This is a genomic window from Ruminococcus flavefaciens, assembly GCF_900119075.1.
Classification (GTDB): Bacteria; Bacillota; Clostridia; order Oscillospirales; family Ruminococcaceae; genus Ruminococcus; species Ruminococcus flavefaciens_Q.
The window spans coordinates 288,358-403,700 of the sequence record NZ_FPIP01000002.1 but is presented as its reverse complement, the minus strand read 5'-3'; the positions used below and the strand labels follow the sequence as shown (position 1 = coordinate 403,700).

Annotated in this window: 91 protein-coding genes and 4 tRNA genes (2 of these 95 only partly in view); 51 read left to right on the top strand and 44 right to left on the bottom strand. The window is 40.3% G+C overall.

What is annotated here, in order from left to right; genetic code table 11:
* The 11 genes in view from BT105_RS04600 to BT105_RS04550 are tightly spaced (at most 51 nt apart) and all read left to right on the top strand, a layout consistent with a single transcriptional unit that may run on beyond the window.
* Positions 1-84: the 3' end of a sugar transferase gene (locus BT105_RS04600; RefSeq protein WP_177243927.1), read on the top strand. 579 nt of this gene lie to the left of the window's left edge; the window shows 84 of its 663 coding nt (coding positions 580-663); its start codon lies beyond the left edge, outside the window; its stop codon occupies positions 82-84.
* Positions 85-95: 11 nt separating this feature from the next.
* Complete coding sequence (locus tag BT105_RS04595) at positions 96-701, top strand: GNAT family N-acetyltransferase (protein WP_072299644.1); 606 nt, start codon at positions 96-98, stop codon at positions 699-701.
* A gap of 10 nt (positions 702-711) precedes the next feature.
* The gene (locus BT105_RS04590; RefSeq protein WP_072299643.1) at positions 712-1,836 is read left to right on the top strand and encodes a glycosyltransferase; all 1,125 of its coding nucleotides are present in this window, start codon (positions 712-714) and stop codon (positions 1,834-1,836) included.
* Positions 1,837-1,848: 12 nt separating this feature from the next.
* On the top strand, positions 1,849-3,012 hold the full coding sequence (locus BT105_RS04585) for a hypothetical protein (RefSeq protein ID WP_072299642.1): 1,164 nt from the start codon (positions 1,849-1,851) through the stop codon (positions 3,010-3,012).
* Positions 3,005-3,943 (top strand): glycosyltransferase, encoded by a 939-nt coding sequence (locus tag BT105_RS04580; RefSeq protein WP_081367790.1) that lies wholly within the window; start codon positions 3,005-3,007, stop codon positions 3,941-3,943. The genes BT105_RS04585 and BT105_RS04580 overlap by 8 nt, the downstream gene beginning before the upstream one ends.
* Positions 3,940-5,391, top strand: a complete 1,452-nt coding sequence (locus BT105_RS04575; protein ID WP_072299640.1) for a lipopolysaccharide biosynthesis protein — start codon at positions 3,940-3,942, stop codon at positions 5,389-5,391. Before BT105_RS04580 ends, BT105_RS04575 begins: the two co-directional genes overlap by 4 nt.
* Entirely contained in the window at positions 5,388-6,605 is a 1,218-nt protein-coding gene (locus BT105_RS04570) for an ATP-grasp domain-containing protein (RefSeq protein WP_072299639.1), read from the top strand. Before BT105_RS04575 ends, BT105_RS04570 begins: the two co-directional genes overlap by 4 nt.
* A 14-nt stretch (positions 6,606-6,619) precedes the next feature.
* The gene (locus BT105_RS04565; RefSeq protein ID WP_072299638.1) at positions 6,620-7,564 is read left to right on the top strand and encodes an aspartate aminotransferase family protein; all 945 of its coding nucleotides are present in this window, start codon (positions 6,620-6,622) and stop codon (positions 7,562-7,564) included.
* The gene (locus BT105_RS04560) at positions 7,557-8,087 is read left to right on the top strand and encodes a GNAT family N-acetyltransferase (RefSeq protein WP_072299637.1); all 531 of its coding nucleotides are present in this window, start codon (positions 7,557-7,559) and stop codon (positions 8,085-8,087) included. The genes BT105_RS04565 and BT105_RS04560 overlap by 8 nt, the downstream gene beginning before the upstream one ends.
* Complete coding sequence (locus tag BT105_RS04555) at positions 8,080-9,198, top strand: DegT/DnrJ/EryC1/StrS family aminotransferase (protein ID WP_072299636.1); 1,119 nt, start codon at positions 8,080-8,082, stop codon at positions 9,196-9,198. The genes BT105_RS04560 and BT105_RS04555 overlap by 8 nt, the downstream gene beginning before the upstream one ends.
* A 51-nt stretch (positions 9,199-9,249) precedes the next feature.
* The gene (locus BT105_RS04550) at positions 9,250-10,782 is read left to right on the top strand and encodes a tyrosine-protein kinase domain-containing protein (protein WP_072299635.1); all 1,533 of its coding nucleotides are present in this window, start codon (positions 9,250-9,252) and stop codon (positions 10,780-10,782) included.
* A 307-nt stretch (positions 10,783-11,089) separates the two neighbouring features.
* On the opposite strand, the gene BT105_RS15250 is transcribed toward BT105_RS04550, so the two are convergent.
* The 3 genes from BT105_RS15250 to BT105_RS04535 all read right to left on the bottom strand — a co-directional run bounded on the left by BT105_RS15250 (position 11,090) and on the right by BT105_RS04535 (position 15,121).
* The gene (locus BT105_RS15250; RefSeq protein WP_072299634.1) at positions 11,090-13,147 is read right to left on the bottom strand and encodes a dockerin type I domain-containing protein; all 2,058 of its coding nucleotides are present in this window, start codon (positions 13,145-13,147) and stop codon (positions 11,090-11,092) included.
* A 160-nt stretch (positions 13,148-13,307) separates the two neighbouring features.
* Positions 13,308-14,087, bottom strand: coding sequence for a dockerin type I repeat-containing protein (locus BT105_RS04540; RefSeq protein WP_072299633.1), 780 nt, complete (start codon positions 14,085-14,087; stop codon positions 13,308-13,310).
* Complete coding sequence (locus BT105_RS04535) at positions 14,084-15,121, bottom strand: radical SAM/SPASM domain-containing protein (protein WP_081367789.1); 1,038 nt, start codon at positions 15,119-15,121, stop codon at positions 14,084-14,086. The genes BT105_RS04540 and BT105_RS04535 overlap by 4 nt, the downstream gene beginning before the upstream one ends.
* A 273-nt stretch (positions 15,122-15,394) precedes the next feature.
* Between BT105_RS04535 and BT105_RS04530 the strand changes: the two genes are divergently transcribed.
* The 6 genes from BT105_RS04530 to BT105_RS04505 all read left to right on the top strand — a co-directional run bounded on the left by BT105_RS04530 (position 15,395) and on the right by BT105_RS04505 (position 22,022).
* Complete coding sequence (locus BT105_RS04530; RefSeq protein ID WP_072299631.1) at positions 15,395-16,885, top strand: nucleotide sugar dehydrogenase; 1,491 nt, start codon at positions 15,395-15,397, stop codon at positions 16,883-16,885.
* Between the two features lie 159 nt (positions 16,886-17,044).
* The gene (locus tag BT105_RS04525) at positions 17,045-17,605 is read left to right on the top strand and encodes an RNA polymerase sigma factor (RefSeq protein WP_072299630.1); all 561 of its coding nucleotides are present in this window, start codon (positions 17,045-17,047) and stop codon (positions 17,603-17,605) included.
* Positions 17,592-19,376, top strand: a complete 1,785-nt coding sequence (locus BT105_RS04520) for a hypothetical protein (RefSeq protein ID WP_072299629.1) — start codon at positions 17,592-17,594, stop codon at positions 19,374-19,376. Before BT105_RS04525 ends, BT105_RS04520 begins: the two co-directional genes overlap by 14 nt.
* Positions 19,377-19,536: 160 nt before the next feature.
* Positions 19,537-19,941: a hypothetical protein gene (locus BT105_RS04515; protein WP_072299628.1), complete on the top strand. Its 405-nt coding sequence runs from the start codon at positions 19,537-19,539 to the stop codon at positions 19,939-19,941.
* A 198-nt stretch (positions 19,942-20,139) separates the two neighbouring features.
* Positions 20,140-20,664, top strand: a complete 525-nt coding sequence (locus tag BT105_RS04510; protein WP_072299627.1) for a hypothetical protein — start codon at positions 20,140-20,142, stop codon at positions 20,662-20,664.
* A gap of 164 nt (positions 20,665-20,828) precedes the next feature.
* Positions 20,829-22,022, top strand: a complete 1,194-nt coding sequence (locus BT105_RS04505) for a reverse transcriptase/maturase family protein (RefSeq protein ID WP_072299626.1) — start codon at positions 20,829-20,831, stop codon at positions 22,020-22,022.
* Positions 22,023-22,458: 436 nt separating this feature from the next.
* Here BT105_RS04505 and BT105_RS04500 read toward each other — a convergent pair whose 3' ends face one another.
* The 9 genes from BT105_RS04500 to BT105_RS14955 form a co-directional block, all read right to left on the bottom strand.
* Positions 22,459-22,884 carry a GtrA family protein gene (locus BT105_RS04500; protein WP_072299625.1) on the bottom strand — a complete coding sequence of 142 codons (426 nt, stop codon included), beginning with the start codon at positions 22,882-22,884 and terminating at the stop codon, positions 22,459-22,461.
* The gene (locus BT105_RS04495; RefSeq protein ID WP_072299624.1) at positions 22,881-23,519 is read right to left on the bottom strand and encodes a class I SAM-dependent methyltransferase; all 639 of its coding nucleotides are present in this window, start codon (positions 23,517-23,519) and stop codon (positions 22,881-22,883) included. Before BT105_RS04495 ends, BT105_RS04500 begins: the two co-directional genes overlap by 4 nt.
* Before the next feature lie 24 nt (positions 23,520-23,543).
* Entirely contained in the window at positions 23,544-24,479 is a 936-nt protein-coding gene (locus BT105_RS04490) for a glycosyltransferase family 2 protein (protein ID WP_081367788.1), read from the bottom strand.
* 63 nt (positions 24,480-24,542) lie between these two features.
* On the bottom strand, positions 24,543-26,243 hold the full coding sequence (locus BT105_RS04485; RefSeq protein ID WP_072299622.1) for an ArnT family glycosyltransferase: 1,701 nt from the start codon (positions 26,241-26,243) through the stop codon (positions 24,543-24,545).
* A gap of 689 nt (positions 26,244-26,932) precedes the next feature.
* Complete coding sequence (locus BT105_RS04480) at positions 26,933-28,177, bottom strand: IS256 family transposase (protein WP_072299621.1); 1,245 nt, start codon at positions 28,175-28,177, stop codon at positions 26,933-26,935.
* Between the two features lie 160 nt (positions 28,178-28,337).
* On the bottom strand, positions 28,338-28,898 hold the full coding sequence (locus BT105_RS04475; RefSeq protein WP_072299620.1) for a flavin reductase family protein: 561 nt from the start codon (positions 28,896-28,898) through the stop codon (positions 28,338-28,340).
* Positions 28,899-28,983: 85 nt separating this feature from the next.
* Positions 28,984-30,066: a hypothetical protein gene (locus tag BT105_RS04470; RefSeq protein ID WP_072299619.1), complete on the bottom strand. Its 1,083-nt coding sequence runs from the start codon at positions 30,064-30,066 to the stop codon at positions 28,984-28,986.
* Positions 30,063-30,638, bottom strand: coding sequence for an RNA polymerase sigma factor (locus BT105_RS04465; protein WP_072299618.1), 576 nt, complete (start codon positions 30,636-30,638; stop codon positions 30,063-30,065). Before BT105_RS04465 ends, BT105_RS04470 begins: the two co-directional genes overlap by 4 nt.
* A 21-nt stretch (positions 30,639-30,659) precedes the next feature.
* A complete protein-coding gene (locus tag BT105_RS14955; RefSeq protein WP_177243926.1) occupies positions 30,660-30,806 on the bottom strand; it encodes a hypothetical protein in 147 nt (48 codons plus the stop codon).
* Between the two features lie 179 nt (positions 30,807-30,985).
* Here BT105_RS14955 and BT105_RS04460 point away from each other — a divergent pair, with 179 nt between their 5' ends.
* Entirely contained in the window at positions 30,986-34,432 is a 3,447-nt protein-coding gene (locus tag BT105_RS04460) for a carbohydrate binding domain-containing protein (protein ID WP_072299617.1), read from the top strand.
* A gap of 86 nt (positions 34,433-34,518) precedes the next feature.
* Here the strand turns inward: BT105_RS04460 and BT105_RS04455 are convergent, their stop codons facing one another.
* The 5 genes from BT105_RS04455 to BT105_RS04435 form a co-directional block, all read right to left on the bottom strand.
* Positions 34,519-35,427, bottom strand: a complete 909-nt coding sequence (locus BT105_RS04455; protein WP_072299616.1) for an alpha/beta hydrolase fold domain-containing protein — start codon at positions 35,425-35,427, stop codon at positions 34,519-34,521.
* Between the two features lie 384 nt (positions 35,428-35,811).
* A complete protein-coding gene (locus BT105_RS14640; RefSeq protein WP_177243925.1) occupies positions 35,812-37,872 on the bottom strand; it encodes a serpin family protein in 2,061 nt (686 codons plus the stop codon).
* 266 nt (positions 37,873-38,138) lie between these two features.
* Positions 38,139-38,873, bottom strand: coding sequence for a purine nucleoside phosphorylase YfiH/LACC1 family protein (locus BT105_RS04445; protein ID WP_072299615.1), 735 nt, complete (start codon positions 38,871-38,873; stop codon positions 38,139-38,141).
* A complete protein-coding gene (locus BT105_RS04440; RefSeq protein WP_072299614.1) occupies positions 38,874-39,329 on the bottom strand; it encodes a low molecular weight protein-tyrosine-phosphatase in 456 nt (151 codons plus the stop codon). It lies immediately after the preceding gene.
* Between the two features lie 38 nt (positions 39,330-39,367).
* On the bottom strand, positions 39,368-41,929 hold the full coding sequence (locus BT105_RS04435; protein WP_072299613.1) for a LamG-like jellyroll fold domain-containing protein: 2,562 nt from the start codon (positions 41,927-41,929) through the stop codon (positions 39,368-39,370).
* A 279-nt stretch (positions 41,930-42,208) separates the two neighbouring features.
* Here BT105_RS04435 and BT105_RS04430 point away from each other — a divergent pair, with 279 nt between their 5' ends.
* The 5 genes from BT105_RS04430 (at position 42,209) to BT105_RS04410 (ending at position 52,773) form a co-directional block, all read left to right on the top strand.
* Positions 42,209-43,183, top strand: coding sequence for a DUF4003 family protein (locus tag BT105_RS04430; protein WP_072299612.1), 975 nt, complete (start codon positions 42,209-42,211; stop codon positions 43,181-43,183).
* A 35-nt stretch (positions 43,184-43,218) separates the two neighbouring features.
* Positions 43,219-44,226 (top strand): adenosine deaminase, encoded by a 1,008-nt coding sequence (gene add, locus BT105_RS04425; RefSeq protein WP_072299611.1) that lies wholly within the window; start codon positions 43,219-43,221, stop codon positions 44,224-44,226.
* Positions 44,227-44,469: 243 nt separating this feature from the next.
* A complete protein-coding gene (locus BT105_RS04420) occupies positions 44,470-45,837 on the top strand; it encodes an MATE family efflux transporter (RefSeq protein WP_072299610.1) in 1,368 nt (455 codons plus the stop codon).
* 229 nt (positions 45,838-46,066) lie between these two features.
* Positions 46,067-50,935, top strand: a complete 4,869-nt coding sequence (locus BT105_RS04415; protein WP_072299609.1) for a lectin-like protein — start codon at positions 46,067-46,069, stop codon at positions 50,933-50,935.
* Positions 50,936-51,285: 350 nt separating this feature from the next.
* Positions 51,286-52,773: a class I adenylate-forming enzyme family protein gene (locus BT105_RS04410; RefSeq protein WP_072299608.1), complete on the top strand. Its 1,488-nt coding sequence runs from the start codon at positions 51,286-51,288 to the stop codon at positions 52,771-52,773.
* A gap of 398 nt (positions 52,774-53,171) precedes the next feature.
* On the opposite strand, the gene BT105_RS04405 is transcribed toward BT105_RS04410, so the two are convergent.
* The 11 genes from BT105_RS04405 to BT105_RS04355 form a co-directional block, all read right to left on the bottom strand.
* Positions 53,172-54,071, bottom strand: a complete 900-nt coding sequence (locus BT105_RS04405) for a hypothetical protein (protein ID WP_072299607.1) — start codon at positions 54,069-54,071, stop codon at positions 53,172-53,174.
* Positions 54,064-54,372 (bottom strand): hypothetical protein, encoded by a 309-nt coding sequence (locus tag BT105_RS04400; RefSeq protein ID WP_072299606.1) that lies wholly within the window; start codon positions 54,370-54,372, stop codon positions 54,064-54,066. The genes BT105_RS04405 and BT105_RS04400 overlap by 8 nt, the downstream gene beginning before the upstream one ends.
* Positions 54,362-55,144 carry a leucine-rich repeat domain-containing protein gene (locus BT105_RS04395; protein WP_072299605.1) on the bottom strand — a complete coding sequence of 261 codons (783 nt, stop codon included), beginning with the start codon at positions 55,142-55,144 and terminating at the stop codon, positions 54,362-54,364. Before BT105_RS04395 ends, BT105_RS04400 begins: the two co-directional genes overlap by 11 nt.
* Positions 55,145-55,167: 23 nt before the next feature.
* A complete protein-coding gene (locus BT105_RS04390; protein ID WP_081367803.1) occupies positions 55,168-55,722 on the bottom strand; it encodes an RNA 2'-phosphotransferase in 555 nt (184 codons plus the stop codon).
* A gap of 275 nt (positions 55,723-55,997) precedes the next feature.
* Positions 55,998-57,200, bottom strand: a complete 1,203-nt coding sequence (locus BT105_RS04385; protein WP_072299603.1) for a hypothetical protein — start codon at positions 57,198-57,200, stop codon at positions 55,998-56,000.
* Entirely contained in the window at positions 57,193-57,954 is a 762-nt protein-coding gene (locus BT105_RS04380) for an SDR family NAD(P)-dependent oxidoreductase (RefSeq protein ID WP_072299602.1), read from the bottom strand. Before BT105_RS04380 ends, BT105_RS04385 begins: the two co-directional genes overlap by 8 nt.
* Before the next feature lie 777 nt (positions 57,955-58,731).
* Positions 58,732-59,760: a site-specific integrase gene (locus BT105_RS04375; RefSeq protein WP_072299601.1), complete on the bottom strand. Its 1,029-nt coding sequence runs from the start codon at positions 59,758-59,760 to the stop codon at positions 58,732-58,734.
* Positions 59,761-59,843: 83 nt separating this feature from the next.
* Positions 59,844-60,125 (bottom strand): hypothetical protein, encoded by a 282-nt coding sequence (locus tag BT105_RS04370; protein WP_242940082.1) that lies wholly within the window; start codon positions 60,123-60,125, stop codon positions 59,844-59,846.
* Positions 60,088-61,557 (bottom strand): MobQ family relaxase, encoded by a 1,470-nt coding sequence (gene mobQ / locus BT105_RS04365; protein ID WP_278289561.1) that lies wholly within the window; start codon positions 61,555-61,557, stop codon positions 60,088-60,090. Before mobQ ends, BT105_RS04370 begins: the two co-directional genes overlap by 38 nt.
* Before the next feature lie 121 nt (positions 61,558-61,678).
* Positions 61,679-62,008 (bottom strand): DUF3847 domain-containing protein, encoded by a 330-nt coding sequence (locus BT105_RS04360; protein ID WP_072299599.1) that lies wholly within the window; start codon positions 62,006-62,008, stop codon positions 61,679-61,681.
* Entirely contained in the window at positions 62,005-62,322 is a 318-nt protein-coding gene (locus BT105_RS04355; protein ID WP_143186546.1) for a helix-turn-helix domain-containing protein, read from the bottom strand. Before BT105_RS04355 ends, BT105_RS04360 begins: the two co-directional genes overlap by 4 nt.
* Positions 62,323-62,912: 590 nt before the next feature.
* Between BT105_RS04355 and BT105_RS15415 the strand changes: the two genes are divergently transcribed.
* Positions 62,913-63,107, top strand: a complete 195-nt coding sequence (locus tag BT105_RS15415) for a BRO family protein (protein WP_072299597.1) — start codon at positions 62,913-62,915, stop codon at positions 63,105-63,107.
* 271 nt (positions 63,108-63,378) lie between these two features.
* Here the strand turns inward: BT105_RS15415 and BT105_RS04345 are convergent, their stop codons facing one another.
* Positions 63,379-63,831 (bottom strand): hypothetical protein, encoded by a 453-nt coding sequence (locus BT105_RS04345; protein WP_072299596.1) that lies wholly within the window; start codon positions 63,829-63,831, stop codon positions 63,379-63,381.
* A 756-nt stretch (positions 63,832-64,587) separates the two neighbouring features.
* Here BT105_RS04345 and BT105_RS04340 point away from each other — a divergent pair.
* A complete protein-coding gene (locus tag BT105_RS04340) occupies positions 64,588-65,883 on the top strand; it encodes an ATP-binding protein (RefSeq protein ID WP_072299595.1) in 1,296 nt (431 codons plus the stop codon).
* Between the two features lie 281 nt (positions 65,884-66,164).
* On the opposite strand, the gene BT105_RS04335 is transcribed toward BT105_RS04340, so the two are convergent.
* Together BT105_RS04335 and BT105_RS14635 are read right to left on the bottom strand one after the other, a co-directional pair.
* Entirely contained in the window at positions 66,165-66,470 is a 306-nt protein-coding gene (locus tag BT105_RS04335) for an AAA family ATPase (protein ID WP_081367785.1), read from the bottom strand.
* Positions 66,471-66,636: 166 nt separating this feature from the next.
* Complete coding sequence (locus BT105_RS14635; RefSeq protein ID WP_081367784.1) at positions 66,637-66,867, bottom strand: BRO-N domain-containing protein; 231 nt, start codon at positions 66,865-66,867, stop codon at positions 66,637-66,639.
* Positions 66,868-67,367: 500 nt separating this feature from the next.
* On the opposite strand from BT105_RS14635, the gene dcm reads away from it, so the two are divergent.
* From dcm to BT105_RS04245, 17 genes are all read left to right on the top strand, one after another.
* The gene (gene dcm / locus BT105_RS04325; RefSeq protein WP_072299594.1) at positions 67,368-68,495 is read left to right on the top strand and encodes a DNA (cytosine-5-)-methyltransferase; all 1,128 of its coding nucleotides are present in this window, start codon (positions 67,368-67,370) and stop codon (positions 68,493-68,495) included.
* A gap of 8 nt (positions 68,496-68,503) precedes the next feature.
* Positions 68,504-69,682 (top strand): type II restriction endonuclease, encoded by a 1,179-nt coding sequence (locus BT105_RS04320; RefSeq protein ID WP_072299593.1) that lies wholly within the window; start codon positions 68,504-68,506, stop codon positions 69,680-69,682.
* 43 nt (positions 69,683-69,725) lie between these two features.
* On the top strand, positions 69,726-70,637 hold the full coding sequence (locus BT105_RS04315; RefSeq protein ID WP_177243924.1) for a DUF2971 domain-containing protein: 912 nt from the start codon (positions 69,726-69,728) through the stop codon (positions 70,635-70,637).
* 35 nt (positions 70,638-70,672) lie between these two features.
* Positions 70,673-71,614 carry a Hachiman antiphage defense system protein HamA gene (locus tag BT105_RS04310; RefSeq protein ID WP_072299591.1) on the top strand — a complete coding sequence of 314 codons (942 nt, stop codon included), beginning with the start codon at positions 70,673-70,675 and terminating at the stop codon, positions 71,612-71,614.
* The gene (locus tag BT105_RS04305) at positions 71,583-73,664 is read left to right on the top strand and encodes a DEAD/DEAH box helicase (RefSeq protein ID WP_072299590.1); all 2,082 of its coding nucleotides are present in this window, start codon (positions 71,583-71,585) and stop codon (positions 73,662-73,664) included. Before BT105_RS04310 ends, BT105_RS04305 begins: the two co-directional genes overlap by 32 nt.
* A 357-nt stretch (positions 73,665-74,021) precedes the next feature.
* Positions 74,022-75,527, top strand: a complete 1,506-nt coding sequence (locus tag BT105_RS04300) for an ATP-binding protein (protein ID WP_072299589.1) — start codon at positions 74,022-74,024, stop codon at positions 75,525-75,527.
* Positions 75,505-78,315 (top strand): Z1 domain-containing protein, encoded by a 2,811-nt coding sequence (locus BT105_RS04295; protein ID WP_072299588.1) that lies wholly within the window; start codon positions 75,505-75,507, stop codon positions 78,313-78,315. The genes BT105_RS04300 and BT105_RS04295 overlap by 23 nt, the downstream gene beginning before the upstream one ends.
* Positions 78,315-79,229, top strand: coding sequence for a PD-(D/E)XK motif protein (locus BT105_RS04290; RefSeq protein ID WP_072299587.1), 915 nt, complete (start codon positions 78,315-78,317; stop codon positions 79,227-79,229). Before BT105_RS04295 ends, BT105_RS04290 begins: the two co-directional genes overlap by 1 nt.
* Positions 79,230-79,243: 14 nt before the next feature.
* Positions 79,244-81,505 carry an AIPR family protein gene (locus BT105_RS04285; RefSeq protein ID WP_072299586.1) on the top strand — a complete coding sequence of 754 codons (2,262 nt, stop codon included), beginning with the start codon at positions 79,244-79,246 and terminating at the stop codon, positions 81,503-81,505.
* Complete coding sequence (locus tag BT105_RS04280) at positions 81,502-82,794, top strand: DNA cytosine methyltransferase (protein ID WP_072299585.1); 1,293 nt, start codon at positions 81,502-81,504, stop codon at positions 82,792-82,794. Before BT105_RS04285 ends, BT105_RS04280 begins: the two co-directional genes overlap by 4 nt.
* The gene (locus BT105_RS04275; RefSeq protein ID WP_072299584.1) at positions 82,781-83,203 is read left to right on the top strand and encodes a very short patch repair endonuclease; all 423 of its coding nucleotides are present in this window, start codon (positions 82,781-82,783) and stop codon (positions 83,201-83,203) included. The genes BT105_RS04280 and BT105_RS04275 overlap by 14 nt, the downstream gene beginning before the upstream one ends.
* 134 nt (positions 83,204-83,337) lie before the next feature.
* On the top strand, positions 83,338-84,501 hold the full coding sequence (locus BT105_RS04270) for a GmrSD restriction endonuclease domain-containing protein (RefSeq protein ID WP_072299583.1): 1,164 nt from the start codon (positions 83,338-83,340) through the stop codon (positions 84,499-84,501).
* Positions 84,502-84,511: 10 nt separating this feature from the next.
* Positions 84,512-85,027, top strand: a complete 516-nt coding sequence (locus BT105_RS04265) for a HEPN domain-containing protein (protein WP_072299582.1) — start codon at positions 84,512-84,514, stop codon at positions 85,025-85,027.
* An 883-nt stretch (positions 85,028-85,910) separates the two neighbouring features.
* On the top strand, positions 85,911-86,135 hold the full coding sequence (locus tag BT105_RS04260; RefSeq protein ID WP_072299723.1) for a helix-turn-helix domain-containing protein: 225 nt from the start codon (positions 85,911-85,913) through the stop codon (positions 86,133-86,135).
* A gap of 12 nt (positions 86,136-86,147) precedes the next feature.
* Positions 86,148-86,221, top strand: a tRNA-Glu gene (locus tag BT105_RS04255).
* 4 nt (positions 86,222-86,225) lie between these two features.
* Positions 86,226-86,299 (top strand) — tRNA-His (locus BT105_RS04250).
* A 3-nt stretch (positions 86,300-86,302) separates the two neighbouring features.
* Positions 86,303-86,388 (top strand) — tRNA-Tyr (locus tag BT105_RS04245).
* A 1,011-nt stretch (positions 86,389-87,399) separates the two neighbouring features.
* Here the strand turns inward: BT105_RS04245 and BT105_RS04235 are convergent.
* Positions 87,400-90,777 carry a tetratricopeptide repeat protein gene (locus BT105_RS04235; protein WP_072299580.1) on the bottom strand — a complete coding sequence of 1,126 codons (3,378 nt, stop codon included), beginning with the start codon at positions 90,775-90,777 and terminating at the stop codon, positions 87,400-87,402.
* Between the two features lie 348 nt (positions 90,778-91,125).
* On the opposite strand from BT105_RS04235, the gene BT105_RS04230 reads away from it, so the two are divergent.
* From BT105_RS04230 to BT105_RS04205, 6 genes are all read left to right on the top strand, one after another.
* Positions 91,126-92,043 (top strand): hypothetical protein, encoded by a 918-nt coding sequence (locus BT105_RS04230; protein ID WP_072299579.1) that lies wholly within the window; start codon positions 91,126-91,128, stop codon positions 92,041-92,043.
* Between the two features lie 338 nt (positions 92,044-92,381).
* A complete protein-coding gene (locus BT105_RS14950) occupies positions 92,382-94,520 on the top strand; it encodes an AAA family ATPase (protein WP_072299578.1) in 2,139 nt (712 codons plus the stop codon).
* A complete protein-coding gene (mcrC, locus tag BT105_RS04220; RefSeq protein WP_072299577.1) occupies positions 94,510-95,565 on the top strand; it encodes a 5-methylcytosine-specific restriction endonuclease system specificity protein McrC in 1,056 nt (351 codons plus the stop codon). Before BT105_RS14950 ends, mcrC begins: the two co-directional genes overlap by 11 nt.
* A gap of 64 nt (positions 95,566-95,629) precedes the next feature.
* Positions 95,630-96,025 carry a GNAT family N-acetyltransferase gene (locus BT105_RS04215; RefSeq protein ID WP_072299576.1) on the top strand — a complete coding sequence of 132 codons (396 nt, stop codon included), beginning with the start codon at positions 95,630-95,632 and terminating at the stop codon, positions 96,023-96,025.
* A 9-nt stretch (positions 96,026-96,034) separates the two neighbouring features.
* Positions 96,035-97,285 (top strand): AlbA family DNA-binding domain-containing protein, encoded by a 1,251-nt coding sequence (locus BT105_RS04210; RefSeq protein WP_072299575.1) that lies wholly within the window; start codon positions 96,035-96,037, stop codon positions 97,283-97,285.
* 325 nt (positions 97,286-97,610) lie between these two features.
* Positions 97,611-98,855, top strand: coding sequence for an IS256 family transposase (locus BT105_RS04205; RefSeq protein ID WP_072299574.1), 1,245 nt, complete (start codon positions 97,611-97,613; stop codon positions 98,853-98,855).
* Between the two features lie 214 nt (positions 98,856-99,069).
* Here the strand turns inward: BT105_RS04205 and BT105_RS04195 are convergent, their stop codons facing one another.
* The 9 genes from BT105_RS04195 to BT105_RS04155 form a co-directional block, all read right to left on the bottom strand.
* Entirely contained in the window at positions 99,070-99,300 is a 231-nt protein-coding gene (locus tag BT105_RS04195; protein WP_072299572.1) for a hypothetical protein, read from the bottom strand.
* A complete protein-coding gene (locus tag BT105_RS04190; RefSeq protein ID WP_072299571.1) occupies positions 99,297-99,806 on the bottom strand; it encodes a DUF3990 domain-containing protein in 510 nt (169 codons plus the stop codon). The genes BT105_RS04195 and BT105_RS04190 overlap by 4 nt, the downstream gene beginning before the upstream one ends.
* Entirely contained in the window at positions 99,806-100,024 is a 219-nt protein-coding gene (locus BT105_RS04185; RefSeq protein WP_072299570.1) for a DUF3791 domain-containing protein, read from the bottom strand. Before BT105_RS04185 ends, BT105_RS04190 begins: the two co-directional genes overlap by 1 nt.
* Positions 100,025-100,439: 415 nt before the next feature.
* Positions 100,440-103,598, bottom strand: a complete 3,159-nt coding sequence (locus tag BT105_RS04180; RefSeq protein WP_072299569.1) for an HsdR family type I site-specific deoxyribonuclease — start codon at positions 103,596-103,598, stop codon at positions 100,440-100,442.
* A gap of 13 nt (positions 103,599-103,611) precedes the next feature.
* Entirely contained in the window at positions 103,612-104,811 is a 1,200-nt protein-coding gene (locus tag BT105_RS14780) for a restriction endonuclease subunit S (protein ID WP_072299568.1), read from the bottom strand.
* Complete coding sequence (locus BT105_RS04170; RefSeq protein ID WP_072299567.1) at positions 104,795-107,563, bottom strand: type I restriction-modification system subunit M; 2,769 nt, start codon at positions 107,561-107,563, stop codon at positions 104,795-104,797. The genes BT105_RS14780 and BT105_RS04170 overlap by 17 nt, the downstream gene beginning before the upstream one ends.
* Before the next feature lie 102 nt (positions 107,564-107,665).
* Positions 107,666-107,938 carry a hypothetical protein gene (locus BT105_RS04165; protein ID WP_072299566.1) on the bottom strand — a complete coding sequence of 91 codons (273 nt, stop codon included), beginning with the start codon at positions 107,936-107,938 and terminating at the stop codon, positions 107,666-107,668.
* A gap of 12 nt (positions 107,939-107,950) precedes the next feature.
* The gene (locus tag BT105_RS04160) at positions 107,951-108,934 is read right to left on the bottom strand and encodes a WYL domain-containing protein (RefSeq protein ID WP_072299565.1); all 984 of its coding nucleotides are present in this window, start codon (positions 108,932-108,934) and stop codon (positions 107,951-107,953) included.
* On the bottom strand, positions 108,918-110,180 hold the full coding sequence (locus tag BT105_RS04155) for a WYL domain-containing protein (protein WP_072299564.1): 1,263 nt from the start codon (positions 110,178-110,180) through the stop codon (positions 108,918-108,920). Before BT105_RS04155 ends, BT105_RS04160 begins: the two co-directional genes overlap by 17 nt.
* Positions 110,181-110,329: 149 nt before the next feature.
* Between BT105_RS04155 and BT105_RS04150 the strand changes: the two genes are divergently transcribed.
* The 3 genes from BT105_RS04150 (at position 110,330) to BT105_RS04145 (ending at position 113,575) form a co-directional block, all read left to right on the top strand.
* Positions 110,330-111,565, top strand: coding sequence for an RtcB family protein (locus tag BT105_RS04150; protein ID WP_072299722.1), 1,236 nt, complete (start codon positions 110,330-110,332; stop codon positions 111,563-111,565).
* Between the two features lie 394 nt (positions 111,566-111,959).
* A tRNA-OTHER gene (locus BT105_RS14945) sits at positions 111,960-112,068 on the top strand.
* Positions 112,069-112,105: 37 nt separating this feature from the next.
* On the top strand, positions 112,106-113,575 hold the full coding sequence (locus BT105_RS04145; protein WP_072299563.1) for a DUF2828 family protein: 1,470 nt from the start codon (positions 112,106-112,108) through the stop codon (positions 113,573-113,575).
* A gap of 54 nt (positions 113,576-113,629) precedes the next feature.
* On the opposite strand, the gene BT105_RS04140 is transcribed toward BT105_RS04145, so the two are convergent.
* The 3 genes in view from BT105_RS04140 to BT105_RS04130 are tightly spaced (at most 56 nt apart) and all read right to left on the bottom strand, a layout consistent with a single transcriptional unit that may run on beyond the window.
* Positions 113,630-114,832: an RtcB family protein gene (locus BT105_RS04140; protein WP_072299562.1), complete on the bottom strand. Its 1,203-nt coding sequence runs from the start codon at positions 114,830-114,832 to the stop codon at positions 113,630-113,632.
* Positions 114,833-114,888: 56 nt separating this feature from the next.
* Complete coding sequence (locus tag BT105_RS04135) at positions 114,889-115,314, bottom strand: hypothetical protein (RefSeq protein ID WP_072299561.1); 426 nt, start codon at positions 115,312-115,314, stop codon at positions 114,889-114,891.
* A 2-nt stretch (positions 115,315-115,316) separates the two neighbouring features.
* Positions 115,317-115,343 carry the end of a YqiA/YcfP family alpha/beta fold hydrolase gene (locus tag BT105_RS04130; protein WP_072299560.1) on the bottom strand. Its footprint extends 513 nt past the window's final position, so only the last 27 of its 540 coding nucleotides appear in the window; its start codon lies off the right edge, out of view — the gene reads right to left on this strand; it ends in the stop codon at positions 115,317-115,319.

Below are 115,343 nucleotides of genomic sequence, written 5' to 3'. Positions count from 1 at the left end.
TCCATTGAACGTTTTTCATTTTTCCGCGAGCTGCTGACTATGGTCAGAACTGTTCTTGCTGTTTTAGGAAAAGAATATGATTGAGGAGTTGTCAGATGGTCACCATCAGAAAAATGTCCGCGTCAGAAGAGAAAAGCATCAGGAAGCTTTCAAAGCTCCATACCCGTGCATTTCCTGATTTCTTCCTCACACAGCTCGGTGTGGGATTTCTTGACGCTCTGTACAAGGGTTATCTGAATGACGAAAGGTCGGGCATAATAGTTGCCGAGGACAACGGCAGACTTGCAGGCTTTATCGCTTATTCCTATGATTACCCGAATTTCTACAAGGGACTGATAAAGCATCATCTGCTTAGATTCGCTTTCTGCTCACTGGGAGCGGCTGTCAGACACCCTTCATTTATCAAAAGACTGCTTGGAGCTTTTAAGAAAAGCGATTCAGTAGTCAAAACAGAAAAATACGTTGAGCTTGCTTCTATATGCGTTGAACCGAAAATGGGCAAGCAGGGCATAGGCTCTAAGCTCATCGATCACCTCAAGGGTATGGTGGACTTTGATAAGTACGCCTATATAAACCTTGAAACAGACGCCGTAAACAACGACGCTGTAAATAAATTCTATGTAAAGAACGGCTTTAAGCTGGCAGGAAGTTATTTTTCTCCCGAGGGCAGAAAAATGAACGAATACAGATTCGGGGGCTGAGGGGGCTGAAATGTCAGTGAAAATGCTTTATATCCTTAATCTTGCGGAAAAAGTCAATAATTTCTCATATTCCGCAATGATAGCTGCACAAAAGCTGGGTATCGAGTTCTCTATCGCAGGAAACTGGGGATATCCAAACGACGCAGCAAGAGAAGCCGATGAAAAAAAATACGGTATAAAGATCTATCAGGTCGATTTTATTCGCACTCCCTACGATCCTCGTAACTATAAGGCTTATCGTCAGATAAAAGCCATTATGGAGCGTGAAAAATTCGACCTGATACACTGTAATACACCTATAGGCGGCATAATCGGAAGATTAGCCGCAAAAAAATGCAGGATCAAGACCGTTATTTATCAGGCACACGGATTTCATTTCTATAAGGGTGCACCTTTCATCAACCGCGCCCTGTTCTATCCCGTAGAAAAGTTTTTAGCCAAGTACACCGATGTTCTTGTAACTATCAATAAGGAGGACTTCGGTATAGCCAAGACCTTCAAGCTCAGGAACGGCGGCGAGGTACACTATGTTCACGGCGTTGGCATAGACCTTTCCGTTTATGACGGCATAGCAGAACACAGAGCTAAAAAGCGTGAGGAGCTCGGTCTCGGAAGCGACGATATCGCTGTTATATCGGTGGGCGAGCTCAATAAAAACAAGAACAATATAGTCATTGCACAGGCTATGGCAGAGGTAAACAACAAGGATCTCCATTATTTCCTGTGCGGCGTAGGTCAGGAGGAGGCTGCGATAAAAAGCTTTGCCTCAGAGCACGGACTTACGGATAATATTCACTTTCTCGGCTACAGGAATGATGTCAAGGAGCTTTTGTCAGCCTGCGACATCTTCGTAATGCCCTCTTTCAGAGAAGGTCTTTCACGCTCGCTTATGGAGGCTATGGCCTGCGGTCTGCCCTGCGTTGTCTCGAAAATACGCGGCAACACCGACTTAGTGCCAAAGGGCGGCGGTCATCTTTGCTCACCTTCTTCCTCAGCAGAATTTGCAGAGGGATTAAGAGACTGCATTGCATCGGACAGAAAGGCTATGGGCGCACTGAATATGCAGTCCGTAAAAAATTTCGATATCAGCATTGTAATTGCTGAATGGGAAAAGATCTATAAAGATGTTTTATAAGGAATTATTGTTATGACCAGAACGGATAACAAGGTATCATTCAGCTTATCTTCGATATGCTTTCTGATATATTTTCTGTTAAAGCCGTTTTATCTTTTTGACAGCGGCACCCTGCAGCTGGGCGATTTCTTCCTGCTGCTTTCCTTTGCCTTTCTGGTATATGAGAGGAAAAAAGGACTTAGAAACGAGGATCAGATATTCGAGCTATTCCTCGTCTGCGTTTTTACTATCAACTTTATCTATTTTTTCATATATCACGGCAGTGAATTCCTGAAATCCTGTCTGTATTATGTATTCAACTTCATTGTTATACTGTGCTTCAGGCACTTTATGTACGACAAGAAATGGCTGAACGCCCTCGGAGTTGTATGCAAATTCAACCTTCTGATACAGCTGGCGATATTCCTGCTCCACAGGGGCGCCTACTGGGAGGGCACATACAGATACATGGGAACCTATACCGATCCTAACCAGATGGGATTCGCGGTAGTTTCCACGCTGGCGATACTCTTCCTGCTCAAGGACAAATGGAAATACCTGTACGTCCTTGTAGCGGCACTGCTTATAGTTCAGACCTCGTCGGGCGGTATGCTCATAACCCTCTGCCTGCTGGTAGGTCTCGACGCTATGATAATACTGAAAAAAGCTATGGATAACGGCGGTATATCCTATACATTATTATTTATTATAATATTCGGTATCGGAGCTGTTATCATTCTCATTATGGCAGATATCATCCATATCGACTGGGCTCACTTCCGTATTTCAGATAAGCTCCACAGCAACAATTCTGTGCTCCAGAGCTTTATCAACGACAGAGCGCTCAATGTCGCTCAGGAACACCCCGAGTACTTCCTTTTCGGATACGGCGAGGGCTTCTCCTTCCCGAGATACGGACACAGTGAGGAGCTCCATTCAACATGGATATCCCTGTGCTATTATTACGGAGTTCTCCCCTTCTTTATACTTCTTGCGTGGATATACTCCAATCTAAAGCATATAAAACTGGAAGTCGTGCCTGTGTACGTTGCCATATTCCTTGAGGCATTCACACTCGCAAATCACAGACAGGCTTCATTCTGGATGATAATCCTGCTTGCAAATGTATGCTGCCGTGACGACAGCGCTTATGAATATAACAATGAATCAGAAATTGAGGAGATAAAAAGTGCATAATTGTTTAGTGACGGTATTTTGTCTCGCATATAACCACGAGAAATATATCAGAACTACCTTTGAAGGTTTTATCAAGCAAAAAACCACATTCAAATTCAAGGTCCTTGTACACGATGACTGCTCAACAGACAGTACTCCCGAAATAATCAGGGAGTATATGGAGAAGTATCCTGATATGTTTGAAGCCATTTTACAGGACGAAAACAAATATCAGCAGGGCATAGATATCGAAGACAGATATATACTTCCAAAAATCACCACCAAGTATGTGGCATCCTGCGAATGCGACGACTACTGGACTGATCCAAATAAGCTGCAAATGCAGGTGGATTACATGGAAAAGCACCCTGACTGCTCTCTTTGTGTGCATAACACAGAGAAAATACTCGAAAACGGCGAATCCACGGGAAAGAGCTTCAATCCCTCCCGCAAAGAGCAGGATTACACTTTCAAGGATATCGCTCTTTCAGAGCCGTCAGCATACTTCCATTTCAGCTCGCTCATGTGGAGAAACGATACTTTCAGGGAGAAAAATCCCGCCTTTGAAATGAGGGGTATCGGCGATTATCCTATGGCGCTGTATTTCGCTTCGATAGGCTATATCCACTACATACCGAGGATAATGTCCTGCTACAGACTGAATTCCATCGGCTCATGGTCGTCTATGATGGATTCGGACAACAGCAAAAAAGTAACTCAGCATAAAAACATTATCAAGGGCTTCAAGTCAATAGATGAATTTACCAAACAAAAGTACTCATCTATTATCAAAAAGGCTATAAACCGCGAGGAAGCCAAGATAATGGTGCTCGAGGACAAGTATTCTTCTCTGCTCACTTCGCCGCGCTGCTTTGCTGCATTATGCAGAACTATGACTCATAAAACAGTCAGAAAGCTGAATGATAGGATACAGGCGGTGCACAGGAAATGAAAAGAGACACAGTAGTTACTAACCTAATCTGGAGACTCGGAGAACGCTTCGGCGCAAAGATGGTGCAATTCCTTGTACAGATGATCCTTGCGAAAATGCTTGCTCCCGAGATATGGGGAACTATCGGTCTTATCCTCATATTCATCGAGGTATTGCAGGTATTCATCGAAAGCGGACTGGGAAATGCTCTCATTCAGAAAAAAGACGCCGACGACCTTGACTTTTCCACCGTATTCTACTTCAACTGCGTGATATGCGGTGCGGCATATCTGCTGATGTTCTTCGCAGCGCCGCTGATAGCGTGGTTTTATAAAGCTCCCGAGCTTACATCTGCTATCAGGGTAATGAGTCTGGTGCTTGTTGTTTCGGGACTGAAAAACGTTCAGCAGGCATATGTCAGCAAAAATATGCTGTTCAAGCGATTCTTCTTTGCAACGCTTATCGGTACTGTGACCGCCGCTGTAATAGGAATCGCAATGGCGTACTTCGGCTTCGGACTGTGGGCTATCATCGCTCAGAATCTCATAAACGTTACCATTGATACCTGTATCCTCTGGATAACGGTAAAATGGCGTCCGAAAAGAGCCTTTTCTTTCCAGCGCCTGAAGCAGCTCTACTCCTTCGGCTGGAAGCTCTTTGCTTCATCTCTCATGGAGGTCATCTACCTTAAGCTGAGAGGTCTTATAATAGGAAAAAAATATTCCAAGGAGGACCTTGCGTATTATACCTACGGCGAGTACTTCCCTCAGTTTATAACGAGTATCCTCAATTCCTCCATAGACAGCGTACTGCTGCCGTCTATGTCAAGCGTTCAGGATTCGAGGGAAAATGTTAAAAATATGACAAGACGAGCCATAAAGATAGGTACCTACATACTCATGCCATTCATGGTGGGTATCATGGTTTGTGCAGGACCTGTAGTAAGGATAGTTCTGACAGAGGATTGGCTGCCTGTAATACCTTACCTCAGGATACTGTGTATCTCCTATGCTTTCATGCCAATACATACCGCAAATCTAAACGCTATAAAGGCTATCGGCAGAAGCGATACATACCTCAAGCTTGAAATTATCAAGAAATTCGTGGATTTCGCTTCTATACTTGCAACAATGTTCATATCTGTAAAAGCTATGGTATATGGTGTACTTGTAGCGTCTATCATCAGTCAGGTCATCAACGCATGGCCGAACAAAAAGCTGCTGGGCTACAGCTACCTTGAACAGGTAGCGGATATGATACCTCAGATAATCGCGTCAACTATAATGGGCGCTGTTATATATCTCATCAACCTTGTGGATATCCACTATCTGCTCATGCTGGCAATTCAGGTACCATTAGGCGTTATAGTATATATCATCTGCTCAAAGCTGATGCATATCGACAGCTTTGATTACCTGCTTGATGTTATAAAAAGTCTCTTAAACCGAAAGAAGGATAAAGAAATATGAAAAAACTTATGATACTGGGCGGATCGGCTTTCATACTCCCCGTCATCGAAAAGGCTCACCAGCTGGGCTGCTACGTAATTACCTGCGATTATCTCCCCGATAATATCGCTCATAAGTATTCCGATGAATACTGCAACGTAAGCGTTATCGACAAGGAGGCTGTTCTCGAAGCTGCTAAAAAGCTCAATGTAGACGGCATCATCTCATTTGCCTGCGATCCGGGCGTTGCTTCGGCAGCTTACGCAGCAGAAAAAATGGGACTTCCCTTTCAGGGACCATACGAATCAGTAAAAATTCTTCAGGATAAGGGACTTTTCCGTAAATTCCTTACCGACAACGGCTTCAACTGCCCTCATTCAAAGAGCTACAGCGACAAGAATGCGCCTTTCAATGATATCGACTTCTTTGACTGGCCTGTTATCGTAAAGCCTGTTGACTCAGCAGGCAGCAAGGGCGTTACAAGAGTTGACGATCCTGCAAAGCTTTCCGAGGCTATTGATATTGCTCTGGACTGCGGTCACAACGGACAGTTCATCATCGAGGACTTCATCACATTCAAGGGCTTCCACAGCGACGGAGACTTCTTCACAGTGGACGGAAAGATAGTATTCGGTCCATTTGCAGATCAGCTCTTCGACAAGCAGGCTGTTAATCCATACACACCTGCTATGCTGATATGGCCTGCTACAATGTCAGCCGATGACGACAAGGCGCTCCATGATGACCTCCAGAGACTTATGGACCTGCTCAATATGAAAACAGGTATCTATAACATCGAAGCCTGCGTAGGCGCAAACGGCAAGCCCTACATCATGGAGGTATCTCCCCGCGGAGGCGGCTGCCGAATCGCTGAGATACAGAATATGGCATACGGCGAAAATGCTGACCTTATCGAGAATGAGATAAGAAAGGCAGTAGGACTCCCTCTTACAAAGATAGAGCAGGGCAAGTGCGACGGTCACTGGGTACAGTTCGATATCCATTCCGATACAGACTGCGACCGTATCCTCAAGGCTATCACCATTGATCCCGAGATAGAAAAGAACAACGTAAAATACACTATGATAACTGCTAAGGCAGGCGATGTTGTAAAGCCGTTCACAGGCGCTAACATGACTCTCGGTGACCTGTTCCTGAGATTTGACACCCGTGAGGAGCTTGACAAGGCTATGTCCGATCCGTCGCAGTGGCTCAAGATCGAATATCAGGACTGAGCAAATGATAATATATGAAAGAGATAGGCGGATACATCGAGTTTGAGACCTTTCATTCGGATATGCTGTATGATGACGGCATTAAGCTGAACTGCGGAAGAAACGGCTTTGCATATCTTATTGAGAGCAGAAACATCAAAAAAGTACGCTTCCCGAAAATGATGTGCGATTCAAATGACAAGGTGCTCAGCAAATATGATTTGAATGTGAGATATTACTCCATAGGCAGTGACCTGAAAATGGAGGATATCACTTTAGATGAGGATGAATGGCTGTACGTGGTGAATTACTACGGTCAGCTCACAGACGAATATATCATGTCGCTGAAGAAAAAATACGACAGGATAATTCTTGACAATGCGCAGGCATATTTCCACAGCCCTGTAAAGGGCATAGATACTGTCTATACCTGCCGAAAATTCTTCGGAGTCGCCGACGGAGCCATACTTTACACCGACGCCAAGCTTGACAGACAGCTCCCTGTTGACGAATCCTTCGGAAGAATGAATTTCCTTCTTGGCAGATTCGAGAGAACAGCCTCCGAGTTTTACGGTGAATATGCCGCAAACAACGATATGTTCTTCGACGAGCCTGTCAAGAGAATGTCACGGCTTACGGAGAATATCCTCCACGGGATAGACTACGGTCTTATCGAAAGGAAAAGAACGGAAAACTTCAGGACCTATCATGAGGCTTTCGCTTCCGTAAATAAGCTGGAGCTAAATATCCCTGCCGGAGCTTTCATGTATCCGCTGTATATCGAAAACGGCAAGGCCATAAGAAAGAAACTACAGGATATGAAGATATATATCCCCACATTATGGCCTAATGTACTTGAAAACTGCACTGAATCAGATGCAGAATACGACATGGCAGAAAACATACTCCCTCTGCCCTGCGATCAGAGGTATTCACACAACGAAATCAAATATGTAATCGAGGCGATAAACAATGTATAAACTCCGCGAATTGGAAAGCAGGGACCTTGCCACAATAAACTCATGGAGAAACGATCCCGAGCTGATAGGACATCTCGGCGCACCCTACAGATACATCAACCTGAGAGTTGACGAGGAATGGTTCGAGAATTATATGAGATCACGGGCAAGGAACGTGAGATGCTCTATCGTTGACGAAAACGACGATGTGCTTTACGGTCTTATCAGTCTTACAAATATAGATCAGTTCAATCAGTGCGCCGAGCTTCACCTGATGATCGGCGATATCGCACAGCGCGGCAAGGGTATCGGCACCTTTGCTGTAAAGGAACTTCTTCACCACGCATTTATAAATCTTAATCTTCACAGAATAGAGCTTGCTTGTCTGGCTTCAAATGCTGTTTCAGCAAAGCTGTATGAGAACTGCGGCTTCGTAAAAGAAGGCGTTAAGCGCAGAGCTGTGTTCAAGCATGGCGAATATATAGATATGTATCTGTATTCTATTCTTAAAGAGGAATATATGGAGATAAAAGGAAATGAATGATAATATTTTGGTTACCAGATCCTCAATGCCCGATTTTGAGGAATACTGCAACGAGATAAAAGGTATGTGGGACAGCCACTGGCTCACAAATATGGGCGAAAAGCATATGCAGCTCCAGAAAGAGCTTGAGGAAAGATTCGACGTTCCTCACGTTACACTTTATACCAACGGACACCTTGCTCTGGAAAATATAATCGCTGCTATGAACCTGCCAAAGGGCGGCGAGGTAATAACTACGCCCTTTACATTTGCTTCAACTACACACGCTATCGTAAGAAACGGACTTACTCCCGTATTCTGCGATATCAACGATACAGACTACACCATAAATACAGAACTTATCGAAAGGCTCATCACAGACAGTACCTGTGCTATAGTTCCTGTTCATGTATACGGCAATCTCTGCGACGTTGAAAGGATACAGAAGATAGCCGACAAGTACGACCTCAAAGTAATATACGACGCTGCTCACGCTTTCGGAGTTACATATAAGGGCGAAAGCGCTGCCCGCTTCGGAAACGCTTCAATGTTCAGCTTCCACGCTACAAAGGTATTCAATACTATCGAGGGCGGTGCACTCTGCTTCAAGGATGACAGTCTCGTTCAGAAGCTCAACGATATGAAGAACTTCGGCATACATGGTCCCGAGGACGTTGCATACATCGGCGGAAACGCCAAGATGAACGAGTTTCAGGCTGCTATGGGTATATGCAACCTGAGACATATCGACGAGGAGATCGAAAAGAGGCGCAAGGTCACAGAGCTTTACAGAAGCCGCCTCGAAAACGTCAACGGCATCAAGCTCTGCAAGCCCCAGAAGGACGTTAAGCCAAATTATGGATATTTCCCTGTTGTGTTCGACGAAAAGCTCTTCGGAGCAACAAGAAACGAGGTATTCAAGGCTCTTGCTGAAAACGGCATAAATGCAAGAAAGTATTTCTACCCCATTTCCAATACATTTGAATGCTTCCACGGAAAGTACGATGTAAACCAGACTCCCGTTGCCCTCCATGTCAGCAAGCGCGTGCTCACACTTCCGCTGTATGCTGACCTCAGCGAGGAGATAGTTGAAAAGATATGTGATATAATACTTGGCTTGAGAAAAAGCTGATGAAATATCATTGAAAGCTGAAAAAATCCACTTTTTAGAAAGGCTGAAACCATGAGGAATGATGAAAAAAACGTAATTGATTTTAAGGAGATCTTTTCGCTGATCTTCAGAAGATTATGGCTTATAATCCTTTTCGCCCTTTGCGGCGGTATAATTGCTTTCTGCGTATCCAAGTATTTCATCACACCAAAGTACGAAGCACACCTTAACCTTTATGTCCAGAGCAGTGCTGCCATTGTCAAGAACGGCAGCTCTGCAAGCGAAAAAGGAAACGACGTAAACAACCTGAAACAGCTCACAAATACTTATATCGAGGTTCTCAATGACGACCTCGTTATGCAGGATATGAGCAGCGAGCTTATAAAAAGATTCGGCGAGGACAGGATAAAACCTGTTTTCACTATCGACAAGGAACACAATATCCCTGCCGATGAGCTCCGCAGCACTATCTTTATCGAGAGCGTTCCCGATACTCTCGTTCTCAAGCTCAAGGTAATAACCAAGGATCCCGAGGTATCCGTTGCTATATGCAACTACTTCGCAGTATACTCCGACCAGTACCTCCAGAAGGCTATCGGAAGCGAGTGTATTGCCAAGTATATGACATGGGCAAAGTACAACGATGTCCCTGTTTCCCCTAACAAGGTCAAGAATACTGCTCTCGGTATGGTAGCAGGCATACTCATTTCACTGCTCCTCGTATTCTTAATGGACTTCTTTGACGATTCTGTAAGAAACGTAAATACTCTCAGCAACAGATACAACACAGCCGTTATCGGTGAGGTCGGACACTTCAAGACCAAGTTCAGAAGCGGCGAAAAGAAAAGCCGCTTTGTCAGCCTCTTCAACAAATACGTTCCATTTACTGTTGTTGAGAATTACAAGGCTATCCGTACAAGTATAATCTACTCACTTTCATCTTATGACAAGAAGATCATCTCTGTTTCATCAGCAGAGCCATTCGAGGGAAAATCCGTTACTGCTGCAAATATCGCTATTACCCTTGCACAGGGCGGCAACAAGGTGCTCCTTATCGACGCTGACCTGAGAAATCCTGTTCAGCACGAGATATTCCGCATAAGCGAGAAAAAAGGTCTTGCAAACGCTCTTACCAATATTTCCGACCTTGACAAATGCATAAAGAAGACCTTTATGGATAAGCTGGATATCCTCTCCGCAGGCGACGCTGTAGCTAACCCGTCAGAGCTGGTAGCTTCCGAGAATATGGATAAGCTCCTCGAAAAGCTTGAGGAAAAGTACACATACATCATTATCGATACACCTGCCGTAAACTTCTTCACCGACGCAGTTGAAATCGCAAAGAAGGTATCGGGTATGATAATGGTTGTAAGATACAAGGAAACATCTTCTGCCGATATCGACTCTGCAATGAGCAGAATTGAGTTCTTCGAGGCAAATATGCTGGGCTTCATCATCAACGATATGAAGACCAACAAGAAGTATACCAAGTTCGTTGCTCCGAACAGAAGCATTTTACCTGCTCCGAAGATGACAGACGCTCAGTTACAGAACAAAAACATCAATAAAAACAGAAATACAGGCAGCAGTAAGCCTAAGAGATAATAAAAATCAGCGATACACATTATCATAATACTTATACAGAAAATTTATGTTTATTATTGAGAGAACCCCTTTTGAAAAAGGGGTTTTCTCGTATCTGTTTCAAGACCGTTATTTCATTTTTTCTATAATAGAGCCCCAAAAATAACTTGCCCCTCTGTACGACTACAGAGGGGCTCTATTATAGAAAAAATCAGCTAAAAGTCTTTGGAAGGGGGGATGGGGGAGAACCTTTCCTCAGAAAGGTTTCCCCCGATAAATAAATATAAACTTTTATATAAGTATTGCGGTTATAGTGTATCGCTGATTTTTATTGCTGCTTCATGAAGTTTTCCATTGTTTCGACCTTTGCCTTAGCGGTAGATACGTAAGCGTAATAAGACAGGATATAAGAAGCGTCAACGGCATTTATATTACCGTCGCGGTCAACGTCAGCCGCTGTCATCTGCTTGTCGCTGAGGTCGCCCTTTTTATTGGTTGAGTTCATTGCATAATAGGTCAGGACTGTTGAAGCGTCAACTGCATTTACCGCCTTGTCGTTATTGACGTCGCCAAGCGAATAATCTGCTGTTATCTCGGGCTTTACAGGTCTTGTGGTAGTTGTCGCAGCTGTAGTTGTTACAGGTGGCGCAGTAGTTACAGTAGTCTTGGGATTTTCAGGGATAGTAAATTCTGCCGAGGTCTTGTTTACCTCCAGCATTCTGTTTATCATCTCGGTGTACTCTGTGCGTGTAGCCTTTCCCTTTGGATCAAGACGGCGTTCTTCCTTTGGAGCGCCTTCCTCGCCCTTGCCTTCCATGATATGCCATGTGCAAGCCCAGCATATAGCCTCCCAGTGGTCGAAGTCAACATCGAAATAATCCATGAAATCGTCGCTTCTTCCGAAATCGATAGCTCGCTCATAATTCTTGTATTCAGAATATCTCATGAGCATAAGAGCTGCGTCCTCTCTTGTCACCCATTTGCCAACGCCGAAGGTATCTGAAAGAACATTCGGATAACCGAAGAACATGGAGTTCTTCTCGCCCCAGAGAAGGGCGTTCTCATACCATGCGCCGTGCTCTACGTCCTTGAATCTTGACTTCAAGCCGCTTACGCTTGGCTTTCCTGCCATTTCATAGAGAGTCTGCACAGCTGCTTCACGGGTTATGAGCTGACTTGTATCTGTTATGTTGTCATCGTCGGAAGCATATTCAACAGCAGCAGCCTTTGGAGTTTTATCAAGCTTTACTTTGTTATCAAAGGCGATGAAGAAGATATTGTCTCCGCCTGTGGAGGTATCTCCGCCGTAATCTATCTTCCATGCGTGGAATTTGCCGTAGTTCCAGATATCCTCATCCTTTCCCTCGTTGTGAGTCTTTATGAGGAACGGATTGTAGCCGATATCAAGCTCGGTAAACTCGTTTATGAAAGCCTGCAAAAAGCGCAGATTCGGATTGTGTGACAGGTCGAGACCTGTCAGCTCGTTCTGCATACAGTCAAGGTAGGCAAGCTTGGGATTTTTTGATACATCAATACTTTTAAGCTTATTATATGAGCATATGAGCTTGTTAAGCTCTGGATTATGGCTGACATCAACGCTTGTGGCGTTATTGTTGGAGCAGTTATAGTATTGCAGTCCCGGGCACTTGCTGACGTCGATACTTCCTAAATCCGGGTTATCCCATACATCAAGCCTTTTCATCAGCGGACAGCAGGTAACGTCCAGCGTCTTGAATTTATTTCTGAACGCGTCAAGGTGCTGCATTCGTGGATTATGGCTGAGGTCAAGCTCTGTCAGCTCACAGTCTCCGCACATAAGGTGCTCCAGCACGGGGTTGTGGCTTACGTCTATCTTTTTCAGCGGATTTGAGTTGCACTCGATATAGGACATCTCGGGATTCTGCGCAACGTTCAGCGAGGTCAGCTTACAGTCATAGCAGTATACCCACTGCAACGTCGGAGTTGATGAGAAATCCAGCGAGGTAAAGAGATTTCCCGAGCACCATATGCCTGTTATCTGCTGATTCTTACTGAGGTCCATGGTGGATATCTGGTTATCCATGCAGTAAAGTCCGCGGAGCTCCGTGATATACTCTATACCCTGCAAGGACTTGATATTCATGTTGTTGCACCAGATGTTTCTTGCAACAAGAAGCTCATCTGCGTCTAAGGTGCCGTTTTTATCCTTATCAAAGGCGCTGGAGATATACGACCTGAAATTCGGATCTGGAAAGGTCGTTGCATTGACCTTTACGGGTTTGAGATTCGAGGTATAGTCCGCCGCATACACAGCTGAGGGCTCAGACGATACTGAAAATGTTGTGGAAAATGGAACAAAAGCTGTTACAGCCGCTATAAGAGCAGCCGCAAGTTTATTAAGTTTCATTGTTATCACCTGCCGTTTATATTATTTTTTTGCAGCCATATGGCTTTTACTCATTATATCATTGTATAATGGTAATTTCAAGACATATTTTGTGCTTTTTTCAAAAAAACGCTCCGACTGTACATCGCAAATACAGTCGGAGCTTGTTCTATTGCCTTTATTATTTGTCAAACACTCTTTCAGCGTCATATCTCATCTGCTTCAAGAGCTCGCGTCTCATGACTACAAGGTCGAAGATGTTTATCTCTCCGTCCTTACACATATCAGCCTGATACCAGTCATATATCTTTGCATCGGGCATATGCAGGATATATCTCTGAAGTGTGATGATATCCGCAACATTGAACTCAAAGTCACCATTTGCATCACCCGGAATATCGGCCATCTCGCCCATAAGCGGCGGGATCTCCTCCTCAGATGTGGTGGTTGTAGTCACTATCGTAGTAGTGGTCGCGGCAGTCATCGTTCCCATGAACGGCGGTATTTCCTCAGCAGTTGTTGTCGAAGGTCCCATCATTCCTCCTGCAAAAGAAGGAATAGTAGTAGTGGTGGTCGTCGTTCTCGGAGCAGTCATAGTGCCTGCCAGAGGCGGAAGAGTTGTGACTGTTGTAGTAGTTTCAGGTGCTATATCTCCCATAAGAGGAGGTATAGTAGTCGTTACAGGCTCTGCAATAGAAGTACCCACTATTGTGGTAGTAGTTACCGGCGGCTTTGTAACAATATCATAGGGAGCTTCTGCTCCAACGATAGGGGGATCCTCTTCATCAGGAAGAGCCATTACGCCTGCCGTCTCAGGCATCTCTGCATAGTCGGCGTCAGACATTGTCATCTGACCTGACAGCTGTATGTTCTCTTCCGAGGAAACATAAGTCGCGTTCACTGTAGCGCTGACAGTTACAGCAGCTAAAAGTGACGATATCTCTTTCGTAAACTTTCTCATATCTTATTACCTCCATTTTCTTTAGCGATAATTTCAAGTGCGGTCAGTATATGCACCTGTTCCTCCATGCAGGCGGCTTCGGAAATATCCCTTACCGTGCCTGTTGTTGCCATTTTTCGGCAGGCGCATGAGTTTCGGCAGTATTCCGCTATCTCACAGCCCCTGCACCGCTCCGAGACCATTGAATAGTCGGGGTGCTCTTTTCTTGCTTTTTCAGCCTGTATCCCCACGAAAACATCGCCGCAGCGGTATTCGGGTATGTTCTGGAACTGAACGCAGGGATAAAAGCTTCCGTCCCAGTTTATGAAAATCTTCTTTTTGCATATCTCGCAGAGACTTCTCTTGTTTTCCCTGATATTCTTCTTTTTTACAGCCAGCTCGTACACGAAAAGGTCGGGTATCTCCGCTATTTTGCGCCACTGCTCCCTCATTATATCGCCGAAGCTGTCGGCGTCGTCGGGAACGAGGAATGCGTCCATAGCCGCAGAGACCTTTTTCACGCCCATGTTTTTCAGGTACATGATATTATCGTACAGCTCGGGAAGAGTCTGCTCCGTATAGACAAGCTGGACAAGAGTCTCGGGCTGATATTTCAGCAGTAATTTCAGATTAGCGTCAAGGAGCGCCGTATCAGCGCCTCTGTCGGTACATTTTATGCCGTCGTGAGACATATTGATGATTATTTTTCTCTCAGCGCACCATTTGATGAAGTCCTCGTCAAGGAGAGTTCCGTTGGTGGTGATGACAAACTCTTTCGCAGTAAGGTTCTCACAGTAGAATTTCACCGTATCCTTATAGAGAAGGGGTTCGCCGCCGAAAAGATAAACTGTACCTGCATTGTTCTGACTTTTTATGTAATCAGCAATTTTATCACGGGTTTCATCGTTTATACAGCCGTATTCCGTGTTAAGGTGTCTTTCATAGCAGTAACTGCATTTAAGATTGCATTTGTTTGTAATGCTGATAGTATAATCCAGAATTACCACCTCTCTCCCCTGTATATCTGTTCTTGCTATCAGTATAATACATATCATGGGAAATTGCAATATATTTCATAAATAATTAAGTAATAAAGCCAAAAATCAGCCAATGCTGCATGGCTTTCACCTATTAGACGTTTGAAAATGCAGAAACTCTCACCTATTTCACGAAAAAAATCCAAGATTTTTCAAGCGTGTTTTTGTATGTTTTATACAAAAATATATTCCAAGCACAATATTGACTTTACTATTAACATTTGATATAATATATGCATATACTAATACAACAAATTGTCATCAAAAACGACATTATATAGGAGAGATATCATGAAACATTTATCATTGGAGAAGCTTGCGGAAACAGTCATCGCCAGAAGAAAAGCCGCAGGTATGTCACAGACTGCCCTGTCTGAAAAGACAGGCATAAACCGAACCATGTTCACAAGGCTCGAAGCCGCCGATTACAGCCCCTCTGTAGACCAGCTCCTTGCGCTGTCCGAGGTTCTGGGCTTTGACTACACCGACCTCTTTGTTGAGGACTCGGCAGAGGTCATGACTGTCCCGCGAAAAAAGGTAGCCGTTGCAGGAACAGGCTACGTCGGACTTTCCCTTGCTGTACTGCTCTCTCAGCACCACGACGTTACCGCTGTGGATATAATCCCCGAAAAGGTGGAAAAGCTCAATAACTGGACAAGTCCCATACAGGACGATTATATCGAGAAATACCTCGCCGAGCATGAGGAGCGTAAGCTCTCCCTCAGAGCTACAACCGACGGCGAAGCCGCCTATAAGGACGCAGATTTTATCATCGTTGCCGCTCCCACAAACTACGATCCCAAGACTAATTTCTTTGACTGCTCCGCTGTTGAAGCAGTCCTTGAGCTCATAAAAAAAGTCACGGCTGACCATAAGAAAAAGCCCACTGTCGTTATAAAATCAACTATCCCTGTGGGCTACACCATGCAGGTGCGCGAGAAGCTGGGCATGGACAATATCATATTCAGCCCCGAATTTCTCCGTGAATCAAAGGCTCTCTATGATAACCTCTACCCGAGCCGTATCATAGTGGGCTTTGACGAGGCAAACAAGGAGTCCGCAGAGACCTTTGCGGCTATGCTTCAGCAGGGCGCTGTAAAGACGGATATCCCCGTGCTTTTCATGGCTACCACAGAGGCTGAGGCTACAAAGCTTTTCGTGAACACCTATCTTGCTCTCCGCGTGTCATACTTTAACGAGCTTGACACCTATGCAGAGGTCAAGAATCTCAACACCGCACATATTATAAAGGGAGTCTGCCTTGATCCCCGTGTGGGAGACTACTACAACAACCCGTCCTTCGGATACGGCGGCTACTGCCTGCCCAAGGACACAAAACAGCTCCTTGCAAACTATCAGAACGTACCTCAGAATATGATGACGGCTATCGTTGAGAGCAACAGGACGCGAAAGGACTTCATCGCCGACAGAGTGCTCGAAATGGCAGGCGGCTACAGCTATATGTCAAATAATCAGTTCGACAGCAGCATGGAAAAAAACGTTGTTGTGGGCATCTATCGTCTTACTATGAAATCCAACAGCGATAACTTCCGTCAGTCCTCTATTCAGGGCGTTATGAAGCGCATCAAGGCTAAGGGAGCTACTGTAGTCATATACGAGCCTACCCTCGAAAACGGCAGTACCTTCTTCGGCTCGCTGGTAGTCAACGACCTGAAAAAATTCAAGAAGATGTGCAGCTGCATAGTCGCAAACAGATACAGCAGCGTCCTCGACGATGTTGCAGAAAAGGTCTACACCCGTGACCTTTTCAAAAGAGACTGAATCACAGCATAATCAACAAAGACGCAAGCGCTTATTACTGCAAACTGCACAAAGTTTGGATTTTTACAAAAAATTGCAGAAATAAGCGCGTAGTTTTTTCTTCTCATCCCGTCTAATAAGTGAAAGCTCAGGAACAGGCTTTCAGAAAGGAGTAAGTCTATGGACAACGGTGCAAGTAGCTACCGCCGTTTTCTTGACAATGGTGATGTACAAGGATTAGATGAGATCATAATAGAATACAGCGACGGTCTGATACTGTACCTGGCAAGCATAGTCGGAAACGTTCAGACGGCGGAAGAGCTTACGGAAGACACTTTTGTCCTGCTCGGCACAAAAAAGCCGAAGTATAAGGAAAAAAGCTCCTTTAAGACATGGCTCTACGCCATAGGCAGAAATATTGCGATAGATCATCTTCGCAAATATTCAAAAAAGAACTGTGTTTCTATTGATGATACACCTGAACTGACAGACGATGAGGCTGCTGTCGAAGAAGCCTACATCAAAAAAGAGCAGCAGATAACAGTGCACAAGGCAATGCGAAAGCTGCCACAGAAATATCAGCAGGTGCTATGGCTCATTTATTTTGAAGGATTCAGCAACAAAGAGGCTGCAAAGATAATGAAAAAGAGTCTGCGCAGTCTGGAATCTATCCTTTACCGTGCTCGTAAATCACTCAGATCACAGCTTGAAACGGAGGGTTTTGAATATGTTGAAACATGAAGAGATGATCGAGAATGTACACCGCCGCATAGCTCAATATGAGGAGGAGAAGAAAATGAAACATTCTACATTCAAAAATATTATTTCTGCCATAAAGCCAAACACCAAAAAAGAAGAGACAAAAACAAGTGAAGACGGATATATCGAAGTAGTCAGCGGCACTGAACGCATTGAGACATCACATCGTATGCTGCGCATGGTAAGCACTCTCGCAGCAGGAGCTGTGCTTGTAACAGGCATAGGCGCTACAGGTCTGCTCCTTAACAAGAATAAGCCGCAGAAATCATCTGAGACAGATAATAGTACCATTTCTACGGAAGCAGAAGAAATAACACAGTTCACTAATGAAGAAAACAGTAAGGTCTCACCATTCGGTGATATGGGAAAAGCGAATTTAAGTTTAAGTATCCTTCACGAGGAGATCTCATTTGATGATTATGAAGATTATTCAAGCGCTACCTATGACAGACTCGCAAAGTTCATGAACTCTCTTGACTGGGGTGAAGGCACAGATGTCGAGCCGATAGATATCCCCGATTTCTATAAATATGAGGGCGAAGGATATATTATCACCTGGAATAAAGCTGATATTAATTACTCTGTAGTTGTTCTTGATAATGAAACAGTGTATTATATAGTGCAAAAGTGTCAGCCAAACAACGGTTACTTTGATTATAACTATATCGAAAGCCATATTTATAAAATCGATTATGCAGCATTTGACGCAGGCGTAAAGGATATACTCAGCCAAAACGTGTCCGATAAGGGCGAATATCTGTCACAGAGAGACCTGATGAAGTATTTCGACGGAGAGTTCTTATATGCCGAGCTGTACCTTGAAAAGACCGGCAGCAGTGAAATAGTAAAACCTGAAAAAGAGTCAACAAGAAAAGCTCTTGAAGGCTTCCTCGAAAATGATTTCATGCATATGCTGAAAAAAGGCGACTCAACCGATAATGAAAACAGCGAAGCAGATTACACCATTGTGCGTTACTATAAGACAGGTGACGATACAGAACGCAGAGAGACCTATTTTATCACGAATAACGGTTCTGTCAGCCTCTGTGCGTATGTCATCGCCAACGGCGATTCAATACCGCAGTTCCCTGTGAATTTTTCCATTGATGTCAAAGAGTTTGACGCTGCGCTCAATGACGTTTTAAGCGGCAAAAATGATGCAAAGTATGCTGACAAACCCAAGCATGAGACCGAGAACAAAAATAACACAGAAAAACACGAGGACGTTCAGCCAACAACCGAAAAGCAAGAGCAGCAAACAACTGCCGCACCTGATGAGCGTCAGGAACAGCAGATACCTGAAAATACCGAGCCCGCAACAGTTTCGGAAGAAAATGATGAGCCTGAAGACCGAAGAGATGTTTTCCTTTCCGCAAAAACGGGCGTCTATATCTGGGATAAGAACGATAAGCTTATCGCTTCGCCTAAAACCCATGACTTCGCAGCCCTTAACACTTTCTCCAAGGAGAAGCTCGATCCGTTTCTTGATATGGTAATGCCTGTTCCAACTGACATAGAAGCTCAGGACTGGGCTGTAGAATATAATATTTTAAGAAAATATATAGATAAAGACGGAAAGCTCAAATATTCAAACTACTATATACACAAATACGGTCATATGCTGGTATACTACTATGAATTTGAAAACGGCGAATGGTGGCCTTACGGCTCTGACGGCTGCGGTATTGATTACGCAGAGGTCAAGGCAATGCTCGACGAAGTACTTGAGAGTTCCAAATTACCAAAAGAATAAATAAAAACACGAACAAAGAAAGATATATATATCAAGGGACGGCTGCTGCCGTCCCTTTTGATATACATGAGCTTTTGCGTTTTTCTCTTGCATTTATGGCGCTTCAATGATATAATATATCTATAATACTTGTTTTTCACCCAAAATGAAAGGATATCCCATGAATATAATAAAATACCCGTCAGCAGAAGCCGTGACAAGGGCAATGGCAGCAGATGAGCCCCTCCTTGTCCTTATTTCATTTGACGGCAAAACAGCTGTGATGAGTCAGGTCGACGAAGCCGTCGAGCACCATGTACTTCTCCTTAATACAGGATTCAAGGATACGGATATAGACAAATTCTTCTGCATAGTCCTTGATCGAAGCGGAGCTGACTGGACATTTGTTTGTCCGCCCGACTACAAAAACATACCATTCAAGGATAAGCGCATTGAAGCCTTCTATAAGGACGGCTTTGCAGTCATCTCTGATTTTCTGCACTCTATAGGCTATCTTGTGGGAATAAATATCCCCAAGCGCTACAGCCGTCATTTTGATGTTCTCGGAGATAACGACAATTTATGAGCGCTGTTTTAAAGCCCTCTCCTGCTGAAATAGCAAGAGAGGGCTTGTTTTATGTCCTTTTGGCTGACAAATTCTGCATTTGTTCAAAGCAAACAATGAGCTCCTGAAAATTTTAGTAAAAATGCAGATTGAAGCTGCTCTGCCTATATGTTAAAATAAGGATATAAATTTAGCTTAATGCCAAAGGAGGACTATATTATGGGACTGTTTTCAAAGCTTCTCGGTGAAAATTCCGAGCTGGGAGGACTTATCAAGGACGTTGCCAACGCTATCAAGCAGGAGTCTGTAAACCTGCACGAAAACGAGGAGACCAAGACCGAGACCACCTACGGAAACGACAATGCGGAAGTCATCGAAACTGACCGTAAGACAGGTCCTTCAGGCTTTTCATGGGGACCTGTTATGCCCCTCGACGAGAATCAGTATAACTTCAACGGCACCTACAAGGAATACTTCGACCATGTATTCCGAAGCGATTTCCCTAACTATCACATAGAATCAGTTGACGTAAACGGCGGCAGGACTACCGTGTTTACCTTCTGGAACGGCGATAAAAAGGCGCTTGTGGTGGAGCTTCTTTCAAGGAAGAGCTCAGTATACAAGCTCCGCGCCGACTGCAAGGCAGAGGGTATACCCTATCTTCGTTTTTACTACGACTATGACGGCTGGTGGAACACCAGAGAGTACGTGAAACACCGTGCCAGCAACGCCCTCGGGCTATAAACCGAAAAAAACAGAAAGAGAACGCTTTGCGCCTGCGGCGGATCAGGCACGGTTCAGCACAGAGCTTCGCAGGCAGCCGAACCGTGTACGGTCTTGTACATCCAAGAATTTTCTTGGATTTAACGATTTCTCTTTCTGTTTTTCCATTTTCAAGGAGATATTATATGTCATTACTCAGTAAGCTTTCTCAGCGTGAATGCTGGGAAAGCTTTTATAAATACAAATCCTCGCTTATCGGCGGCAGTCAGCTGATCAAGGAGCTCCGCAGCTTTATCGACAGCGAAAAATACATCCCTGTATGTCAGAAGATAATGAACGGTGAAACCTTTCCCCTGCCTCGGAAGTCCGTCATCAGCAAGCAGGATACTCAGAAAAAGCGCGTGGTCTATACCTATCCCGACGCCGAAAACATGGTTTTGAAGCTGCTGACCTATCTGCTCCTGAGAAAATACGACGAGATTTTCAGCACAGGACTATACTCATTCCGTCCCAATAAAACGGCAAAGGACGCCATTCGTCAGCTGACGAGGACTCCCCATATCAGCGAAATGTATTCCTACAAGGCGGATATAAGCAACTATTTCAACTCTGTTCCCGTAGCAAGACTGCTGCCTATGCTGAAAGAGGTTCTTTCTGACGATGAGGAGCTCTATGCTTTTCTCAGCAGTCTGCTCACCGAACCCCGAGTTATAGACGGAAACAAGGTCATTATTGAGGAAAAGGGCATAATGGCAGGTACTCCCCTGTCCGCCTTTTACGCCGACCTTTACCTTATGGAGCTTGACCGAACTTTTGCAGAAAAGAATATCCCCTACGGGCGGTACTCCGACGATGTGATACTCTTCGCGGAAACTGAGGAAAAATGCAGGGAATACGCAGACTTTCTCCGCAGCTTTATCACCAAACGGGGACTGGATATAAATCCGAAAAAGGAAAGCTTCTGCACTCCCGATGAGGGCTGGACATTTCTCGGCTTTTCGTACAAAAGCGGAGTTATCGACATCGCTCCTGCTTCTGTTGAAAAGATGAAGAACAAAATGCGCCGCAAGACCAGAGCCCTACAGCGCTGGAGGCAGCGCAACGAGCTCAGCGGCGAAAAGGCTGCTCTTGCCTTTATACGCATATTCAACAGCAAGCTTTTTGAATGCTCCGAAAATAGCGACCTTACGTGGAACAAGTGGTTTTTCTCGGTTATAAATACTGATACAAGTCTAAGAATCATCGACAACTTTGCTCAGGACTGCGTCCGTTACCTTGTCAGCGGAAAGCGCACCAAATCACGGTTCAATGTCAGATATGAGGATATCCGCAGCTTAGGGCTCAGAAGTCTGGTGCATGAGTATTATCTGAAAAGATAAAAACAGCTCCTCATAACCGCAACACTTATATAGAAGCTTACAGTTAATTATGGGGGAAACCTTTCTGAGGAAAGGTTCCTCTGACGGAGAAGCCCTTTTTTCAAAAGTGGGCGTCTCAATAATAACCATAAAATACACTCTTTTATTACACTATTCTTCGTTTACACAGAATTTGGGATTGACTTATTTTTTCATGATAAATCCTTCCTTTCTGTGTTAATTTTCGGAGTTTTCCCGTTTTTATGATCTTATCATACACCATAATATGATATCTGTTATTCGCTTAAAATTACAGAACATTATAGTTTTGAAATGTTTGAAGTAATTATACTCTTCAATCAGATAAAAGCGTTCATTTACTAGAACCCGAGAATCTGATATATATAAGCAAAAAGACTTCAAATCGAACATACTTAGTTCAGATTTGAAGTCCCATTCACTTCTTAGTCTCGTCAGTTGTAATAAAAACAGCTTTTTTTCCAAGAATGTAGTTCAGGATAATTACAATCAGCTGTATCAGGTATTTAGACCATATCTTGTTCATACCGAATATCTCGACTGCTGCTATAAGTCCGAAATAATCAATAAGCCCGGTGGCACCACGCATAACAATGAATCGGAATATCTCTGATAAAAGCTCTCTCATGTTCCTGCATTTTGAATGAAAGACAAAGTGTTTATTTACTGTATATGCAAATATTTTTGATAGAACAATTGAGATAATATTGCTGATCCTGTAATCAAGAAAGAGCAGGAAAAACTGGTACAAAAAGATGTTGAGCAAGGTAGTTGCAACGCCGCCGCATCCATAGCGGATTATCCTTTTCAGGCTTTTTTTATTGTTATCATTACTGTCTTTCATCTAAACGCTCTGCATCTGGCTATGGTCCATGGGAAACTCTTATCCATATACCATTTCTTGTTTGAATTTTTTTTCAAGAATGAGGCAAATTTGGAGTAGGTCCAATGGTTTATATGATCAATCGGATTTCCAAGACGTGTTACATTTTTCAGTGCCAGCAGATTTCCAAGACAAAACCAAGGTTCGTTTGGAACAGAGATTATCAGCACACCCTTTGAAACACGGAGCAGTTGCGAAAGTGCTTTTGCCGGATCATGCAGATGCTCAAGTACTTCTGTGCAGACAACAATATCAAAGGAATTATCTTCAAACGGCATATCCATAATATCGCCCTGTATGAAGTTAATATCCTTATTTCGCTCTTTTGCTATTTTAAGAGCCTCGGATGTATATTCAAGACCTGTTATATCAACCTGATTGCCAAGCTCATCGTGCATATAACCAGATAAAAATCCTTCACCACATCCAGCGTCAAGTATACGCAGCTTTTCATTTTTGCCGGCTGATCTCTGTTCACATTCAGACACAGCCTTCTTGATGAAGAAAATTATCTTATCTGTGAATTTTGAAAGCATTTTTCGCTTGAGTATATTTTTTGACATATACTTGTTATAATTTCCGTTATTATATTCCATGGAACTGTTCCTCCTTGCTTATTATCATTTTATAATTTTGATATGATGTTCACTGTAGTTCTTACGGTAGTTCTGATCCGTGATGAGGTTACACACAAAGCCGGTAGAAACAGAGAGAAATCCGACGATAATCAAAAGTACTCCCAGCAGAAGCAGGGGTCTGTCTCCGATCTTGTAACCCATGAACCATTCTATTGCCATAATGAGACATATCAGGAATCCTGTGATTGAAAATATAACGCCTACACGTCCGAAGAAATACATAGGTCTGTCAGAGAATTTGAGCAAGAATGCAGTCGTCAGTGAATCAAGGAAACCTCGCATATACCTTTCCAGACCGTATTTTGACCTGCCGTGTTTTCTTTCACGGTGATGTACTGGCATCTCAGTTATCCTGAAGCCATTCCTATAGGCAAGCACCGGTATATAGCGGTGCAACTCACCGTATATATCAAGTGAATCGGCAACCTCTCTGCGAAAGCACTTATATCCACAGTCAAAATCGTGCAGCTTGAAACCGGCAATTTTTGAAGTGACTGAGTTGAAAATCTTTGATGGTATCCTTTTCTCCAACGGGTCAAGCCGCTTCTGCTTCCAGCCAACGACCATATCGTATCCCTCGTCAAGCTTTTTTATGAAATTTGACAATTCTACCGGATCATCCTGAAGGTCAGCGTCCATAGTGAAGATTATATCACCATTGACATGACGCAGTCCTGCCTGAAGTGCAGGGGATTTTCCAAAGTTCTTACGGAATGATATAAGATGTACCCTTTTATCCTTTTCAGTCAGTTCCAATACCACTTTTTCTGTCATGTCACTGCTGCCATCATTTACAACCCAGAGTTCCCACTCGACATCTTCAACATCCTTTAAGTTTTTATCGACCTCTTTATACAATTCAACAATAGATTCCTCTTCATTAAATGCAGGCACAAGAATTGAAACAAGTCTCATCATCACGACTCCTTTATTATATAATGATGATTTAGGCGTAATTACGCCGCAAATACACAGTATGAATTATTCTAAACAAAGCAGATAAACATTGGCTGTATGCCGTCCAACAGTCTCAAATAAAAAGGTCTTTTTTTGAACGTTTAATTCTTCACAAACTATATCTATTACAGAATCGCTGCCCTCTATATCATTGCTTACATAAACAATTAGCTTATCATCATCAAATTCTTTCAGCGGTATATTTTGTTTTTTCAAATCATATACATTAGTTTGATAAACAGCTTTATTATGAGTAAAATAAACATTTAGATTGGAAACAAGATATTTAAGATTAGAAACAAATAGTACTCTGTAATCTGAAAAAACATCTAAATACTCCATTTGTTCATCTGCACCTTTGTATAGATAATCCACGCCATAACCAAGATATCCGGATATTGTAAACATAATCATAATTACAGCAATGATCCTCTTGACAATTAATGAATCATAAAATTTTGAGATTGCTTTGTAAATTAAAAAAACGGTTATAAGAACCATAAGTGGAAAAACATTATAAATATATCGTTTATCTTTAAAAGTATCAAATTTAAGAACAGGCGCTATCTTAGTTATTGTTAGTAAATATAGAATTACTGACAACAAAACAAATATTACACAAAGAGATTCTTTCTCATATTTTTTTATTTTCGGCTGAGCTGCTTTATTCTTTAATGTGTTATACTCTAATTCAAAAGAATTATCATTATTAAATGAAAATCGATTGATATTTTTTAAATAGTATTTTATTGCTAATATAGATACAATGATTAATATCCAAAAGAAATTACCACCTAAAAAGTATTTGTTGAATTCTTGTAAATAGTGCATCAGTTGAACTGAATAATCAGAAGAGTCCGCAAGATTACTGAGAGCTTCAGTGCCTCTTGATTCTTTAAACAGATCTCTGAAAAAGTTATGCCATATAGCGAAATACACAGCAAGTCCTGTTATAATTATAATAATATATTCAACTATTAAACGTTTTCTTTTTGTTGCCAAAAGAATAATAAAATACAAAAGGCATACAAAGAAAGCCATAACAACAAAATAATACTGTGATAGCGAACCTAATACTAGTGTTATCAATATCCCCAGATAAACTAATAGTCTTTTTGAAATTGAGGAATTTTCATCTGCTTTTTTCAAGCACAAATGAATATGCAAATCTACAAAAGAAATTGTAAAAAAAGTTAACATCATGTAAACTCTTATAAAAACAGCTGTGCTTACTGCACCTATGCTGGCTCCGTATAAAAAAACAGAAAAAATAGCCAATCTTCTTTTTTTCAGCAATTTATATGAAAGATCATATAAGACGAGCAATGTTAATACAAAGAAAACAATGTTGAATGTTATTCCACTCCATTTAGTAAAATTATTTTGAAAAAAAGCTGAAACATACATTCCAAATAAAGTAAGATACAATGGCGGGTGTGCTTTATTACGACTTGCGCTGTCATAAAACGCTGAAATATCATATGCTTCATCGCTGCTTACAGTTAAATAATCTTCATAATATTCTCTGGAATGCCAAGTATTCAAACACGGTTCATCAGGTCTGTCAAATTCAGGCTTAGTATACTCTGTATTTCCAATCTGTTCATACGAAAATAATTCATCAACATGAAAACCTTCTTTCTGCATTCCCCAAAAAAAAACATTTCCCGTCAGCAGTACAACTATAAATGTAATAAAAAAGCAATGACATATTCTTTTTTTCATAGATATTATGTCCCCTTTCAATATAATATAACAAATCATGTTTATTATCGAGACAGCGGTTATTAATACCAATATAACAAATAAAAGTGTAACATAAATTAAAAGTAAAGTCAATATAAATACGAACAATTTGAATAAAATATTGTAGTGCTACAATAGATATTGTACAAAATTGGAAAAAGAATAGAGCGATAGACAAAGATCTGTTAGAATATAGTTACCACATAAAAATCATATCAGAAAGAAGTTCTATCTCTCATAAACAGTATACATAAGATATGAAAGTTCATCAATCCCTAATAAAGTAACCAACGAAATACATTGCAAGCAGAACACACCTAAAATACAATAGAACACTATTTTTCATATATTTTCAAAAATCGCTGGGACGGTAGTGTGTAATCATTGACAATAGTTCCGAATACCACATCATCAGCCTAACGTACATACAAAAGTTGATAAGAAACCACTGTATAAGATGTCACAACCTCGAATTGTAGGCCTCTGAAAAAATCAGCCTCCTGTGATATTAATTCTATTTTATCACAGTTAGCTGATTTGAGTCAATCCCAAATTCTGTGTAAACGAAAAATAGTGCAATAAAAGAGTATATGATGAGACCGATTGTGAAAGCAGTCGGTCTTATCTGCATATTAGCACATGATTATTTGATTGTCAAGATGAAAATGTTATTCGGGTATCCTGTTGCCGTAGTAGATTACCAACTGAGCGTATATGCGGCTCCAGTCCTGTCGGCGACCAGTCCATTTTTTCGTGATGTCCTTCATAGCCAGATACAGCATTTTGAAAAGGCTATCATCGGTCGGAAATACAGACTTTGCCTTAGTCACTTTCTTGAGCTGGCGATTGAAGCCTTCTATGGTATTGGTCGTATAGATCAGCTTTCGCAGCTCCTGCGGGAACTTGAAATAGGTGCTGAGATTAGGCCAGTTCTCATACCAGGACTTTGATATCTTGGGATACTTGCTGTCCCAGACCGCAGCAAAGGCCTCAAGAGCATCCAGTGCAGCTTCCTCATCTACAGCGGTATAGACCTTTTTCAGGTCAGACATAAGTGCCTTGATGTCCTTGTAAGAGACGTATTTGCTGGAATTTCTGAGCTGATGGATTATGCAGTTCTGGATATCAGTTTTCGGAAATACCGCTTCTATAGCCTGAGAGAATCCTGTTAGGTTGTCGGTGCAGGCGATAAGAATATCTTCAACGCCTCTGTTACGCAGGCTATTAAGTACGCCCGCCCAGAACTTAGCGCTTTCATTTTCACCAACCCACATACCGAGAACGTCCTTCCTGCCGTCCATATTAACGCCTATGGCTATGTAGACAGCCTTCTTGATGATCTGTCCCTCGCTGCGGACATGGTAATGTATAGCATCAAGAAATACAACTGCATAGACGCTTTCAAGCGGTCTCTGCTGCCATTCTTTCGCTACAGGGAGCACTTTATCTGTGATACGGCTGACAGTAGTATCCGATATCTCCAGACCGTAAATATCACGGATATGATCCTCAATATCAGATGTTGACATACCTTTTGCATACATGGAGATGATCTTGTTCTCCATATCCTGGGATATGCTTGTCTGATTCTTAGGCAGTATCTTAGGCTCAAATTCGCCGTTTCTGTCACGGGGGACTTCGATATCTACCTTACCCATACTGGTACGCAGAGTTTTCTTGCTGTGACCGTTTCGACTATTGTCAGTTTCCTTGTTCTTTATGTCATACGGCTCATACCCAAGCTCAGAATCAAGTTCTGATTCAAGGCTGCCTTCCATAAATCCGGCCAGTGCTTCTTTGAACAGCTCCTGAATATCATCCATGCTCTGGATATTAGCTGCCGAAAGAAAATCGCTTATCAGCTCTCTTCTTGCTCGCTGCTCTTCTGTTTCATTTCTTCGTCTTCTGCTCATAATTAAAACCTCCGAAGTAGTGTCTCTTCTATTATACACTACTTCAGAGGTTTACACAAATTTTTGGATAGACTCGCTGATTTTTTACAGACTTTTTTTCAGAGGCTCTCAGAGGCTCAACTTATTCATCCAAATATGATATAACATCATTTTAAGATTATTATTCAAACTTTTTTCCGACGCTTCTGGCAGCAGCTACGCTTTCGCCGACAGATCTGTAGGTCTTTGAAACCGTATCATATATAACAAGACCTGCCTTGCTGTAATCCACCTTGCCGTCGGTCATAACGCTCTCGTCTGCTTTAAGTCCGACTACCTCGGCAACAACTCTTGTCTCGCCGAATTCCTCCTGTATATCAATGACCTTGCACTCGATAGTTACAGGGAGCTGGTCTATAACAGGAGCATTGACCTTATCAGACTTGGTTACGGTAAAACCACACTTTTCCAACTTGTTCTCCACCTTGTTGCCCGATGTAATGCCCACATAGTCGCAGGCAGCTATCTGCTGAGCTGTTGCATAGGCAACAGTGAACTCCTTGTTCAGCCTGATATTCTCAGTGGTCTTGTGGCTGCTCGAAAGGCTGACAGATATCTGATTCATGCCTATCTGACCGCCCCATGCTGCGTTCATGGCATTAGGCGTGCCGTTTGCGTCGTAGGTTCCGATGATAAGTACAGGGAGCGGTGCGAAAAAGCCTTTTTCAAATGAAAGTTTCATATTATTTTCCTCCGAAGATAGATTTTTGAACATATTCAGTATACCACAGTCCCGTGCTCAAATCAATAGCTATGCCTGTAATATATCAATAATTGATAAAGCTGCCTAATATCTTACCGTCACAGCCGCGTACAAACATCTGATATGATATTCCCTCGGTCAATGCAACGATATGTGGATATCCTCCGTCTACAGGGCTCCAGCTCGGACCTGTAGTGTGTATATACCACACATCATATTCATCATAATACTCTGCTATGATCGGCGGATAATCACGTACAAACTCAACATCAGGATAACGTGTGGGTTCTTTTTCAAGCCAATCCATGAACTCCTGACCTTTACAGGTAAGTAACACGTATCTTCCCTTATCTATAGCGTCCTGCTCGTCAGCAACAGCTCCCAGCGTTCTGTCAAAGGGAAGGGTTTCAGCTTCATAGGCCATATAGTTTATAATGTTTTTGAAATCTACCAGAGTACCGTCGGAGGTATAATGCTCAAAAGTACCATTAGTTTCAGTATAGGTAGGATAATAACCGTCGTGTGTAATATTGTAAACAGCGTCAAGTACCTCTTTTTCCCTGTCTTCTTCTGTCGGTTCACGTTCCGGTTCAGGTTCGGGAGCGTCTGTTACAGGCTCAGGAGCATTTGTAGAGGTCACAGCGGCAGTAGTAGTTGATGTTGTCGTTGTGGCCGAAGATGTAGTGCTCTTGGCAGTCGATGACTTAGCTGCTGACTTATCCGTTGTCTGAACTGCTGCATCAGTTGCTGTAACTGCCGCAGAAGTGGTTACTGTTGTGGCTTCAATTATAGGATCAGATATCTGAGGCTTATATGTTCTGCCATTATTTTTCAGCATAAAGAGGCTTCCTGCAATTATTGCCACGGCAGCTGCCGAACACAGGGCAATATATATGATATTCGATATTTTATGCTTCTTATAGCTGTCCACGCCTGACACCGAATCAGCATATCCCTCAGCCGAAGCTGCTCCCTCAGTTTCATTACCAAGAAGCTTTTTCTCTTTTTCGTACTTCTTCATGGTAATTTTAAGCATTCTCTCTCTTGCTTCTTCATCTATTTCCATTTTCTCTGTTCCTATTTCTTCAACTGTGTTTATATCAGAATCCTCGAGGATATCAAAGCCTATTTCCTTATTCTCACTCATACATTTCCCTCCTTCATATCATATCCCTCTCGTGTAAGAAGCTCCTTGAGCTTTTTGAGCGCTCTGCTGCATCTCATTCTGACCGCTTCAGGCGACATGGAATGCTTGCTTGCTATTTCATTTGAATTCATGTTGTAGTAGTATTTCTGTATTATGATATCAGAATCAGGCTCGCCAAGGCTTTCTATCAGCCGCAGAAGCGTATTGCGCATATCGCTGCGTTCCGTTATATGCTCAATTCGCTGTGAATCGGCTATCTCTGTAGTTTCGTCCTCGATATAGACAGTATCACTGCTGCGTACAAGTCTGCGGTACATCTGAATAGCGGTACGGCTCGCTATAGTGCCGATAAAGCCTTTCATATCGCCGTCAAAGCAGCCCTTTCGGTCATAGCTTATAAAGACAGCGGAAAAGACATCTCCCACACATTCCTCCATATCCTCGCGGCTTCCGCAGCTTCGCAGCTTATTATAGACTATGGCGTAAACATAGCTGAGATATTCGTTGAACAATGCCGTCTGAGCTTCACTTGGATCATTTTCATATAATTTTTTATATTCGCTATCTGTCATAGAATCACCACCTTATATTATTCAAAAAGCTCGGCACCTGTAAGTGCTTTCATATAATACACTTGCTGCAACTTCCCAAAGTGTAACATATATTCTGAAAATTTTTTCTTCCTTATTATATAATATATCCCTTTTTATTTCAACTGCGGCTGAAATTGACTTTTTCAACGAGCCTTGCTGTTAAAAGTTTTTCACGCTCTACAAATAAGTCAAACAAGCGGCGTTTCGTCCACCCAAACAGCATTTTTTGAGTTTACAACATATGTGAATCATGGTAAAATGAATAATAGTAAAACGCTAAATTACGCAAACATAGGCTAAAAAATTGCGTACAGGAGGTTAAAATAATGAATATCTCAAAGAAATTCAAAACTGCTGTTTCGGCAGTCATGGCGGGAGCAATGCTGATAGGCACAGCATCCTCTTTCCCGTCGCCAGCGCCTATGGTAGCTGACGCTGCCAGCGCGTGCAACATCAACACAAACAAAGAATACCAGACTATCCGCGGCTTCGGCGGCATGAACCACCCTGAGTGGCAGAGCTACAACGCTCAGAACGGAGCTCCCGGAGACATGACGGCAGCTCAGGTCCAGACAGCTTTCGGAAACGGCGATAACGAGCTTGGTCTTACAATTCTTCGTATTTTTGTCAGTGACGACAAGAACGCTTGGAAGAACGCTATCCCAACAGCTCAGAGAGCTCAGAAGCTTGGTGCAACTGTATTTGCTACACCTTGGAACCCGCCTGCATCAATGAGACAGAATGGCTCGGGCGGTCCTTCAGGCGGTCAGTACGTTCTGAAAAACGGCGCTGAGGGACAGTACGCACAGCACCTCAACGACTTTATCAAGTACTGTAACAGTCAGGGCGTTCAGCTCAACTCCATATCAGTACAGAATGAGCCTGACTGGTCAGGCGAGTGGACAGCATGGACACCAGACCGTGCGGCAAACTTCATTGCAAACTACGGTAAATCCGTAACAGCAGGCACAACTACAAAGCTGATGTCTCCTGAGAGTTTCAGCTATAATAAGAGCTTCTACAATGCTATTCTTAATAATTCCAAGGCTATGGCAAACTGCGATATGTTCGGTACTCACTTCTACGGAACACAGCGCAGCCAGATGGATTTCCCTGCCCTTGAACAGTGCGGCAAGGAGATCTGGATGACAGAGGTTTACGTTCCGAACAGCGACAACAACTCCGCAGACAGATGGCCTGAGGGCGTTAAGGTTGCTGAGAATATCCATAATGCGCTCGTTGTTGGTAATATGAACGCTTATGTTTGGTGGTATATCCGCCGTCAGTACAGCCCGATGTGGGATACAGGAAAGATATCAAAGCGTGGCTATGCAATGGCTCAGTTCTCCAAGTGGGTTCGTCCGGGAGATGTTCGTATCGACGCCACAGAACAGCCTGATTCAAATATTCTCGTTTCTGCTTACAAGCACAGCGATACACAGGCTACTGTCGTTGCTATCAATAAGGGCAGCAATGCTGTTGTTCAGCAGTTCAACTTCAGCGGAAGAACTATTACAGATGTTACACGTTACAGAACATCTGGTAGTGAGAATATTACGAAGACTTCAGGTCTTGCTTTCAGCGGTTCGTGCTTCAGTTCACAGCTTCCTGCAAACAGCGTTTCCACATTCGTTGTAAGTCTCGTCAGCGACGGCAAGGGCTTCGAGGGCGGCAAGGATCCTGTTCCTCCAGAGCCGATAGAGCCAGACGCAAACGGTTACTATTACCACGATACATTCGAGGACGATAACGGCAGCTGGGAGAGCCGCGGCGGCGCTTCTGTAAACACTGGCGGTACAGCTTACAAGGGAAATAAGGCTCTGACAGTTTCCGACAGAAGCAGTGCATGGCACGGCGCAGCAAAAACTCTCGACTCCCTTACTTTCAAGGCAGGTCAGGAGTACAGCTTCAGTGCTGTTGCAAAGGGCTCAGGCAATATGATGCTGTCACTGGAATACAAGGATTCGACGGGCACAACAGCTTATGCTCACATTGCAGACGGAGTTTCAAACGGCGAATACGTACAGCTTTCCAACACAAACTTCAAGCTCCCCGAGGGCTCGGGATATATCCTCTATGTTGAGACAGAAGAGGGCACAGGCGATTTCAGCATTGACGAAGTTGTCGTTGCTAAGGCTGGCGTAAAGGTTGACGGTCCTGTTGCTGTAACAACAACTACTACAACTACGACCACAACGACCACTACTACAACAGCTGTTACAACTGCACCTCCTGTAACACAGGATCCTAAGGCTGCATTTGAAGCAAAGGTATCCAAGTGGGGCGACGCAAACGGCGACAATACAGTAGATATGGGCGACGTAGTTCTTATCATGCAGTCTCTCGCAAACCCAAATAAGTATTCTCTCACAGAGGCAGGTCTCTACAACGCAGACGTTTACGAGGCAGGCGGCGGCATTACTTCAAATGACGCGCTTTCTATCCAGAAATATCTGTTAAGCCTTATCACAAAGCTCCCTGAGAGCTGGTCAAACAACCTCAAAGCTGAGCCCGTTGAACAGCCTGCAACTCAGGCTCCCACAACTCAGCCTACAACAGAGGCAACTACACAGCCTACAACACAGGCAACAACCACAACTCAGGCTCCTGTTGCAAAGACTCTCTTAAAGAATTCATTTGATTCAAGCACTGAAAGCTGGGCAGGCAGAGGCAACGCTTCTGTTGAGATAAGCGGCGACAGCTACTACTCAGGCAAATCCCTGTACGTAACAGGCAGATCAGCTGAGTGGAACGGCGCAGCTTTAACTCTCGGTTCAGACTTCAAGGCTGGCGAAACATACAGCTTCAGCGCTGCTGTACTCCAGCAGTCAGGCAAGGACGCAACTATCCAGCTTTCACTCCAGCAGGGTGACGGCGACAGCGCAACTTACACATCTATCGCTAAGGCAACCTGCAAGAACAACGAGTGGACAAAGCTCGAAAACACGTCATTCACTATCCCTGAAAACTCAGGCGATATGATACTTTATTTTGAAACACTTCAGGAGTCGAGCGACCTTATGAACTTCTATATTGACGATGTACTTATAGGTACAGAGGGCACAAAATCTTCTGTAGTAACAGGTCAGGGACACGTTGGCGAAGCTCCGGCAGTTACAACACCGGGCGTTCAGGCAGGCAAGAAGCTCTGCGCTATCTCATTTGATGACGGCGCTGTAGGCAACAACTCATCTGATACTTCAATGAGAATACTCAATGCTCTTATCAAGAACAAAATGACAGCTACATTCTTCTATGTAGGCAACTGGACAACAACAGCAGGCGACAATGAAGAGGTCAAGTTCGCATACAAGAACGGCATGGAGGTCGCTAACCACTCCACTTCACATCCAAAGCTTGGTTCACTTGGTTCTCAGCAGGTTCGCAGCGAGTGGGAACAGTGCAACAGCAAGCTCAAGAGCATTATCGGCGCTGAGCCGTCACACATCATGAGACTCCCATATCTCGACGGCAGCGGACAGGTCAAGTCAGCTCTCTACGATGTACCGCTTATCAGCTGTGCTATCGACACAGGCGACTGGAACAACGCAAGCAAGGATCAGATCGTAAACAAGATCAAGCAGGCTGCTCAGGACGGCTCCCTTGAAGGCGCTATCGTGCTCTGCCACGAGACATATGCTACAACAGCTGCTGCTATGGAAGAGGTTCTCCCATGGCTGGCTCAGAACGGCTATCAGAACGTAAATATCTCTGATATGGCTAAGGCTCACGGCAAGACACTTGCAGGCGGTCAGGTACACACACGCGCTTGACATCGGACAAATTCTGACATAGTAAAGAGCAAGTATATCGCTCAAAAAAACAACTGCCCACAGATGAAAAACTCTGTGGGCAGTAATTATTCTGAACATAATATTCTGGATACGATGATATCGTATTCCTTACGGCTCTTTTTTAACAGGGCATAATCATGGGCTCCGCCTTTTTTCTCGTAATAAGAAAATGGTTGGTGCTCTTTTTTCATTTTAGCGGCAAACCGCCTTGCAGGAATGTTCATTATGTCGTGAGTTCCCGAAAACATGGTGATATGAGGAAGTCCTTCTATACTGCCCTTTGTAGCGTCGGCTCTGTAGTTGTTCACGTCAAGGTCGCCCAGCCACAGCTCGCTTACCTTTTCCACAGGGAAATGACCTATGATACAGTCCTGCTGCCTGATGTAATCGGCTCTTTTCTGCTCTTTCTCAGTCATTTTCCCTATTATAAAGCCGGGAGAGATAAGGATTATCTCATTTGCAACGGGAAGTCCCCTTTCTATCGCCAGCATGGACAGCGACAGGGACAGAGTTCCGCCTGCAGAATCTCCTATAATGGTTATATCCTCGGGACGGCTGTTTTTCATGAGCTCACTGTAGACCTCCATGAGCATAATGTGGCATTCTTTTGCGTTGCTCTCGGGCACCATGGGGTACTGCGGAAAAATTATCTCGCAGCCCGTATCTCTTGCAAGACGCTGACAAAGCCTCCAGTGCAGGGGCAAAGCTTCAAGGAAAAATCCGCCGCCGTGGATAAACAGCACCTTTTTGCCGCTTCTGTTGCGCCTGTCACGGGCAACATAGTATATTCCGTTCTTAACACGACGCTTTTTCACTTCCATTTCACGCCTTATTCTTTTTGACGGAGCGGAGTCCTGCGGCAGTTTTTTCTTTAGCTCTGCAAGTCCCTCGCCGAATTCGGGATTGTCAAGCCTGCTGAGCTTCATAAAATCTCTCATAGAAAATCGTATAAGCTTCTTTAAAATGATATTCATTGTCGTATTCCTCGGTAATTACAGCATTTATAGCGAAACATAAAAGATATTTTTTATTATATCATAAAAGCGCTAAAAGAGCAAGCTCCGCATTACCGAAATACTAATATAGAAGCTTATATTTATTTATGGGGGAAACCTTTCTGAGGAAAGGTTCTCCCCCATACCCCTTTCCAAAGACTTTTATCTGGTTTTTTCGCAGATAGGGCGCTCCTTAAATAAAAAAACACCTGCAAAATGCAGGAGCGCCCTATCTGTGAAAAAACAAAACGAAAGTTTTAGGGAGAGAGTTTGAGAGAAGCCCCTTTTTCAAAAGGGGTTCTCTCAATAATAAGCATAAATCTTCTTTATAAGTATCACGGTTACGCGGAGCTTGCTCAGTTATTATTTGCCAAGCTCTGTAGCAGCGCCTACAAACAGTGGAATATTGTTCTTATCCACTATCATGTATACAAACGGCTTATCGAGCCTGATATTTACGGTCTTCACCTGTGGAGTCATACCGCCTGCGTTGCCAAAGGTTACAGTAACTGCTACTGCCTTTGTGCCCTCCTTGCTGACCTCTATCTTGGTCTTGTGGATAACATCACCAATATATATAGGATCAGAACCCGGAACAGTACAGTCGCATAGCCTTGAGAAATCTGCTTTTTTATAATCAAAAGCGTCCTTCATGCCCAGCGCTTTGAGAGTATCGGGAAGACTTGCTGAATAGTCGTATTCAAACTCGGGTATCATTACATGAAGATCGAGAGGAACTTCCGCGGACTCATAGGGCTTTGTGAGAGCTTCTGAAAGCTTCTCGGCGTCAAGTTCCTTCACGTACTGGATTATATCCTTGTCTCTCGGCATTATGCCAAGGAAGTAATAATCGCCGTTCAGGTAAGGCTTCTTGAAAGCGTCTGCATCCTCAAGCTCATAATATAAGTATTCCTGACTCTTCATTTCCTTGATACTGTGGGTATTACCGTCAAGATCGGTGAATTTTCCGTCGTTGGTCTTTTCGTACTTCTTATCCCACTCCATATCAAAGTAAAGGGTATTGATAAGAGCTATGCGGGTAAGATCGTTAAAATCGCTTTTGCGCACGGCAGTAGGTATCATTCCGTTGGTGTTCTTGTTCACCCAGCTGTTGATATCGCTTACAGTTCCGTCATCAAAGTTGGTCTTGTATATCTCAGCGCCGTAATACTTCTTATCGGTCTCAAGGAAACTGTCAAGGGGCTTGAAGTATTCAGCGTCCTTGCACCAGAGCGAGTTGGCAATATTGAGGTGTTTGCCATCCTCGTCGGGAGTCCTGCTGAGGAAATATGACATATATTCGTTGATATCGTCTAATGAGAGCTTTGAGCCGCCGAGGACTTCTTCCATTTCCTTTAATGTGTTATTGTCGGCACCGTTTGCCATCATGGAAAGCGAAGATGATATCGAGAACGGCGAAACAAGTACGTTCTTTTCCTTTTTCTTCGGATCAAAGCACTGCTTCAGCAGGTCAACGCCGAACTTCATCTGAGCCTCTGCAAATTTCTCATCTGCTTCCTTGCCCTCAGAGCGCTGAACGTCGATATTGTCGCCGAGGCGGATACTGCCTATTTCCGTAACTCCGTTGAATTCAGTTACTTTTCCGAGGATAAAATCAGTTATCTGCTTGAAATCTTCCTCGTCTATTCTGTTATCCTTGTTGATATCAGCATTGAGGAACTGGTCTCTTGTAAGCTCCCTGCCGAGACAGCCGTTTATGTATTTGCCGTATTCAAGTCTGTCAAAGGAATCAACTACCTCGTCGCCGTTGATATCTCCGTAGTAGTTGAAATTATGGCGCTTGACTGAAATGAGCTTATCGGCGCGGAGAGAATAATACTTCGTATTGTAGCCGCCAAAGGCGCTCCAGTCGCTCCATGTACCATCATCATAAGTACTTGTGTAGCCCGGATCACAGTCATCAAAGGGATCAAAGCCAAGGTCGGGATTTATGGGAGGACCTAACTCAAGTTCTCCTTTGAATAACAGCCCCATTTCTTCAGGTGTGAGTTCTTCAAAAGAGGGACCTTTTTCAGTGTTCAGGAAGTCATAGAACACCTTTGATTCAAAGGTGATATCGTAGCTTTCGCCGCTTTTGAGCTTTTCAAGCAGTTTAAGATTATTTTCATCTGTATCGTATATGTTGAGCTCGTCGCCGACTCCTTCGAGATGAGTTCTTTCGCTGTTCTGGATAGTGATACATGGAGTACCGTTATAAACGTCGGAATGGTCATAGGTATAGCCCGAAAGAGTATACACATACAATTTGTCATCGGTGTTGTAGTTGATAGTTCCGTATGCGTTGATAGTTTCGGCAGAAGCTCTCATGGGAGCAATAAAGCCGCTGTCGGGAAAAGCTCCCAATGCAAGAAGCATTCCGAGAGAACCTGCAATAAGCTTTGAAACCGTTCTGTTAAATTTCATTACAAAAGCTCCTTTCACTATGAAATAGTATTTATGCTTCAAGTATAGCATTGCAGTAATGAAAAGTCAATAAATCATGAACAATTATGTTCAATAATAACAAAAAGCCGCAATTTTTGCTTTAAACTCGGACTTTCGCAATTTTTGAGCATTATATCGTAAAGCCTGTCCGTCAAGCATTCGCAGGTCTTTTCTCTCGTTTTTTTGCAGGAAAAGCATATTATAAAACCAATGCAGCCCAAACGGACTGCATTACATTAATTCTATCATTTAAGTACCAGATATGCCAGATCCTGCCTGCCGCGGTCTCCGCGCCTGTATGAATAATAGGACTTGTCATGGCAGGTGCATTCATTTACAGCTGAGATCTTTTCCTGAAGTATGCCCTCGGCTTCTGCTTTAAGCTGTAAAGCCTTTGAAAGCGAGAGATACAGCCTTTTATCACGGACTTTGAATATTGCTTCAAGCTCTTTTTCAGAGAAAGCCTTAGCGTATTCAGTTCTGACTTCTTCTCCCACCTCGTAGCAATCGGCGCATATATGCGGTCCGATAATGAACTGTATTTCAGCAGGAGAAGCTCCCAGCTCTTTCATGGCTGCGATCCCGTTGTGAAGAAGTCCCCCTGCTGCTGACCTCCAGCCGCAGTGCAGAAGCCCTATAACTCCTGCGCTTCTTGCAATAAGATACACGGGTACGCAGTCGGCGGCGATAACGCTGAGAGCTACGCCCTTTTCAGCAGTCACAAGTCCGTCTGTTCTTTTCAGCTCGTTGTCCTTGATAACTCCCGAACCGCCGTGTTCAGCGGTGACTATTTCCACCTTGTCGCCGCTTGCCTGATAGGGACGTATAAAACGTGAAAGCGGGATACCGAGCTTACTGCTGAGAGCAGCATAATCATCAGCAGGCGGATCAAAGGGCTCGTTTCTTGTCCATATCCCGTTTTTCCCCGAGGTAAATCCTCCAAGTGCAAAGCTATCGTTTATTATCTCCTTGTCTTTCATTTATCGCTCCATAAGGCTGCTGAGAAGTCCCTTGCAGCCCTCCTCGATATCAGCATAAGCCTTTCCGAAATCGCGGCTGTACCACGGATCGGAAACATCGTCCCCCCTGCCTGCAAAGGTGAGAAGCTTGTAAACTTTTCCGTCCCTGTCGCTGCCGAAAATACGGTTCATATTGCGGATATTGGCGGTATCCATGCCGATGAAGTAATCATATTTTTCATAGTCGGACTTCCTTAGCTGTACGGCGTATTTTCCTGCACAGCCTATGCCGTGCTTTGCAAGCTCCGAACGAGCAGGCGGATAAACAGGATTGCCGAGTTCTTCGGTGCTTGTGGCACTTGACTCGATACAGAAGCGGTCACCTGCTCCTGCTTCTTCGGCAAGCTTTTTCATTATGAATTCAGCCATTGGCGAACGACAGATATTGCCGTGGCACACGAACATGATATTTATCATTTACTATAACTCCTTTTTTCATAAAAATCAGCAGCCTTTTATCGTTGCTGTTCAGCACCGCTTATTAGCAGTCTGCGCATAAGGCACAGGTCAAAGGAGTCTATCCTGCCGTCCTGACAGAGGTCACCTTTCTGCCAGTCGGCAAGCTCGCCGATACCGAGAACGAACTTCTGCAAAGCCGCAAGGTCTGCAACGGAAAGCTGACCGTCGCCGTTGACGTCGCCATTTACATCGGCTTTTCCGACTATCTCGCCTTTAGTCAGAGCAGCCTTGTATATTCTGATATTGTCGATACTGCCCTTGAAGCAGCTGTCGTCGGAATAGTAGGACTTTCCGATATAGCAGCTGGTTCCCGAGCCCATATCAGCCACCTGACCGTGAGTTTCGGTGGTGTGGAGAGTCTCCCTGCCGTCGATGTAGAGCTTTGTATCCGCACCGTTTACCACAAGAGTATAATTATGCCACTGCGTACCGTCAAGGTCACATACCAGTTTGGTCTCGTCCCGCCATGAATCTGTAGTTGCGGCAAATCTGAACAGCTCCTTGGCAACGCGGAAGAACACGTACTTTTCGTCATTCTTTCCTGCGGCAAAGGTGAAGAAATTGCCCTCTGACTCCGACTTTATATCCATGCTGACAGTGTAGTCACGAAGCCCGTCAAGCATACCCTGCGGAAATTCTCCGTAAGTATCATCGCTGCCGTCAAGATAAAGCACCTTGCCCTTTTCGCCGTCCTGCTTCACGGAAGCTCCGCCGTTAAGGCTGAGATTGCCCGTGCCGTCCTCAAAATCTATATCCACATAGGGCTTGGGCTTATCCGCCGAGCTCACAGGAGTTCCGAACACCTTGAACTCATAGACCGTTGGCGTATACCAGTTATTGTTGGGATTGTTCTGTAGGGTTGCATTCTGCACATTAAGTCGTACATACCTTGCCTTGCCCGACAGCATATCGCTGTTGAAGCCGTAGGTCTTGCTTACCGTTTCGCTGCTCTTGTCGGTATGGTCGAGAAGCTTCGTCCAGTTGACGCCGTCAAGGCTTCCCTCAACGGTGTAGGTGTAGTAACCCTCTGAGCCCTTGCATATGTACCATGAGGTCTGAACGTTTGCAAGGTCGCATACCTTTTCAAGGTCAACCTGCAAGTAGAAAGGCCATTTCTTGTAGTCCCCTATCGCCGCAAAACAGCTCTGATACGAACCGTCAACTGCTTTTGCAGGAGCATTTCCGCTCTTTGCCGCCAATGATGACGAGACAGGTCTGTCCTGCGAGAGAAGCTGTCCCTGCTGAACGGGGAAAAGGTCGCCTGTAGAGGTATTGTACTTGAAATAGGGACAATAGTCATAGAATGCAAAGCCCTTGTCAAAATACAGCGGACAAAGAGTAGTTCCGCTGGTGGAAGAAGCTCTCAGCCAGCGGTATGCGTGCATGATGTAGTTCTTGTCCTGCATATTAACTATCCAGCCCGACTGGGAGGAGAATGTGGAGGTATTGCCGATACTGCGAAGCTCGCTCCACTTGCCCGCAATGTCTTTTGTAACGCTGTAGGCGCCGCTGCTGGGGTACCAGCCTGCCGCCTGTGAGGTGAACAGGAAGTAGTAGCCGTCCTTTTTGACAAGGTTCGGGAACTCGCGGTACTGGTCCTCGAAAAGTGTAGTCACCACCTCGGTAACATCGCTGTAGTCATCGTTCATGCGGAAGATGTACATGGTGGCGTTAGCACCCTGCCCCTCTTTATTTGCAGCCGCAATGAGGTAGCCTGCACCGTCATCATCGAAGAATATCGCCATATCACGGACCTGTATACCAAGAGGATTGTACACATGGTGCACCGTGAACTGTCCTCCCGGAGTACCCGTGATAACGAGAGCCTTTCCGTCGCTGTAGCCGCTGGGCTTTTCCCAGTGTGCCCACACGACCACCTTGTTTTTCTCGGGGATATAGTCGATATGCACCGACTCTATCTTGCAGCTTGCAAGAGCGGAGTTCTGTGTGCTGTCAGCCACGTTTTTCTCATTGCCGAAGTGCCTTCCGTCGCTCGAAGTTGTCTCCGCAAGGTAGATATCGTCCTTGCCCGAATGCTTTTTCAGCGAGTAATTGTAGTAGGTATTCCCTACCTTGTAGCCGCTGGTTTCATAGACCAGATTGCTGCCCTTCTGGTTGTCGTAGGTACTCAGACCTGCCGGCAGAGTGCAGGGCGTAAGGGACTTCACCGATGAATACAGCTCTTTTCCCTTTGAGGTGACCTTGAGCTGATAATAGTATGTCGTTCCCGAAGCCATATCGTCGTCCTCATAGGAATTGCCATTGCCCTGATATACGGGCTCAAAGCCGCTGTCAGGCAATGTGGAACGATACAGGGTATAGCTGTCCGCTGAGAGCGTTGTCGCCCATTGGAGAACGGCGTGGTCTGCATTTTTTCCGTCGGCAATGCAGAAGAGATTCCCCACAAGTCCTATATCGTCAGACACTGTCACGGAAGCAGCTTCTGCGCAGTTATCCATGTTCACTTTAAAACTGCCGATAGTAAGAAGCATTGCCGCACTGCACACAACAGCGGCAGAACGCTTCAGAAAACTCATTATGCTGACTGTCTTTTCCATAGTTTCACTCCTTTTTTCTTTTTTGACTGTCAAGCATATTATATCATGATGAGTCTGAGATTGCAATATAAAAAGCTCATTTTTGATATGCCTGAAATAGTATTGACACAGAAATAAAATTATGATAATCTTTAATTAAAGAAACAGACAGGAGCACAGCATTCAGAACATTTCAGAATTGTAATATACGGTAATATTAAAAGACCGACACTAATGCGACAATATGTTATACTATGTTTACAGAAGCAAAAAACTACTTCACCAAAAGGAGAAATCACTATGAATAACAATACAGAACAGATCACAATGGACTTTATCGCAAACAGAGATATTATAAAAAAGACTTTTAAGCTTGAAAGCTCATATATCTATCCTGTAGCAGCAAATATATTCTGTGCGGCAGGAATAAGAGCTGACGAGAACAGGCTCCGCGAATGCAAGAGCATTATCAAAAAGAACGCTGGCTTTGCGTCATATCTCAAGGGTACGATACTTCCGACCTTTGCAGCCAAGCTCTGTGTATCTGATGATCCAGAAGCTCAGTTTGAAAAGGTAATGGGTATGTACGCTATCCTCAAAAAATACTTCAGCAGATCGGATTACCTTGCTTTGCTCTCAACTCTCCTTGCCGAGAAAACTACAGCTGATAAGGCGGAGCACATCGCTGCAAGAGGACGCGCTCTTTATAATATGATGAAAAAGGAACACCCAATACTCACCTCAAGCGAGGACAACATAATGGCAGGCTTTATGGCTTTTTCCGAGAAGAACGATCAGCAGCTCATAGCCGAAACTGAAAAAAGCTTCGAGCTTCTCAGGAAGAAATTTTCCGACAAGAACGCCGTTCAGACCGTATCTCATATTCTCGCCATGACTGACGGAGCTGTGGAGTACAAGGTGGGCAGACTTTTCAGTATCTTTGATATGTTAACGGCAGCAGGACATAAGTACGGCAAACACTATGAGCTTTCAACTCTCGCTGCTATCTCCATAATTGAAGCCGACGAAAAAATGCTTGTTGACACTGTTATAGATATAGATAACAGACTCAGCGTTCAGAAAGGCTACGGAGCATTAAGCCTCGATAAGAAAACAAGGCTCATGCACGCAGCTATGCTCACAGCCAACCTTTACGAAGATACCGACAATACTCAGGCAGCAGTATCCGCTTCTGCACTTGCTGTCATTGCTGCACAGGAAGCCGCTTTGTATGCTACGATAATTGCAACGACAGCTGCAAGCAGTGCAAGCTGATTATCGTAATATCTGACACTTGAAAGGAGTTTACTATGGAAAAAGCAGTTGCACCTAAGAAATTTGCCGACAAATATATAGAGCTCCATCTGCATCTGGACGGCGCTGTCACTTCTGACATAGCGCGAAAATTAGCAAAAATACAGGGTATTCCCCTCCCTCATGACGACGCCGAGCTTGAAAAACAGCTGACAGTTCCAAATGACTGCGAAAGCCTGAATGATTTCCTGAAATGCTTTGCTCTGCCGCTGTCTTTCATGCAGACAAAAGAGGGACTCAGTGAAGCGGTCAGACTTGTTTCGGAGAATATCCGCTCCCAGGGCGTGATATACGCAGAAATACGCTTTGCCCCTCAGCTCCATACAGAAAAGGGCATGACGCAGGAGGACGCAGTAAAGGCTGCGCTTAAAGGCATATCGGAAACCGAGCTAAAGGTCAACCTGATACTGTGCTGTATGCGCGGAGAGGGCAACGAGGCTGCCAACAACGAAACACTTGAGCTTGCAAAGAAATACCTTGTAAAGGACGGCGGCGTTGTTGCAATTGACCTCGCAGGCGCAGAAGCCCTTTTCCCCACTGAGAATTACCGCGGACTGTTCAAAAAAGCCAAGAAAGCAAATATTCCTTTCACTATACACGCAGGCGAAGCAGACGGCTCAGAAAGCGTAAAGCTCGCCGTTGAGTACGGTGCAAGCCGTATCGGACACGGCGTCAGAAGCTATGAGGATGCCGAGGTCGTTCAGACGCTGAAAGAAAAAGGCATAGCACTTGAAATGTGTCCCACAAGCAACCGACAGACTCACGCTGTTGAGGATATGTCTCAGTATCCTTTTATGGATTATCTGAACAACGGGCTTGCCGTAACGCTGAACACAGATGATATGGGTATCGAAGGAACTACTCTGGCAGATGAATTCCGCTATATGGAAAAGAGCTTTGGTCTGACTGCCGAACAGGAAAAACAGATACTTGAGAATGCCGTCGATTCTGCATTCACAACTGACGAAGTAAAAGCACAGCTCAGAAAAGAACTCGGATCATAAAAACATCAGGGACGGCTTCATGCCGTCCCTTTCCATAAGCCGCCTGAAATGCTCCGTTTTTTGTATCATATCGCTGTTTTCCGAGATCATCTGCTTGAAATCACTTTGCATTTATCACATTGACACATATTTTTCAGTATGATATAATACTAAAGTCGGACAATAAACATTTATCGGATCTCAAAGGGATAGGACCGCAGAAATACAACTGCTGTTTTATCCGCTTTTTTATGGAGGATAAAAATGAAAAACAATGATTTTACAAGCGGTGCGATATTGCCGAAGCTCATGAAATTTATGCTGCCTGTGCTGTTTGCTATGTTTTTGCAGGCTATGTACGGCGCTGTAGATCTTCTTGTAGTAGGACGATTCGGCTCAACAGCAGATGTATCGGCTGTATCTACAGGCTCGCAGATAATAACAACGCTTACGAATCTTATCGTAAGCTTTTCCATGGGAATAACCGTTGCCGTTGGTCAGAGGATAGGTCAGAAACGTCCAAAAGACGCTGCTCAGACGATAGGAACAGGTATGGTGATTTTTGCGGTAACAGGTCTTGTTTTTACGCTCATAAGCATTATCGGCGCATCGGGACTTGCCAGCATAATGCAGGCGCCTAAGGAGGCATTTGAACTTACTTCAGGCTATATCAGAATATGCGGCGGCGGATTTATCGTCATTACAGCATATAACCTGCTCGGAAGTATTTTCAGAGGTCTGGGAGATTCAAAAACTCCGCTTATAGCTGTAGGTATAGCCTGTCTGTTCAATATCATAGGAGACCTTGTATTTGTGGCAGGCTTTCATCTCGGCGCCTCAGGTGCAGCTCTTGCAACCGTAATGGCACAGCTTATAAGCGTAATCATTTCATTCTTTATGATCCGTCATACAAAACTGCCCTTTGAATTCCATAAAAGCAATATTAAACTGATTAAAAGCGTTGCTGCCGTAATAATCCGTATCGGAACTCCCATAGCATTGCAGGACTTCCTTGTCAGTATCTCCTTCCTCGTTATGCTTGGTATCGTAAACAGGATAGGCGTTACCGCTTCCGCAGGAGTTGGCGTTGCCGAAAAGGTCTGCGTATTTATCATGCTTGTCCCAATTTCCTTTATGCAGTCAATGACCGCATTCGTAGCTCAGAATTACGGCGCAGGGCAGATGAAAAGAGCAAATACTGCACTAAAAACAGGGATCGCCGTTTCGTTTGCATTCGGAATCGCAATGTTCTTTATCACATTCTTCCGCGGCGACCTCCTTGCAGGTATCTTTTCACCCGAAGCCGATACGGTCAAAGCCGCATGGGATTATCTGAAAGCATATGCCATAGACTGCCTGAATACCTGTTTCCTGTTCTGCTTTATCGGTTATTATAACGGCATAGAAAAAACTAAGTTCGTAATGCTGCAGGGCATTTGCGGAGCTTTTCTTGTAAGAATACCATTTGCTTTTCTGATGCAGAAAATCGGAAACAACTCCCTTTTCCTCATAGGAATGGCAATACCATGCTCAACGGTATTGCAGATAGCAATGTGCTTTGCCGCGTATTTTTACTTCAGATCAAAAAATCAGATAAGCTGTGATATGACTGAGAATAAAACGGAACTTTGAATAAAAGAGAGCCATTTCGGCTGACGAAAACCACGAGCAAATGCTTCCCGCCCGACTGACCATTCCCTTTGTGCAAACAGCACAAAAAATCAGAAAAAAATCAAAACTAACAGGCTTTATCATTGACAATTTGTATAAAACAGCATATAATTTACATATATTGTTTTATTGCCGTATGACAATATAAAAAACTACTCACCAATCCTATCATCAAAAGGAGGTAATTACAATGAAGCATAGTTTTTTCAGAAAAAAAGCTAAGAGAGCAGTATCATTATTGGCAGCAGCTTCCGTAGCGGCAGGACAGCTTGCAACGACAACAGCCCTTAATGTAACAGCGATAGATACAGCTCCGAATGCTGAAATTTCCCCTCAGAAAACTCTCTGGTGGGGTGACGAAAAGCCAACAACGGATACTGCTGTGATCTACGGCGACGCAGACGGCAACAAATCTGTCAACGCTGTTGACGCTTCCCTTATCGCCAGATATGCTGCAAAGGGAGATATCAGCGACATCGATCTCAAGGCAGCCGATGTTGACCTTGACGGAAAGGTCACGATTCGTGACGCAGAGTTGGTATTAAAGGAATATCAGCTTGTATCAACAAGCAAGAATGAGAGCATTTTGCCTTATACAGGCACGATCGAGTGGAAGTACTACCCAAACCCCGACAATTATGAGGTATTCAATGACGGCATGACATGGCAGGAGGCTGAGGAATTCTGCGAGAGCCGCGGCGGTCATCTTGTTACTATCACTTCCGAGCAGGAGCAGCTGGTAGTTGAGTCTATCCTCAGAGAAAAGTCTGATATCAAGAACAACTACTGGATAGGTCTTAAATTAAATGATGAAAAGCAGTTCGGCTGGGTAACAGGTGAAGCTTTAGATTACACAAACTGGGACGAAAAATATAACAATCCGAATAACCTTGACGGTCAACAGGACGCTGTTTTGCTTTACGGAGTTAAAAACGATATCTCCGTAGGAAAATGGGACGATATAAAAAGTGACGGAACATACGAAAATTACAGCTTCTACGGTACTCAGAACTTCGGATTTATCTGCGAGTATAACAATTCTGCCGCAGAGTGCAAGGAATGGACAGACGGAGCAAGCCTGCCGAAGTCGGGAGCTTACAAGCTCATGTGCGATGTTGATACATCTTCGATAAGTGTCAGCGATTTCCTTGACCTTGATCTCAATGGTCATACTGTAAATATGTCGAATATTTACATAGACAGCAGAATGAACATCAGAGACAGCTCCGCCGAAAAGACAGGTACAATCAATGAAAAATCAGGCGGCAATCTCTTCACAGTATACGGTACCCTCAATATATACGGCGGTACATTCAACGGTAACGACCAAGGAAATGACAGTGCGACCATAGGTATCAACGGCAGCGGTAACTTCAATCTGTACGGCGGCGTCGTTACCTCGTACTACAGCAATCCCCTTTCTCTCAGAACCAGCAGCGGTGTGACCAACCTTGTGGGCGGTACTCTCAAGAATACCAGCAAGCACACAACAAAGGAACATTCTGTAGGCTGTACGATATGGATGAATACAGGCTACTCAGGTACTGTCAACATTACAGGCTCTGAGGTGATTTCCGATATTGATTCAGCTATTTATACTCAATCATCATCAGGTACTATCAACATCTCAGGCGGCAAGCTCATCGGTGACAGCGAATACGGTATCAACTGCACAGGAAAAACCGCTGTCAATCTCCAAAACAACATCAGTATTAAAGGTAAAAAAGGCGGTATCCACCTTCCTGAAGGACATAAGTTAAATATCACAGGCACTATAACTTCTGCCGATACAAGTATATACGCAGAGGCTTCGGGCGTAATAACCGACGGTCTCTCAAAGTTCGGTCAGGCTTCTCTGGTGTCAGGATACCTTGGCAATTTAGGTGTTAACGGTACAGTTACCTTAAATGAGGATAACGAGCTTTATTTCACTGTGACAGACGCAGCAGAAACAACAACCACCACAACTACTACATCTACAACTACCGCAACCTCCACAACATCTGCAACAAGCTCTGAATCAACAACTTCTACAACTTCTACAACTTCTACATCAACTACATCTTCAACAACAACCACCACAGCAACAACCACTGCCACAACTACTACAACACTTGGTCCGCTTCCCGATAAGAACCACTATAAGGTATTCGCGGACGCAATGACATGGGAAGAGGCTGAGGAATACTGCCGAAGCGTCAACGGACACCTTGCTACACTCACTTCTCTTGAAGAGCAGGCACAGATCACAAATCTTCTTACAGAAGCAGGTCTGAGCGAATGCTGGTTAGGCGGTAAGCGTGACGAAAACGGTGAGTTCGGCTGGATCACAGGCGAGCCTATGGTATATACCAACTGGAGCAGCGGCGAGCCAAATAACCTTGGCGGTCACGAGGACTATATCCATACATACAGCTCAGGTCAATGGAACGATCTCCCCGGCGGCAACAGAAAGTACTTCATCTGTGAATGGGAAAATGTCTCCGAAAGACCTGCTGATATTGATGAAAAGCCTGCACGTCTTGATATCAAGGGCGAGCTCAAGGTAACTCCTATGACAAAGCAGGAGGTTATCGACGCAGGTATCGATATTTCGGGCGATGACAACTTCAACAGCTTCAAGTACTCTATCGAGGCTGATTTCGACGCAGCAGGCGTTGTTATCGACAGAGTAGTTGCATACAACAATAACGGTTCTTCTTCACGCGAGCACGTTGTAATCACTGTTGGAGGCGGCGAAGGCGTTGTTCTCACTACAGGCAGACCTACATACGTTCCGGGACTGGGCGCTTATGTAGTGCGCACAGAAACAGTTGAAGAAGAAATGTACATGATAATCTACGGCAAGAGCAAGTGGCTCAAGGAATTCTATGACGTTCAGCTCATCGTCGTAAACAATGATACACAGACTCTTACAAACTGTTCTGCTACACTGAATTACCCTGAGGGACTTACTCTCGTAAAGGGCGATCTTAAACAGGATTTCGGCGACCTTAAGCCAAATGAAGTAAAAACTGCCGACTGGTATATCCGCGGAGACAAAGAGGGCGACTACGACCTTACAGCAGACTTCGCAGGAAAGAACAGAGGCGAAGAATTCAAGTATACATTTGAGTCAAAGGATTCTCTCCACGTATATTCAAGCTCGGCTCTTAAAATGACAGTTGAGCTTCCAAGATATTCTTACTACAAGGAGATGTACCCTGTAAAGATCAAGCTTGAAAATGTTTCGGACAAGCCTATCTATGATCTTGAAAATGTTATCACAAGAATAGAGCAGGGTTCTGACGCTACTCTCTACCGTGCTTACAGAAACAACAATTTCCAGCCTGTAGCTACAAAGCACATGGATCTCATGGACAAGAGAAATGCTGCACGTATCGAGGTAGATGAGCTCGCTCCGGGTGAATCAGCTGTTATCAAGCTGAATATCAAGGATCTCTGGAAGTCGGTATATGAACAGTACATCGGCACAGAGGAAAGAAACGCTCACTATTACCGCACTCTTCTTGCAGCTTCGCACCGTCCCGAACTTCTCGGCGATTACATTTTCAACTGTTTCTACGAGCGTGCTTTAAGCGAGATGCCTGTTGAGCATATCCTCAATAACGTATCAGTAAGCTTCGCAGGTTCTGATATGACAGTTCCTTACGAAATCAAGATAATCGATAACGGTACTCCTTCAATGGGCGGTATCCACGTGGTAGGTACAAACGCAGCATTCAGATCACTCAGCAGCGCATTCTACAACGACAGATTTGATTCAAGAGCAACCTACACTTCATTCAGACAGAATTATGTATTGACCTGCTGTCTTGCTTCAACATCAAGCAGTTCAGGCAGCTATTCAGCATACAGACAGAATGTTATTCACGAGCTCACCCTCGGTTCACCCACGTTAATAACTTATCCTGTATCATTAATAGCAATAATCCCTCCGTCTCCCGATGTTACCGCAACCGTTTATGTTGAGGAACCTGACGGAACAAGAAGACAGCCTGCTCCTTCAGAGGAAGGCAATGTTTCAGATACAGCAAGCAGCAAGGTATTTGAGATATCCGAAATAAATGGTATCGCTCCCGACGCTGACGGCAAGATCACTGTAACAGGTGAGACAGTTATCATGCTCACTTCAAACGAAACAGGCAAAAAAGGCATTCTCCACGTTGATTATTCAGACGGTACCAAGGAAGAAAAACAGATAATCAGCGTAGCAGAACACGAGTGCAGCTCTACAGGCAAATTCACACTCGTTGTTCCTCCAAAGGACGGAGAATCAGGTGTTGCCGTTAAGGTATGCGATATCTGCGGCGACATCGTCGACAGCATCAGCATCAATCCAAACGCTGTCGCTATGCTCAGCAACAAGAAAACTTATGCAGATATCAGAGTTGCAGTTGAAGACGCTGTAAAGGAAGGTCAAAAGACTGAGCTTTCACTCTTCGGTAATGTTAACGTAACTTCTGACATTACTATCCCTGATTACATCAGCGTGCTTATTGCTCCCGAAACAGTTATTACTGTAAAGGACGGCTGCAAGCTCATAGCAAAGGGCGAAGTAAAGGATTTCAGCGGCTATGATTACGATCTCAGCGGCAACGGTCCTATTACTGCTGCGGCAATCACTACAACAACAGCAACTAATACCACCACCACAACTACTACTACAACAACTGCTGCAGCAACTTCTGATAAGACATCATCTGAAGCAAATGAAATGTCTGCTGCTGATCAGCTTCTTGTTAAGGAAGCTATAACAGACTTACAGAACAAGACAGGAAAAATGGTAGGCGTTACATCTATCAAAACAACTGAGGACGGCAAACGCGAGATCATCTTAATGGATAATGAAGATAATGTACTCGATACATACATCATCGATCCAGAAACAGGCAAAGGAACAAATGCCGCAGGTGAAGCAGTTGAGCTTCCTCAGACAGGTAATAACTCCATGTCAAATATTCTTATAGCATTCGGCGCAGCTATGATGATCGTATTCGGTCTTGCTGCGATCGCAAAGTCGGAAGTTCTCGCTCCACGCAAGAAAAATGAAAAGTAAGACCTGAAATGCAAAGGACTCTGTGTTAAACAGAGTCCTTTCTTTTGCAGCTTTCTCTTTCAATTATGGTGCGCTCCTCGCTCTGATACCGATACATCTTTACAGCGGAGAGCTTGACCGCAGCAGCACTCCATTGAAAAAGAAAATCAATCGCTGATTCTTCTATATTTACTATCCACTGCATATGATCGTGATTTTTATAATCACTTCTTGACAAAATGATTGCTCAATGATATAATGTAAACGTGTTGTGTGCAGATACTGCTATATAATGTTTGATTGAGTGTGGGAACTTAATCAATCCATAGACACATAGCTTAATCAGCACAAATATCTATAAAGGAGCTAAAATGAATAATACCATTCTTAGCGTAATTTCTGGTTACGCAGTTGCAAAATCCAATCGAATTGCTGTTATATCAAATAAAGAACAGCTTACATATTCAGAATTCTGGAAAGAAATCTGCAGAGCAGCTCATTTTTTCAGAGAAAACGGCATAAATAAGGGAGATTTGGTCGCCATAAAAGCTGCACAGAGTTCGAGCTATTTAATCTGCTACTACGGATTACAGCTTGCAGGCGCTGTTCCATGTGCTCTTGAACAAAATATGCCATCAAGTTCAACAGTACAAGTTTCCTTAAAATTGAAAACAGTCGCTGTTATTTCCGAAAGAATTGCCATAAATGATTTACCTGATAATCTGAAATATTTCTCAATGCAGGAAATTCGTTCAAAAAGCAGCTCACTTGCAGATGACATGAGCGGTCTTGAATTTCCGTCTGAAAATGACACACAGATCATCATGTTTACAACAGGTACAACAGGCGCATCAAAGGGTGTTGAAATTTCATTCAAAGCAATGGGTGCATCTGAACAAAAAATCGCTGATTTCCTTGATATGAAGTACTACGCTGAGCATGGTGTGTTTATTACCCCTACTCCGCTTAATCACGCAAAGGGAATATGGGAAACAGGAGGAATGCTCCGCAGCGGAGGAACAGTTTACATCCTTCGTGGAATGGCTGATTTAAAGGCATACTTCAAGGCACTTGACTATCCGTGTGAAAAATTGGTCCTTTCACTTGTTCCCGCAAATCTCAGAATCCTTATAACTATGGTACCTGATGAATTCGCAAAATATGCTGACAAAATAGGCGACATCAAGCTCGGTACAGCACCATTGCTTGAGCATGACAAGGAGCTTTCAATGAAATTGCTCCCAAATACTAATTTTCACAACGCATACGGTTCATCTGAGGCAGGTATTCTCTCAAATCTTGTTTTCAATAAACATAAAGGTCTTGAATACTGCATAGGACAGCTTTTGCCGAATAATGAAGCAATTGTTGTAGATGATGAGCGTAAGCCAATAAAATCATCTAAGGAAAACATGGGCAAACTTGCATTCAGAAGCAATTCAGTAATGAAAGGCTACTACAACGAGCCTGAGCTTACAGCTGAAATTCTTGAAGACGGAATAGTCTATACAAATGATTTCGGCTATGTTGATGAAAACGGCTTTGTATTTGTAAAAGGACGTGCTGATGATGTTATCAACACAGGCGGACTTAAAGTTGCGCCGGAGGAGGTTGAGTCAGCCGCTATCCGCATTGAAGGAATAAAGGATTGTATCTGTATCGCAGAAAAAAATGAGCTTTACGGCAATTCACTTAAACTTCTTGTTGTAATGAAAGAAAAGGGCACTATGGATGCATACGAAATCCGCCGTCAGCTTTCACACAGCCTTGAGCCTTACAAAACTCCTAATAAGATCGAAGAGGTTGATGAGGTTGCAAGAACCTACAACGGAAAGATGAACAGAAAATTTTACAGATAAGATAATTATATCCTGAATCCGTGAGACTGATTGCCTGAAATGGGCTCCCCCCCCCACACGGATTCAGGCTTTTTAATGCGTTATTATCTGAACAAAGAAATACTGCAAATTTCATGTAAATCCCACCATTATAAACATCCCTTACACAGCCAAAAGAAAACGGCATATAGCCATATTCCCCTATACTTACAGCTTTTACGGACATAAAAAAGAACCCTTATTTTGTATTAAAATAAGGGTTCCGATATGTAAGTTCATCTCTAAAAAGATGACACCCGAAAACAGCTATTTTTCGGACTTTGTCAAAACAATCATATCATCAAAATATATGTAAAACTGTTTTGGGCTTTGTGATTCAAGCTCCATGTGTAAATGACACATGGAGCTTTTTGTTTTATTCAGAACAAATCCAGCATACTGTCGAGATAGATCTCTTCACGGACAGTAAGCTGATATTCCGGCTTTGTGAGATAATAAAGCAGGAATTCAAAATTGACTGCACTTCCCAGTCCCCTGCCTTCTATTTTGAAATTAGAAAAACCGAGGGGCAAATATGTGTTGATTATGTCATCTATACTGATAAATCCGGGATTTTTCATCGCCTTTGAAAAACGATATCCGTCCTTGGCATCCGGTGCCGTACAGATGTGCTCGGGACAGTTTTCTCCGAGATTTTTCCGGCTTACATTTTCGTAGCAAGCTTTTCTGTCTGTGCAGTAAAACGAGCAGCATTCATTGCACAGAAATTCCACTTTATCTTTCTGAACCTGTGATAGTGTATCAAGTTTACTGAACATCTTATTCAGCCTGAAATCAGGAATAACATATTTAAAATCACTCCGTTCTGTTTCCTTTAAAAACTCATCAAAATCAGTCTGAACCTTTGTAGTCGAGGAAACGAAATAAAGATCGGGATAATTATTTTTAATATGTTCAAGCAGAAGATCAGAATAGATTATCACACCGTTCTGTACACCTTTGCTTCCGGCAAAAAGCTCACACAGGGCATTGCATTTCCTGTCGGTGAGATGTTCAGGTTTTAAAAGCGAATTGCTGAAAGTGAGCCTTGAAGAAATATTGTATTCATTCATAAGTGCGAGCACATCTTCAGCTTCATATTCGCCGAATCCGACACGTCCTCCGCCCCAGATACAGTCAGCGGGAGCACCATAGACAGATGCTATTTCGCACCAGTCATAGAAGTATTCACGGTGCTCTCGGTACAGCGGCAGAAATACACTATACAGGTCATAGAACTCAAACAGCCCAGGAAGATGAAAATAAGCTTTATCAGTCATTGTTTTTCTTCACGCACTTATTCATTGTTTCATTAGCTTCTTCATCCCAGACCGTTCTCTCAGGACCGAGAGTGCCATACATCGTGTTTTCAAAAGAATATATACTCTTGCCTGTTTTGATAAGTCTCTCGTTGTCGACATCATCGCTGAATGTACCGAGACGGGCGTAAATATCCTGAGTAATCTCATAATCATACTGCTCACGCCCCTCACGGCTGGTGTACATTATTTCCGCAAAGTATCGTTTCGTATCATTATCATAGTAAGCTGTCCAGTTATTGCCTTGTTTTTTATTTTTCATAACTCTTATCCTTTTCTTCCAAAAAGCTTTGATAAAATTCTGGCGTTATTCGCTTACCTTCCAGAATGATCTCGCAGGTGCTGCCGCACTTATCAGACACCAATGTTGCCAGCCATTCAGGGAGAGATTTATCTTTTGGAAATTCGCCGTATAATTCAATTTTCTCAAGTGTGTCGCAGCCTTGCAGTGCAGCTCTTCCAAATGATCTCAGACTGATTGGCATACGCAACGTTTTTAAGTAAGAACAGTTCAAAAATGCCTCGAACCATATCTCCTCAACATTCTCGGGAATACTGATCTCAGTCAGCGATGAACAGCCTTGAAATGCATTATGTATTATTTTCTTCAAAGCAGACGGAAGCTCCACTGTATGAAGTGATTTACAGTCTGAAAATGTATATTCACCAATACTCGTTAATACTGACGAAAGCTTGACCGATTCCAGCGATGTACACCCTGCAAATATCATACGACGTATATCCTGTACGCTGTCGGGAAGTTCTATTGCACGAAGTGACTTGCAATCGCGGAATGCACCTTCATATATAGTCGTGACACCATCGGGAATACGTATTTCCTTTAAATTCTCACAGCCAAGAAATGCACAGTAGCCAATGGTTTTCAAACTTTGTGGCAGAGAAACAGATTCCAGTTTCTTATAATTTGATAATTCCAAATACCCAATATCAGTTACTCCCTCAGGCACATCAATATGGCTCGCCTCAGGAAATCTTCTGTTTATTGGCGTGTCATAGCTGCGGTCGTCCCACATTGTTTATTTCCCCTTTACACACATTATTTACTGTATCCTCTTTCACAAATATACTTCACAGGTACTTCTTCTGTACACCAGACTTCATTCTCAGTTACTCCGAACGTGTAGCCGTCACGTGCCATTTCCGAAGCAGCAATTTTCAGTACTACGGGAGTTTTATGCCAACGCTCGGCTGACTGCCATGCTTTGCCTATATCAGCCTGCATATGTACAGCGTGGCGCTTCATTTTCTTTATAGCTCCGCTTTCTTCGATAGCTTCAAGTGCCTTTGTTGTAGTTCCGTGATAGAGAAACTCAGGCGGTTCACAGTAATTCAGTTCAGGCTCTACCCTAGGGATAGAATGTCCCTGACAGCACTTGATCTTCTTATGCTCGTCGTCAAAGCGGTATCTGCCCTTTTTATCGGCAGATACTATGCTTTCCAGCATAGTGCGGTCAATATGGTATTGGCTGTGACGATTAATGCCGCTTATGAGCTGTTCAACCGATACCCAACCGTGTTTATCCATATCGAGTTCCGCCTTTTCAGGCTGATGACGCAGCAGTAAGCAAAGATATTTTGATATTTCGTCCATTTGCTTCATAATTATTCTGCATCTCCCTTCTGATGTGCTGCTCTTATTATATCAATTATACACCTTACACGTTTCAAAATCAACTACAAACCAAGTATATAATAACACAGCTCACCCGTGAAGGGCGAGTTTCTTTTGTACAAAAAACGGACAATCGGACGCGCTTCTAATAATAGCAATTTCAGAGTTGTAAAAAGCACCTGTCTATTTGGATCTATATTCAAGCAAATTCAAAAAGAGATGCATTTTTCAGTACAGCGTCAGAATGCTGATCATCACTTCAAATAATGATGATATGTTGTGTTCAGATGGTCACCGACTGTGACCATACCGATTATATTTTTACCGTAAGATACGACGGGAGGCACAAAAATGAGGTCGGTAAGCCTGTACTCACCGTAATCAGTGGGTATATCGACCCTTGTCAGATTTGTTATGCTCAGATCCTTGGTATTCTGCCCGTAGCCCAGTATTTTCGCAAGCCTTTCCGTGATTTTGCTATGAAAATATCCTGCAAATTCCAGATTTACAGCATCAACCAGTGTAGGTTCAAATGCACTCATAAAACGCAGTACGAGGTATTTATAATTTTCATCGCTCAGCTTTTTCTTCATTGCTCTGTCAATAACAGCAGCATTCTCAGCAAGCGTCTTTCCCTTGTCATACCTGTATATGACAGCTATACCCGTTGCCTGATTGCTCATTGTTCTGTTGCCGTCCTGTCTGCCGTCTACTGCAAGTCCTATCTCCTGCGGCTGCGGTATATCCTGTATCATTTCTGCGATAGTATATGAAGTAAAGCCTATCTTGTTTGCTTTGCATTCTTTAAGCTTTTGGCTGAGCTCGCTGCTCTCAGTCACAACGTTTTTCACCGTTGTTTTATGTGACTTCCAAAAGCTTTTATACGCCGTTTCCATATCATCAAAGCCGAAGATCCTACGCTGCTTCCGCCATTTCCTGTTGTACACCTTCGTTAATAATGAAGCCAGAAAAGACAGCTTTGATGTGTTCGGTAGTGTCTCGTTGTTCAGCAGTTTTATTTTGCGATACTCGCATTTTTCGCCGCTGAGGCTTTTCATAAATGCTTCAATGAAGTAGCAGAGAGACTTTCCGTCGCCGCCAAGATGATGCATAAGGAAACAAAGCTTCATTTCATGGGCATTGTCATAAGAAACAAAACAGCGCAGGAACTCCCCATTCTCTAATCTGAACCTTATGCGTTCCTGCTCCTGTATCAGCTCTTCGAGCTTGAAATCACGAAAAACTATGCGGTTCATCGGATCCCCGCAATTATCATAAAAAGCATCGCCCTTCTGGTCTATGACCACCTTGCAGTTAAGTATCTCAAAGGCTTGAGCAGCAGCTCTAAAGGCTTCTGTCAGTTCAGCTTCACTGGCTTTACCGAACACTTTTATCTGCATAGCTATCATCATATTCACATCAAAAAGGTCGCCGCGCTCTGTCTCTATCTTATACATAATCCCTTATCCCATACATCCATATTTTCATAAGCAGCTTCTGCGGAAGGATCTTGCTGAGTAAGTGCTCGTACTTGACAAAAAGCGTGCAGACTGACATATCCTTCCCCTTTGCGGAATCACGGAGTGCCTGAACTGCCACTCTGTTAGGAGAAACAAGTCCCGGGAACTTCACAGGCTTGCCTTTGTATTCCTTGCTCAGCATATCAGTGTCTATCCAGCCGGGGCATACTGCTGTACAGATTATGCCCTTGCTTTTAAGCTCCACATTCAGTGAGCGTGTATATGACCGCACAAATACCTTGCTTGCCGCATAAAGGTTTATGTACGGCACAGGCTGGAATGATGAAGCTGAGGATATATTCAGTATCCTTGCTCCCTTTGACATAAAAGGTATCGCATAATTACACAGCAGACATACCGCTTTGCAGTTCAGGTCTACGGTCTTAGAAATATATTCATCTGAAAACTCACAGCTTTCGCCCATATCTCCCATACCTGCATTGTTGATAAGGAGCCTAATATCAGACTTCTCTGCATTGATAAGTTCTTTCAGTGCAGCCAGATCATCAGCCTTGCACAGATCGCATTTAACTGCCCGCACCTTATCCCCGAACTGTTTCTTCAGCTTGTCCAGTTTCTCAGTATTTCTTGCAACTGTCCATATCTCGTCCACTTTTTCTTTCAATACTTCTCTGACAAATTCCAGCGCGAGACCTCCAGTAGCTCCTGTAATAATCGCAATTGACGCCATATCCCATATATCCTTTCGTTTTCGGAGTTGTAAAATACCACTGCTTTTCTTAATTATAGCATACCGCCAATAATATGTAAATACATAAAAAAGAACCGCCACATGACGGTTCTTAGTACAAAAAGAATTCAATTATTACAGTTAAAGACCAAGTTTGTTTACTATCCACTTACTAAACAGCTTTCGATTTGCTCTATCATTGTTATGATACCAGTCGTTTGTTATTAGATAACTATGTCCCTGACGATTGACAGTTATAGATGAAAACATGGTCGAAGTAAACATAGACGGAAATCCCATTTAATGATTTATCGCAGCCTTAAGGCTGCGGTATTTGGCTAATATACGTTGTTTTTGGAATATTGTAAACCTCGGTTAACATAAAATTCTATGATATTCAAAAACACACCCTGATATTAGGCGGTAGAATAGGAAAAAAATAACACAATTGATGTATAATTGATGTATAAATCCAAATTTTGGCATATAATCAAAAAATATAACTGCTCGCAAGATGATACGAAATCAATCCTGTGAGCAGTTCTTTTCATTCGATAAGCTCTTGTATTTAGGGAAAAATAAAAGGCACTATATTTTGCAATATAGTGCCAAAATTCTGGTTGCGGCGGCTGGATTTGAACTTTGCCCCAACTATATAAACCGCCTGAAATCAGGCATTTAATAACCTATTTTGTGTGATGCGTGTGATTTTGAATGGGAAAAAGTAATTCGTGTGACGCATTTACTTAGCTATATATCGTCGTTTACGCCACTTCATCAAGGATTAAGAACTATTCCGTTGAAATATCCGTCTATAATCTTATCAATTTTCTTGCGTTCAGAACTGAATGTCTGCTGATATACAGACTTCAATACACTGTCTGTAGACCAACCTCCACGCTCCATTGCATACTTATCCGGAATGCCAAGCATTAACATTATTGAAGCATTTAAATGACGAAGATCATGAAAAGACATTTCAATACCGTGTTTTTTCATAAGCCTTGTAAACCTGCTGTAAAGAGCTTTCCTTGTAAGCGGTACAATAAAGTCCTCACCGCTTTTATGCGGAATCGCCATTATCATATTATAGATATATTCAGGCAATTCGAGCTGACGCTGACTCTTTTCGGTCTTACAGCCTTCACGGACTTTCAATCCCTCATCGGTACGGATAACTGTACGCCTGATCTTAGCTCTGTGAGTATCAGGATTTATATCTCTGAACTGCAATCCTATGACTTCGCCAATTCTCAGGCTGAGCCAGGCTGCAAGCAAAACAGGCAATTCAATTTCTGAACCTTTAACGATATTGAATACTTCTTCAAATGATGGTAATTCTTTTTCCTTTTTTCTGATTTTCGGGAGCTTGATACTGTTCAGGTTAATATCCGTATTAAACATTTTCAGGACAGATTTCAAAAGGCCATACGCATTTTTTATTGTCTTGGGACTAAATTTCTCAGCTTCAATGTTTATTGCCTGCTGAATATAGATAGGCTTTATGTCCATGACATTAATGTCCATTATAGATTTAAAGCGGTATTTCAATACCTGATTATAGTCACGGATAGTTGTTTCTTCAAGGACAAATCTGCGGCTGTCAATGTACATTCTCATCGCTTGTGCAATGGTCATATTAGGATCAAAAACCTGATCTACATAACCAACATATTCAACAGCGAGTTTTAATGCTTTCCATTCTTCATCAGCCGTGAAAGATTTTACGATACGCTTACCGTTTCTATCGTGTCCTACAACTACCTGTACTCTGTAATTTCCCGAAGGGAGTCTTTTTGCTTTCATAATATCATTCCTTTCCGAGCTGCGGAAGGTGATATCAAACTATAAATAGTATACCACCTTCCGTGTGATTTGTCCAGTGTTTTTTACATTGCAAGAAGCTCGTCAAGCTCCATGCTGTTCACAGTAAGAAAATTATCGATTTTTTCAAGTGTGATGTTTCGTGCGTTCTTGTCATAGTCCCTGAGTGTTCGCTCACAAACTCTTAAATAAGCTGCAAGTTCGGTATCAGAAACATCTTTAAGATTCTGCCAGTAACGTATCTTACACCATATCTTTTTGTAAATAGTGATTCTTTTTTCCTTTTTCATAATTACATATCCCGTCCTTTCATTCCAGTTCATAAGTGCGTTTCTTCTGCACTTCATGTTGTTTGTCTTCGTACTTTGCAAGCCTGTCGATGTTGTAGGCTATGGTTTCCATTGCAGAAACATCTTCGGCAAGCCTGTCGATTTCTTTGAGCTCATTCTGATGTGCCTGTTTGAGTTCGGCAAGTTCTTTTTTCCATGCTTTCGGAGTTATCTTCTTATCTTCAAGAGTTTTGCTGAAATGCTTCTTAGCATCTTCAAATAATGCGATCTCTCCCCGATGTTCGTTGTAGAACCTGTCCTTTTTCTTCGGTTTTGTTATGGACTGCCATTCCTGATAAACAGCCTTATTGTTTTTGTAATACTCATAGTTTCTGAGCAGTTCGTCAAGTACCTTGATCCTGCTCTGCTGTTTTTTCATGTTTTCTTTGTGAGTCCTTAGTTCTTCCAAAGTCTCTTTATTTTTCTCTTTCAGTTCAGCCAATGTCCTGATATTGTGCCCCTGCACAAATGCGATAAGATGTGACAAATCTCTGAGCTTTGATGCCTTCCTTAATGTTGAGAGAGTTATGCCGCGAACCTGACTGAATTCGATACCGTTTTCATGAAAACGCATAAGCATTAATGCAAGGCTGTCTCTTTGAGATATCTCTCTCATTTGCACAAGTCTGTTGTCAATTGCTTCAAGCTTTCTGAGGAGAGCATTGATTTTGTAGTTTATGACTTTTATCTCACGATTGGTATCGCCCTTGATAGTTCGTTTGCCTTTACGTTCCATTTGTGTGGCGGCAACTCCCATGTGGATCGTCGGCTTTATAAGTTTTCCTTGTCTTGCATAAGACCTGTGATCTACTGTATCGGTGATGTTTCTCTGAACAAGAGAATCATTGATATAATCAGCCCAGGCTTTTCTCCATTCTTCAGCTTTCTCACGGCTGTTCCAGTCTGTAGTCTGAACCGTATGGCACTTGTAAGTCCGTTTCTTCTTATCATAGATCTTGTTCCCGTTTTTATCGAGAACATATTCTTTACGCTGCTTGTCGGCCCATGTTCCGTCCTCATTGAGTGGTCGCATTGTCAGCATAATATGAGCGTGAATGTTTTTCTGTTCACGGTTGGGATCATGGATACAGATATCCGCACACATTCCTTTATCGACAAAAGTTTTCTGTACAAACTCATGTGTAAGAGCTATACATTCTGACTGTGATAATTCATTTGGGAGTGCGATTTCTACTTCCCTTGCAAGCTGTGAGTTCTTTGATTTCTCAACAGCTTCAACCGCATTCCATAATGTGGAACGGTCTGCGTATTCCGCAGGAGCATTTGGCGGCAATAATATTTCGTTGTGAACTACTCCGCCTTTGCGTGTGAAGTCATGCGTCATTCCGTCATAATCGTTGTGAAGCTTTTCTCCTGCACGGTATGCTGCTGCGGCTACGGCAGATTTTCCTTTTCCGCGGCTGATAATTTTTATTGAGCAATGATAGATTGCGATATTATCACCGCCTTTTCAGCCTCGCAGAGCGCACATACCATGTAAGTGGTATATAAGTGCGCCCTTGGTACCAAGGGAAGCAGTATTGCTGACCTCAAAAACCGCTTTTTCAGAATTATTCATCAGTATTGTCATGAAAATAAGCTCCTTTCAGATCAACAGGCAGGCTGCTGAATGCTACTCTCAGAATGTGCTTTATCTGATCGTTGGAATATGATTCAGCGTCGGGGAGAATACTTTCAAGGATAGCTCCCCGTTCAATAAGTCGGTGAGTACGGCTGCGGCGTTTTTCTTCTTTGTATCTGTTCCTTAACAGCTCTATGCGGTGCGCTTTCTGTGTTTCTTTTTCAGTCAGCTTTTTCAGCTCAGCTTCGATAGCTTCTCGTTCCGCAAGTGCTCTCTCATAATCGCTTTCAATATTGATAAGTTTGGCTTCTTCGTTCATAAATCTTCTCCTTTCTGAGCGTTGTTATCGATCCAGTCAACAATTAAGGTTTCATATTCGTGAATTGGAATGTCACAGACAGTATACTCGGCATGATCTATCCTGCCGTGTTCATTTCTCGGATACCGCCGCCGCAGATATCCAAGCTGTTCCAGTTCTTTTAAAGCTGCCGAAATAGCAGTTTTGGATTCCTTATGACAGTGAACAAGACCGTCGATAGTGAATCTCCAGTTATCAGGCAATGTCATCATGTGGGCAAGCAAGCCCTTTGCTTTCAGAGACAAGTCCTTCCTTATGAGGAACTCCCTGTCCATAGAGACATAACCTTTCCGTTTGACTTTTAAAATTGGCATAGCATCATTCCTTTCATTTTTTTACGTAATACACGTATGTAAAAGTGCTCTCACTTTTTAAAGCCAAAAAAGTGCAGGGGGTATGCGTTTTATTTTTGAAAAAGATCATTTTTTCTCTTTTTTGAACAAAACAGATATTCAAAATATGTAAAAAATGGAAACAACAATTTTTACCTCCTACTTTTAAAGGTAAAAAATAAGTGAGTTGATACCCCCTCTCTGAATTCTTTTGTATTATGACTCTCATTTTTAAAGCCGAAAAAAAGAGGCAATGGACGAAAAATTTTTTGAGAAAAATGAAGTTTTTACATTTTCTCTCTTTTCTATAAAACACGAACGTGAAAATATGGAACTTTTTATCTCTGCCATTTTACCCTCTACTTTTAAAGCCAAAAATTTCAGGATTTAACACCCTGGAATTTAAAAAAGAATTGAGTTTTTCCTCAAATTTCTCTTTTTTGAACAAAACTGCCTCTAAAAAACATGGGACTTTTTATCAGTGAATTTATGTCTCTCACTTATAAAGCCGATAAAACAACGGGGTGCTAACCATGAATATATATAAAATTAAGATGACAGAACGAATCGTTCTGTCAGGTCAGAATTGTTCGGCAATTTTTATTAACGAGACCGGCTTATATAACCTTGTACTTTCAAGTAGACTGCCAATAGCCAATAGGTTCAAACGCTTGGTATCAGTAAAGGGATGCCCAAAATGGTCACCCCTTCAAAACATTGTGAAATAGCCAAATTACACTGTGGCTTTACTTTTTTGATTCAATTCGTCTCAGTTCTTTTTACAAAAAATAGCTCCCTTGTCAGGAAGCTATCTGGTCGAATATTGATGACGGGATACTTTGTCCCGCCATAGAAATTAGTATATCAAAGGTCGCAAAACGTGACTACAGGAAATATGGGCCTAATTATGTTTGACAAACTGTTTTATCGCCTTTGTGAGGGCATAAAAAAACACCTGCCGAAGCAAGTGCTTTGTGAATGTTCTATTTTTCTGTATTATTACAGCTTGATTATCTTGTTTTCATTCGCAATGAGATAATCATAAAGCCAATGACACAACCAATCATAATGCTTGGAAATCCATGCATCTATTTCTTCTGATTCAGTAATCCATTCTTCTGGGTAATCGAAATTATCTGCATATTGAGGATTCTGATAATCATGCATTCCTTTTGAAATCACTGCGGCAAGTTCTGTTTCTCCCACTTGTAAGAGGTAATTGACAGCTTTCTCAACATTTGCCGGAGAGATCGCTTCATAAAATGTCCATACGCCACTACGTTCGGAAGTTCCAAACCAGCTTGATACAATCAGAAAAGCATTAACCATTGGATTTTCCGTTGTTTCGGCATCAGAACAAAAACACTGGAAAAAATCAGATTCTATCTCAAAAAAGTGCTTATAATCTAAAGTCTTTAGTCTTTGGTATAATTGCGCTATGTCATAAAGCATATCCATACCTCCTCAGATGGTATTTATCAGAATTATAGCACAGCAGGAAGAAAAAGTCAATCAGAAGGAATCAATATCAGCCTGTTTGGCAACCTCATGCCAAATGTCACGCATGTATTTTCCTTTTTATGTACTGTTAGCTTAAACTGAGTCCTAAAACAGGACTACACAGCAATTACACAGCAATGGTGCAGCAGGTGTGTAAAATAAACTTCGATATATAGGAGATTACACACCATGTGCAGCATACACACCGATTTTTAAATCCAGATTAAAATCATAGACTGCCATGACACATGGGGTAACGAAACGTTACGCTATCCATAATCAATGGTGAACAAAACGTTCACCGTACCCATTTATAAACGAAAGCCTTTTATGAAGGCAAGTGTTGAAAATGCACTTTAGCAGATGTTGTTAGATTATTATTTGATTCATATCTTATCTTATTTATAATATAGAGTTGATTTTATATAATAAATATCAGGATATTATTTACTGCGGAATATATTACCGCACTCTTTTATTCAGCATCAGCCGAACGTATGATGGATAAACCTATCCAGAAATATTACGGATAGGGCAGGTTTTGAACATATATTAACAGCGTTTCAACACTCTTTCAACTTTCTCAGCCCAAAATCAGGATGCGCCAAAATGTTCGTGTAAATATCCGCGAATATTTTATAAAAATGCCTTGATTTTTACATGAATATATGCTATAATAATGCTGAAAATAACACGGGAGGTGTTGATATGTACCGAAAGATATCCGAATATCTGGCAGAATGGAAGGAAAGTCCCAATCGTAAGCCGCTTATACTTCAGGGAGCAAGACAGGTCGGCAAGACCTACGCTTTGCTTGAATTCGGTAGAAACAACTACGACAATGTAGCGTACTTCAATTTTGAGACTGATCCGAAGCTTGCAGATACATTTGCTGAAAATATAAGTCCTGCATATCTGCTGCCGATACTTTCGCATATTGCAGGAACAACTATCGTTTCCGAAAAAACGCTGATAATCCTTGACGAGGTACAGCTATGCGAACGAGCTCTTACTTCACTCAAATACTTCTGCGAGGAAGCTCCGCAGTATCATATCATTGTTGCAGGAAGTTTGCTGGGAGTTGCCGTAAACCGTAAGCAGTTCTCTTTTCCTGTCGGCAAGGTCGATATAAAGACTATGTATCCAATGGACATGGAGGAATTCCTGCTTGCTTTAGGTGAGGAATCACTTGTCAAGGAGATGCGCAGGCACTTTGAGGACGATACTCCTATGCCAAGTGCATTGCATGATTCTGCGATGCAGTTATACCGTCAGTATCTGATAGTCGGCGGAATGCCTGAGTGCGTTCAGCAGTTCGCTCAGACAAAAGATTACCTGCTTGTACGTCACACTCAGGACACCATTCTGCTCGGCTATCTTGACGATATGAGCAAGTACAACACCACAAACGAGATCAAGAAAACACGCCTGTGCTACGACAATATCACCGTTCAGCTTTCCAAGAAGAATACCCGCTTCCAGTATAAGCTGATAAAGAAAGGCGCAAGAGCCTCAGAATTTGAGAACGCAATTGAGTGGCTCAGTCTTTCGGGTATCGTTTCTCAGGTGTACAGAGCAGAGCAAATAAAAAAGCCTCTTGAAAACTACAAGGATATCGACTCATTCAAGATATATGTCTCAGACCTGGGACTGCTTTGCGCAAAGAAGGAACTGAATGCCAATGATGTGCTGTATATGGTCGAAGATATCAATGAATTCAAGGGCGGTATGGCAGAGAATTACGTTAATAATCAGCTTGTCATGAACGGCTATCACACATACTACTGGGAATCTGACCGTGGTGCTGAGGTCGATTTTATCATTCAGCGTGACGGCAAGCTTATCCCCATTGAGGTCAAGAGTGCCGATAATACAAAAGCGAAGAGCCTGCGTATATATATGGATACTTTCAAGCCTGAGTATGCGATAAAGCTTTCTGCGAAAAACTTTGCATTTGAGGATAACAAGAAGATCGTTCCGCTGTATGCAGCGTTTTGCATATAAGATAAAAAAATAGACCACAGTTTTAACTGTGGTCTATTTTTAGCCCCAAAGTCCTCACAGCGCGAAACTGTGAGGACTCTATTGTTTTTATTCAGATAAACACATTGACGTGAATATCATGAGCTCTTTAATATGTCTTCGCTCAAAGCAATGTAAAACCGCCGTTCAGGTATGTCCTGAGCGGCGGTATTCTTATTATAGGCATATCGTCATATAAGGCGGTATGCAGATAATATCATCTTTGAAACTGAGATTCCGTGGGTGGATGACATAGCACTCGCCTACATCTGCACCTCATCAAAGATGATAAGCGACTCACGCTCATACAGCTTCACACCGTAGTATGTGGATAGCAACATGAAGAAGGTATCAAGATCGCTCATGTGTTTCACGAAATAGTTCTTCACTTCATCGGGGCACTTGGCGAAGTCTATGAGGATATAGCTTTTGTACTCATTCTTGCCGAATTCCTCGCATATCGTTGACTTACCGATACGCCTTGCACCTTCGATAAGAAAGGCTTTTGTACCGTTCAGCTCGTTTTTCAGAGTCAGCAGCTTGTCATACATTTTACGTTTCAGTATCATAACAGCACCTCTTTGGATAATACGCAGATTTAAATTCTATCAAAAGCAGGATAATACGCAGTTTTAGTTTCGCTATACTGCAGTATAATGCGCAGGTTTACAATAATTATACATGTTTGTGAAAAAGTCAATGTACTTTTAAAAATCTGTCAACTAAAACATGCTTTTACGAAATCCGACCATATTTTAGTTCACAAAAAGCTCTCACAACCGAAACTGTGAGAGCCTTATCATAAACTATTCTATACTGCTGTTTCCTTCCTATAGAATCGATGATGGGATGTTTCATCCCGTCATCGATATCAACGTGTCTTGCAATTACTTTATGAGGCTCATTATAGCCAAGTATCTCAGCTACATCTTTACCTACAAGCCACGGTTCACCGTCAATGGTGATTGTTCTTACTGAGCCAAACTCAAAATTGTAATTTCATTCATTACAATTAATAAGATTAAATTAAACAAGATAGCTACCCTTGTTACTGCCTGTGCTGGAATAAGGGAATGATTATTCAATAAAAGTTTTGATTACTTTAAGATTTTCTATAATAAAAAACTACGAAGTAGTTTTTCTTATGCTATGCACTGCTTCAAAGGTTTACTAAATTTTATGGATTGAGTCGAATAATAATATATATTCGATTAATAAATAACGATCATTGCGGAATTTATCCACCTTAGTGGGATTGCCTTTTTCTTGTTATCACAGTCAAGCTTTTTTATGCAAAAACTTTTCGATGAGAACATATTCATGATAGTCAATATCTGAAAGAGTTTTTCTTACCCAAGCTCCACTTATGAGTAAAAATCTCTGATTTGTTAGGATTGACTTTTTCGGCTTTAAATGGTATAATAGGGAAAGTAATGGTATATTATTTTTCCCTGAGGTGACTGATTATGTCTAAGCAAGTGCATTTAAGAATAGATGATTCTGTATATGAAGCACTTACCGATTATACGGAAAGTGCCGGCATCTCTGTACAAGAAAGCGTTTCTTTCGCAATAATCCAGATGCTTGATAAACAGAGGAGGGAGATGAAAGTGAAATCTGATTTTACCTTTATTGACCTTTTTGCCGGAATTGGCGGTATGCGTTTAGCGTTTGAGAAGAACGGCGGACACTGTGTATACTCCAATGAATGGAATAAATACTGTCAGCAGACTTATTTCGCTAATTTTGGTGAACAACCTGACGGAGATATTACTAAAGTAAATGCTGCTGATATTCCAGATCATGATATTCTTGTAGCCGGTTTTCCTTGTCAGCCGTTTTCAATAGCTGGAGTATCAAAAAAGAACAGCTTAGGCAGAGCAACAGGTTTTGAGGACAAAACTCAGGGAACACTTTTCTTTGATGTATGCAGAATAATTAAAGAAAAACGCCCTAAAGCTTTTATGCTGGAAAATGTCAAAAACCTGTGCAGTCATGATAGAGGGCATACTTTCAAGGTTATTCTTGAATCATTGGACGAACTTGATTATGATGTTTTTTACAGTGTTCTTGATGGGCAGAATTATGTTCCTCAGCATAGAGAGCGAATAATTATAGTCGGGTTTGATAGAAAACGGTATGGACATGACATTGATTTCAAGTTTGCTCTCACTCCTGTTTCGCCCAAGCCTGTTATTAAAGACATTCTTGATTCATCTGTTGATACAAAGTATACTTTATCTGACAAATTATGGGTATATTTACAGAACTATGCTGCAAAGCATAAGGCAGCAGGTAACGGTTTTGGTTATGGCATTGCTCCTGTAGATGGAGTTTCAAGGACCTTGAGTGCAAGATACTATAAGGATGGCTCGGAAGTTTTGATTCAACAAAAGGGAAAAAATCCGAGAAAGCTTACACCAAGAGAATGTGCAAGACTTCAAGGATTTCCAGATTCCTTTAAGATACCAGTATCAGATACACAGGCATATAAACAATTTGGTAACTCAGTTGTTGTTCCCTTGATAACCGATGTTGCAGGTCTTATAGTAAAAAAACTTAAAAAACTCGATAGCAGTAATAAGACAAACTGAGGTGTTCTATGGAAAATACAGCAATTCAAGCAATACAATCCGTTCTTTCTGCTCAAAAATCATTCTGTAAGTTTTTATCCGCTAATGATACAGGTTTAACGGGCGGTCATCAGGCTGGAATATATATTTCAAAGCCTGCCATTCCGATCCTTTTTGATGAACCTGGTATTAAAGGTGCGAATAAAGAAAAATGGGCAAATATCTCATGGTTTGACGGATCTGAAACAAGGTCAAGATTTATCTACTATGGACAAGGCACAAGAAATGAGTATCGTATCACCAACTTCGGCAGAGGCTTCCAATTTCTAAGACCAGAATATACAGGGGCTTTATTTGTATTTACTAAGCAGGATGAAGAATCATATACAGGCTTTATTCTTAATTCGGATGATGAGATTAATCAGTTCCTTGACGCTTTTGGACTCAGCCCAGCTGATACAAACAAAATGATAGACATATCATTTGTTGCACCTGAAAAGCGTGAAGAATCAGAAATGACTAAGTTTATAAATGGACTTTCTGTTGACTTCCCAACTTCCGAGGAGATGTCAAGGGCTGCTCGTGATATACAAAACATTGTTTACGATCATGAAGATTTTATTATCAGCAATCCCGATAAAAAGCTTATAGATTGGACAGAAACGGAGTATCGGCTGTTCAGAGCATTAGAGTATGCACGTTATGGTGATATGATAACGCATGGTTTTTCGTCTGTTGAGAAGTTTATTTCAACAGCGAATGCTGTATTGAACCGAAGAAAAAGCAGAGCTGGAAAAAGTCTTGAACATCATCTTGCTGCACTTTTTTCAGGTAATGATATAAGATTTACTGCTCAGGCTATAACCGAAGGCAATAAAAAGCCTGATTTTATATTCCCATCACAAGCAGATTACCACAATGCTGATTTCCCGACAGATAAGATAATATCACTGGCGGCAAAAACGACCTGTAAGGATCGTTGGAGACAAGTCATAAATGAAGCTGACAGGTTGCGTGGGAAGAATAAATATCTCTGCACTTTACAACAAGGCATCTCAACTGCTCAGATGGACGAAATGGAAGCCGAAAAGGTAATTTTAGTTGTTCCTAAGCCATATATAGCATCTTATCCAAGGGATAGACAGGAGAGGATATGGACAATCAGCAAATTCATCACCTATGTGCGTGAAATCGAAAACACTCCATAAAAACGCAATAAAAATATCAAACACATATGAAAAGAGGGGTAGAATGGGTAAAATACCGTCAGGAATGGAAGTGATGTTATCATCTTTATCAACTGTCTTATCAGTTGTAATGAAAGATGTATATAAGAATTTCCCAGAATTACAATATAAGTATTCTGGGGAAATGTATCATTATACTTCTGCTGATGTTCTTCCGCTTATAATTTTGGAAAATGGTGTTAAAATACGATTTACAGATTATCGTTTTTTAAACGATACTTCTGAGGGCGAGGAATTTCCAGCAATATTTCAATGTCAATTAAAACGATTGTATGATATCGGCAAAATCAATGAAAAATTTTATAATGAAGCTTGTAAACTAAGTATAGATAAAAATCCTTCACGTTTATTTGTGGCTTGTTTCTCAGAAAACAGAGACTCTCTTCCAATGTGGAATTACTATCTAAAAAACGGGAAATATGAGGGTTATAGTTTAGGATTTGACTTCTCAAATCTAAATCAGATGAATAATATTTCGGTTTTGAAAGTTATATATGATGATAAAAATAAAGAGAACATAATTGAGAACATGATAATGAAGGCTGCAGAAAATAAAGAATTATCTGTATCTCAACAATGCAAGGAATTGATAGACTCGGCATTCCAACTCTCATTGTTAATGAAAAAACAATGCTTCAGTCATGAAAAAGAGATTCGTCTTGTACTCAATTATTCGACAAACGAAGATAATTCAATATACAAATCCGAAAAAATAAATTATTGTAACAAGAACGGAATTTTGCAGCCACATTGTGATGTGACATTTAAAGATAAAACGATTTTTAAGTCGTGTTGTTATGCACCTACTATGCAACAACAGTTGACTGAGCTTGGTTTAAATACTTATTTCAGATTACATGATTATGACACATCAAGTATTTCAATTTCCCAATCAGAAATACCCGTTAGATATTAATAGGATGATTGTAGCTACCAAAAAGAAGGGGTTAAATGATTACCAAAAGTTTTGATCAGTTCACAGTATATCAAGATTCAATATCAAGTGCATTTGTATATGCAAATTTTGATGATGCAAAAGCATTTATGAATGGTTTTGCAGATTATATTTTAAGCGAAGATAACCTACTTAACTATGCAAATACTTTAACTCCAATAGAATTTGTTCCCAACAAGATTCACTACAAAAAATTATATTCTACACTCAGTACCTTTTTAAATAAGGATTTAGAATTACTCACATATAATAATGTATCAAATGAGGTTTTAGATGTGTTAGGTCAGGAATACACCTTTATAGACCAAAACGGAGAAACACTGTTGCAAAAGGATAAAATTGGAAAGATAGGAGAATATATTTTTCATTTACTACTTACAAAGTATTATAACGTTCAATGTATAATACCGAAATTTCGATGTACAACCGATAGGAATATGAGTGTTTTTGGAATAGATGCATTATTCTATGATCCTAAAAAAAATATGATTTTATTTGGAGAATCAAAAGTCTGCAAAACTATTTCATCTGCTATTACATTGATCAATCGTTCATTCCAAGAATATGAGCAGCAAATATCCGAAGAATATAAACTTGTTCTTTCAAACGAAAACTATAATTTATCCTCTGTTTTTACTGAGGCTTTCAGTGAACATACAGCAGTATGCATTTCTTTTGAAGACTTTATAAAGGAGGCAAATATTACAAAAATATGCGTTCCTGCTTTTATAGCACACGGAAAAAAGTCGAACGGAGAAACTATTGAAAATTATCTTAAACTATTGAATTCAAAAATCACAAGAAATAAATTCTTCTGTCTTGATACTGAATATTTGTTTATTTCACTTCCAATAATAGACAAATCGAAAATGATGGATACAATCATGAAAAAGGTGGTGAAAAAGAATGGCGAATACAAATCTTTCTTCATCAATTGATGACATACAGATCTATCGTGAAAATTATATTCGAGAGATAAATAATAGTAATGATAAAACGGCATTTACAAATAATAACGCAGATTCATTGTTTGCATTAGGCTTGACGATGTATTCGCGTAACTATTCTTTTGATTCTCTTGTATATAATGCTTTTGCATCTTCAGCTTTAGATGAAGATATTTCATTGCATCCAGAACAAAGAAAAGTTCTATCATTGATAGAAAAAAATAAAGGTCTGGTTTTTAGCGCACCAACAAGTTTTGGAAAAACTTTTATTGTTTTTGAATATATATGTCGATATAAACCACATACGGTTGTTATGGTTGTTCCGACATTAGCGCTAATTGATGAATACAAGCAAAAAATTATAAAGAAATATAAAAGCCAATTTTCAGAATATAATATTCATCTTTCAATTGATCCTGATAAGAAATATGATTTTTCAAAAAAGAATATTTTTATCGTTACGCATGATAGAGTTATTGATGAAAATGTAATATCCATATTTCCTATTGTTGATTTTCTTGTAATTGACGAAGTATATAAGCTACAGAAGGATACATCAAACGACCGTATTTTAATTCTAAATATAGCGTATTATAACATGGTTAAAATAAGTAGTAAATATGTATTATTGGCTCCATTTATAAGTGGCATTGAAAACCTTGACAAACTCCAAGATACACCAATATTCTATTCAACTAATTATTCACCTGTGGTTAATGACGTAATTACGTATGATATTATTAGCGAAGAAGATAGATTAAAATATGTCGATAAAGTACTCAAGACTATACCTCAAAACGAAAATACTCTTATATATTTTCCTACTGTTATAGAAATAGATAAATATATCAGTGGTACTACTTTGTATAATACAGGGACTGCATCAAACAGTAATAAAATTCTTGCCGATTTTATTTCATGGGGAAAAAGAGAGATTCATCCTGAGTGGTCTATTATTAAGGCGCTTGAAAAAGGGTTTCTGGTTCATCATGGACAACTACCGTTAGGAATCAGAATGTTGGAACTTTCTTTGTTTAACGATGATAATTCGCATTACACCAGATTAATTTGCACATCAACTTTATTGGAGGGAGTTAATACAACTGCTCAAAACATTATTATTTCAAAGCCAAATCGAAGTTACAGACAAGTATTTGACGCTTTTGATTTTTATAATTTAGTTGGTCGAACCGGTCGATTGTATCAACACTTTTTGGGGATAGCTCACTACATTAAAAGCCCAAATGATCCAACATATCAAAAGGAGCAAGCATTAAAATCAATTGAATTTGAATTAACAGATACAAGTATAGATATGGATATTAATTTCGGAAATTATACACAGCATCCAGAGTTTACGCAAGTTTTACAAAGGCTTAACATATCATATGATGAATATAAGAGTCAAATCGCAAGAAAATATCGCTTTTCAACGGTAAAATATTTGCTTGAGAAATATGATCAAAACAAATCAAAGTTACTTGATATACTAAACCAACTTAATAAGAACGATGCAAAAGGCAAACTTGAATTAATTCGAATTTTAATGCAAATATTGGAAAATAAAAAATATGATTTCAAACTAAAAACATTTATAATAAATAGATTAACTTATCTAAGAAGACAATCTGTCTACGACGTGGTAGAAGCAACTAAAGCTTTCTACCCTTATGTTGATATTTCACTAATAATAAATAAAACTATCAGATTAAAGAATAGCTTTATAGAATTTGATTTCTATAGTAAAGTATGCCTAATCCAGTTTTTTATGAAATGTGATAAACTATATCCTCATTTAATTGATACTCTGCATGATAGGCTTTTAAAGAATATTGAAATCATATATTATATCAATGCTCCAAACAAAAAAATGTTGAAGGATATGGGAGTATATGATGGCGATATAGATACCATTATATCCGTTATTGGAAACGATTTTTCAAATATAACTGATTTACAGGTGCTATTAAAGCAACATATTTCTCAATTGAATAACATAAGTGTAGTATCTAAGTTTATCATAGAACGATTAGTATACTAAAAAGCTACTACATACCACACAAACTATGCTCCAAACATCGTAAATATTGAGGTAGTTCAAAACGCCCCTATGTTTAACTGCTTTTCATAAATGAATGTCGACATTTATTTCGCAGATTTTTTTCTGATTTGGTTCTTAGGTAGCATTATTTGTTGAATAAAGCTAAATAATATGAAACGCTCTGAATTATTAGGCAGGGCGTTTTGTTTGTTGTATACAAAAATATTGAAAATAGCTCGAAATATTTTTACAAAAATATTGCAATGAACCGCAATTTATGATATAATGTAATTGGATATAACAAAAAAACATCACTATACACAAAACTATACTAAATGATTGTAAGGTGATCCATAGATGAGCAGACTCAGAGAGAACAAACCGACAGCAGACGTTCTTATGACATCAATGAGAGCAATGGGCTATTCGTTTGAAAGTGCCATAGCTGATATTATAGATAATAGTATAAGTGCTCACGCTCATGAAGTTATACTTCATTTTCCTGTAGATCCTTCAGAATGCTATGTAGCAATATGTGATAATGGAAACGGTATGACAAAAGCAGAGTTGTTTGATGCTATGAAATACGGCAGTGAAGCCAAAAGGAACGGCAGATCCGATGACGACCTCGGAAGATTCGGACTCGGATTAAAGGCAGCGTCTCTTTCTCAGTGCCGTAAACTGACAGTAATAAGTAAAAAAGATAGCAAGATTTCGGCATATATCTGGGATCTTGATGTTATTGAAGAAAAACGTGACTGGTATGTTGTTGAGTGTGCCGCAAAACAAATAAGCGAAATACGTTTTACAGATTATCTGGATAATCTTGACAGCGGTACCGTTGTGCTGTGGGAGAACTTTGACCTGATGGAAAAATCAACAGGTAATGTTTATGGCGCTCTCAGCACACACATGACAGAAACATCGGATTATCTTTCGCTGATTTTTCATCGTTTCCTTAACAGAAATGATAAATCCGCTGTCCGAATAAAGATAAATAATTTTCAGCTCGAAGGTTTTGATCCCTTCCTTGAAAATCATAACAAGACCAATATCCGCAGAGAAATAAAAATCATGATTCCTGATTCTGATGGGAAAGATCAGGCTGTATATGTTCAGCCGTATATTCTTCCTTTTCAGAAGGATCTTTCACCTGAAGACAAGAAACGCTCTGGCGGTATAGAGAATTACCGTTCCAAGCAGGGATTCTATATATATCGCAATGAAAGGCTTATTGTATGGGGAACATGGTTCAACAGACATCGTGATGAGCTTACCAAGTATGCCAGGATAAGGGTTGATATTCCAAATACTCTTGATGATATATGGGGTATAGATATAAAGAAACAGAGTGCTACTATCCCCCCCTCTATCCGTAAACGTCTTACCAAGGCTGTTGATGATGCTATGGACAGATCTGTTCAAAAACAGACCTACAGGGGCAGAGTAGCAAAGGTTGACGAGGATATGGACTATGTATGGGATCGTGTAAGTCTACGTGAGGGGCTGTTTACATACCGTATCAACCGTGATTCCAAGGTTTTTGACCTTATAAAGGAAAAAATCAACGAGGATGCGCTCCCTTACCTCGATATGCTTCTGGAAGAAATCGAGAGTAACATACCTTTTCAGCAGATATATATTGATAAATCTCAGAATGTTATAGATGAAGAAGTAACTGACGAAAGAAAAGCCGAGGTCGAATTGAAAGCTGATTTGATGATAAAATTTGCACTTGGTGCAGGTGCCACAGATGTAAATGGCGTTATAGACAGACTATTTCTGTCAGAACCGTTCAGTAACTTCCCGGAAATGAAAGATACACTGAAGGAGCGTTATAATGGTAAATCAGGAAAGAGTTAATAATATAGTCGGAATGGTACGTAACCTGATAGAGCTTACTGGTATAGCCAACACGCTTACAGATGAAAAGATAGATGAGCTTATTACTCAGGCACTTTCTATTGTAAGTGTAGACTGTTCTGATGAAGAACGTGAAGCCTGCAAGCGTGACCTGAAATACAGATATATGATCCAATCCAGACCCGGCAGTAAGATACTGAACGACTATGATCAGGAAGAATGGTATACTGATATCAAAGACGAGCTTGATCAGAAGTTCTGGCTCAGGTATAAGGATTATCTGATAGACGAGAAGCATTTCAGTCCGAATATTGTCAGCAAACTCGGTAATGAAACCCTTGATCAGGATCTTATGAACTACCTGCTGAATCCCAACATCAAAACAGATGTCCCGATTCTCAGGAGAGGACTTGTTATCGGCGATGTACAGTCTGGTAAGACTTCTACATATATAGGTCTTATCTGTAAGGCTGCTGATGCAGGGTTCAGGGTTTTTATTCTTCTGACAGGTACAATCGAATCCCTTCGTAAACAAACACAGGAGCGTGTTGAAGAAGGTTTTATTGGTATTGATATGTCTGATCCGTCAACTGGAGGTCGACGTGTCGGCGTCGGAACAGATAATCAGGATATTTTTGCGACAGCTCTCACTTCAAGAAATAATGATTTTACGGGTAATTCCGATAAAATTGCTGTTGCATTACGCAATTTCAACGCTGTTGTTTTTGTCATCAAAAAGCAGAAGGACGTGCTTAATAAGCTCACAAAATGGCTTCAGAACCTTAATGCTGATAAGCTCACAGGTAAAATAGATCAACCTATGCTTATGATTGACGATGAAGCTGATAACGCATCTATCAATACAAGTAAAGATAAGGAAGATCCGACTACAATCAACCGCCTTATCAGAAATCTTGCTAATTTGTTTACCCGTTCTAATTATATCGGATTTACTGCTACTCCTTTTGCTAACGTGTTCATCGATCCGGAAACGACAGAAGAAATGGAGAATCAGGATCTTTTTCCGGAAGATTTTATAGTATCTCTACCTACGCCCTCAAACTATATCGGACCTGAGAAGATATTTGCTGAAAACGGTGAATATCATTCTCAGCTTATATACATCACTGATGCAGGTGTTGAGGAGAGCGACGGATATTCATTCTATTTCAAGCACAAGAAGGAATGGCAGGGCGATCTTCCCGACAGTCTTACAGATGCAATATATTCTTTCTACATTGTGAATGCTATCAGGGATTTGCGTGGCGATACAAAGACGCATCGTTCGATGCTTATCAATATGTCCCGATTTGTTAAAGTTCAGAAGCATATCCGTTCTGAAGTTGAAGATATTCATACGAAGGCTTACAGAGAAATCAAGTTCAATCTTAGTCATGATTTTGAAGAATCAATAAAAAGTCCTGTTCTTAAAAGAATTCATTCTCTGTGGGAAACACATTTTTCGGATACAGAATTTGAGTGGGACGATATTGTTGGCAGCCTGTATAATGCCGTTGAGCCTATAATGATAAAAGTCGTAAACAGTGCTAAAGGAACAGATAAACTCGTTTATCCTGCAAACGAAAGTATAAGGGTTATTGCCATCGGCGGTCTTGCTCTTTCAAGAGGATTAACTCTTGAAGGACTTATTATCAGCTATTTCTATCGTAATACCTGTACATATGATGTACTGATGCAGATGGGAAGGTGGTTCGGTTACAGACGTGGTTATGAAGATCTGTTCCGTATCTGGACGCATAAGGCTTCTGCGGAATGGTACGCCGAAATCTCCAGAGCAACCGAGGAACTGAAGGCAGATATGCGTCTTATGAATGAAAACAAGATGCGTCCGAGGGACTTTGGTATCAGAGTAAAGAATGATGCTGATGATCTTCAGATCACCGCTGCCAACAAGATGCGTAACTCCAAAGACGAAACGCTCGTTAATAGCTATTTCGGTAATATTATTGAAACCCCGTATCTTGTCTACGATCCTGAGCTTCAGAAAAAGAATTACCGTAGAATAAAAACATTCATTGAAACGCTTGTTTCTGAGGGGATGCCTTTTGAACGTCAGCAGACAGCACATGGTAAAGGCAGGTATATGATACAGAATGTTCCTAAATCAAAAATTTCTGACCTCATTACAAAACTTGAAATTTCAAAGTATAACGGACATTTCAGACCGTCTCAGCTTTCAAACTTTATAACCAACTGTGACGAATCATGTCTTGAATTCTTCGATATTGCAATAATTGAAGGAACTAAGAGCGATAAAAGAATTGAGATTGCAGGCAAAGAGATAACTACCATATTCCGTGGAGGTTGTTCCACTTCTGTAGAGGAAAATCGTCTTAACATCGGACGCCGAGGTAAGCTTGGCGGTCCGGGAGATGGTATGACCGGAATAGTTGATACTCCCGATATGACAGCGGAAGAAATAATGGAAGCTGCGAAAGCCCGCTTCAAAGTTGAATATAAAAAAGAAAAGAAGAAGGATTTCTCAGAAACATCCACATATCCGGGAATAACGTGGTTTAAATACGTCAAGAACAGAAGACCTTTACTTATAATTTATTTTGTTGATATTGAAGGTCAGGAAAACCAGCATATAGCCTTTGAAAGACTTGACAAAGAAATGGAGGGGCTACCTTCGGTTGGTCTTGCTATCGGATTCCCTGAAAATGACAGAGCTTCTGTATTTGAATACACCACTTATCGCGCAAACAAGGCATATAACTGGTTTGAACTCAATGATATCCTTGCTGAAAGTGAGGAGGAAGAATAATGACGTTAAAAGAGCGATTTGATACATTTTCAGTACCTGAATACTATTCGAGAGTTGATACTGACCATATCCTTGAATTATACATAGGACTTGACGAAAAAGGGCGTAAGTCTATCGAACTGCGGTCAGCATTCAATCCTCGTAAAGTGAAAGGCACATCTGCTATTGAAGTCAATCAATATGATAACCAGAAATACAAAACAATACGTTTTTCGCTTACTGACGAGGAGATAAGCGGATTGTTCTATACATTCTGTGATGATCTTATAGAGCAGACAAGAGAGCTGACAGATGAGAAAGGCGGATACAATGCTATTGTAGTGCGTTTTCATCAATGGAAGAAAATGTTCGTATCATCCAAAAAGGATTTTCTGAATGAAGCACAGATCATGGGGCTTATAGGAGAGCTTCTGTTTCTGAGAGATCAGCTCAGTAAACGAATAGGATTACCTGAAGCACTAAGAAGCTGGAGCGGACAGGAACTGACACATAAGGACTTTTCCTATGGTGATACATGGACTGAAGTAAAGACGATAAGAAGAAGCTCACTGACCGTACATATTTCATCACTGGAGCAGCTTGACAGCGAACACGATGGTGAACTTGCTGTATATGCTCTTGAGAAAATGAGTACAGAGTATAACGGCATCACACTGAATAAGCTTATCGTTGATATCCGTAATCGTTTTTCTGACAGCGATGACCGTGATCTGTTTATGTCAAAGGTTGCATTACAGGGATATGAATACCACAACTATTATGATGATTTTGTTTTTGAGCTGATATACAGCAAGAATTTCCGTGTCAACGATACTTTCCCTAAGCTGATACCCGGAGATGTTCCTGAAGCTATACTTAAAGCAACATATGATATTGATCTTAATAAGATAACGGATTTTGAAATCAAAGACTGAAAGGAGTGAAGGCTATGGATTATCAGGAGTATAAGGAAGAATTTCTGGAAACATTGAGAGCAGATTCTGCTCATAGTGGTACAGATACTGAAGACGAGTTCCTGAATCACACTTTTGATCTGCTGATGGACTTCAATGAGCTTGACTCACCTGAAAGAACAGGTATGGGAGACAAGAAGGGAAAAAGAGGTAGGTTGATGAGAGCTGACGGCTACTGCTTTGATGAGACAGATCATAGCCTCATATTGCTTATCAGCGACTTTCAGGATGCGAAGGAAACAGATAAACTAACTTTAACAAGAGTGGATGAACTATACTGGAAGATGTATTACTTCCTTGATGAGGCTTGTAATGGTGACATCAGTTCATACTTTGATGATTCTGATGAAGTATTAAAAATTGCAAGCTATATCCGCAGAAGGATAAATGCAGATAGTGATGATCCTGAGCTTATTCTAAAGGTAAAATTCTATATTCTCACCAACAAAGAACTTGATACAAGGCTTCTAAGCACAAATCTTCTGGAAACAACAATCAAGAACACCAGAGGGAAGAAAAAAACGACAAAAACCAATAAAAAAATCAAAAAAGAAGATTTCAATGGTAAACCTCTCGAAATCGCTCTCTGGTATCCTGAACGTTTCTATGAAATGGAAAACAGTAACAATAATGAGCCTATCGTTATTGATGTTGAGGAAGATTATGGATACAAAGGTATCCCCTGTATCAAGGGTGATATCGGTGATAATCTTGACTATGAAGCCTATATAGCTATTATTCCGGGCAAGTTGCTTGCAGATATATACATAGAACATGGAAGTCGTGTGCTTGAAGGTAATGTAAGAGCCTTCCTCGGTACAGGTGGTTCAAAAAGCGTTAACAGCGGCATCAGGAGAACTATAAACAATGATCCTACAAAGTTCTTCACATATAATAATGGCATAGCCACAACTGCTTCCGACGTTGAAACCGAGCTGATTGACGGTCAGCTATACATCACACGGGTTGTAGACCTTCAGATTATCAACGGCGGTCAGACTACCGCTTCTCTTGCTGAAGCGGTACTCAAAAGAACCAATACTGAGCTTGAAGGCATTTATGTTCCTATGAAGCTGACTGTAATTGATGATCGTGAGTCCGAAGATGAGAACGGTATACGCTTCTATGACGAAATGGTGCAGTCAATCGCTAAATTTGCCAACAGCCAGAATAAGGTTACAGCAGCCGACCTTTTCTCTAATGATCCGTTCCATATTCAGATGGAGAAAATGTCCAAGCGATTCCTTGCACCTCCGGGACAGTCTGCTGTTCCAACAGGCTGGTATTATGAGCGTTCAAGAAAGAAATATAAGCAGGAACAGGTCAAGCTGTCCAAAGATGAGCAGAAACGCTTTATGTCAAAATTCCCCAAAGCACAGATTATAACAAAAGAACAGCTTGCAATGTATATTACAGCGGTATTCTCTCTGCGTCCTGATATCGTATCAAGAGGTAAAAACTGGACTATGAAGGCTTTCGGAACTGAAATCAGTGAAGCTTTCAGAAAAAACAGAGAATCATTCAATGAATTCTACTTCAAGAAATGTATCTGTGCCGCAATAATATACAGATCCGTCGATAATTATCTTGAATCACATAAGGATTCTGCCCGTAACCCTACTGGCTTCTGGTATAAAACAGGTGGTTATAAGCTGAATATAGTTCCTTATTCAATAGCAAAGATCATATCATCTATTCCTTCAGGTTTCTCACTTGACTGGATGAAGATCTGGGATAAACAGATGTTATCGCCTGCCTTTATGCGTGAGATTGAAATCGTCACAAAAATGACCAATGATTTCATTTGTGACAGCAATGGTGTCATTGTTACGGAATATTGCAAAAAACTTTTGACATGGGAACGCTTTCGTGATACAATAGAGTATAAACCATCTGCCGATTTTCTGAAGGAACTGGTAAGTTCAGCTGAAGTCAAGGAAGTCGAACAGGCTGCGAAAACTGAGAAAAAAGAGGAAAATAACCTGCAAAATATCATGGAGATTGTTAACCGTGGTGTGGATTATTGGCAGAGCCTTGTAAAAATTGCTCAGGATCACAGGATCAAACCGTCTTTCCAGGAGCTTACCGCTATAAATCAGCTTGTTGAAATGGCTAAAACTGGTGATGTCCCGATTACTTCATCGGGTAAAGTACCGTCCAGAGTGACAAAAGCAATACAGACAGCACTCGGACTTGAAGATAAATTGATAACAGAAGGGTTGCTAAAGAAGCAATGAATCAGACCTATAATCTGGTTGAATTTTTCAGTGGAATCGGTAGTCAGGCACGGGCACTTGAAAATCTCAACGTCAAGATAAATACGCTCGCTACCTGTGAATGGGATATCCACGCCTTTGTAGCATATGATGCAATACACAATTCTCCTGACCTTGATACAGAAATTGCAAAAATGGAGAAACCTGACATACTTGAAATACTGAAAGATTATACCCTCAGCAATGATGGTAAACAGCCGATGGATTACAGTATGCTTAAAACGTATTCTGTTGAAGCACTGAGGTATATACTGTCCGGAATAAGGAAAAGCAATAATTTTGTGGATATCAGCTCGCTGGATGGCGCTGAAATGCCCGATAATATTGATATTCTGACCTATTCCTTTCCTTGTCAGGACTTGTCGAATGTAGGTGCTTTCCACGGTTATAATAAAGGCATAGATAAGGATTCTAACAGCAGATCCAGTCTTTTATGGCAAGTCGGAAGAATTCTTCAGGAAATGAAGGATAATAATAAAAAGCTCCCTCGTTTTCTTCTTATGGAGAATGTCCCGACGTTACTTTCCAAGCGACATTTTGGAAATTTCACCATCTGGATGAATGATCTTGAAAAACTCGGTTATCACAGTCAATACTATGAGCTTAATGCCGCAGACTTCGGGCTTCCTCAGAACAGACCAAGATTACTGATGTTAAGCGTCTATTTCGGAGATGACGAGGAGCTTCATGAGAAGCTGAAAGCATATTTTGACGGAATAAAAAAAGAAGATGTCAGAACATCATATAAGAAAAGTAAATTCTATAAGAGGAAGAGTATCAAAAAGTTACTGAGAACTGATTACTCTGACAAAAAGCTTCTGGAAGAAGCTATTGAATGTACGCCTAACGATACTCCCTCAAGGAGAAGAATATGGGAAGAAAATCCACAGATAGTTCTTTCTGATGGCTCTTTCAATCCTGAAATCAAATATATACGAACAATAACTACAAAGCAGGACAGGAATCCTAATTCCGGCAACTTGTTCTTTGAAAGTGGTATCGAAGGCAGAAGTAAATTCAGATACCTCACTCCAAGAGAATGCTTATTGTTCATGGGGTTCAGGGACAAGGATTTCAAGAATATCAAGAAGCGGAATGTTGAGTTTCATAAAGGAGACTGGTTCTTCCCGAGAGATAAGATTATCCGTATGGCTGGCAACAGCATACCAGTCAAACTTCTTGAAGGAATGTTCTGGCTGATGATACAAACAGATAAATACATAGAAGAGTATAAAAATGGACGTACATGATAAAGAAACACGAAGTTATAATATGTCCTGTATCAAAGGTAAGAATACAAAACCTGAAGAAATAGTACGCAAGTATCTTTTCTCTCAGGGCTTCAGATACAGAAAAAATGATAAAAGACTTCCCGGGACACCCGATATTGTGTTACCAAAGTATAAGACAGTGATTTTTGTGAACGGCTGCTTCTGGCACGGTCACGAAGGCTGTCGTTATTTTGTTGTGCCGAAAACCAACACGGAGTTCTGGGTTAATAAAATTGAAACAAATAAACAGCGAGACATCAGAAAGAAAAATGAGCTTCAAGTACTTGGATGGAAGGTCGTTGTTGTGTGGGAATGCCAATTAAAAAATATTGCTATAAACGAGACACTAAATGAATTAAAAAAATCCATAAAAAATAATGGCGCTTAAAATGCAGCTATTAAAGCAATTTGAAGAAGAATTACAAATATAAGACCATATTGCGGATTATGTAAATAATAATTTGGTTTTGAATATATATTCTCACAATATATCAGAATAATATTTATAAGGAGGATAATAATATGAATGAGCAATGGTATGATGAAGGTTTATTAGATGAAGAAGGAAGTGGTCCGGTAGTGACAGAATATGATATTACCTCAACTCCAAATGACTTTAATATTTCTACAATATTTAGTTTGATTGATAATGGAGTAATAAAAATGCCACCATTTCAAAGGAATTACGTTTGGGACGAAAAAAGAGCATCAAAACTTATTGAATCAATAATTATCGGGCTGCCTGTGCCTCAAGTTTTCCTATATGAACAGGGAAAAAACAGTTTTTATGTAATTGACGGACAGCAAAGATTACTTTCAATTTATTTTTTTATGAAACAACGATTTCCAACCAAAGAGGGACGAGCTATATTAAGGCAGTATTTAACCGGTGATACAAAAATTGATTCAAGTATACTAAGTAATGATAAATATTTCAAAAATTTCTCTTTAAATCTTCCTTCTTTTACTAAAAAGGAAAAAAATAAATTTGATAAACTCAAATTCGAAACATTGGATGAATATAAATATACTTTTGAAATATTAAGAACTATTCGATCTGTTGTTATTAAACAAAATGAGCCAGATGATGATTCAGCTATATATGAAATTTTTAACCGCCTTAACACAGGGGGGCAAAATTTATCGCCACAAGAAATAAGAATGAGTTTATATTATTCAAGTTTTTATAGAAAACTCTTTGAAATTAATATTTTGCCAGACTGGCGCAGATTACTTCGTCAAACAGATGAAGATATGCATTTTAAAGATATTGAAATATTATTACGTGCCTTTGCGATGTTGTTTGAATACAAAGAATACAGTTCTCCGATGGGAAAATTTCTCAACACCTTCTCAAAAAAAGCTAATCATTTTAAAGACGATACTATTCAATATTTATTTGATTTATTTAACTCATTTCTAGAAAGTTGTTCCTGTTTAGATGAAGACATTTTCTGCACCAAAACCAAGCAGTTCTCTATCTCTCTGTTTGAATCTGTTTTTGTGGCAACAGCCAAGCCATTTTTTGAAATAAAAAAATTGATAGATAAGAAAATCGTAAATGATAGCATAAAAAGCCTTAAAGAAGATGTTTCATTTATTTCATCTAATCAAGGAAGTGTCGCTTCAAAAACGAATGTTACCAACAGAATAAGCCGTGCGATTTCATTGTTAAAGTTTGAATAGGAGGCAGTTTATGAAGTCTTCTATCCAAACTTTAATTGAAAACTATCAGGATTTAGAATCATTTCTAAAGTCTCAAGGGATGATTTCAGAATCAATTGATGTAAGCAATCATTATCGAAAAATTCTACTCCTTTCATGTGCAAGTTATTATGAAACTAAAATTACAGGTATAATACAGGAATTTGTAACTAAAACATCAAACGATGAAAGGGTGGTTTGTTTTTTGAATAATAAAGCTCTAAACAGACAATATCATACATTATTTCAGTGGGATGGCAAAAACATCAATAATTTTTTGGGGCTTTTTGGTTCAGAATTTAAAGAAAGCGTAAAAAAGAAAATTGATGATAATGAAGAGCTAAAAAAATATATAAGAGCTTTTTTAAATATAGGAAATGAAAGAAACAAAATGGTTCATGAAAACTTTTTAGATTATCAACTGGAGAAAACATTTGACGAAATCGTTGCTTTACATAATGACGCAATAAAGTTTATCGATTTTTTGACATTAACGTTTTCTAATTAAGTAGTTGCTTTTTGGATAATTCTAATCAGATATCTGCTGTTATAATTAGCTTCCGGGGCAAACAAAAAATCACATTTATAGTATCATATATGGAACTTAGGCAATAATATGTCATTGATTGGTTACTAGATAAATATCGTATACTTTATAAATAAGAATTTCAATAACAACGATAAAAGTCAAAATAAACTATTGCAAAAAAACGTTACATTTTCTGATGAAAGAAATTTTAAGTTGTATTTTCTTGTAGCTTAGTCTTTATTTATACTTATTGTTACTAAAAAGTACCTTAAAGCGACCGAATCCCATAAGAAGTCAATTAGTGCTATTCCGTTTAATACTGTCATTTCCAAGGATATGATTCGTCAATTAATTCAAGTTGATAAAGACATATCGAAAGAGCGTATCAATATAACAATAGATACCTTTAACATACTTGATTAATTTTATTATTTGATTGTTACTAGATAGATAATGTTATAATAGCAACAATAGATGCAAAAGTTTTATTAATTAACTTAAATGGCGCCGTAACATTTTAATATACCTGTAGTTTACTTGCTTTTTCCCAAAAGCTATGATATAATACAGGTAAAGTCAGAACAGGAACGGTCACAAGACGACCTCTGTATCAAAAATAATTACGAAAGGAGTTACCCGAAATGAAACAGTTTACTATGGTTTATCTGTACAGTGAACACTATAAAGAAAGTTTCTATCACGAGAGTGAAGAGGCTCTTATTGTGCTGCGTACAGAACATAGTGGATAGTCATTTCGGAGAACACTTTCTTTGTGTTGTGATCCATACAAATGATAAAAACCGTCTGTATGCAAGCAGGCGGTGTTTTTGTTTTCATAATACAAGGAAAGGAGTTGCTCATAATGCCGGTAATCGACGTAAAAGCAACAGGCAATAATATCAAGAATATCATAAAATCCAAAGGTTTCAAAATATCCGATGTACAGGCTCGCTGCGGTTTCAATACACCACAAGCCATATTCAAGTGGATACGTGGAGACGCTGTTCCAACTATCGACAACCTGATTATACTTGCGGATATGTTTGATGTGCCGATAGATAAAATAATAATCGTCACCCGAATATGAGTGACGATATATGGCGGATTCGTCTAACAGGTCAGGACAAGAGGCTTTCAATCTCTAAATAGCGGGTTCGATCCCCCTATCCGTCACTAGGTAGTCGTCGTCTAATGGAAGGACGTCAGATTGTGGCTCTGAAAATAAGAGTTCAATTCTCTTCGATTCCCCCACATGGGCAAGTATGCATAGTGGCGATTGCAGCGGACTGTAAATCCGTAACGTAGAAACATCGTAGGTTCGACTCCTACCTTGCCCACCAATAATACATCTTCATACTTTTCGAACGGAGACACATGGCGAATTCAAGTTATATTCTTGTATTTCAGAAATTATTTCTGAATAATCAAAATAAATACTAAAATCTGGTTCTTTTTCTTGTCAAAGGATAATGTTAAGCTTCAATATCTATTTCAAAGTGCAAATTTTGCACTTTGAAATTTACAGAGTTAATTCAAAAAGCACTTGATTTAACAAAATAATCATTGGTAAAATTAAGGATAGTCCATAAAAATCTGCCTGTATGAGTCTTATTGTCAGCATTTGAGTGATTTTTTTCCCAATGGGGTAGTTTGATACCACATTCCACGCTCTTTTCAAAGTTTTTTTCGTGTGACAGCCCGTGTGATTTTGGGGGCAAATCGTGTGATTTTTAAGCATTTTGGAGTGCAAATACGGCATTCCAGCGAACTCCGAAAATAAGGAAACCGCCTGAATATCGGCATTTATCCGTTATTCAGGCGGTTATGATTTGGTTGCGGCGGCTGGATTTGAACCAACGACCTTCGGGTTATGAGATTCCCATTTTATGTTTTACCGAGGTTCACCAAGAGCTATGCAGCGCGTAAAATAGGGATTTTTCACATTTGCTCAATGAAGCATCGCGAAGAGTTTTTGTCGCCGGTTGCTGCAATCGTTGCTGCACAAAGCTGAAAAACATTGTATTGAAAACGCTCGAGCAATATAATTATAATTTCAAAGAATATTTAGGACGATATTGCTAAACAATAATAATATCACCTTATAGCAATATTATCCTGATTAATTATTCTCTAATCGTATTATATCACATTTAATATTTTATATCAAGATTTTAATTGTATTAAATTCATCGAATATACTACTTTCCAGCCTCCGTAAAGGCGCTTTTTCTTATCACCATTTTCCTTAGTAGATTAAGGAATAAAGACTTACACTTGATTTTTTGACTCGCCTTAAACATTATAATTTGAGAACATTTGGAATGTATTTGCTATTATATTTTATGAAAACACTATATATTGCAGAGCCTTTTTTGATAATATAATATTTTTTTATGGTTCTTTTTATGAGTATAAATCTTTAAAAGGATCTTATAAGTACTTTGTAGCCTCTCTTTTTTTTTATCATAATTTTTTTCAAGTGATTCTTCAGATTTCTTTGCATATTCCAAAGCTTTTTCATATTTCTTCTCTAAAAAATATAAAGCAGCAAGATTATAATAAACATATGCTGTGCTAATATGGTCTTTCCCTAGAACCTTTTCTTCTATTTTCAATGCTTCCTTATAATTATTTATAGCATTATCATAATCTTCTTTTTCATAGTAGATAGCAGCAAGTTTTAAGTAAGTTGAAGCGATGTCAGAATGATTTCTATCTAATCCTTTTTTACGAATATTTAAGGCATTTCTGTAATTAGTAATTGCAGTATTTCTTTCGCCCATATGATTATATGATTCTGCTATATTATCATATATTACAGCTAAAGATAAATCTTTCTCGCCAAATAATTCTTTGCGTATGTTAAATGCTTTTTTATAACAAAACAATGCGTTCTTATAATCACCTTTCAAATCATATACGGTTCCCATTCCATTGTAAGTCATAGATGTATTCATATTTATTTCACCATAAACGCTTTGACGTATTTTAAGAGCTTTTTCATATAAGTGCATAGCATCATCTAATCTTCTCAAATCTTTATATACACCAGCAAGATTATTATATGTATATGCAGTATCTGGATGATTAACGCCAAGTGATTTTTCGCGTGTCTGTAAAGCTCTCATATATAAATTTTTTGCATGTTCGTATTCACCTTTGGCTTTATACGCCCCCGCACATCCATCGTACAATACAGCTGTGCGTAAATGATTTTCGCCAAGTGTTTTCTCTAAAATATCCACGCCTTTTTCAAACCACTTTATGGCTTCATCTATTTTTCCTTCACGTTGATATAGATTTGCAATATTATTATAACATTTAGCTGTATTATGATGATCAGCGCCATATTCATTTTGGCAGGCTTTCAGATCCTTCATAAAATAATCCAGAGCTTTTTCATAATCATGAAGTTCTATATATACACACGCAATATTACTGTAAATATTTGTAGTATTTGGATCATCAGAACCAAAGATTTTTATGCTGACATCAAGTGCTTTATTATAATTAACTAAAGCACTATTGTAATCATTCTTGATTCTATAGATTAACGCTATATTATTATATATTCTAGATGTTTGTTCATATTCAAATTCTGTTTCATGTGCATTTAAATCGAACTCAAGTGCTTTTTCATAGTATTTTAAAGCTTCGTCATAATTCCCATTTGAATGTAATACTTCTGCAGCATTTATTAAAGCCAACTCAAGGGAGTAAGATTCTTCAACAAAATCACATCTATACTGATCCCACTTTATGTCATAAATCAAATTTATGCACTTTTCTCTGGTTTCTTTCATTGCATTTGTAAATATAAAATTGACCGACATAATATAATTTGCTAATACAATACCAGAATGATCGATATCAAGTAACTTTATCCTGTCCAAATACTCCATTTGCATGGCTTCCGAATCTAATATAGAAACAGCAGTACAAAAAACAGCAGATCCAAAAAACCTGATTTGATTATCAACATTTTCTTCAAAGAATACACTCTCAAGTAATTCTGCTTTTTCTTGCCAATCCGCTAAACATCTAGCAAGGAATCTTTTGCTAAAATTATTATTACATAATTCAGAAATCCACTTTGTTTGGCTTGATATAAAGAGGTTTTCCCATATATTTAGAAACAAAAATTCACCTATCAAGTCAGGCTTAAGTGCAGCTACTGTATTCGATATTTCAGTTTCACTCAATTGGCTGAAAAAGTCATTGACTTTTTCTCTATCATCAGGGAAGTGCTCCATTATTTTGTCAAGATCACTCTGAATAGCTGGATATTTTTCTTCCCATTTAACGCCATCACAAACTGTCGCATAAGCCAGGACACGTAAACCACTTTCAGTTATCTCTTCGCCGTATTTATCTGAAATAATCTTTTTAGAATGTTCAATATAGTTATGAAGCAATTCCTTAGCATTGATCACCTGTATACTTTCATCACGCAGATAAGCATCAGTAATAAGCATCAGAAATAAACAGCGAACAGAACCTTCACCGTCTGAAAGTTGCTTTGACTTTTCAATAATACTACGCATATCATCATCAGGTATCATTCTGCCTTCATACTCATGATCTGCAATATCATGCATTATATTAAAATAGTCATCATCACTGAAAGCTGATTTCTCAAGCTCAATTGGATCTTTCAGTGCGTTTTCTTTGATTATATCGTTTTTACATCTGAATTCATTATACCATACAACAGAACGCTCTAACAAAAGGAATTTAGCGTTGGCATTAGCCCAGCTCATCTTATCAATAATGAGCTTTAAGTGTGATTCGTACTGCGAGGCATAATCACAAATAAACAGAACTGGCTTATTAAAGTTAAATTCTGTACAACCAAGCAAAGCTTTCAATAACGCCTCGTCAAGCCATACTGTTTGCCAATCAGCCTCATCAAGCTGTGCAAAATGAAGAGCAAGACGGCTCTTTCCTATCCCTCCAGGTCCTGTAATCCCCCAAACAGAAATACCTGGTCTTTTTAACCATTCTTTTAGCTTTGTAAGTTCGCTTTCTCTGCCGCAAAAAGTTATATTAGGATTTCTGAAACTAAATATATTACTGGTAATCACAGACGGTAATTCTGCATTATTTACATATATCGCATATTTGGGTAAAAGCGCATCTAAAGCCTTTTTAAGAGCTTCTAAGTCATTCTTTAGTATATCTATATCTTTTCCATCCTGCTTAAGTCTGTCAAGAATATCCTTTGTGATATCTGACAACTCAGTCAGAAGCATTACACCCTTATTATTCTGAAGAAGTATACTAACCAGATTATTAAGAACCGAACGCAAAGCTTCATCAGAAATTTCTTTGTCCTCGAGTGCGTTATTACATTCCCTAAAAAGGCAGTCTACAAGCTCTGGTGCTTTCTCTTTATGCAAAAAATAAAATGAAAGCTTTTTTTCTTCTTTTCTTATTTTTTTAATATACTTTTCAACAGCTTTAAAGATCTGATTTGCTTCTTCCGAAGTTACTTTATAAGGTATAAGCTTTCGGCTCTCATTTTCAAAATGCTGCATAAACTTTTTATATTCGTGCCTTGAGCGTAAAAATTTATATCCTGCATATGTTGCGCCAACTAAGGCACTACTATGGCTACCAAAATCTTCAAGTAACGGACATGGATCAGGCAAGTCAGCAGCTGCAGCACATATAACATCAAAAAACGAATCTTTTTCATCATCATTTAATTCTTTGAATCCAAATCGCATATTAATTTCACCTTTCAACAAAATTCAACTTATAATACCATTAACCGTTTCGAACACTTCCGTGTTTAACTCAACGCAATTTATTCTTCATTCATCTGAATTTATGGTTAAGCATATATAGCTTTGTATATACTTTGATTATATCACCATGAAAGACAAAAATCAACATAATCTTATTTTTTGACTTGAATAACAAAAGGCAATGCTAAACAATATCAAAATGCAAAATCAATCTCTTCTATATTTTTACAAAGTATATTGACACACAAAAGTTATTGTGATAGAATATAATGATTTGATGGCTTCAAATGGAAGGAATGGGAGATTAATTGTGAAGGAGTAATGCATATGCCACATTTTCGTTATGTAACCAGAAAGGAGGCTTCTCCATTAAGGAAAGAATTAATGGAGTTTATAAGACAAATCCAAATTGAAGTAAAAAGCGAATTCACATTCGTCCCCCAATTTATAGGTAGTTCAAGTAGAAATATGATAACTTGTATCCGACAAGGAAATACTGGATTTGATTTTGATATTGATATCCTGGTCAATAACCCACGTAATCTTTCGCCTGTCAAAATTCATAATATACTTTTCAATGCAATTCGCAAGCATATTAAAAGCACAAGTTTCTCAAATCTTGAAGATTCAACTCGTGTTATAACCATTAAAGCTATAAAGAAACATAATGAAATAATTGATGATTTTCAAAATAATCAAGATTCAAGTCTTGAGAAATACAAAAACACTGTATTTCAGCGCTTTTTTGATATTGCATTTTTAAATAATCTCAAAGAAAAAGAGAAGTATGCAAAGGATACTTATGACGATATTGAAGCATTAACTTCTTTACTAGGTACTGAAAAACAATTAGCTATTGCTGAAATGAATTATGATATAATAAAACAAACCAAAGCTACCGTAATAAACATGATCAATTTCTATACAGCGATAGAAAAATACCTTCGCTTATGCATTGTCTGCTATCCAAGGAGGGAAGAAATAGATACAGGCAACAGGGCACTTAATAGAATAGCTTCATTTACTATAGGAGATTTATTCTACTGCTTTTCTAATAATAGGATTTTATTTGAAAATATAAGTATCGATCAGCGCTCTGATCTATTGCTGTATTTTGAAGCTATAAGAAAAGCTAGAAATACCGAGGCTCATCAAGGACAAGGAATCAAAAAAGAAGATGCTGAGAATTGGGTGAATAAAATATACGAGTTTCTGAAACTTGTAAGTGAAGCGTTTAATATCTAAAAGGATTATTACGTATATATCAAACACTTAAGCTTCCCCGTTATGGGGAAGCCTTTTTTTATATCTATAGCTGTTTGATGTATTATCAAAAATGGAAATTTATCGGGCACAATGCCCCCTATTATAGTACATTTTGAGTTATAAGGCTTACATTATAATCATTTACATCCTTTTCAGTTATAGCATATTGTACAACACACGCATAGCTAACTTGTAGAATGTTACAAAAATACTTATATAGTTTATTATTAACAAAATATCGTTGAAGTATGTAATATAAAAAAGGTACAATTTTTATAGAATTACAATAACTTCAGGCACCTGCTAAGGAGGATATTATGATTATTAAGAATGATGAACATGAGTGGTTCCCCTCTATTGAAGAATACACACCGGGACTGTCTGTTGAGGACTGGCTCGATTTATTAAACGATCCTGAAGTTTTTGATGAAAACAGTTTGACTGTTATCAAAGCTTTTTATGATATCGGTGGGCAGGCTACTTGTAAGGAGCTTTCTATCAAGTATGGGAAAGATCCTGGCTTTTATAGTATGATCTCAAAAAAATTGGCGAAGAGAATTCATAAGAAAACAAATTGTCCTCTGATCAATGATGATCTTAAAGAAAATGCTGAATGGTGGACAATTCTCTACGTTGGAAAAGAGGCTGATAAACAACAAGAAGGAGTTTATATTTGGAAACTGAGAGATGAACTAAAGGAAGCACTGTATATTCAAGCATCATCCGCCCCCAAAGCATGGTTATTAGCATGGAATCCTAATAATTATGATTGGGAAAGTGTTGACGATCAATATAACTATTATACGATGTTAAAAAAAGTACAGAATGGCGATAAATATACTGAAGCATGGAGATGCCATAGCACAAAGGTTAAATCGGGTGACAGAATATTTATCATTAGACTTGGCGTTAATCCGAAAGGAATTGTTGCAACAGGTTATGCATACAGTGATAGCTACGAGAAAAACGGTACAAGATTGGTTGATATTACAATTACTGATACCAAAGATTATAAGAGCGAGAAAATAATATCACAAGAACAACTAAAGACTCTATTCCCTGAACAACAATGGAGTCCACAGGCTTCAGGAATTTCAATCAAGCCTGATGCAGCACAATGGTTGATTGATAATTGGAATAAGACAGACGAGCAACCAATTGAGATAATTTCGCCTTCAAACTCTGAATTCTTGAAATACTTTTCTCCATTAGTCCAAGCATTAAAAGAGCTTGGTGGAAGCGCAGCAAGAAAAGAAGCACACGAAAAAGTTATTGAGCTTATGGGAATTACAGATGAAGAGTTAAGCGTTACTTATGAAAAAACGGGAGCCAGTAGAGTTATAAATCAAATTGATTTTGCCCGTAATGACCTTGCTCGCGAGGGCATTATAAGCAACGGAACAAAAGGAGTATGGGCTCTAACCGAACTAGGCATGATTATTGATATGACAATGGAGCTTGCTGGTCTTATCCATATGAAATGGGTAAAAATCAATGCTGCAAAACGTAAAGGAGAACCTATTCCTGTAATTGATCTATCGCAATATTATAAGAAACAAAAAGATCATAAATACACAAAAAATGATTTTCTCAAAGAGGTGTTCATTACAGAATCAGATTACGATAAACTTCGTTCCCTTGTAATCAGAAAGAAAAACGTCATTTTACAAGGCGCTCCTGGAGTAGGAAAGACGTTCTCCGCTAAGCGTTTGGCATATTCCATTATTGGAGAGAAAAACGAAAACCGAATTTGTATGGTACAATTCCATCAAAATTACTCTTATGAAGATTTTATCATGGGATACCGTCCCAATGATCAAGGAGGCTTTGAGCTTCAAAGCGGTATATTCTATAATTTCTGCATAAGATGTAAAGAAAACCCAGATAAGCCATATTTCTTTATTATCGACGAGATCAACCGTGGTAACCTCAGTAAGATTTTTGGTGAGTTATTAATGCTTATTGAAACAGATAAGCGTGGAGAAAGACATAAACTGAACCTTGTTTACGGTGGAACTTCATTCTATATTCCTGAAAACTTACACATTATTGGCATGATGAATACTGCAGACCGCAGCCTTGCTATGATAGACTATGCACTCCGCAGACGCTTCAGTTTTTATACTATGAAACCTGCATTTGAAAATGCTGATAATAACGGATTCGGTTCATATACAGCTGACATTGATTGCAAATTATATCATTCTGTCATATCTAAGATCATTGGTTTAAATAATGACATACGCATTGATACGACACTTGGGAAGGGCTTTGAAATAGGTCATAGCTATTTCTCCCCTGAAGATATATCTGTAATTAACGATGAGTGGGTTCGTAACGTAGTTGAATATGAGATAATACCGCTTATTGAAGAATATTGGTTTGATAATGATAAGAAGCTTGATGAATGGTCCAAAGCTCTGTATCAGATTATAGGTGAGAAATATGACAGTTGATAAGAGTATTTACATAAAGAATATCTATTATATGCTGTCATATGCGTTTCAAATATTAAAGCAGGAAGACTACAGACAAGTTGCTGGAGAGAAGTTTCACAAAACACATGATCTTTTTGCAGCAATACTTGAAAAAGGTGTTTCAAGACAGTTGAAGCAAGGATTGTATCGTGAGTATGTTCCAATGCAAGAACAGTTATCAGTGATGCGTGGGAAGCTTAATATCAATGATACTCTGCGTTTGCAGGCACAACGAGAGCAGAAACTATCCTGCGAATTCGATGAGTTTTCTGAAGATAACCTATATAATCAGATACTGAAAGTCACAATACATCGTCTGATATATGCTGAAGATGTAGCAGTTGAAAGAAAACAGGCACTCAAAAAGCTCATCGTCTTTTTGGGTAATGTCCAGTTGATACAGCCAGATCATATAACTTGGAATAGACTTATCTATCAACGAAACAACCGCAATTACGAACTGCTGCTCAATATATGTTATTTATTGCTGAACGGTATGCTTCAGACAACAGAAGATGGTAGTTATAAGCTTATTTCATTCTCGGATGAGCACATGGAAAAGCTTTATGAAAGGTTCATTTTGAAGTATTACGAACAGCATTACCCTGAACTGAAACCTAAGTCTGCACAGGTGAAGTGGAATCTTACAGAGCAGCCCGATGAAACGATGATACATTTTCTTCCAACGATGCAGACTGACATCACCTTGCATAAAGGTGACAAAACTCTTATCATTGATGCTAAGTATTATGGCAGATCAATGATTGAAAACTATGATAAAGCAACTTTACGTTCTGCTCACCTTTATCAGATATTCGCTTATGTCAAAAATATGGATGTTGAGAATGATGGCAATGTTTCAGGACTCTTACTTTATGCAAAGACTGACGACGAAATGTTCCCTAATGGACAGCCATTCATTATTGGTGGAAATAGTATCGGAGCAAAAACTCTAGACTTGAATCAAGAATTCAAAACCCTTTCAAAACAGTTAGATGACATTGTAGTTTTTTATTTTCAGTAAGATTTTATATCACCATGTCGTCGACATATAGTATTATTACAAGAAAGAGGTGAAAAATACCGCTATGTTCAAAGCACTATTTAGTCGTAAAGATAAACCAATCGAATTTGAAGTTGTAATAGAACAGGAAGATTATTATCTATCCATCAAGGCTATAAATAACGGAAAACGATTAGCTTTTATAACCTGTGTGATTGAAGATGATAACCGAATAATGATTGGTGATATACGTCATGCTCAATCCAAGTATTTTAATCATAGCATAGGTTCGGCAATGATGAAAAAATTGATTGAATACGCCGAAAATAATGACTACCGTGAATTGTATGGAAATTTATCAGTTGTTGATTCAGATCACAAAAACAGATTACATCATTTCTACAACAAATTTGGTTTTGAGATTATCGAATACCCAGAAACTAAAGATTTGTACTACGGTGAAATACGAAGAAAAATATAGGAGATAATTATGCTTCCAACTATCAACAATAAATCTTTTCTTGACTGTAACGCAGAAGATTTAAAAGTCCTTATCGAGAATCCTGACTATCGTGAGAATGAATATATCGACTACAAAAAGAACTTTTCATTTCTGGAGATCCCTAAGGATAAAAAAGACTTATTAACGCAAAAGAAGTATGAGTTCAAAAGCGATGTATGTGCCTTCGCTAATGCGGAGGGCGGATATCTTGTTTTCGGTATAAGCGACGATAACGGTTGTGCTTCTGAACTGTGCGGTATAGATATACCTAATGACAACACTGATAAGTTTGAACTGGATAGGCGTAATGATCTTGCAGGAATTCAGCCCAAAGTCCCTGTGATTTCTTTCCGTTTTATAAAACTTGATGTCGAGAAGTATGTCGTCATTATCTATGTAAAGCACGACTACTTTGCACCATACCTTCATATTGAAGATGAGAAGAATTATCAAGTTTTCAAACGTACAGGCAACAAAAAAACTACCATAACTTATACGGAGTTGAGAAATATGTTCAATCAGTCCCTGTCTCTCGATAAGGAGATATACAATTACCGCAAGGAACGGATACAGTATTACAGTGAGCAGTCGGAAGAAGAAAGTGATAAATACTCGCGATTCCTGTTGTTACATATTATTCCGGAAACATTTTCTGATCCAAGCTATAATAAGAATATGTTTGTTTTGTACAGAAAGAAACGATATGATTTTTCTTATATATTCCGAGATTTCACTTACAGCTCCAGAATTAATCCTTGCGTAGACGGATTAAGATTTTTGCCAGATAATGATAACGTTTCCAATGCTGAATGTTATATTAATAATAATGGAATTATAGAATGTTTTGAATCATTATCGGAAAGAGTTCTTTTCAGCAAGAATCAATTTCCAAATGGCTTTTTTGCTAACAGAAGTTATTGGAGAGAAATAAGCATAACATTAGATAGGTACAGAAACATATTCAAGGATATAATAAAGGATGAACGTTTGTTTATATGTATTTCTATAATTGGTTGTAAAGGTCTACCTACTCAGGCATCAGAAAATGGTTTTTACATTGATTCTCCAGGAACAATTGATAGAAATAAGTTAATATGTAATCCTTTGGTATTAAACAACATTCATGATGATAATGAATATGCAGAAATAGTAAAGCTTTTACAGATAGAATACCTGCAATCACTTGGTATTCAAGATGATGCGAATTTGAATCATTTGATTAAGGATGTTTATGGTTAATTTTATCTGTACAGGAAGGAAAATAGGCATAGCTGCACATTGGAAACAAAAGTAACATGTAATCGATTTTTTATATAATTGCAATGTTTTTTACTGGACTAAGCCCAAAAGAAGTAAGCGTCAAATAAACTGCGTCCCATAGGATATAAAATTGCCCTCGCCGATGGCGAGGGTAAACCTTATAAATTATTAGGCTGATATCCGACAGTTCAACTGAGCCTATCGGGATACATGATCTCCAGCTCACCCAGGAGTCTATCCTAAAATTTGTGTAAACCTCTGAAGTAGTGTATAATAGAAGAGACACTACTTCGGAGTTTTAATTATGGGAAGAAGACGAAGAAATGAAACAGAAGAGCAGCGAGCAAGAAGAGAGCTGATAAGCGATTTTCTTTCGGCAGCTAATATCCAGAGTATGGATGATATTCAGGAGCTGTTCAAGGAAGCACTTGCTGGATTTATGGAAGGCAGCCTTGAATCAGAACTTGATTCTGAGCTTGGTTATGAGCCGTATGACGTGAAGAACAAGGAAACTGACAATAACCGTAACGGTCACAGCAAGAAGACTCTTCGCACCAGTGTGGGCAAGGTGGATATCGAAGTGCCTCGTGACAGAAACGGCGAATTTGAACCAAAGATACTGCCTAAGAATCAGACAAGCATATCCCAGGATATGGAGAACAAGATTATCTCTATGTACGCCAAGGGGATGTCAACGTCCGATATTGAGGACCATATCCGTGATATTTACGGTCTGGAGATATCTGATACCACCGTCAGCCGTATCACAGACAAGGTCCTCCCTGTTGCAAAGGAATGGCAGCAGAGACCGCTTGAAAGCGTCTATGCAGTCGTATTTCTCGACGCTATCCACTACCATGTACGCAGTGAAGGTCAGATTATCAAAAAGGCTGTATACATAGCGATAGGCGTTAATATGGACGGCAGGAAGGACGTTCTCGGTATGTGGGTTGGTGAAAATGAAAGCGCAAAGTTCTGGGCAGGCGTACTGAACAGCCTGCGTAACCGGGGAGTTGAAGATATACTTATCGCCTGCACCGACAACCTAACAGGATTCTCTCAGGCGATAGAAGCGGTATTTCCAAAGACCGATATCCAGAACTGCATCATTCATCAGCTCAGGAATTCCAGTAAATATGTCTCCTACAAGGATATCAAGGCACTTATGGCTGATCTGAAAAAGGTCTATACCGCAGTAGACGAGGAAGCTGCTCTGGACGCTCTTGAGGCTTTTGCTGCGGCCTGGGACAGTAAATATCCCAAGATATCGAAGTCATGGTATGAGAACTGGCCTAATCTAAGCACATATTTCAAGTTTCCTCAGGAACTGAGAAAGCTGATCTATACGACCAATACCATAGAAGGCTTCAACCGTCAACTGAAAAAAGTAACTAAGGCAAAGTCTGTATTTCCCACTGATGACAGCCTTTTCAAAATGCTGTATCTGGCTATGAAGGACATCACGAAAAAGTGGACCGGTCGCCGACAGGACTGGAGCCGCATCTACGCTCAGCTCGTGATTTATTATGGAGACAGGATACCAGAATAACATTTTCATCTTGACAATCAAATAATCATGTGCTAATATGCAGATAAGACCGACTGCTTTCACAATCGGTCTCATCATATACTCTTTTATTGCACTATTTTTCGTTTACACAGAATTTGGGATTGACTCTCACCCAGCGAACTTTCCACCATTTTCTCAGAGGCATAGTCCATTTCTTGCTATCTCATGCGTTCTCAGATACAGAGCGTTTTCTTCATATCTCTGCTTGAATTATTTTCCCAAAATTCATTTCATCTTGAAACATAGCATAAATATAATCTGAGCTTTCAAGGTATAAACCTGTTTCAATATCATTAAGTTTAGCAAATGTCTCAGAGCCATAAAACAACACCATCGCCTTATCGTACTCAATATGCTGCTCTTTGACAATACTCTCTACGATGTCCTGTATACAGAACTCTATAAGCTGTCCCTGTTTGTTCATTTCTCAGCACCAACCTTTCTAAGCAAAGAAATTGCTCTTTCGGTATGAAAAGAATACTGATTTGTGGTTTTACGGAATGTCATACCATTTATAAGATTTTCAAAAGTTATAAGTTCATTTTGATACTGTCTGAATAACATAGCCATATCATCATCTGCTACTGGACCGATCACAATATCATATTTGTTATCATGATTACATTCTGCACTTGCATGATCTGTAAAGCTTCGGCTGCGATTGTTCATAACAAACCTTGCCCATTCCTTTGACGGAACATCAGCGAATCTAAGGATATTTAGTGTTGTATTTTCACTAAAACCATCAGTTATCTCATAGACATTTATTATAGGTATTCCACCATAAATTTTAGATACTCTTGCTGCCATTTTTGCAGCCTGTTCTTTTAACTCTGTGAGATAAAAGCCTTTACCAAAATCTTTATATGGGCGACACATTGCTAAACTGATACTTTTAATATCTGTGTTGCTTCCATGATATAACAGCATTACAATGTCCCTCCATTGTTACGGCAAATTATGAACAGATCATCCAAGGCATCATCAAGTGAGAGCGTATGCTCAATCTCATAGTTTTCTTTAAGGAACTCTATTCCCTTGTACTTGTATAAATAGTTAAACGCTTCTTGTTTACTAAGCTTATGCCTTTCAGCAAATTCACTTACACATGCAATGGCATAATTGATTTCTTTTCTGAGTGCTGTCATAATGGCACCTCCACATTACAATTATTATTCTAGGCTATACTTTTTATTGGTTAAATACTCTATTCTCTCATCTTGATACTTCAGATATGCCTGTTTCTTTTCTACATCATACTTTACTATAGGATTATCACAAACCTACGCTTTTATTAACGAAACTTTTACCGACTAAATAACCCTATCATCCGTTTCTTAATATTCCTAAGTTTTGACATTACCATAAATGGCGTCTGTCTTTACAGTAAGAATTATTCAAACTAATGGTTTTAGAGATTTCAAACCATATTTCACCGTTTTATCGCCGTTTGACTTGTGCTGAAATCACTTACTTTTTAGCGTAATATAGTTAAAAGGAATCCCAATAACTACTTTTGCTCGACACTTAGAAATATGCGTTGTATTAGAAAAGCTCTAAGGATTATAGTATTATTTCTGCCTTTTTTTCTTCTATATAATTTTTTAATTCATTATGTAGTTTCCCTTTAACAGATAAAGCTGAAGTAGTATTAAAGTACTGCTTTGCTTTTTCTAAATTCGCTTTTTTTTCAATTGCTTCCAGTTTGATATTATCAATTTTTCCATCAATAGTTGTTGAATAAAGATCATAGAATAGCTCAAAATCAAGATCAAATTTGGATGTGAATTGTTCTATTGCTTTCTTGATACTCCTATTGGAGTATTCCTGTATATAGCTAAGAAAGGTTTTCCCTTCTTCAACAATAAGAACTCCGTTTCTTATGTCTTCGAGTATCTGTTTTGCATATTTTTGCTTATTCTCAGGCAATACACCTATGTTTTCCTTTATTGCTTTAATTGCATTTGCTTGTCTTAGTAATTGATCTTCTTGTTTGGCTATATCTCTTAACGTAACTATTTTAAACTGTGCTTCAAGATAGACAGCATCAATTTTATCCATTTCAATTGTTGACATGTTGGTTGGAATATTGTATCCAGGCTTTTTCTTTCCACCTCCACATCCACCATTTGAAGGAAGATCTTGATAACGTTTATTCAGTATCCGATATGTTCTGTCATCAAAAAGCAGCTTTTTGCCGAATTCATTATCCCATTTCATTCCTTGAAGCATTGCGGCTCTCAACGTACTTTTCATTTTATAGAATTCTTTTTTGAATTTTTGACGATTTGCATCAGCCTTAGGAAGTTGATCAAAATTGTCGATTTGATCAATTTTGAAAATATCAGATATTTTTTTGAAACTTGCATTAAGTGATACAATGTTATCATCAAGATCATCAACCTTCACATCAGCATAATCTCCTTGACAATATAACTTAAGAGCATCATCAAGATTGCGCTTCATGGAATAGATTTTTCTGAAAAACTTCACTAATCCTAATGGCTTTTCGTTATTATCATATACGCGATTAGTTCTGGAAATAGCCTGAATCAAATTGTCGTTTTCAAGTACATTGTCAAGATACAATACATTTACATACTGTGAGTCAAATCCTGTTAATAGCTGATTGACAACGATAACAATATCAAGGCATTTATTATGGTCATTTCCTATCATCGTATAAGGTTTTGAATGAGATAGCCTTGCCATAAGATCTTCTTTAAAACGAACACATTTAGGATCATTTTTCCAGTCCAAATCAAGGTTGAATTTTTTAGAATAATCACTTACGATTTCAATTAAAGCTTTCTCTTTTTCAAATTCTCTTCCAGAATTAGAATCAATATTAGCATCGAAAAGTGTTGTGACATTTAAATTTGGAGCCTTATCTCTAAATAGTTTCCAGTATTCGTACGCTTCTGGAATGGACGTTGTAGCTAATATGCTATGGAATAGTGTGCCGTTTTCGCCATTAGCAATTGAATCAAAGTTTTCACTTATATTTTTTACAACTGCTTTGCGGTGATCATCATTATCATATTGACCTGAAGGAAGATAATCTTCAATTCCTTTGAGCGGTCTACCATTATTATCTTTTTTAATATCGCCGTTATCTTCGTATTCCGTAGCCATTGGGGCTTTCTCTCGGAAATATCGATATTTCTTCCACTTTTCTGGATCGCTTTTGGCTTCATCAGCATTTTGCGAATTACTTTCTGCAAGTGCTATTTTTTCTCTTAGGTCCTTATCTTCATAAGTTCTTTCACCTATAGGGAAGAATCCTAGAACATTACCATCTCTGATACCTGTTGCCAATGAGTAGACTGCAAGACATTTCCCGAATACTGATTCAGTAGTCATTTCACCTTCCTTCATATTATCCGGAAATATTGGTGTGCCAGTGAATCCGATAAAAATGGCATTATAGAATGTTTTCTTAACATTCTGATGCATTTCACCGAATTGAGAACGATGAGCCTCATCAATAATAAAAACTATTCTTTTCGCCTTAATCTTTTCTAATTCATCTTTTCTTGTTTCAACTGTATCGTCGGTAATTCTTGATATTTTCTGGATAGAAGAGATTAGCATCTCAGTTCCTGCTTTACTGCTAATAAGTTTATTGAAAAGATCCGCTGTATCTTTAGTCTCAAGTACCTCTCTTCCAACAGGAGCAAAAGAATTGTATTCAAGTTTAGACTGATTATTTAGAGCAATTCTATCTACAAGAAAAACGACCTTATCGGCATATCCTCTGTCAATAATGAGTTGACCAGCTTTAAAAGAAGTCATTGTCTTACCTCCGCCGGTTGTACACCATACAAATCCACCGCGTTGGTTATGATCTCCCCACTGCTGTTGTGATACACGTTCAACAATAGCTTTTATAGCATATTTCTGATAACTCCTGCAAATCTTCAACGAATCTTTGGATTTATCAGCAATAGCATAATATCCGACGAGCTGATGAGCTTCCGGAATAGATAAGACTCTTGATTCGCCGTCAATTAATTCCTTCCAGTCGGAAATAATATTACTGTCTTTATCACCCCAATGGAAGAAAAAAGCTGAATTCATTTTTCCTATGTCACCAGGATTAGCGAAATACAAAGCGTCTTCAGGAGTTATAGCCCAAAATACTTGTATTAATCCCATAAATCCCTGGAATTTACGCTCTTGGATATACTTTTTGATTTGATTTGTAGCTTCAGAAATATCCACACCGCTTGCTTTTAATTCAATATGGATAACCGGTATACCATTAATCAACAGCGTAACATCACCACGTCTGTCTCTGGTATCTTCCTGTTGATTGAAGACAATCTGTTCAGCTATCTGATATTTTGACGTACCTCCAGCTATTTCTCCCGGAGAAAAGATATTAACGAAAACATCTCTGCCTGCATTTCGAGTATCTTGGGAATCGCTATCTCGCGTTATAGGCACATCTTTTCCTTGAAGGAATATATTTGCTTTTACTGGTGTATTTGTGTCGCTGCGTACAGTATCCATGAGCCTTTCCATTTCGGAATCAGATAGGGGAATATTGTTCAGCGCTGATCGATTTCTTTCAAAAATAATATCTTTCCAATTCTGAATTAATTCAGGTATCGTCTTGTGTTTAAGAACAGTATTATTCCAGCCTCTCTTTTTCAGAGCTGCAACAAAATCTTCCTCGAAGTTAAGTTCTCCGTTACGTCCTGTATATGGTAATGGCATATTAATCCCCCCACTAAATAAACATTTTATCAAGCATTGCTTCTTTGAATTGCTTTAGTTTAGTATGTTTTTTCTTGTAAAGCATTATCATTTCATCCAGGTTAGAAAAGTATTCACCTATTTTCTTTTGTTCTTCAATAGATGTATATGGTATTTTAATTTTCTTCATTTCTGCAATATCAATGCTTTTACCATCTCTAATTCCATAGACGCAGTTTTTAAGTCTGTTAAATATAAAATCATATGATCTGAAAAATAGGTAATAAAACGTGCAATCTATGGAATTACCCTGTAAAACATGATATGCAGGGCTCACAATTCCATCTGAATTTGCCTTTTCAAGTCCACCTTCAAATGAACGAAGGTGAACAATAAAATCATTTTCTCTTACAAGTTTATATCCAGATAAAGAAGATTCATCATAAGAAACATTTCTATTTGATTCACTACGCTTAATTGTACCTTGTCCTTGAATAATGGTTAGTGGAGGTAATTCTTGATGATTCTTTTCTGAGTACTCTGAAAATACTTCACCTAATTCCTTATATTCCCAATCGCCTTTGAAACCCTTGAATCTAATTTTAGGAACGCTTTCTCCATTTTTGGGGAACATTTTATCAAGCATAGCTTCTTTTATCAGCTGAAGCTTTTCTAACTTACGCTGATGAAGGGTAATAGCTTTGTCAAGGGTCGAGAGAAGACTTCCAATTCTACGCTGTTCTTCTTCAGTCGGCACAGGGATAGGCATCATAAAAAACAAATCGTTCTTTATAGAGAATCTATCTGACCTCGCACCGGAATCACCATTATAGTACATGAACGAATGCCAATAACTGCTTTTGAAGAACCATTCAAGATATAGAGTATCAATATCATGTGTTTTGAAAACAGTATAAAGCGGCGACATTACGCCATTTCTGCCTAGTCTGTTGCAGTTTATTGGACCACAAGGAGCAGTGACTGAGATTCTTGGATTGTATACAAAGTCATTATCCCTGACTACATAATAGCCGCCAATATTCTCAGAATTAGATATATCATGATCAAAGAAGTCTCTTTGACTGATTATTCCGAATTCCGCAGAATTCGTAAAAGTTTCAGAATATGAAAGCTGCCCGTTCTTTTCGGTGACTTTATCAGCAATTGAACCTAACTTACGCTGTTCCCAAGCGTCGGTAAATTCTTTAAAACGTATATCAGGAGCTTTCCTCATCAGTAAACAGCTCCTTTCTGAACATTGTTACAGCTTCCATATCCCTATTGCTTCCGCTTAAATCTTCAAGCATATAATAAAGCGATTTCTCAAGTTCTGAGATTTCGTTATCTATTTCAGGCATAGAATGTTCAAACTTGTCCCTTAAAGCCTGTAATTCGTTGACAAGCTTCATGACAACCTGCTCAACATCGTTGTCGATGCTCTGCATAACCGGTTCAATCCACTTTTTTGTCAGTAGGCTGTTAACTTCTTCATCTGTAAGGTTTGACATTTTCTCAACAGCCTTGCTTTCAAGCTCTGCGGAAAGTTTCTTCGCCTTGCTATTAACTCTGGTTTTTTCTTCTGCGTCTTTCTTAATATTGATTATTTTTCCTTCATCAGTATCAGTATCATAATCGTGTTCAAGCTTTATAGCTTCTATACGTTTCTTTACTTCAGAGGAACCATAGGTTGTATCCTTATTCTGTTTCATACTGTTCCAGTTGATCTCAGAATGAATGTTGATAAATGCTATCTTATCTTCCTTTTTCTTTATGTCAAGATATTCATTAAGCGTATTGATCTCAGGTGAGTTAAAATCAGCAAGTAGCCTTTTGACTTCATCTGATATTTTTTTAATGTCCATTTTCTTCTCTTCATCGTTGCCATCATTATTCGAGTCTTTAACAAGAGAAGATTTTATATCATCATCAAGTTCTCCCCATAATTCTTCAATTTCATTTTCGAGAGCAGCGCTTCTGCTATTAAGCTTCGATAACTTTTCAAGTTCTTCCGCATAATATACCTGTTGTATCATAAGAATAGATATAATCTTACCCTTAATGCCCTTCTGAACTTCATCATATTTCTTGGTAGAATTATTCTTTACAAGAACCATGTTAGGTTCTGTTTCCTTACAAATTCCCTTACCCTCGTTCTTGATTCGGATAAGATCTTCATCTATAATGCCCCATTCATCAACAAAGGCCTGATAAACAGAATACTTGTCGAGTAATTCGATGTTACCATATAATCTGAACAATTCATTCTTAATCTTATCAAAGTCTTTCCTGTCTACTGAATCACTAAGTAATGAGTCACAGAGTAAGCCTCTAAATTGGCTGGATATCACACCTATATCAGCTATGTATCTAGTGACATCTTTATCCGCAAATACTGTTTCTTTGATAGATGCAGCTTTGAAAGTGTTATAACCATCTTCCTCTGAAAAAACATATGATTTGAGATTAGGAAACAATTTCCAGTATCCTTTAAACTTTTCAAGGTCAATATTAGAGATTTTTCCCGTCATAACAGAATATGGATCAACAGGATTTCTTTTCTCTGAAGCTGAGACATATCTTGGCATATTAAGATTGTAATCATTTTCTTTTATCTGTTGAAGCGTTACTAATTCTGAAAAGTTGTCTTCTTTTTTTCGATTTATAACGACATCAAAAATTCTTTGAATGTCCATTTCACGCAAGACGTGCTGCGTTGCTTCTTTTCCGTAAGAAGCAGAAGCGTCAACGAATAAAATATCACTTTCTTTTCTTCCTTTTGAAAGAATCATAACAATAACTGGAATATCCGTTGCAAAAAACATATTGCCTGGGAAACCTATTATGGTTTCAATACAGTGATTATCTACAAGCTGTGTTCTGATAGCCTTTTCAGTACCTCCACGGAATAATACTCCATGTGGTAGAACAATTGCCATTATGCCTTCTTTATCTTTAACATGGTACAAACAGTGCAACAAGAAAGCAAGATCCGCTTGTTTACGAGGGGCTAAACCGTACTTAAATCTTTCATCAAGCTTATGGGAGTCTGGATCCCATCTTTGACTATAGGGCGGATTTGATACAACGGCATCTACCGGAAGTGCTTCATATGCTGTATCATCATCAAAATATGGCCAATCCTTGTCAAGAGAATCGCCTTCTCTAACCCTTATGTTCTGTATCCTGATATCCTGCATAAACAGGTTCATTTTTGCAAGTCTACATGTTTCTGTAATATACTCTTGACCATAGTAAACTATTTTATCCTCGTCAACATATCTTCCCATTTCTTTTCCGATATTTAAAAGAAGACCTGCTGTTCCTATTGTCGGATCATAAACACTTACCTCGTTTTTATTCTTTAATCTGTCAGCGACAATTCTAGCCATAAGTGAGGTGAGTCCGTGTGGAGTGTAGAAAGCACCGTCTTTTTTGGCTTCGCTGGAGAATTTTTTTATTAGATATTCATAGATATAACCAAGAACATCATAATCCTTATTTTTGGGAGGTATTTGCCATATGAGATCAACGATATTGCGAACGGACTGATCGCGCGAACCAGCATTATCTCCAAGCTTAGATAATTTAGAATGAAGAGCTTCAAATATTTGATCAAACAATTTTTGGTAAGGATTTCTGTTGCCTATACCTTTTGCTTCAATACTATCATAAAATCTTTCTATTGCTTCGGATACATCTTTAGCTCCTAAAGCAAGACCTTTTTCTTGCCAAACAGGAAACAGATCGTCGTATTGAATAAAATATCCGTTATGATCCTTGAACATATCAATTGTTGTTTCTTCAAGTGTTTTTAATTCTTCAGGTGATTCTCCACCAAGCTCGTGTAAATATTCAATTTCTTTATCAGAAAGATATTTATAGAACATAAAGCCAAGAATATAATCTTTATATTCACTAGCTTTAATATTCTTTCTTAGTTCATTTGCCGTTTCCCAAATTTTGTTAGCTAATTCCTGTTTAGTCATATAAGCCAGCTCCAGATTTCAATTTTCAATACTTTTCAACTTTTTTCAAACTTATCTAAAAAATATGCATATATAATATCATATCATAATTAATTATTTTTTTCAAGTATTATTTCTATTCTTTTTAATTGTACCTACGACATGCTTTCCTGCTAACGTAGTCCCTCTTGCAAAAATTGATTTTTTAACAATACAATTGTAAATCTCCTTCAGGGCGGCTCTGCCGCCTGCAATAATATTTCCATGCCTTACAGCAAGTTGATCAGGATCAACTATGTGTCCTAAATCATTTGGCTTTTCGCATAATTTAGAAATATAGGTACTCTTCCCTACTCCATTAACACCTGCTACAACAGTAAAGAGTTTATCAGGCATTATATCAGTTCCTCATACTATTTTACCGTAAAGAAGCTCATACTGCCTTTCAAGTCGCTCCCGCGCCTGTGAGCGCAGCTTCTCCGGACCTAGTATCTCAATAACAGGTCCGAAGCTGAGCAGCATTATGAGCACCTCTGTTTCGTCCTGCTCGTCATACCACAGCTCCACAGTATACTCATTCTTTTCAAGATCGCGCACTGTATGCTTCTCAAAGGAAGCAAATTCCAGCATAAATCGCTCAACACCGTTCCGCTCGTTTGTCACTCTTATAACAGCAGGCTCTTTGCATTTACGACTGCTGAAATAGTCTTCCATTGAAACAGGAGTACGGAACACTCTGCCCGTATCAGTTATACTTTCAATACGTCCTATATTTATAAGACCGCTGCTGCGTATCTTATCATTCCTCAGCAGATAGCAGTATGCGCGAAACTTTCCGTTCTTGGGAGAGAACTCAATTTTTAGCAGAACAAATCTGCCGCTTGCACGCTTGCCGCGTCCTGTCTGAAAATGAATATCAACTATCCTTCGATTCTTTACCGCGTCAAGCGCTGTACGAAAGTTCGATATATACTTTTCGTCGGAATAGTCGTCATGGTCGGCAAATCTGTCTGTAAGCCTGAAATGCTCATGGCGGTACAACGGCTTTACATCAACAAGCAATCGTTGCAGCTGCTCTATTGTCTCATCGTCCATAAACAGCCTTATCCTCGGATCAGACAGCTTTGCTTTCAGCCACATTTTCTGAAGCTTTGTCAGCACCTTCGCAGGTGCTTTTTTTGTTATACGTCTAAGAGTATTATCCTTTTCACGTCTGAATAGTCCCCAGTCCTCACCGCCTGGTATAAGCTTCTGGGGCAGGAACAGCACTGAATCACGGAAACCGTCACGCATAACTGTATCACGGACAGTTTTTTCATCGGTGGCTTCATTTTCCATAAGCTTTGCCGCTATACGGAAATATGTGCCGTATATCTCACTGAATATGTTCATCTTCGCCACCTCTGTACATTCTGTACATTCGAGAAATATCGATGTAGAAACGTCTGCGTATCTTCTCTGTTCCGCCCTCTATGGACAATATTCGTCCGATGAATGTCTTTGCCCAGTGCATTATCTCGTTGGGATCGAACACATCTGCGGTAAGAGTATACAGACCGTCTCCCGTTTTTTCCAGCACTGCACAGCGCTTCTCACGCTCAAGACGCTCGATTATAAAAGGCTCCCTTTTCTCGTCAACAGTAAAGGTTATCTTAATTGCACCTGCACTGCCTAACTCACGGCGATCACCGAAGGAAACTCCAAAACAGCGCCGTATATTCACATCATAGCGCTCCCTGAGCCTGTCGTAGTCAGTGCAGACCATATTTTTCTTTATCTGCTTTATCCTGTCAAGCCTGTATGTGGAGAACCTGCGCGTTTTAGGTACGTAGGCAGCGATATACCGCCTGCCTGTCTGAACGGAGACAAGTATCTGCATTGGTATTATTATTTCTTCCGCAGGCTCGTCATCTGCTCTGACCGCAAACTTCTTGACGGTTATACTGCATTTATCATCAATAGCCGCCAGTATATTGGGAACAAGTATATCTTCAAGGGCGTGTATCATGTAATTGTGCTTTATATGGAACAGGTCATTCTTTATGTCTACCGCTCTCATAATGCTGTTGCCGATAACGCCGAAATCGGGAGCTTCCGAGAAGAACTTCACTGCATCTGCAAGTCCCTTGTATTTCTCTATGTATTCATCTGCTCGGTCGGCAGAGAGCGAATAATACATGATCTTGCCCTGCTTTTCAGCTGATATTATCCCTTCTTCGGTATATTCTTTGAGCTTATTTCGCACCGTCTGGTCGTCAAAAAGCTGCTCATAATCACTGTTGAGAGTATCAGTAAGTTCCCTGAGGGTACGGCTTTTTCCGTCACACAGAATATCTGTAAGGAGAAAATGCAGCTTTATATCGTTATCTGTAAAGCTCTTTGAGTAATATGCGTTATACAGCGGGTTTTCTGAAATATGACCGCTGTCTACGGATATGGAAACACTTCTGCCGTGAACAGAATCGTCATAGCGCATATAGTTCTGCATCCAGCTCTCCACGCGGCGCTTTTCATCGTCATAGGTGCGGACACTCTTCTTGCCGAAATCGCTTCTTACCTTACAGCCGTAAATGAAGAAGTCCCGAACATATTCTCTTGTTTTGTCGAAATTCTTTATGAGCTCCGAGAATCCTGCCACTGAAGCCACTCCCCTTTCTTTATTTATATATTAACAGAAAAATATGTCATTTTCAAGTGACAAATGAGTGTGCGCAGATTTTTTTATATGATTATTTCCAATTCATGTGGTATACTAAAGTCAAGCTAAAGGAAAGAGAAGTGAAGAAAATGTTCGTACATTACAACAAGAACGAAAATATGCTCCCGATAAAGATATGGCAGACAGATATGGAAGCTGTCGGCACAAAATGTATCGAACAGGCGGAGCACCTTGCGAAGCTTCCATTCGCAAACAAGTGGATAGCACTTATGCCCGACACCCACGCAGGCAAGGGTATGCCAATAGGCGGAGTCATCGCCTGTGAGGACGTTGTTATCCCCAACGCGGTAGGAGTCGATATAGGCTGCGGTATGGCATATGTTCAGACCGATATCCCTGTATCGCTTCTCCGTGAGACAATTACAGGCAGCGGTAACCTTGTGCAGACAATCTGCGGTGATATTCTTAGAAATATCCCTACAGGTACAAGAACTCACACAAGCCCTCAGAATTCCGAGGTGCTTGACAGAGCTTCTGCTGAGCTTGACCGTTATGAAAACGATCCAGAGCTTATTCCTAATATAAAGGCTGGATACTACCAGGCAGGAACTCTCGGAGGTGGCAATCATTTTATCGAGATACAGCAGGATGACGACGGAATGTGCGGTATCATGCTCCATTCAGGAAGCCGTCATTTTGGAAATGTTGTCGGCACATACTTCAATAAGATAGCACATGAGCTGAACGACAGATGGTTTTCACAGGTACCAAACGAATGGAATTTACCATTCCTGCCTGTTGATACAGATGAAGGTCAGCGTTACCTTACATGGATGCAGTTATGTATGGACTATGCATTTGAGAATCGTGCTTTAATGCTTAAGAATGTCAAGGAGATTTTCACCAAGCACATCGAGAAGCACACAGGCATTGTTCCTGTTTTCTCAGGTGAGATAAACTGTCACCACAACTACGCAGCACTTGAAAATCACTTTGGCAAGAATGTATGGGTACACCGTAAGGGTGCTATCCGTGCACGCGAGGGTGATATGGGCATTATCCCCGGTGCTATGGGCTCATACAGCTACATAGTACGCGGCAAGGGAAATCCAGACAGCTTTATGTCCTCGTCTCACGGTGCAGGCAGAGCTTACTCCAGAACAGCAGCAAAGGACACTTTCTCCGTAGAGTCAGTAATGGTAGACCTCAAGGAGAAGAACGTTGTTCTTGCCAAGAATAAGAAAAGCGACGTTGCTGAAGAAGCACGTTTCGCCTACAAGGATATCAATGACGTAATGGCTAATCAGCAGGATCTTACAGAGCCTGTAAAGAGATTATTCACAGTCGGAGTAGTAAAGGGCTGATTTTTTCGCCGCTTCCAGCAATTAAGGCAGTTCATTACAGAACGGGTTCAACTCCCAAAGCGACGAGTTTAAGACACCTACAGCAGATGTATCTATGAAAAAGGTTATTCATACGGTGTCTTGTCATTCAAATCCATAAGCCTAAGGCACTAACAGCAGTCGTTTTTTATCATCATGAACGATAAACGTGCCTTGTATTATCAAAAGATCAATAAGACGCACACAGCAGAAGTCAATATTTCATCTGAATAATGAATAAGGCGTCTTGCGAGCTGAGCCAGCTCGACCGCTTCACCGTGGGCGCTTGTTTCACGCGCTCACTCTTATCAGAAACGATGATTTTACATCGCTTACAGCACAATTATTTTCGGCTCTGACAGCATTATTATCAGGGACGCAGGAAGCTGCCCTACAGGGTAAGCACTGTGAAAAAATGAGCCGCGACTAAGTCAGCAACAGCATAAAAAAGTGGTCTTACGCAGGTTCGAATCCTGCCCTGCGGAAACGTATGGTAAATGCTGACTTGAAAGGAGAATTACTATGCTTAACTATTTAAAGAACGAAAGCAATTATACTTATACCGAGAACGGCGGCACTGCCTACCGTTCAACAAATTCATTCTGCCTTGATATGTTCTTCAAGGCAGGAGCTATGAGAAATTCCACAGCCGAGGAGATAGCTGACGTGGTAACACGTGCTTATGCTGAGAACCCCGACAAGACTATGAAGATAGTCTTCTTCGTCCGTGATGCAAGGGGCGGTCTGGGTGAGAGACGTTTCTTCCGCTGTGCAGTATCCGCACTTGTAAAGACAGCTCCTAAGGCTGTTGAGAAGAATATCCCTCTGTTCGCTGAGTACGGTCGCTATGACGACCTTTGCGTGCTACTGGGCACTCCTCTGGAGAAGGCAGCTGCAAAGGAGATAAAGGCACAGCTGGACAAGGATATCGCAGCTATGGAGAGAAACGGTCAGGCTTCTCTGCTGGCTAAGTGGCTGCCCTCTGTAAACGCCTCCTCTAAGGATACACGTAACAAGGGCAGACGTATGGCAGCTCTGCTTGGCATGAGCGAGCCTGCTTACCGCAGAACTCTGTCCTCTCTGAGAGCGTACACCGATATCCTGGAAAACCGTCTGCGCGAGCGTGACTACACATTCAATTACGAGGTACAGCCTTCCTGCGCTATGTTCAAGTATCGCCGTGCTTTTATCAGAAATGATAACGAGCGCTATGTTGATTACCTGAACAGCGTACACAGCGGCGAAGCAAAGCTCAATGCCGACAGACTGTTCCCCTACGACATAGTCAGAGCGGCTCTGACGGACAATATCTCGGAAACCGAGAGAATGTCCCTGGACGCTGCATGGAAGTCCCTGCCCGACCTGACAGCTTCAAGGCGTGAAAACGCAATAGCTGTCATAGACGGTTCAGGTTCAATGGCCTGCGGCTGCGGTATACGTCCTATAGATGCGGCACTGTCACTGGGCATATACTTCGCGGAGCACAACACAGGTGCATTTGCCAACCACTTTATCACTTTCTCCGAGTCACCCCGAATAGTGGAGATAAAGGGCAATGATATCGTGGAGAAGGTACGCTACTGCGATACCTTTAACGAAGTAGCAAACACCAACCTTGAGGCAGTATTCCTGCTGATACTCAGGACCGCAAAGAAGCACAGAGTATCAAAGGAGGAAATGCCTTCCAAGGTATACATAATCTCCGATATGCAGTTTGATTACTGCATCGTCGGCGGCAACGACGAGTCCATGTTCCGTGAGATGAGAAAGCTGTTCAGGGCCAACGGCTATGAGCTGCCCGATATCGTCTTCTGGAACGTCAACAGCAGATGTGACGCAATGCCTGTTACACGCTCCGAAACTGGAGCTGCGCTGGTATCGGGCTACTCCCCTGCTGTATTCGATATGGTCATAGGCGGAAATATCTCCCCTGAGGCTGTAATGGACAAGATCCTGGCTTCAAAGAGATATGCACCTATAACGGCTGCATAAGACTATTATTTTCCCCACCCGTTCGGGTGGGGATTATTTTTATTATCAGCATTATTATTCTTCGCCTGCCTTGAAGTTGTAAATAGGCTTGATAACTTCATTAATCTCTACAGTATCGCCGATATTGTCCACGATATCCTCCATAGACTTATATGCCATAGGACACTCGTCAAGTGTTGCTGCGTTAACAGAAGTTGTATAGATACCGTCCATCTGTTTCTTGAACTCTGAAACGGTGAAGCTCTGCTTTGCCTCAGAGCGCGACATAAGACGTCCTGCACCGTGAGGGGCAGAATAGTTCCAGTCCGGATTGCCTTTGCCTGTGCAGATAAGACTGCCGTCACGCATATTTATTGGTATCAGCAGCTTTTCTCCTGCTTTTGCAGATACAGCACCTTTTCGGAGTATCATAGTTTCGGTATCAATATAGTTATGTATAGTAGTAAACTGTTCCTCAACGTGCAGATGCATACCCTTGATTATTTCGTCCATCATAGCCTGACGGTTTATCATGGCAAACTGCTGAACGATCTTCATATCATGTATATATTGATCAAAAAGCTCATCCTCGCAGTAGCAAAGGTGCTTAGGAATTCCAACTTTACCTGTGTTTTTTAGACGTCTTATAGCTTCTTCAATCTTTTTCTCCTTGCCCATCTGCTTGTACATCTCTATGAGAGCCTTTACGTCTTCTCTGTTCTTATCAAGATTGAAGAAAGCCTTTTCCTGATAGTATGTTGCTGTTTCGACTCCAAGATGACGGGAGCCAGAGTGTATAACGATATATATGCTTTCATCCTCGCCTTTGTCTGCTTCAATGAAGTGATTACCGCCGCCAAGAGTACCAATGCTGAGTTCTGCACGGATAGACTTGATCTTATCATAACAATAAAGCTCTGTGAGGTCTATCTGCTCACTATAGCGATGTGCTTCTTTTCGTATATCAAATCCTGATGGTATACGCTCATGTATTACCTTATCAAGCTTTTCAAGCTCAATGTACTTTTCTTTAAGCCTGACTGTTTCCATGCCGCAGCCGATATCAACACCTACAAAATTAGGAACGAGCTTGTCTTTAACTGTCATTGTTGTACCGATAGTGCAGCCTGCACCAGCATGAACATCAGGCATTATTCTTATTTTAAGTCCTTCCACCATTGGCTGGTTACATATCTCTGTTATTTGAGACATTGCGTTCTTGTCAATGACATCAGTAAATACTTTCGCAGTATTGAACTTTCCGCTTAATTCCATTATAATTATTTCCTTTCCGAATCCACAAATGGGTAATGTGGATTCATTTTTATTTTTTCCTAATCATATTCACGTGAGAATACGAGTTCTGACAAACCAATGAAAAAATGAGCTACCCACCATTCAACATTCTCGTCCTCTACGCCGTATTCATTTATAATAAGATCATGAAAAACGGCTGGGGTTCTTTTTTTACCTTTATTAGTAAGGATATTATTCCAGAAGCCTTCTTCGTCATATTTGTTGCTTACCCGCTCTATTGTTTTGATAACATTATCTTCAAGCTCATCAGATTCCGTTTTTAATATACTTTCTATTCTGTATATGTATTCATTTTCTTCCGTCAATTCCAGAATCAGTATGTTTTTCGGATAATTTGAATACTCCCTTATCAGATAAGCAATATGTTCTGACAACTTAAAAACGTATTCAACCGTATTGGGGCAATCAGTTATTCGACTGCAAATGAATTTTACATTCTCCATAATCATTCTCCTTTTCCTTCATACTCATT

What these genes read in the sequence shown, in the direction of transcription:
- BT105_RS04595 (WP_072299644.1), top strand. Translation starts at nt 96, where the DNA reads ATGGTCACCATCAGAAAAATGTCCGCGTCAGAAGAGAAAAGCATCAGG.
- BT105_RS04590 (WP_072299643.1), top strand. Translation starts at nt 712, where the DNA reads ATGTCAGTGAAAATGCTTTATATCCTTAATCTTGCGGAAAAAGTCAAT.
- BT105_RS04585 (WP_072299642.1), top strand. Translation starts at nt 1,849, where the DNA reads ATGACCAGAACGGATAACAAGGTATCATTCAGCTTATCTTCGATATGC.
- BT105_RS04575 (WP_072299640.1), top strand. Translation starts at nt 3,940, where the DNA reads ATGAAAAGAGACACAGTAGTTACTAACCTAATCTGGAGACTCGGAGAA.
- BT105_RS04570 (WP_072299639.1), top strand. Translation starts at nt 5,388, where the DNA reads ATGAAAAAACTTATGATACTGGGCGGATCGGCTTTCATACTCCCCGTC.
- BT105_RS04565 (WP_072299638.1), top strand. Translation starts at nt 6,620, where the DNA reads ATGAAAGAGATAGGCGGATACATCGAGTTTGAGACCTTTCATTCGGAT.
- BT105_RS04560 (WP_072299637.1), top strand. Translation starts at nt 7,557, where the DNA reads ATGTATAAACTCCGCGAATTGGAAAGCAGGGACCTTGCCACAATAAAC.
- BT105_RS04555 (WP_072299636.1), top strand. Translation starts at nt 8,080, where the DNA reads ATGAATGATAATATTTTGGTTACCAGATCCTCAATGCCCGATTTTGAG.
- BT105_RS04550 (WP_072299635.1), top strand. Translation starts at nt 9,250, where the DNA reads ATGAGGAATGATGAAAAAAACGTAATTGATTTTAAGGAGATCTTTTCG.
- BT105_RS15250 (WP_072299634.1), bottom strand. Translation starts at nt 13,147, where the DNA reads ATGAAACTTAATAAACTTGCGGCTGCTCTTATAGCGGCTGTAACAGCT.
- BT105_RS04540 (WP_072299633.1), bottom strand. Translation starts at nt 14,087, where the DNA reads ATGAGAAAGTTTACGAAAGAGATATCGTCACTTTTAGCTGCTGTAACT.
- BT105_RS04535 (WP_081367789.1), bottom strand. Translation starts at nt 15,121, where the DNA reads ATGATATGTATTATACTGATAGCAAGAACAGATATACAGGGGAGAGAG.
- BT105_RS04530 (WP_072299631.1), top strand. Translation starts at nt 15,395, where the DNA reads ATGAAACATTTATCATTGGAGAAGCTTGCGGAAACAGTCATCGCCAGA.
- BT105_RS04525 (WP_072299630.1), top strand. Translation starts at nt 17,045, where the DNA reads ATGGACAACGGTGCAAGTAGCTACCGCCGTTTTCTTGACAATGGTGAT.
- BT105_RS04520 (WP_072299629.1), top strand. Translation starts at nt 17,592, where the DNA reads ATGTTGAAACATGAAGAGATGATCGAGAATGTACACCGCCGCATAGCT.
- BT105_RS04515 (WP_072299628.1), top strand. Translation starts at nt 19,537, where the DNA reads ATGAATATAATAAAATACCCGTCAGCAGAAGCCGTGACAAGGGCAATG.
- BT105_RS04510 (WP_072299627.1), top strand. Translation starts at nt 20,140, where the DNA reads ATGGGACTGTTTTCAAAGCTTCTCGGTGAAAATTCCGAGCTGGGAGGA.
- BT105_RS04505 (WP_072299626.1), top strand. Translation starts at nt 20,829, where the DNA reads ATGTCATTACTCAGTAAGCTTTCTCAGCGTGAATGCTGGGAAAGCTTT.
- BT105_RS04500 (WP_072299625.1), bottom strand. Translation starts at nt 22,884, where the DNA reads ATGAAAGACAGTAATGATAACAATAAAAAAAGCCTGAAAAGGATAATC.
- BT105_RS04495 (WP_072299624.1), bottom strand. Translation starts at nt 23,519, where the DNA reads ATGGAATATAATAACGGAAATTATAACAAGTATATGTCAAAAAATATA.
- BT105_RS04490 (WP_081367788.1), bottom strand. Translation starts at nt 24,479, where the DNA reads ATGATGAGACTTGTTTCAATTCTTGTGCCTGCATTTAATGAAGAGGAA.
- BT105_RS04485 (WP_072299622.1), bottom strand. Translation starts at nt 26,243, where the DNA reads ATGAAAAAAAGAATATGTCATTGCTTTTTTATTACATTTATAGTTGTA.
- BT105_RS04480 (WP_072299621.1), bottom strand. Translation starts at nt 28,177, where the DNA reads ATGAGCAGAAGACGAAGAAATGAAACAGAAGAGCAGCGAGCAAGAAGA.
- BT105_RS04475 (WP_072299620.1), bottom strand. Translation starts at nt 28,898, where the DNA reads ATGAAACTTTCATTTGAAAAAGGCTTTTTCGCACCGCTCCCTGTACTT.
- BT105_RS04470 (WP_072299619.1), bottom strand. Translation starts at nt 30,066, where the DNA reads ATGAGTGAGAATAAGGAAATAGGCTTTGATATCCTCGAGGATTCTGAT.
- BT105_RS04465 (WP_072299618.1), bottom strand. Translation starts at nt 30,638, where the DNA reads ATGACAGATAGCGAATATAAAAAATTATATGAAAATGATCCAAGTGAA.
- BT105_RS04460 (WP_072299617.1), top strand. Translation starts at nt 30,986, where the DNA reads ATGAATATCTCAAAGAAATTCAAAACTGCTGTTTCGGCAGTCATGGCG.
- BT105_RS04455 (WP_072299616.1), bottom strand. Translation starts at nt 35,427, where the DNA reads ATGAATATCATTTTAAAGAAGCTTATACGATTTTCTATGAGAGATTTT.
- BT105_RS14640 (WP_177243925.1), bottom strand. Translation starts at nt 37,872, where the DNA reads ATGAAATTTAACAGAACGGTTTCAAAGCTTATTGCAGGTTCTCTCGGA.
- BT105_RS04445 (WP_072299615.1), bottom strand. Translation starts at nt 38,873, where the DNA reads ATGAAAGACAAGGAGATAATAAACGATAGCTTTGCACTTGGAGGATTT.
- BT105_RS04440 (WP_072299614.1), bottom strand. Translation starts at nt 39,329, where the DNA reads ATGATAAATATCATGTTCGTGTGCCACGGCAATATCTGTCGTTCGCCA.
- BT105_RS04435 (WP_072299613.1), bottom strand. Translation starts at nt 41,929, where the DNA reads ATGGAAAAGACAGTCAGCATAATGAGTTTTCTGAAGCGTTCTGCCGCT.
- BT105_RS04430 (WP_072299612.1), top strand. Translation starts at nt 42,209, where the DNA reads ATGAATAACAATACAGAACAGATCACAATGGACTTTATCGCAAACAGA.
- add (WP_072299611.1), top strand. Translation starts at nt 43,219, where the DNA reads ATGGAAAAAGCAGTTGCACCTAAGAAATTTGCCGACAAATATATAGAG.
- BT105_RS04420 (WP_072299610.1), top strand. Translation starts at nt 44,470, where the DNA reads ATGAAAAACAATGATTTTACAAGCGGTGCGATATTGCCGAAGCTCATG.
- BT105_RS04415 (WP_072299609.1), top strand. Translation starts at nt 46,067, where the DNA reads ATGAAGCATAGTTTTTTCAGAAAAAAAGCTAAGAGAGCAGTATCATTA.
- BT105_RS04410 (WP_072299608.1), top strand. Translation starts at nt 51,286, where the DNA reads ATGAATAATACCATTCTTAGCGTAATTTCTGGTTACGCAGTTGCAAAA.
- BT105_RS04405 (WP_072299607.1), bottom strand. Translation starts at nt 54,071, where the DNA reads ATGACTGATAAAGCTTATTTTCATCTTCCTGGGCTGTTTGAGTTCTAT.
- BT105_RS04400 (WP_072299606.1), bottom strand. Translation starts at nt 54,372, where the DNA reads ATGAAAAATAAAAAACAAGGCAATAACTGGACAGCTTACTATGATAAT.
- BT105_RS04395 (WP_072299605.1), bottom strand. Translation starts at nt 55,144, where the DNA reads ATGTGGGACGACCGCAGCTATGACACGCCAATAAACAGAAGATTTCCT.
- BT105_RS04390 (WP_081367803.1), bottom strand. Translation starts at nt 55,722, where the DNA reads ATGGACGAAATATCAAAATATCTTTGCTTACTGCTGCGTCATCAGCCT.
- BT105_RS04385 (WP_072299603.1), bottom strand. Translation starts at nt 57,200, where the DNA reads ATGTATAAGATAGAGACAGAGCGCGGCGACCTTTTTGATGTGAATATG.
- BT105_RS04380 (WP_072299602.1), bottom strand. Translation starts at nt 57,954, where the DNA reads ATGGCGTCAATTGCGATTATTACAGGAGCTACTGGAGGTCTCGCGCTG.
- BT105_RS04375 (WP_072299601.1), bottom strand. Translation starts at nt 59,760, where the DNA reads ATGAAAGCAAAAAGACTCCCTTCGGGAAATTACAGAGTACAGGTAGTT.
- BT105_RS04370 (WP_242940082.1), bottom strand. Translation starts at nt 60,125, where the DNA reads ATGAAGTGCAGAAGAAACGCACTTATGAACTGGAATGAAAGGACGGGA.
- BT105_RS04360 (WP_072299599.1), bottom strand. Translation starts at nt 62,008, where the DNA reads ATGAACGAAGAAGCCAAACTTATCAATATTGAAAGCGATTATGAGAGA.
- BT105_RS04355 (WP_143186546.1), bottom strand. Translation starts at nt 62,322, where the DNA reads ATGGACAGGGAGTTCCTCATAAGGAAGGACTTGTCTCTGAAAGCAAAG.
- BT105_RS15415 (WP_072299597.1), top strand. Translation starts at nt 62,913, where the DNA reads ATGAATATATATAAAATTAAGATGACAGAACGAATCGTTCTGTCAGGT.
- BT105_RS04345 (WP_072299596.1), bottom strand. Translation starts at nt 63,831, where the DNA reads ATGCTTTATGACATAGCGCAATTATACCAAAGACTAAAGACTTTAGAT.
- BT105_RS04340 (WP_072299595.1), top strand. Translation starts at nt 64,588, where the DNA reads ATGTACCGAAAGATATCCGAATATCTGGCAGAATGGAAGGAAAGTCCC.
- BT105_RS04335 (WP_081367785.1), bottom strand. Translation starts at nt 66,470, where the DNA reads ATGATACTGAAACGTAAAATGTATGACAAGCTGCTGACTCTGAAAAAC.
- dcm (WP_072299594.1), top strand. Translation starts at nt 67,368, where the DNA reads ATGTCTAAGCAAGTGCATTTAAGAATAGATGATTCTGTATATGAAGCA.
- BT105_RS04320 (WP_072299593.1), top strand. Translation starts at nt 68,504, where the DNA reads ATGGAAAATACAGCAATTCAAGCAATACAATCCGTTCTTTCTGCTCAA.
- BT105_RS04315 (WP_177243924.1), top strand. Translation starts at nt 69,726, where the DNA reads ATGGGTAAAATACCGTCAGGAATGGAAGTGATGTTATCATCTTTATCA.
- BT105_RS04310 (WP_072299591.1), top strand. Translation starts at nt 70,673, where the DNA reads ATGATTACCAAAAGTTTTGATCAGTTCACAGTATATCAAGATTCAATA.
- BT105_RS04305 (WP_072299590.1), top strand. Translation starts at nt 71,583, where the DNA reads ATGGCGAATACAAATCTTTCTTCATCAATTGATGACATACAGATCTAT.
- BT105_RS04300 (WP_072299589.1), top strand. Translation starts at nt 74,022, where the DNA reads ATGAGCAGACTCAGAGAGAACAAACCGACAGCAGACGTTCTTATGACA.
- BT105_RS04295 (WP_072299588.1), top strand. Translation starts at nt 75,505, where the DNA reads ATGGTAAATCAGGAAAGAGTTAATAATATAGTCGGAATGGTACGTAAC.
- BT105_RS04290 (WP_072299587.1), top strand. Translation starts at nt 78,315, where the DNA reads ATGACGTTAAAAGAGCGATTTGATACATTTTCAGTACCTGAATACTAT.
- BT105_RS04285 (WP_072299586.1), top strand. Translation starts at nt 79,244, where the DNA reads ATGGATTATCAGGAGTATAAGGAAGAATTTCTGGAAACATTGAGAGCA.
- BT105_RS04280 (WP_072299585.1), top strand. Translation starts at nt 81,502, where the DNA reads ATGAATCAGACCTATAATCTGGTTGAATTTTTCAGTGGAATCGGTAGT.
- BT105_RS04275 (WP_072299584.1), top strand. Translation starts at nt 82,781, where the DNA reads ATGGACGTACATGATAAAGAAACACGAAGTTATAATATGTCCTGTATC.
- BT105_RS04270 (WP_072299583.1), top strand. Translation starts at nt 83,338, where the DNA reads ATGAATGAGCAATGGTATGATGAAGGTTTATTAGATGAAGAAGGAAGT.
- BT105_RS04265 (WP_072299582.1), top strand. Translation starts at nt 84,512, where the DNA reads ATGAAGTCTTCTATCCAAACTTTAATTGAAAACTATCAGGATTTAGAA.
- BT105_RS04260 (WP_072299723.1), top strand. Translation starts at nt 85,911, where the DNA reads ATGCCGGTAATCGACGTAAAAGCAACAGGCAATAATATCAAGAATATC.
- BT105_RS04235 (WP_072299580.1), bottom strand. Translation starts at nt 90,777, where the DNA reads ATGCGATTTGGATTCAAAGAATTAAATGATGATGAAAAAGATTCGTTT.
- BT105_RS04230 (WP_072299579.1), top strand. Translation starts at nt 91,126, where the DNA reads ATGCCACATTTTCGTTATGTAACCAGAAAGGAGGCTTCTCCATTAAGG.
- BT105_RS14950 (WP_072299578.1), top strand. Translation starts at nt 92,382, where the DNA reads ATGATTATTAAGAATGATGAACATGAGTGGTTCCCCTCTATTGAAGAA.
- mcrC (WP_072299577.1), top strand. Translation starts at nt 94,510, where the DNA reads ATGACAGTTGATAAGAGTATTTACATAAAGAATATCTATTATATGCTG.
- BT105_RS04215 (WP_072299576.1), top strand. Translation starts at nt 95,630, where the DNA reads ATGTTCAAAGCACTATTTAGTCGTAAAGATAAACCAATCGAATTTGAA.
- BT105_RS04210 (WP_072299575.1), top strand. Translation starts at nt 96,035, where the DNA reads ATGCTTCCAACTATCAACAATAAATCTTTTCTTGACTGTAACGCAGAA.
- BT105_RS04205 (WP_072299574.1), top strand. Translation starts at nt 97,611, where the DNA reads ATGGGAAGAAGACGAAGAAATGAAACAGAAGAGCAGCGAGCAAGAAGA.
- BT105_RS04195 (WP_072299572.1), bottom strand. Translation starts at nt 99,300, where the DNA reads ATGAACAAACAGGGACAGCTTATAGAGTTCTGTATACAGGACATCGTA.
- BT105_RS04190 (WP_072299571.1), bottom strand. Translation starts at nt 99,806, where the DNA reads ATGCTGTTATATCATGGAAGCAACACAGATATTAAAAGTATCAGTTTA.
- BT105_RS04185 (WP_072299570.1), bottom strand. Translation starts at nt 100,024, where the DNA reads ATGACAGCACTCAGAAAAGAAATCAATTATGCCATTGCATGTGTAAGT.
- BT105_RS04180 (WP_072299569.1), bottom strand. Translation starts at nt 103,598, where the DNA reads ATGCCATTACCATATACAGGACGTAACGGAGAACTTAACTTCGAGGAA.
- BT105_RS14780 (WP_072299568.1), bottom strand. Translation starts at nt 104,811, where the DNA reads ATGAGGAAAGCTCCTGATATACGTTTTAAAGAATTTACCGACGCTTGG.
- BT105_RS04170 (WP_072299567.1), bottom strand. Translation starts at nt 107,563, where the DNA reads ATGACTAAACAGGAATTAGCTAACAAAATTTGGGAAACGGCAAATGAA.
- BT105_RS04165 (WP_072299566.1), bottom strand. Translation starts at nt 107,938, where the DNA reads ATGCCTGATAAACTCTTTACTGTTGTAGCAGGTGTTAATGGAGTAGGG.
- BT105_RS04160 (WP_072299565.1), bottom strand. Translation starts at nt 108,934, where the DNA reads ATGAACATATTCAGTGAGATATACGGCACATATTTCCGTATAGCGGCA.
- BT105_RS04150 (WP_072299722.1), top strand. Translation starts at nt 110,330, where the DNA reads ATGTTCGTACATTACAACAAGAACGAAAATATGCTCCCGATAAAGATA.
- BT105_RS04145 (WP_072299563.1), top strand. Translation starts at nt 112,106, where the DNA reads ATGCTTAACTATTTAAAGAACGAAAGCAATTATACTTATACCGAGAAC.
- BT105_RS04135 (WP_072299561.1), bottom strand. Translation starts at nt 115,314, where the DNA reads ATGGAGAATGTAAAATTCATTTGCAGTCGAATAACTGATTGCCCCAAT.